A 115,343-nucleotide genomic window follows, 5' to 3' on the forward strand; every position below is an offset into this window, starting at 1 on the left:
GCGTGAGGACGGCCTGCTCCCGGACATCTACATCGGGATGGGCTACACCGCGGAGAACCTCGCCCAGATCAAGAACATCTCCCGCGCGGAGATGGACGAGTTCGGCGTACGCTCGCAGAACCTCGCCGAGAAGGCCATCGCCAACGGCTTCTGGGAGCGGGAGATCACCCCGATCACCCTGCCCGACGGCACCGTGGTGTCGAAGGACGACGGCCCCCGCGCCGGCGTCACCATCGACGCGGTGTCCCAGCTCAAGCCGGTTTTCCGGGAGGACGGCCGGGTCACCGCCGGCAACTGCTGCCCGCTCAACGACGGCGCCGCCGCCCTGGTCATCATGAGCGACACCAAGGCCCGTGAGCTCGGCATCACCCCGCTCGCCCGGATCGTCTCCACCGGCGTGACCGCCCTCTCCCCGGAGATCATGGGCCTGGGCCCCGTCGAGGCGTCGAAGCAGGCCCTCAAGCGCGCCGGCATGAGCATCGGCGACGTCGACCTGGTCGAGATCAACGAGGCGTTCGCCGCCCAGGTGATCCCGTCGTACCAGGACCTCGGCATCCCGATCGAAAAACTCAACGTCAACGGCGGCGCGATCGCCGTCGGCCACCCGTTCGGCATGACCGGCGCCCGCATCACCGGCACCCTGCTGAACTCCCTCGACTGGCACGACAAGTCGATCGGCCTGGAGACCATGTGCGTCGGCGGCGGCCAGGGCATGGCCCTGATCATCGAACGCCTCAGCTGATCTCCCACCATCTCGGGCCCGGCACGTCGCACCACGTGCCGGGCCCGCTGCTTTTCAAAACCCTTGCCCGGGTACGCCGTAACTCCCCTCCGGACCCCGCCGCCCCGGCGACACCGGCCCGGCGCCCCTTCCCGGACCGCACAGCTCCGAACGGGTACCAGCTTGAGCGGGTACCAGCCCTGAACGGTCCAGCCCTGGCACGCAATGCTTCTAAAGCACCGCTCTAGTAGGCGCCGCTCTAGTAGGCGCCGCTCTGGGCGGATGGTGCGCTGGAAGACACCGCTCCGGGCGGCCCGGTTCAGCCCCTCGGTCCGGCCCCAGGCTCCCTGCAGCCCCGAATTCTCAACCGGACACCGCACCCCAAGATCTCAAGCGACTGGTCGTCAGGGGCTACCTCAATCGCCCGGAGACAGCCTCACAACCCGCCGGTCTGGCGGTCATGGTCGTTTCCAAGCCGGTTGTACTACCCCGGGGTTCCCGGCGGCTGGCCCTCATGGCTGTCTCCGGACCAGCAAGACGGTCATGACAACCCGGCCGGCTGCAGGCTGACGTCACCAATGGCGCCAGGCCGGCAAGACGACCAGCTCCAGGATTGGGCCGGCCCTCACGACTGTCTTCAGGTCGCGAGACAGTTATGACAACCAGTCCGGCTCTCGGACGGACGTCACCATGCTCCCGGGCCGGCCGACTGTCTCCGGGGCGGCGAAACAGCCGGCCGGGGTGGCCGGTGGGTCAGAGGGTCAGGCGGACCTCGTCGACGGCGGTGGTGGCGCGGTCGAGCAGCGCCGCGGCGGGAGCGGCCGCGAGCAGGTCGTCGGCGAGGACCCGCAGCTGGTCGCTCAGGACCAGGTCGTGGAGGTGCGGGACCGGGCGCTGCGGGCGGCCCTCCGCCTCGGCGCCGAGGTCGGCCAGGGTCTGCACGAGGGTGCGCACCAGCTCGGAACGGGTGCCCCCGGCGGGATGTGAGGTGCGCCACCGCGGCTCGTCCCAGTGATGGATCTTGGTGAGGAGACGCTCGATGGAGGTGGCGAAGTCGGGCACGCGGCGACGATACCCGGAAACGGGCGAAGCCCGTCCGCGTGGGACGGGCTTCGGGGCAACGCCCGGTCCGCGGGGAGACGGGCCGGGCGCTGCTGGTGACGACGGACGAACCGTCAGTCGTCGCCGCCTTGGAAGTAGCTCAGCAGGCGGAGGATCTCGATGTAGAGCCAGATGAGACCGACCAGGATGCCGAACGCCGCCGTCCAGGAGTAGCGGCGCGGCAGACCCATCCGCACGCCCTCCTCGATCTCGTTGAAGTTCAGGATGAAGCTCAACGAGGCGACCACGATGCAGACCAGGCTGAAGCCGATGCCCAGCGCGCCGCTGTCACGCAGGCCGGTGTTGACGCCGAAGAGCGACAGCACCAGGTTGATCATCATGACCGCGAAGAGACCGGCCATGATGGCGATCATGCCGCGGACGAACTTCGGCGTCGCCCGGATGACACGGGCCTTGTAGAGGCCGGCCATCACGAAGAAGACACCGAAGGTGGCGATCACCGCCTGCATGACGATGCCCGAGTAGAAGCTCTCGAAAGCCTTGCTGATCAGGCCGACGAACGCGCCCTCGATGACCGCGTAAGCGATCACGAGCGCCGGGTTGGCCATCCGCATGAAGGAGATGACCAGGCCCAGGACCAGGCCGACCATCGCGGCGCCGAACGCGGCGGCGGTGAGGGCGGTGTCCGGGACGAGGGTCCAGGCGGCGGCCGCGGAGGCGCCGGTGATGCCGAGGAGCGCAACGGTCTTGACGACGACGTCGTCAATGGTCATCGGCGCGACGGCCGGCGGAGCGGCGGGGTAGCCGGTGGCCGTGGGGTAGGGGTCACCGTAACCGGGCTGGCCGTAACCGGGCTGACCATAACCCGGTTGCGGGGCCTGGCCATACGGCCCGTACCCGGCAGTACGCTCCCGCTCGGCCGCCTGGCCGAGGCGCGAGAGCACCGGGTTGGAAGTCTTCACTGTTTCCAGCCTCCCTTGAGGTCAAGGCGCTATGCCTGTCGTTCAAGGGTAAGCCGTCCGTCCACATCCCGCCGCACCCGGAACCTGTGAGCAGGCTGAAAATGCCTCGTGTCGGTGCTGGTCAGGGCCCATGTGAACAAGATCGCGGTCGCGGCGTGACGCCGCGACCGCGCTGGACGTGCCCGGGGCGGGTCTCGAACCCGCACGCCTTTTGGGCAGCCGCTTTTAAGGCGGCCGTGTCTGCCATTCCACCACCCGGGCGGCCTGGAAACACCGTAGCTGGTGCCGCCCAGGCAGTGGAAACGGCATTGGCCCGATCAGCGGGACCCGGCGCCCACCTTCTTCTCCGCGGCGGGCTTCTCGGCGGGCAGCGCCACCGGCGGGGTCACCTCGGTGAACTCCTCACGGGGGTGGTGCAGCTGGCCGAGGGCCACGGTCTCCCGCTTGAGCAGGAACGCGAGCACCCAGTCGGCGAGCACGCGCACCTTGCGGTTGAACGACGGGATCCGGCTGACATGGTAGAAGCGGTGCATCAGCCACGCCGGGTAACCCTTGACCTTGATGCCGTAGACGTGCGCGACACCCTTGTTGATGCCCAGGCCGGCGACGCCGCCGACGTGCTTGTGGCGGTACTCCTTGGGGGCGCCGCCGAGGATCACCTGGGCGATGTTGTCGGCGAGCACCTTGGCCTGCCGGACGGCGTGCTGGGCGCTCGGGGAGCACCAGCCGCCCGGGTTGGTCAGGTCGGGGACCTGGGCGCAGTCACCGGCGGACCAGGCGCCCTCGAGCGGCTCGCTGGTCTCGTTGTCCGCCACCTGGAGGGTGGGCAGGCAGTTGACGTGGCCCTTCGGGCCCAGCGGCAGGTCGGTGTTGGCCAGCATCGGCGACGGCTTGACACCGGCGGTCCAGACCAGCGTCTCGGCCCGGAACGTGTCACCGTCGGACAGCACGATCTGCCCGTCGACGCAGGACTGCAGGAAGGTGCTCAGGCGCAGGTCGACGCCCCGGCCGGCGAGCTGGCGCGCGGTGTAGGCGCCCATCTCCGGGCCCACCTCGGGCAGGATCCGGTTGCTGGCCTCGACCAGGATGAAGTGGACCTCCTTGGGGTCCAGCTCGGGGTAGTACTTCAGCGCGTCGGCGACCACGTCCTGCATCTCGGCGAGCGCCTCGATGCCGGCGAAGCCGCCACCCACGAACACGAAGTTCAGCGAGGCCTTGCGAACCTCCTCGTCGGGCGTCGCGGCGGCGACGTCCAGCCGGTCGAGGATGTGGTTGCGGAGGTAGATGGCCTCGCCGATGGTCTTGAGGCCGATGCCCATGTCGCTGAGGCCGGGGATCGGCAGCGTGCGGGAGACGGAGCCCGGCGCCACGATGATGTGGTCGTACTCCATCTCGTAGGCCGGGCCGTCGATCGGCTGGACGGTGACGGTCTTGCGAGCGTGCTCGACCTTCGTCACCTCACCGGAGACGATGCGGCACTTCTTCAACTCACGGCGCAGCGGCACCACGGCGTGTCGCGGCGAGATGTTCCCAGCCGCTGCCTCAGGCAGGAACGGCTGGTAAGTCATGTGAGGAACAGGGTCGATGACGACGACCTCAGCCCGATTGCGGTTCAGCTTCTTGGACAGGCGGAGGGCAGCGTAAAGCCCGACGTGACCTGCTCCTACGACGACTACGCGCGGCGGATTCACGCCCCTATTGTCGCGCGCGAGGGCCGTCTCATGCGCCGTTCTGTGACGATCACAACGGCGGAAGTCAAGTGACGTAACACTCAGAATTCACTCGCGCCGGGTCATACGTGCTAGGAGGATCGTCACCGCGGCGGCTGCCGCGAGGCCGACGAGCGTGGCAACCTGGAAAGCGTCTCCGCCCAGGTCAGCGGTGAGTCCGAGGGCCAGGACGATCACCACGGCGGAGATCAGCACCACGATCAGGGCGCGGCCCAGCCAGAGGGCGGGCACGTCCAGCTTGACCATGGCGTCGTACGGCAGGACCGCCGCCAGAGCGGTCAGGGTGTGCGCCAGATAGAGCAGCGTCGCCAGGGCCAGCACCCGCCACAGCGCGACCGGGGCGCCGAACCCCGCGGTGTCGATGAGCCAGCCGGCGATCACGGCGAGCGCCGCCGCGGTGCCACCCTTGCCCCGGGGGGCCACCGCCGGCCAGATCACCGCCGCCACGACGAGGCTCATGAACCGCGGGCTGGACAGCATCTCGGCCGGCCAGGCCACGCCGACGGCGAGCAGGCCGGTGAGGAGGATGCCGCAGCGGATGATGAACGGCACCGCGGTGGCCCGCTGCGCCGCGGTCTGCCACCGCTGCACCGGGCTGGTGAACCGCCTCGGCATGTCAGTGCCCCCTCGGGACCGAAGCCAGCCGGGCCACGTCGCGCAGCACCAGGTCGAGGCTGCCGGCGCCGGCCCAGGCCACCACCGGAACGCCGTGCTCGCGCAACCGGCCCAGAACGTTCTCCCGTTCGATCCGCCACAGCCGGGTCGACATGGCGGTCCACTGGTTCTTCACCGGCGGCGCGGCCTCCGGCGGCAGGGTGTCGACGGCCACCACGTAACGGCCGGACTGGGTGAGCTGGGCGAGCATGTCGGCGGCCCGCGGGTCGACCAGCGGGGTGAGCACCACGACCAGCGCGGACGAGGAGACGTGGTGGGCGCCGAAGACGTTCTCGTACTGCTCGGTCTCGGCCGGGTCGGGCCGGACGTCGAGCAGCCACTCCAGGACGGTCAGGTACTGCCGGCGGCCGGAGGCGGGGCGCAGCCGGCGGGCGGTCGCGCCGTACTCCAGCAGCGAGACCCGGTCGCCCCGGTGCAGGTAGTGCTCGGCGATCGCGGCCGCGGCCCGGACCGTGGTGTCCAGCACCGACGAGCCGCCGCGTACCCCGCCGGAGAGGCCGATCTCGCCCAGCACGTCGAGCAGCAGCAGCACCTCGGCGTCCCGGTCCGACAGGGTCGAGGCGACGTGCAGGTCGCGGGTCCGCAGCGAGACCCGCCAGTCGATGCGGCGCAGCCGGTCGCCGGGGGCGAACTGCCGGACCCCGGCGAGTTCTCCGCCCTCACCCGGGCGCCGGGACCGGTGCGCGCCGACCAGGCCGGCCGCGGCGGGCATCGACTCGACGGCGTTGAACGGCTCGGTGACCGGATAGACCCGGACGCCCCGGGCCGGGGTGACCACCGGGCGGCAGGCCAGCAGGCCACCGCAGGCGGCGGCGCGGGCGGCGGCCGGGCCGACGTCCTGCCGGCCCCAGCGGGTCGCCTCGCCGGGCAGGTCGATGGCGGCCCAGCCGTCGGCGGACACGGTGATGGCGAACGGCCGGTCCGCGTGCTCCAGCTTCAGCCAGGGCGAGGTCCGGGTCCGGACGACGACCAGGTCGTAGCCGATCGCGTCGGGGTTGGCGACGGTCAGCCCGGCGTCCACCTCGCCGCCCTCGACCAGGTGCGCCTCGTCGGCCCGGATGGTGATCTCCGGCGCCGCGGCCGGCACCCGGCGCAGGTTGATCGCGGCGCCGATCGCGAACGGCGCCGCGAGCAGCACCAGGTCGACCCGGCCCAGCGCCACGCCGAGCAGCAGGAGCAAGCCGGTGAGCAGCACCGATCGGCCCAGCGCCCGGGTGGGCTGCCAGAGCGGCCCGGACTGCGTCTCACCCGCGCCCTCGGCGGGCACGGCGGGGCGCAGCAGCGGCAGGTCAGTCATGCCGCGCGTACGTCGGGAGCGCCCCGCTGGCCGGGGCCGGCACCGCGGTGAGCACCTCCTGGACCACGAACGACGGGTTCACCTGGCGCAGCCACATCTCCGGGCGCAGGGTGATCCGGTGGGCCAGCGCCGGGATCGCCACGTCCTTCACGTCCTCCGGAACCACGTAGTCCCGGCCGGCCATCGCGGCCCGGGCACGGGCCAGCAGCAGCAGGGCCAGCGAGCCACGCGGCGACGAGCCGACCAGCACCGCGCCGTGCTCCCGGGTGGCCGAGGCGAGCGCGACGATGTAGCGGCCGATCGAGTCCTCGACGGCCACCGACTCCAGGGCGGCCTGCATCGCCTGGAGGGTCCGGGCGTCGACGACCGGGCTGAGGGTGGCCTCCTCCTGGCGGCGGGACATCCGGCGCTGGAGCACCGACCACTCCTCGTCCGCCGTCGGGTAGCCGAACGACACCCGCAGCAGGAACCGGTCCAGCTGGGCCTCGGGCAGGGGGTACGTGCCCTCGTACTCGATCGGGTTGGCCGTCGCGATCACGTGGAACGGCGGGTCCAGCCGGTAGGTGACGCCCTCGACCGAGACCTGCTTCTCCTGCATCGCCTCGAGCAGGGCGGACTGGGTCTTCGGCGGCGTCCGGTTGATCTCGTCGGCCAGCAGCATGTTGGTGAAGACCGGGCCGGCCCGGAAGGCGAAGTCGCCCTTGCGCTGGTCGTACAGGAACGAGCCGGTGACGTCGGCGGGCAGCAGGTCGGGGGTGAACTGCAGGCGGCGGAAGTCCAGCCCGAGCGCCTGCGCGAAGCACCGGGCGGTCAGTGTCTTGCCGAGGCCCGGCATGTCCTCCAGCAGCACGTGGCCACCGGCCAGGATCCCGGCGAGCACCAGCTCCAGCGAGTCCCGCTTGCCCACCACGACGGAGCCGACCGAGTCGAGGACCGCCCCGGCCAGCCGCCCGACCTCGTACGGGGGAAGAGCCTGCGTCACCGGCGCACCTTTCTCACAGTCGTTCCATGGTGTCTAGGTATGTCTCGATGTCCCGCGCCTTCAACGCCCGGCGGGCCGGCTGGGACAGCGCCGACCATAGATCGTCGCCGAGAAGCTCCCGCGCCCGGCGTGGGTCGGTGGCGCGGGTGATCCCGTGCCGCAGCCGCAGCCGTTCGTCGGTGAGTTCCGCGAGCACCGGCAGAACGTTACGCGTATACAGATCCGGATCCGAGTGGGCCCGGTCGAGGTTTTTCTCCCATCGGCGGACCGCGGCCCGGAGCGCGTCCACGGCCGGGCCGGCGTTCGAGCCGATCCGGGACCGCAGCCGCGGCGTGGGCGGCGGGGCGACCACCGACACCGCGTGGATCAGCAGGCGCAACCCGGTCAGCAGGGCCAGGAGCAGCAACAGCGAGATGGTCAGCCCGAGCATCCGCAGCCCGGCGACGATCACCACCGCGGCCAGGCCGATGATCACGGCGTTGCCGATCAGGGTGACGGCGAGCGACCGGCGCCGGCCGCCCGGCTCCGCCGGGTCCTCGGTCCGGTACCGGCCCTCGGCCGCCCCGAACAGATCGTCGAGTCCGCCGTCACTCATGAGAGCACCTCCGGCGAGCGGGCGGCCCCCAGGTCGGCGCGCAGGCGTTCCAGCGCGGACCGGGCCTGCTGCCGCATCTGGTCGTCGACGGTGTGCGTCGCGTACCGCGCCTCCCGGTAGACCGCCAGCAGGGCCGCCAGCACCCCGGCGTCGACCCGCTGCTCGGCCAGCAGCCGCCCGACGTAGTCGGTGGGGCTGTCACCGGGATGCCGTGGCGTGCCCGCCGCGGCGGCCGCGTCCTCCAGCCGGACCCAGCAGGCGATCACCGCCCGGCGCGGATCACGGTCGGTGTCGGACAACTCCTCCAGGCCGGCGTCGAGCGCGGCGACCAGGTCCTCGGCGGTGCGCTGCGGACGGCGCCCCTCGATCCGGCGGCCGGTCCGCGCGGGACGGCGCCGCAGGTAGTCGCGGATCAGCGCCCAGCACAGGCCGGCCACCATCAGCAGCGCGCCGGCGCCGAGCACGGCCAGGGTGGCGGTGCCCACCCAGTCGGGCAGGCCCTGGGCCGGCTCGGGCACCGGGCGGGCGCTGGGCTCGACACTCGGGCGGGGCGGGAGCAGCGGCGGCCGGGTGGTGACCGTCGACTGCGGCTGGATCTGGTCCAGCTGTGGCTCGGACCGGGTGGCGGCCAGGGCGATCACGAAGAGCAGCCCGAGGACGGCGGCCAGGGGCCACCATCGGCGGAGCGCGGCGAAGTCCATGCGGGGCTCAGATCCGTGACTCGAGGATTGTCGGCGCTCGCATCATGCCAAACCCGCCAGATCCTTCGCACGGCCGAACACCTCGTCCAGCATCACCGGGGTCAGCCGGCCGGTGAAGGTGTTCTGCTGGCTGACATGGAAGCACCCCAGCAGAACCGGTGCGCCGGGCACGCTGACCTGGGCGCCGTGGCCGAATTTCGGGCGCGGGACCGGTGGGCGTACCCCATAGGTCTTGATCATCGCCGGCCACCAGGCGGCCCAGGCGAAACCGCCGAGCGCCACCACCACCCGCAGTGTCGGCCGAACCAGTTGCAGCTCGCGCTGGGCCCAGGGAGCGCAGGTGTCGCGTTCCTCGGGCAGCGGTTTGTTGTCCGGCGGGGCGCAGCGCACCGCCGCGAAGATCCGGGTGTGCCGCAGCGCCAGGCCGTCGTCGGCGGACACACTGGTCGGCTGATTCGCCAGGCCGGCCCGGTGCAGCGCGGCGAACAGCACGTCGCCGGAACGGTCGCCGGTGAAGATCCGGCCGGTGCGGTTGCCGCCGTGCGCGGCAGGCGCCAGCCCGAGGATCGCGATCTCGGCGTCGGCCGGCCCGAAACCCGGCAGCGGACGGCCCCAGTAATCCTGGTCACGGAACGCGGCACGCTTGGTCACGGCCACGTCGGTGCGCCAGGCGACCAGGCGCGGGCAGGCGAAACAATCCGCGATGCGGGCGTCGAGCGAGGTCAGCGAGGCGGCTTCGGCTGCTTGCGTGGCGACTTCCTCGGGGGTACGCGCGGACGCGCCGGACGGGAGCACCCGATCAGCACAACATCCCGGCACAAGCCGCCCGCACCCGGGTCGGCGTCAGCGCGGCGCGACGGGGACGCTCGGTGTGGCGGGCGCCGAGGCGCTGGGCGCGGCAGCCGGTTCCGACGCGCCCGGCCCGGTCGTCGTGGTGGTGGGTTCCGGGGTGCCCGGCGCCGGCGGAGGCGTGGTGGCGCGAGGGTCCGGGCCGTTCTTGTCGAACGGCGGCGTGTCAGGGCACTGGGGGTAGCCCATGGCGCGGCTCTCGTACCCCACCCCGGCGGTCTCGTCGTAGCAGTAGCCGTCGCCGAGAAGGATCGGGCTGCCGTACTTGTCGTAGAGATGCACGCCGGTGAGAAGCTGCCCCCGCCCGTCGTAGACGTAGACGTCGTCGAGGTTCCCGAACGGCCCGCCGTTGTAGCCGACCTCCTGGTACGGGTCCTGCTGAGCGGCCGAGTCCACCTCGAGGAAACCGATCACCGCGAACAGCACCAGGAACGCGCTGCCGAACCGGAGCGCCCGCCGCCGCCACCGCCCCGCCGGAGCCGCCCGGCGGCCCAGCCAGACCGAGCCGAGGACACCGAGGGCCAGGATCATGACGGCCACGAGGTAGTCGATGAGATCGTCCCCGCCGACCCGCGGCAGCAGGCCGGGCGGGGTGCCCCGGTCGCCCACGACGACAGCGAACGCCATGGCTGCCAGATAGCCCCGGAGCACCCACCAGGCGGGCCGCAGGAGCACCAGGAAGTCACCGGCCCGGGGGTAGCCGAGCAGCGGGCCGATCCGTACGTCGGCCCGGTCCAGGAAGGCCCGGAGCCGGGCTCGGTGCCGCGCGGCCGTCTCGGCGGCCTGATCCGCGAGGCGCGACCGGCTCCCGGGCGGCAGCGTGCCGGCGGCCGGGATGCCCGCGCTGGCGATCAGCTCCGCCGCGTACGCCTCCGGTGGCCCCAGCCGCTCGGTGAGCGACCCGCCGCCCTCCGCCAGGACCTCGGCCAGATGCTCGGGCAGGTCCTCGAGGAGCTCGTCACGGATCCCGGCCGGCACGCCGGCGAGCGCCTGCCGGACGCCCTCGACGTAGCCGGCGATCTCGTCCTGTGCCGTGAGGTTCACGCCTTCCCCCGCTCGCGAAGCAGATCTTCCATGATCGATGCGAAGCCCTGCCAGACCTTGCCGGAGCGTTGCAGCTCGGCGCGGCCGGCGTCGTTGAGCGCGTAGTACTTCCGGTGCGGGCCCTCGTCGCTGGGCACCACGTAGCTGTTCAGCAGGCCGGCGTTGAAGAGCCGGCGCAACGTGCCGTAGACCGAGGCGTCACCGACCTCCTCCAGGCCGGCGGCCCGCAGGCGGCGCAGGATGTCGTAGCCGTAGCCGTCCTCGTCGCGCAGCACGGCCAGGACGGCCAGGTCGAGGACACCCTTCAGTAGCTGGGTCGCATCCACGCGGAGCACACTACTGCGCAATCCGAAGTAGCGTCAACAGCGCACTACCGCGGCGACGAAAAAGGGCGGAGCGACCGCTCCGCCCTTTTCGAGGTTCTACTTCTTCGTGATCACGCAGAGCAGGTAACCGTCCTTGCCCTCGCCGCCGCCCTGCAGCAGCGCCGCGTCGTCGGTCTCCTTGAAGAACTTGTCGCAGGCGGTGCTGTTCAGGTCGGTGGTGCCCGGGACCTTGCCGACGACGGTGAACTTGGCGTCCTTCGAGGCGCAGTCGACGGTCTCGGCGTCCACCTCGGTCGTCTTCTCGGTCACGGTCTGCTTGACCGCGATGCAGCTGCCGGCCTTGGCGTCGGCCGTCTTGTCCTCGGCCACCGCGGCGCTGACACCGGAGGCGAGCCCGAACTTGATCAGCCCGACGATCACCGCGATGCCGATGGCGCCGCCGAAGCCGAGGAACTTCTTGAAGCCCTTCTTCTTCGGCTGCTCGAAGGGAGACGCGGCGGCGGGCGCCGGGTAGCCCGAGCCACCGGCGTTCGGCGGCGGCAGCGGCGCGAAACCATCGCCGGGCGGCGGGAAGCCCTGGCCACCGTTGTTCGGCGGCGGGAAGCCCTGGCCGGCCGCGTTCGGCGCGGGGTAACCCTGGCCACCGGCGTTCGGTACGGGGTAACCCTGGCCACCGGCGTTCGGCGCGGGATAACCCTGGCCACCGGCGGGCGGGGGCGGGTTGGACGGCGCGCCGGACTGGGGCGGCATCACCGGGTCGGTCATCGGGGCGTTCCTTTCGAGGGGTCGCGCCGGCACCGATGGCCGGCACGCGAGGATAGCCACCGCCGTCGCCTCCGCGTTATCCCCCTCCCAGCTTCCTTTCAGCCAACTGGTCGGTTTCTGCCAGTTAGCCACCCGGCCGAGCCGATCCACGGGCGGACTCGAAGCCGGCCGAGCCGGAAAGGGCAGGTCGAAGGGGTAGACCGAGCCGAAGGAAGGCACGCCGAAGGAGCAGGCCGGACCAACCGGGAGCCGGCCCGCCACGGGCGAAGCGCGAGCTAGCCGACCAGACCGAAGGCGATGCCGTCGAGGATGTCGTGCTCCGAGGCGATCACGAAGTCGTGACCCGAGCGCTCGATGATCGACTTCATGATGAGAGCGCCCGCCCCGATCACATCCGCCCGCCCCGGGTGCATCACCGGCAGGGCGAGACGTTCGGCCACGGTCATCGCCAGAAGCTCGTCGGTGACACGGGTCACGGCCGCCGCGTCGACCCGGCTGTGGTGGATGCGCGCGGAGTCGTACACCTCAAGGTCGTGAGCCAGAGCCGTGACGGTCGTGACCGTCCCGGCGAGCCCGACCAGCGTCCGCGCCGCCCGGCCGGAAACGGCCGCCAGGGCCGTGTCCACCGCCTTCGCCACATCCGCCTCGGCCGCCGCGATCTCCGCCGCCGTGGGCGGATCGCTGTGCAGGTGCCGCTCGGTCATCCGGACACAGCCGATGTCCATCGAGATCGACTGCTCGACGCCGCGGGTGCCGGTGACGAACTCGGTGGAGCCGCCGCCCAGGTCGAACACCAGGTAGGGGCCCTCGGCGTCGAGGCCGCGCACCGCGCCGTCGAAGGAGAGCTGCGCCTCCTGGGCGCCGGTGATCACCTCCGGGTCGATGCCGAGCACGCCGCGGACCATGTCCCGGAAGTCCTGCGCGTTGGAGGCGTCCCGGCTGGCCGAGGTCGCGCACATCCGCACCCGGGAGACACCGAGCTCGGCGATCTCGGCGGCATAGCCCAGAAGAGCCTTGCGGGTACGCTCGATCGCCTCCGGGGCCAGCATCCCGGTCCGGTCCACGCCCTCACCGAGCCGGACGATCTCCATCCGCCGGGACACGTCGGTCAGCCCGTCCCCGGCCACGTCCGCGATCAGCAGCCGGATCGCGTTCGTGCCGCAGTCGACGGCGGCCACCCGGGCGCTCATCGAGATCCCTCCGTGGACGACCCCGACGTCAGCTCAGGGCGGACGAGCGTCCGGTCAGGCGTTGCGCTGATTCTCGACATTCCTCTTCACGGTCTCCAGGATTGCGTCGCCGACGTCGGCGACGAGGTTGCTGTTGCCCAAGGGTTCGGGCATGCGGAACTCGAGATACTCAATCAAGCCCTTCCGGAGGCGCAAAGAGCAAGGTGTCTCGCGTACAGTGGCTGCGTGACCGAGACGGTGCGCTGCGCGTAGGCTCCCAGGTCGCCCAGCAGCAGACACTGCGCACCTACGGCACCGCCCTCGACCACTCGTTCACGATCAAGGGCCGGGGCCGGCCGAAGAGGAAGCGCAAGAAGGACGCACGGCCGAGCCTGCAATACACCACCCGGGGTTTCTCGATCAAGAACAACCGACTCCATCTGCCTGGCAAGGTGATCGTCCCGGTCGTCTGGTCCCGCGAACTCCCCTCGAAGCCGACCAGCGTCCGCGTCTACCGTGACAACCTCGGCCACTGGTACGCATCCTTCGTGGTCCGCCGCGAGACGGCCACAACTGGCGAGGTTGACCTGCCAGGCATCGGCATCGACTGGGGCGTGACAACCACCGCCACCACCACCGACCCGGCCTACGATCTGCCGCACCTCGGGCACCGCCGTCGCTGCGCCGCCGAGCTGGCCAAGGCCCAACGCACAATGGCCCGACGCCGTGGACCGAAGGGCCGTCCGCAGTCGAAGGGCTACCACCAAGCCAAACGCCAAGCCGCCCGAATCGCGAAGAAGGCGGCCCGGCGGAACACTCACGACGCCCGCGTCTGGGCCAAGGGCGTCGTCGACCATCACAGCCTGATCGCTGTCGAAGACCTCAAACCACAGGTCCTCGTCGAGACGCGGATGGCCCGTAAGGCCGCCGACGCAGCGATCGGGGCATGCAAACGAGAGTTGAAAGAACGTGGTGTGCGGGCGGGCCGGAAGGTGGTGCTGATACCGCCCGCTTACACCACGATGACCTGCTCCAGATGCGGTGAGAGAGCCGATCACCGCCTCGGACTGGGTGTACGAGTCTTCGAGTGCGCGGCCTGCGGCTACACCGCGCACCGTGACCTCGACGCCGCGCGGACGATCCTCGCCACGGCTGAACGCGACCGTGCCGGTGCCGACGACGTCAGACATCGGATCGCCGCCTTCCGGGACGGTGGAGCAGGTGCAGTCCGAGCTGAGAAATCCCCCGAGTTCATCCGTGGGGATGTCGTCAAAGATGCAGCAGCATTCTCTTGTTCCCCAGCGTGTTCGGCTTGACCCGTTCCAGGTCGAGGAATTCGGCGACACCTTCGTCGTACGACCGGAGCAGTTGCTCGTAGACCGGGTGCGGCACCGGCGCCCCGTCGATCTCGGTGAACCCGAACGAGGCGAAGAACCGGGTCTCGAAGGTGAGGCAGAAGACCCGGCGTACGCCCAGCTCCCGTGCCTGGTCCAGGAGCGCGGCGACGATCTTGTGACCGATCTTCCGACCGCGCAGGGCGGGGTCGACAGCGACGGTCCGGATCTCGGCGAGGTCCTCCCACATCACGTGCAGCGCGCCGCACCCGGCGACCCGCCCGGTCTCGTCCTCGGCCACCCAGAACTCCTGCACCTGCTCGTACAGGGTGACGGTGGCCTTGCTGAGCAGCCGGCGATCGGTGGTGTACGTGTCCACCAGGGACCGGATCGCCCGGATGTCCCCGGTCCTGGCCCTGCGGATGATCACTCGTCGGCCGCGATCCGGACGCAGGGGCCACCGGCCCAGTACGGCTCGATCGCGTCGCGGACCTCGTCACCGAACGGGTTGACGCCACGCCCGGCGGCGAGCGCGTGACCGAGGTGGACGTGCAGGCACTTGACCCGGTCCGGCATGCCGCCGGCCGACACGTTCTTGATCTCCGGCACGTCGTCGATGGCGGTCCGCCGGTCCAGATAGTCCTGGTGCGCGGCCGCGTACCTCTGCGCCAGCTCCGGATCGGTGCTGAGCCGCTCCTGCATGTCCCGCATGACCCCGGCCGACTCCAGGCGGCTGCACGCGGCGGTGGCGTGCGGGCAGGTCAGGTAGAACAGGGTCGGGAACGGCGTGCCGTCGTCGAGGCGGGGCGAGGTCTCCACCACGTCGGGGTTGCCGCACGGGCAGCGGTGGGCGACGGCGCGGGTGCCGCGCGGGCGGCGGCCGAGCTGGGCCGCCACGATGTCGAGGTCGGCGGGTGTGGGTTCGTCCATGGGTTGAGGATCAGTCCTGAGGCTTAGCGTCGGGTTGCTCTGCGTTGGCGGCTTGCACACTGCCCCACAGCGTGTCGTACCAGCGGTCGGGGGCGCCGGCCGGGGTCAGCCGGGTGGCGTCGCTCGCGCCCTCCGGGCTGTCCACGACCCGCAGCGGGGTCTCCCCCCGGCGCACGTAGTTGAACCGCTCCCGCGCCTGGATGCGCAGGTACTCGTCGTCGTTCCACTTCTTCAGCTGCTTCCGCGCCTCGACGATCTCGCCCTGCCGGTCGACCAGCGCCTGCTCCATCTCGGCGATCTCGGACTCCTGCTCCAGATACACCCGGAGGGGGTAGGTGTAGGCGAGGGCGAGCGCCACGACGAGCGCGATGAGGATGGTGGCCCGGCTGGTCAGCGCGCGCGGGCGGGGTGCGTCGGTGCGTTCGGCGGCTGCGCCGCTCCTCGACCCCTCGGGGGTACGGCGGGACGACGGCGCCCGGACCGGTCCGGTGTTCCTGGTGCGCGACGACGTGCGCGCGGAGGTGCGGGTCGGGGTGGGACGGCCGCCCGCGCCGGTCCGGCGGCGGCTCGGGCCCTGACCGCTCGGTATGCGGCGCTCGGTCATCTCCGCCCTCCCCCGCTAGCCGTGTCCGGTGACACCCGCCGCAGAGAATCTATGTCTCCGGGGCGGGCGCCACCAAACTCGATGATCCTCGCCGGACGGTCAGCCGACGCGGTAACGCGGGAACGCGCCCGCACCGGCGTACCGGGCGGCGTTCTCCAGCTGCTCCTCGATGCGCAGGAGCTGGTTGTACTTCGCGACCCGGTCGGACCGGGCCGGGGCGCCGGTCTTGATCTGGCCGGAGCCGACCGCGACGGCCAGGTCGGCGATGGTGACGTCCTCGGTCTCGCCCGAGCGGTGCGACATCATCGTCTTGAAGCCGGCCCGGTGGGCCAGGTCCACGGCGTCGAGGGTCTCGGTGAGCGAGCCGATCTGGTTCACCTTGACCAGCAGGGCGTTGGCGGCGTTCTCGGCGATGCCGCGGGCCAGGCGCTGCGGGTTGGTGACGAACAGGTCGTCGCCGACGATCTGGACCTTGTCGCCGAGCTGAGCGGTCAGCGCGGTCCAGCCGGCCCAGTCCTCCTCGTCCAGCGGGTCCTCGATGGAGACGATCGGGAAGTCGGCGGCGAGCTTCGCGTAGTACGCGATCATCTCGTCGGTCGACTTCGGGGCGCCCTCGAAGACGTACGCCCCGTCCTTGTGGAACTCGGTCGCGGCGACGTCCATGGCCAGGACGATGTCGCTGCCCAGGGTGTAGCCGGCGGCCTGCACGGCCTCGGCGATCAGCTCCAGGGCCGCGACGTTCGCCGACAGGTTCGGCGCGAAGCCGCCCTCGTCGCCGAGGCCGGTGGACAGGCCCTTCTTCTTCAGCACCGACTTGAGCGCGTGGTAGACCTCGGCGCCGGCCCGGACGGCCTCGCGGAAGGTCGGCGCGCCGATCGGGGCGATCATGAACTCCTGGACATCGACGTTGGAGTCGGCGTGCGACCCACCGTTCAGGATGTTCATCATCGGCACCGGCAGCAGCGACGCGTTGGGGCCACCGAGGTAGCGGAACAGCGGCAGCTCGGCGGAGGCGGCGGCGGCCTTGGCGACGGCGAGCGAGACGCCCAGGATGGCGTTCGCGCCCAGCTCCGACTTGGTGTCCGTGCCGTCCAGGTCGAGCATCTTCTGGTCGATCAGGCGCTGGTCGGAGGCCTCGTAACCGACGAGCTCGTCGATCAGCTTCTCCTCGATGTTCTCGACCGCCTTGAGAACACCCTTGCCGAGGTAGCGGCTCTTGTCGCCGTCGCGGAGCTCGAGCGCCTCGAAGGCGCCGGTGGAGGCGCCGGACGGCACCGCCGCGCGGCCGACGGAACCGTCGTCCAGGCCGACCTCGACCTCGACGGTCGGGTTGCCCCGGGAATCGAGGATCTCGCGGGCGACGATTGCTTCAATGGTGGCCATTGGTCGTGTCGCTCCCTAACGTTTGTACGAATACAGTTTCGGTCCGCGACCCTGCGGGCCGACCACACCCGCAGAGCGTATCGAGTCCGGCGATGACTCGTTCGCGGGGCCGGTCAACTGCACCCGCGGATCGCCTCAAACCCGCGGCGTACCTGCCGAACCTCTGGGCACTATGACCAGTAGCCTGTTTCCCGCTGACGGGTCCCGTGTCGAGCTGGACACCGGAGGACAGATCCTTCCGGACGTCCGGCTGGTGGAGTCCTCCGGCGACATCGTGACGCTCTCCCTCGCCCTCGCCGACATCGCGCTCATCGCCGGCTCCCCGGTGACCCTGCGCTGGCCGGCCGGCCCGCGCGGCCGGCACATCCAGCGCGGCACCGTGCAGCTCATCGACGAGAACCGGATCGGCCTGCGGATGGCCGGTGAGCCGGAGATCGAGCAGCTGCGCAACTACGTCCGCGGTGGTGGCGGCGAATCGGTGCTGCTGGTACGGCCCGGCGAGCCGGAGGCGATCGGCTACGTGCACGACATCAGCGAGCACTCGGTCCGGGCCCACTTCACCGGCGTCGAGCTGCGCCCCGGCCAGGACATGCGGCTGCGGATCCAGCTCCACGACGAGATCGTCGAGTTCCCGGCGATCGCCCTGCGGGTCAGCTCGATCCGCCAGCAGGTGCCGGTCCGTGGGCCGCTCGTGGTGGAGATGGTGGCGATCTTCGACCAGGACGAACGCCAGGCCAAGGTGATCCGCCGGTACGTGATGCGGCTGCAGCTGGCGGCCCGCCGGGAGGCCACGGCCGCGCAGCGTCTCGCGGACGAGGTATTCGCCGAGGCCATGGAGGCCCACTGAATCCGCCGCGGCCATTTCCCATTTCCGCGTGAATCTAATGAATAGGAGTCATCGGTCCCGTTAATTGCGGGCCGATTGACCCTCCATTCATCGACGACCGTCGCCGGATACTCGTTTGCGTGGGGTGCGCGGGTACGCAAGGGTGGTCTCGTGCCCGCCACCCCGCCTGTCCGCGGCCTGCCCGTCCTGTTCACCCTCGCCCTGCTCGGTTCGGCCGGTTGCGCCGGCGACGGCCGGGCCAGCGCCGCCGGGCCGGCCCGGGAGGACCTGGTCTCCGAGGCGGCCGACCGGGTGGCCGCGGCCCGCGCCACCACCTGGACCGCCGCGTACCGGCTGGCCGGTGGCGGCGCCGCCCGGGTGGTGTGGTCCGGGGAGCCGGCCCGCAGCGCCTACGTCTTCCCGTCCGGCCGGACCATCCGCACGGCGGCCGCTCTGACCCGGTGCGCCGGCAGCGGCGGCGAGACCGTCTGCACCGCCACCGCGCCGGCCGGCGACGGCACGGACGAGGTGCCGGCCGGCTCCGGGCTGATCGCCCCCGGCACGGTCCTGGACCTGCTGGAGACCGCGGCGATCGACCCGGACGTGACGGTCGAACCGCGGGAGACGACGATCGCCGGCCGGCACGCCTCCTGCCTGGAGGTGGCCGGCGCCGCCGATTTCGACGTCTGCGTGACCGTCGACGGGACGGTGGCCGCCTTCACCGGCACGGTCGGCGGCGCCCCGGTGGAGATGGTGCTCACCGATTACCGCGCGGGCGCCGACGAGGCCGACTTCACCGTCCCGCACGGCGCCCGCCTCGTCGACCGCCGTTAGGGCGCGTCCGGCTGGTCGTCAGGGCTGTCTCCGCCGCGCTGCGACAGCCCTGACGACCAGCCGGGCCCTGCCTCAGACCCCCAGCAGGGCGCGCAGGTGGCGCGGGGGTGGGGAGCCGTGCGCCAGCATCGCGTCGTGCCAGGCTCTCGGGGTGGCGCCGAACGGGCGGGCCGCCGCGATCTCCGCCACCTCGGAATAGCCCACGAAGTAGGTGGAGAGCTGGGTCGAGGTGAGCAGCGCCCGCCGCCACTTGCCGGCCGCCTCGCCCTCCTCCTGGAAACCGGGCCCGGTCATCAGCGCCATCGCCTCGGCCTCGGGCAGGTCCTCGCAGTGGGTCAGCTGGTCGATGATCGCGTTGAGGGTCATCCGCAGCTGCATCTTGAGCTGCTGCAGGCGGACCGGCAGGCCGCCGAACCCGAGGTCGGTCATCAGCTCCTCGGCGTAGACCGCCCAGCCCTCGACGAACGGCCCGGACCAGCCCAGCGACCGGACCCGGGTGGCGGCCCGGAACCGCCGGGAGTGGGCGATCTGCAGGAAGTGACCGGGCATCGCCTCGTGGACGGTGAGGTTGCGCAGCATCTCGTCGTTGTACTCACGGTAGAAGCTGGTGATCCGCTCGGCGGGCCAGTCGGACGGGGCCGGCGCGATGCAGTAGAAGGTGGGCACGTCGGCGGTCTCGAGCGGGCCGGGTGCGTCGCAATAGGCCACCGCGACGCCGCGGGCGAACTCCGGCATCTCCTCGATCACGCACGGATCGCCGACCAGCGAGATCACGTCGTGCTCCCGGACGAAGGCGGTCGCCTCGTCCATCGTCGACTTGGCGAGACCGACGATGGTGTCGTTGCCGGGGCGGCGCTCGGCGATCGCGTCCAGGGCGCGGCGGACCGTCTCGTCGGTGGCCGGGCCGCCGGTCAGCTCGGCGGCGGCCGAGCGCAGGGCGGCGCCGACCCGGTCCAGGTTGTCCCGGGCGCGGGACAGCACCTCGGCGGCGGACAGCTCGGTGTCGAGGGTGTGCCAGAGCCGGGCCTCCCAGCGCCGGCGGCCGAGCCGCGGGTCACGGCCGGGCTCGCCGCTGTCCAGCCGGGCACGCAGCCAGCCGTCGAACTCGCCGAGCGCGGCCAGCGCGGCGGCGGCCGCCGGCTCGACGGCGCCGCGCAGCCCCGGCTCGCGGGCCAGCAGCGCGGGCACCTCGGCCCGGATCAGCCCGGCCGTGCCGGCGAACTGGCCGACCGCGGTCTCGGCATGCACGCGGGGCACGTCGCGCAGCACCGCACGGGCGGTGGCCAGCGCGTCCGGCAGGGCGGCGAGCCGGCCGGCCAGGCTGGCCAGCCGCTCGTCGAGCGGGGCGAACGGCCGGGCGATCAGGGCGTGCAGCAGCGGGCCGGGGTTGTGGTCGAGCGGGTTCCACTCGTGCTCGCGGATCTCGGTCAGCTCGAACAGGGACCGCTCCACCCGAGCCGTCAGGATCGCGTGGTCGACCTGGTCCTCCGCGCCGAGACCGTCGGCGTCGACCCCGCTGAGCGCGTCGCCGGCGTCGCGCAGCATGGCGACCCGGGCGGTGACCGCGGCGGCGGAGTGATCGGGCAGGCGGTCGTCGAAACGGTGATCGCCCGCGGAGGACGCCGCGGCGGGGTCGCTCTCCAGCAGGGCGTCGACGATGCGCTCGGCGAGCGCTACGAACTCCGGCATGTCCCCGAAACTACTCGGGACCTCCGACATTTTCCGCCGCACGCACCGCGTCCGCGAACTCCAGGACGGCAGACCGCAGCTCGGCCTCCGCGTCCAGGCCCGCGGCGCGGGCCTCGGCAACCACTTTCAACAGCAGGCTGCCGAGGTCGTCCCGATCCGGCAGGGGTACCTCCACCGCGCCCCGCTCGGCTCGGTGCAGGATCTTCGCGGCCAGGGCGAGGGCGGGCTGGCTCAGCGCGATCCCGTCCAGCACCGAGTCCCGGGCCTTCTCCTCGCGTTTGATCCGCTCCCAGTTGGCGGTGATCTCCTCGATGTCCGCGACCTGCTCGCCGGCGAACACGTGCGGGTTCCGGCGGATCATCTTCTCCACCAGGGTGCCGGCCACGTCGTCGATGCTGAAGCGGTCGGCCTCCTCGTGGTCCTCGGCGAGCCGGGCGTGCAGCACCACCTGGAGCAGCACGTCACCGAGTTCCTCGCGGAGCGCGCCGAGATCCTCGCCGAGGATCGCGTCGTACGCCTCGTAGCTCTCCTCCAGCAGGTACGGCGCGAGCGTCCGGTGGGTCTGCTCCCGTTTCCACGGGTCGCCGCCGGGCGACGCCAGCCGGTCCATCACCGCGACCGCATCCAGCAGCCGGGCGCCGGGCGGGTCCCACGAGCCGTACATCAGCTCCAGCTCGGCCAGGCCCGGCTCCCGGGCCAGGCGCAGCCCCAGCTGCCGGGCGAAGGACTGGTCACCGTCCGGCCCGGCGAGCCACACCGCGGCGGGCTGCCCGGCGATCGCGTCGAGGAACCCCTGGGCGTCGGTGTCCAGGACGGTGACCGGGACGCCGGTCACCCGCAGCGCCACCGCCTGCGGGCCGTCCGCGGCGGCGAAGACGGGGTACGCCCGGACGGTGTCCCAGGCCTCGGCGGTGAGCAGCCCGGCCGGCAGTCGCGGCGACGTGACGAGAAGGACGATCCGGGTGCTCAAGAGACGTCGGCCACCGGAACGGACTGGTCGTCGCCGAGCCGCGTCTTGATCAGATCGAGCTTCGTCGTCTCGTCCTGGAGCCAGAGCACGCTCACCTCGAAGGGGTGGTACCGCGGGTTGACCTTGACGCCGAGGTCGGTGGCGGCGGCCTGAATCCGGTCCCGGACCTGCGAGACGGCGGCGACCACCTTGAGGTTCTGCTCGGACTGCTCGGCCTTCCAGGCGCTGAAGTCCTGGCCGGGCTGGACGCCGCCGACCGAGACGAAGGCGTCGAACACCTCACGCATCTCCGCGTCCTGCGGTGCGGTGGCGGACGTCAGGTACGACTCGACCAGCAGCTCGCGCAGCATCAGGCCCTCGGTGAGGACCCGCACGTAGTCGGAGCCGGCGGGCAGTTTCCGGTCGGCGGCGACAGCGTCGTACGGCACCGTGGCGGGCAGTCGCACCTGCCGCTCGGCGGCGACGCGCTCGTACAGGTCCCGGGCGACCAAGGCGTGCACGATGTCCGCCCGGCTGAACGGCATCCGCACCGGCTGCGCCTGCTCGGCGGCGGCCTGGTCCCGCGCCTGTGTGGTCAGCGTGTCGTGCGCGTCGTCCCAGATCTCCTGGACCTCCTGCTCGGAGACCGTCTCGGCGCCGCCCAGATAGGCGGCGACGGTCGGCTCCGACCGGCAGGCGGAGAGCCCGCCCACGGCGAGAGACGCGGCGACAACGGCGGTGGCGAGTCGGCGAGCACGCAGCATGGTCAACACTCTCTCACGCTCACTGTGATCTTCGTCGCCCCGCCCCGAGCCGATTTCATGCCTTGGCCGGCGCGGGGACGTCGCCGAGCACGTTCTTCAGCAGGTCGGCGCACCATTGGAGCAGGGCCTGGTCGCGGACCGGCTCGCCACCGATCCGGCGGGTGCTCGGCCAGGGCACGCTGACCTGGTCGGCGCCGGTCTTGTAGACGGAGTCGGGGTGGTAACGCTTCAGCCGCATCTGCTTGGAGTCGGGCAGCGCCAGCGGCGAGAACCGGATGTGCTTGCCCTGCAGCGACACGTCGGTGAGGCCGTAGGCGCGGGCCAGCTGCCGGAACCGGGCGACCGCGATCAGGTTGACCACCGGGGCGGGCGGTTCGCCGTACCGGTCGTTCATCTCGGCGACGACCTCGTCGAGGCGGGCGCCGTCGCGGGCCTCGGCGAGTTTGCGGTACATCTCCAGGCGCAGGCGCTCGACCGAGATGTACTCGGTGGGCAGGTGCGCGTCGATCGGCAGGTCGATCTTGACCTCGGGCTCCTCCTCGGGACGCTCGCCCTTGAACTGGGCGACCGCCTCGCCGACCATGCGCACGTACAGATCGAAGCCGACGCCCTCGATGTGGCCGGACTGCTCGCCGCCGAGCAGGTTGCCGGCGCCGCGGATCTCCAGGTCCTTCATCGCCACGTACATGCCGGCGCCGAGTTCGGTGTGCTGGGCGATGGTGGCGAGCCGCTCGTGGGCGTGCTCGGTGAGCGGCTTCTCCCGGGGGTAGAGGAAGTACGCGTACGCCCGCTCGCGTCCCCGGCCGACGCGGCCGCGGATCTGGTGCAGCTGGGCGAGGCCGAGCAGGTCGGCACGTTCCAGGATGAGGGTGTTGGCGTTCGGGATGTCGATGCCGGACTCGACGATGGTGGTGCAGACCAGGACGTCGAACTCCTTCTCCCAGAAGCCGACCATCACCTTCTCGAGCTGTTCCTCGCTCATCTGGCCGTGCGCCACCGCGACCCGGGCCTCGGGCACCAGCTCGCGCAGCTTGCGGGCCGCCCGGTCGATCGACTCGACCCGGTTGTGCAGGTAGAACACCTGGCCGTCGCGGAGCAGCTCGCGGTGGATGGCGGCGGCGACCTGCTTCTCGTCGTACGCCCCGACGTAGGTGAGAACCGGGTGCCGCTCCTCCGGCGGGGTGGCGATGGTGGACATCTCGCGGATGCCGGTGATCGCCATCTCCAGGGTCCGCGGGATCGGGGTGGCCGACATGGTCAGCACGTCCACCGAGGCGCGCAGGGCCTTGAGCTGCTCCTTGTGCTCGACGCCGAACCGCTGCTCCTCGTCCACGATGATCAGGCCGAGGTTCTTGAAGCGGGTCGACTTGGCGATCAGCCGGTGCGTTCCGATGATGATGTCGACGGTGCCGTCGGCGGCGCCCTCCAGGGCGAGCGCCGCCTCCTTCGGCGTCTGGAAGCGGGACAGCTGCCGGATCTGCACCGGGAACTGGCTCATCCGCTCGGTGAACGTGTTGAAGTGCTGCTGGGCGAGCAGCGTGGTGGGCACCAGCACGGCGACCTGCTTGCCGTCCTGCACCGCCTTGAACGCCGCCCGGACCGCGATCTCGGTCTTGCCGTAACCGACGTCGCCGCAGATCAGCCGGTCCATCGGGACCTGCAGCTCCATGTCGTGCTTGACCTCGACGATCGCGGCCATCTGGTCGGGGGTCTCGGTGTACGGGAAGGCGTCCTCCAGCTCCCGCTGCCACGGGGTGTCCGGCCCGAACGCGTGGCCCTGCGAGGCCTGGCGGGCGGCGTACAGCTGGATCAGCTGGGCGGCGATCTCCTTGACCGCCTTCTTGGCGCGGGCCTTGCTCTTCTGCCAGTCGGCGCCGCCCATCTTGTGCAGCGCGGGCGACTCGCCGCCGACGTAGCGGGAGAGCTGGTCGAGCTGGTCGGTGGGCACGTAGAGCCGGTCGCCGGGCTGGCCGCGCTTGGACGCGGCGTACTCGATCACCAGGTACTCCCGGTCGGCGCCGTTGACCTTGCGCTGCACCAGCTCGATGTAGCGGCCGATGCCGTGCTGCTCGTGCACGACGAAGTCGCCGGTCTTGAGCTCGAGCGGGTCGATGGTGTTGCGCCGCCGGGCCGGCATCTTGCGCATGTCCTTGGTGGACGCGCCCCGGCCGCCGGAGATGTCGTTGCCGGTGATCACCGCGAGCCGGGACGCCTCGTCGACGAAGCCATGGTTGAGCCCGCCGCAGGTGATCAGCAGCTGCCCGTCCTGGATCGGCTGGGCGATCGAGTCGACCGGGGTGACCCCGAGACCGGCGTCGCGCAGCAGCTCGGCGGCCCGCTGGGCGGTGCCCTTGCCCTCGAAGACGAGCGCGATCGCCCAGCCCTGCCCGGCCCATCCGGCCAGGTCCGCGGCGAGACGGCCGGTGTCGCCGTGGTAGAGCGGGACCGGCTGGGCGGCGAGCGCGACGGCGTCACCGAGGTCCGGCGCGACCTCCACCGCGGTGCTGTCCTCCCAGGGCAGCGCCTCGGGCGACGAGTCGGCGGAGGCCAGCCCGAACGGCGAGAGGGTCCACCAGGGCTGCTGGAGAACGGCGGCGTGTGCCCGTACATCGGCAAGGGTCTTGAAAGCGACAGCGCCCACGTCGATCGGCGCCTGACCGCCGACCGCTGCCGCCGCCCAGGAGGCCTCCAGGAACTCGTCGGAGGTCCGGGTCAGGTCGTGGGCGCGGGTGCGGATCCGCTCCGGGTCGCAGAGCAGCACGTGGGTGCCGGCCGGCATGCAGTCGATCAGCAGCTCCATGCTGTCGGTGCCGCTGAGCAGGGCGGGCGCCAGGGACTCCATGCCCTCGACCGGGATGCCCTCGGCGAGCTTGTCGAGGATCTCGGCCAGCTCGGGGTGCTGGGCCGACAGCTGCAGGGCGCGGGCCCGCACGTCGGAGGTCAGCAGCAGCTCGCGGCACGGCGGCGCCCACAGCGCGTGCACCTTGTCGATGGTGCGCTGGTCGGCGACCGCGAAGGTGCGGATCTCCTCGACCGTGTCGCCCCAGAACTCGACCCGGGACGGGTGCTCGTCGGTGGGCGGGAAGACGTCCAGGATGCCGCCGCGGACGGCGAACTCGCCGCGCTTGGTGACGAGATCGACCCGCGCGTACGCCATGTCGGACAGCCGCCGCGCCACCTGCTCGAGCTCCGCGTCACGGCCGGTGACCAGCTCCACCGGCTCCAGGTCGCCGAGGCCCTTGAGCTGTGGCTGGAGCATCGACCGGACCGGCGCGACGACGACCTGGAGCGGGTGCTCGCCGGGGTGGGCGAGGCGGCGCAGCACGGCGAGCCGGCGGCCGACGGTGTCGGAGCGCGGGGACAGGCGCTCGTGCGGCAGCGTCTCCCACGACGGGTAGACCGCGACCCTCCCGGGGTCGATCAGGCAGCCCAGCGCGTCGGCCAGGTCGTCGGCCTCGCGGGAGGTGGCGGTGACGGCGAGGACCGGGCGGCCGGCGCCGCCGGCATCGGCGGAGCCGGCGACGGTGGCGACCACGAACGGCCGCAGCGAGACCGGCGCGGTCAGGTCGAGCGAGTCGGAGGAGGCGTTGCCTTTCGCCGCGAGGTCCCGCGCGCGTGCGAGCCCGCGGTCACGCAGGGCGGCAGGAATCAGGCCGGAGAGTTGCATGCGAGAAGACCCCCTGAGGGCACGACGAACAGCCCCGAACCAGATCGGGACGGGGGTGTGCCCCTCAGCTTAGTCCGACACTCCGACAGAACCGGCACCGCGCGCCTTATCGCACAGCATGTCCGACATGTGGGCCGACCAGCCATGGAAGAGTGCCCGAACGTTGCACGCGAAACATGGGGAGGCAACGTGCATATCATACTTTTCCGCTCAGCTGGTCCGAGCGTCTGAGCGATGAGCATCCTGCACACCCCGGATCCCGGGGCTACTCAGCATGCCCCCAAGGTGCCACCGCAGCGCCCGCCGGTCGGCAGCGTGCCGATGCCCGCCGGCGAAATGGGCAGCACGCATCTGCTGCCGCGGCAGTCCGCGTACAGCGCGTACAGCGTGCTGGCCGGCCCGGCCGAACCGGCCCCGGCGGACGGCGCGGAGTACCGGGTGCGGATGCGGCGCCTGGCCCGGCGCCGTCCGGTCCGGACACTGCTGATCACCCTGTTCGCCTTCGCGTTCGAGAGCACCTTCTTCGGCTGGCTGATCACCTCGATCGAGATGCCCGACCAGCGCCTGCAGACGGTCCTCTACCTGGCCACCGCGTTCATGATCGCGGCGACCGCGGCGATCGAACTGTTCCGGCTGGTCAACGTCGTGACGCTGTGCCTGGCAACGCTCTGGGCACGGGATCCGCAGCCGGTCGTGCCGGACACCGGGCTGCGGGTCGCGTTCCTGACCACGATCGTGCCCGGCAAGGAGCCGGTGGAGATGGTGGAGCGGACGCTGCGGGCGGCCCGCCGGATCCGGTACGACGGCCGGTACGACGTGTGGCTGCTCGACGAGGGCGACGACCCGGTGGTGAAGCTGATGTGCCGCCGGCTCGGGGTCAAGCACTTCAGCCGCCGGGGCATCGGCGACTTCAACACCGAGCAGGGCCGGTACAAGGCGAAGACCAAGCACGGCAACTACAACTCCTGGCTGACCGCGCACGGCGGCGAGTACGACGTGTTCGTCTCGGTCGACCCGGACCACGTGCCGCTGCCGAACCTCTGCGAGCGGCTGCTCGGCTACTTCCGTGATCCGGACGTGGCGTTCGTGATCGGTCCGCAGATCTACGGCAACTACGACAACCGGGTGACCCGCTGGGCCGAGTCGCAGCAGTACCTCTTCCACTCGCTGCTGCAGCGGGCCGGCAACCGGCGCGGCATCGCCATGCTGGTCGGCACCAACAACGCGGTACGCATCTCCGCGCTGGACCAGATCGGCGGCCTGCAGGACTCGATCACCGAGGACATGGCGACCAGCCTGAAGGTGCACGCCACCCGCAACCCGGCGACCGGCCGCCGGTGGACCTCGGTCTACACCCCGGACGTCCTGGCCGTCGGTGAGGGCCCGTCCTCCTGGACCGACTTCTTCACCCAGCAGCACCGCTGGTCGCGGGGCACCGACGAGGTGGTGGTCCGCACGTTCGCCGGGATGCTGTGGCGGCTCGGGCCGGCCCGGGCGCTGCACTACGGGCTGCTGATGTCGTACTACCCGCTGACCGCGCTGGCGTGGCTGCTCGGGGCGGTGAACGCGGCCTGTTTCCTGCTGCTCGGCGCGAAGGGCGTACAGGTGCCGGGTGAGGTCTGGCTGATGCTCTATGTGGACGCCGCGCTGTTCCAGGTCGGCCTGTACCTGTTCAACCGGCGGCACAACGTCAGCCCGCACGAGAAGTCCGGGTCGTCGGGCCTGGCCGGGATGCTCGCGTCGACGCTCTGCACCCCGGTCTACGTCTCGTCGTTCGTGTCCGCCGTGCTGCGCCGGACCACCGGTTTCGTGGTCACCCCGAAAGGCGACTCGACCAGCCCGGACCGGCTCGCCACGTTCGCGCCCGGCCTGCGCTGGGCCGCCCTCTACGCCCTGCTGCTGATCGTCTCGCCGTTCGTCGACCACGTCGACCCGGCGATGTACGCCTGGCCCGCCCTGAACCTCGCCATCTGTCTCACCCCCGTCCTGCTCTGGCGTGTTGATTTCGGCCGAACGGTTCGCCCGAAATCAACACGCGGAACGGACCGCAACCGGAAGGACACCCCGCGATGAAGCCCCGCTCGCGTCCCACCCTCGCTCGCCGGTTGACGAGCGGCCTGGTCACGCTGGTGGTGCTGGCCGTCGTGGCGATCGCGAACCGGCCGATGGTCGCGGTCGCCGCCGAGGCGCTGCACGAGTTCCAGATCAACCGCCAGTCCTACAAGGAGCGGTACGGGCACTGGTCGCGGCTGCCGGTCCCGCAGGGTTTCAAGGTCAACGCGATCCACGCGGCGCTGCTGCACACCGGCAAGGTGCTGATCATCGCGGGCAGCGGCAACAACAAGGACGCGTTCGAGGCGAAGTCGTTCCGGACCGTGCTCTACGACCCGGCGAAGGACGAGTTCACCGAGGTGCCGACGCCGACCGACGTGTTCTGCGCCGGGCACACCTTCCTGCCGGACGGCAAGCTGCTGGTGGCGGGCGGGACGAAGTCGTACGAGGTGCTCGCCGAGGACGTGGAGCACGCCGCCGGGGTCATGAAGATCAAGAACGAGTCGCCGGACGGCGGCCCGCGGGTCCTGCCGAAGGGCACCCGATTCCTCGCGGCGGGCGGGGAGGCGTACCGGACGCGGGCCGCGGTGACCGTCCCGGCCGCCCGCAAGATCGTCCACGGCGCGCACACCATGGTGCACGCGGGCGAGGTGGAGGTGTGGGTGGACGCGGTCGCCAAGGGCGACCGGGCCGTGGTGAACTCCCCCGCCCAGTACGCGATGGACGGCCTGTCCGGACTGGCCGCCCGCAACCTCTACGGCGTCGCCGAGAAGATCACCCGGGAGAAGCAGGAGTACGGCGGGGACCGCACCTCCTACGAGTTCGACCCGGTGACCGAACGCTACGTGCGCACCGGCAACATGCGCGACGCCCGCTGGTACCCGACGCTCATCGGCCTGACCAGCGGTGACGTGCTCGCGGTCTCCGGGCTGGACCAGTTCGGCCGGATCCTGCCCGGCCGCAACGAGCGGTACCTGCCGGCCCAGCGCCGCTGGGTGGCCGCGCCGGAGCTCAAGCGGTACTTCCCCACCTACCCCGGCCTGCACCTGATGGCCGACGGGAAGGTCTTCTACTCGGGGTCCAACGCCGGGTACGGCTCGGACACCGAGGGCCGCACCCCGGGGCTCTGGGACGTCCGGCGCAACTCCTTCCAGGTGGTGCCCGGGCTGCGCGACGCGCACATGAACGAGACCAGCTCGTCGGTGCTGCTGGCCCCGGCCCAGGACCAGAAGGTGATGATCCTCGGGGGTGGCGGCGTCGGCGAGTCCGAGGAGTCCACCGCCCGGACCGCCATCGCCGACCTGGACGAGAAGGCCCCGCGCTACCGCCCCGGCCCGGACCTGCCGAAACCGGCCCGCTACCTGTCCACGGTGCTGCTGCCGGACGACACCGTGCTCACCACCGGCGGCTCCTCGGGGTACCGGGGTGGACCGTACCGGGGCACGCCGCGCAGCGACCTGTTCAACTCCCAGATCTACCACCCGGGACGGAACGCCTTCGCGACGGCGGCGGACTCGACGGTCGGCCGCAACTACCACTCCGAGGCGATCCTGCTGCCGGACGGCCGAGTGATCACCCTGGGCGGCGACCCGCTCTACGACAGGTCCGGCAAGAACGCCGGCACCTTCGAGCAGCGGATCGAGGTCTACAGCCCGCCCTACCTGTTCCAGGGCGAGCGGCCCACCATCTCCGGCGGCCCGGTCACCGTCGAGCGCGGATCAAAGGCCTTCTTCGGTACGCCGGACGCGTCCCGGATCACCTCGGCGCGGCTGATCCGCCCCAGCGCGGTCACCCACGTCACCGATGTCGACCAGCGGTCGGTGGCGCTCGGCCTGACACGTACCGGGGACGGCGTGCAGGTGACCGTGCCGCCTAAATACGGACTTGTCCCCTCAGGTTGGTACATGCTGTTCCTTGTGGACGAAAAAGGAATCCCGTCGGTCGCCCGCTGGGTCCGGGTGCGCTAGCCGGATGGTGCGGCACTTCCGCCGGGGCCGCCTCGCGCTGACGGTGGCCGCCCTGCTCGGCGTCACCGCGGGCGGCCTGCTGCTGCGTGACCCGGCGACCCCGGCGCCGATCGTGGCGCCGGGCCCCGCCCCGGCCACCCCGGCCGCCGTCGCCGGCCTCTACGTGGACCCGGACGGGCTGGCCCAGCGGCACCTGCGCGCCCTGCGGGCGTCCGGGCGGCACCGGGAGGCGGCGGCCGTCCAGCCGATCGCCGGGCAGCCGGCGGCGACCTGGTTCACCGACGCGCGGGCCGGGTTCGCCGACCGGGCCCGGCAGCTGGTCGCCACCGCCAACGCGGCCGGCCGGCTGCCGGTGCTCACGCTGTACTTCATCCCGAACCGGGACTGCCGGGGGTACTCCTCGGGCGGGGCGCGGGGCGGTCCGGCGTACCGGAAATGGATCTCCTCGATGTCGGGCGCCCTGCGCGGGCGCCGCGCCGTGGTGATCCTGGAACCGGACGCCGTCGCCCACGCCGTCTCCGGATGCCTCGGGCCGCGGGCCACCGCGACCCGGTTCGAGCTGCTCGCGCACGCCGTCGCCACCCTGCGGGCACACCCCGGCGTCGCCGTCTACCTGGACGCCGGGCACCCCGGATGGGTCCCGGCGGCCCGGATCGCGCCGGCCCTGCGCCGGGCCGGGGTGCTGCACGCCCACGGTTTCTCCCTCAACGTCGCCAACTTCGAGACCACCGCCGACAACGTCCGGTACGGGACGACGCTGTCCCGCCTCCTCGCCGGCCGGCACTTCGTGATCGACACCAGCCGCAACGGGTGGGGCCCGAACCGGGTCGCCAAGGGTGTCCGGCGCTGGTGCAACCCGCCCGGACGGCGGCTCGGGGCGGCCCCGACCCTGCGGACCGGGCTGCCGCTCGTCGACGCGTACCTCTGGGTGAAACGTCCCGGTGAGTCCGATGGCGCGTGCGGTGCCGGAGCACCGCCCGCCGGCCAGTGGTACCCGGCCTATGCACGGGCTCTGACCGGGTCATGAGACTCTTGACTCAATTCACCCCGTGACCGGGCCACGCCGATAACATCGGCGAAGTCGGGACAGCGCCGTCCTGGAGCCATCCGAGCGAAGGAGCGCCCCGATGACAGAGCAGCCTGCCCAACTCGAGCCAGAGGGCTCCGACGCAGAGCTCCGTGCCGACATCCGCCGGATCGGCACGCTGCTCGGTCAGACCCTGGCCCGGCAGGAGGGCCGTCCCCTGCTCGACCTGGTCGAGGAGATCCGCGCCCTGGTCCGCCAGGACGCCCCGGCCGCCGCCGACCGGCTCGCCGCCATGGACATCACCACCGGCACCAAGCTGGCCCGCGCCTTCTCGACGTACTTCCACCTGGCGAACATCACCGAGCAGGTGCACCGGGCCCGCGACCTGCGCCGCCGCCGCGCCAAGAACGGCGGCTGGCTGGACCAGGCCGCCAAGCGGATCGCCGAGAAGGGCGTGCCGGCCGACGAGGTCGCCGCCGCCGCCCGCCGCCTCGCCATCCGCCCGGTCTTCACCGCGCACCCCACCGAGGCCGCTCGCCGCTCGATCCTGTCGAAGCTGCGCCAGGTCGCCGACTCCCTCGACGCCGAGTCGGCCGCCGCCGCGCTGTACGGCGCCACCGACACCACCGTCTCCACCAAGCGGTTCGCCGAGCTGATCGACCTGCTCTGGCAGACCGACGAGCTGCGCCTGGACCGGCCGGACCCGACCGACGAGGCCCGCAACGCGGTCTACTACCTCAAGGACCTGTACGCCGACGCCGCCCCGCAGGTGCTCGACGACCTGGCCGAGACGCTGCGCCGGCTCGGCGTGGAGACCGCGCCCACCTCGAAGCCGCTCAGCTTCGGCACCTGGATCGGCGGCGACCGCGACGGCAACCCGTTCGTCACCCCGAAGGTCACCAGCGAGGTCCTGCTCATCCAACATGAGCACGGCATCCAGGCCACCGAGAAGGCGATGGACAAGCTGATCGACGAGCTGTCGGTCTCCCGGCGGCTGCGCGGCGTGTCCCTCGACCTGTCCGCCAGCCTCGCCCAGGACCTCGACAACCTCCCCGAGATCCCGCAGCGGTTCCGCCGGGTCAACGCCGAGGAGCCGTACCGGCTCAAGATCCGGGCGATCAAGGCGAAGCTGGCCAACACCCGGGCCCGGCTGGTCAACGGCACCTCGCACGTGCCCGGCCGCGACTACCTCGGCAGCGACGAGCTGATCGCCGACCTGGAGCTGATGCGCGCCTCGCTGGCCCGCAACTCCGGCCAGCTGTCCGCCGTCGGCGTGGTGTCCACGGCGATCCGGCAGGCGTCCGCGTTCGGCCTGCAGCTGGCCACCCTCGACGTCCGCGAGCACGCCGAGAAGCACCACGAGGTGCTGCAGCAGATGTACGCCCAGGTCGGCGAGGTCGACGACTACGCCACCCTGGACCGGGCGTCCCGGACCAAGCTGCTCGCCTCCGAGCTGACCGGGCGGCGGCCGCTGTCCAACGCCGACACCCCGCTCACCGACTCGGCACGCAAGACGTTCGACGTGTTCCACACCATCCGCACGTCGCAGGCGCGGTTCGGTGAGGACGTCATCGAGTCGTACATCATCTCGATGACCCTCGGCGTCGACGACGTGCTCGCCGCCGCCGTGCTGGCCCGCGAGGCCGGCCTCATCGACATCCACACCGGCCGCGCCCAGGTCGACATCATCCCGCTGCTGGAGACCCCGGCCGAGCTGGACGCCGGCGGTGACCTGCTCGACGAGATGCTGTCGCTGCCCGCCTACCGGGAGATCGTCCGGGCCCGTGGCGACGTGCAGGAGATCATGCTCGGGTACTCGGACTCCAACAAGGAGGCCGGTATCACCACCAGCCAGTGGCGCATCCACAAGGCGCAGCGGTCGCTGCGTGACGTGGCGGCCCGGCACGGTGTGCGGCTGCGCCTGTTCCACGGCCGCGGCGGCACCGTCGGCCGGGGCGGCGGCCCCACCCACGAGGCGATCCTGGCCCAGCCGTACGGCACGCTCGACGGCGCGATCAAGGTGACCGAGCAGGGCGAGGTCATCTCCGACAAGTACACCGTGCCCGCCCTGGCCCGGGAGAACCTGGAACTCACCGTCGCCGCGGTCCTCCAGGCCACCCTGCTGCACACCAACATCTCGGTCGACCCGGTCCGCCTGAAGGTGTGGGACTCGGTCATGGACACCGCCTCCGACGCGGCGTTCGCCCGGTACCGCTCCCTGGTGGAGAACCCGGACCTGGCCGCCTACTTCTGGGCCGCCACCCCCACCGAGCTGCTCGGCGCGCTCAACATCGGCTCCCGCCCCGCCAAGCGGCCCAACGCGGACGCCGGGCTGGGCGGCCTGCGCGCCATCCCGTGGGTGTTCGGCTGGACCCAGACCCGGCAGATCGTGCCCGGCTGGTTCGGTGTCGGCACCGGCCTCGCCGCGGTCCGCGCCGCCGGCCTCGGCGCCGAGCTGGACGCCATGCAGGAGCACTGGCAGTTCTTCCGCACGTTCCTGTCGAACGTCGAGATGATGCTGGCCAAGACCGACCTGTCGATCGCCCGCCGCTACGTCGAGACCCTGGTCCCGGAGAACCTCCAGCCGATCTTCACCACGATCGAGCAGGAGTACGCCCTGACCGTCCAGGAGGTCACCGCCATCACCGGCGGCACCGAACTCCTGTCCTCACAGCCGGAGCTGTCCCGCACCCTGGGCGTCCGCGACACCTACCTGGAGCCGCTGCACCACCTGCAGGTGGCCCTGCTGCGCCAGTACCGCGACCTGGGCGAGGCCGCCCGCCAGCTGCCGACGGCCCCGGGTGCCCGCCGCGGCCCGTCGGACTCGACGGCCCTGGAGCGTGCCCTGCTGACGACTGTCAACGGCATCGCCGCCGGCATGCGCAACACTGGCTGACCCTCCCACGTAAGCCTCAACGGGCCCCGTTCCTTCCCAGGAGCGGGGCCTGTCTCTTTTCCGCTCCTGGGTTTACTGATCGCTATACTCATCGGCATGGCCACAACGGAGTGGGACATCCATCTCGTTGCCGAGGTGAGAAGCTGGATCGCCGGCTTGGACGAGGCCGCGTACCGGCGCGTCACCCAGGCTCTCGACCTTCTCGCCGAGCACGGACCAGGACTCGGCCGCCCTCTCGTGGACACGATCCACGGCTCCGCGATAGCCAATCTGAAAGCATTGCGCCCCGGCACCGTACGGATCCTGTTCGCCTTCGATCCATGGCGGTCCAGCATTCTCCTGGTCGCAGGAGACAAGTCAGGCCGCTGGACCGAGTGGTACCGCGAGGCCATCCCTCTAGCCGAGCAACGTTACGACGTCTACCTGAAAGAACGCGCCGACGAGGAAGGAGACCGACATGAGTAGCTATGCACGGTGGGCCGAAATCCGGGATGAACACGTCGAACGCGCCGGTGGCGAGGAAGCAGTCGCCGAAGGCAAGCAGGAGATGCTGGCGGCCGTCATCGGGCACCGCCTGGCCGATGTGCGGCGCAGCCGGGGCCTGACTCAGCAGCAGGTCGCCGAGCAGATGGGCGTGACCAAGGGCCGCGTCTCCCAGATCGAGCAGGGAAAGATCTCGGGCCAGGAGGTGCTCGCACGCTACGCCGCAGCCCTGGGTGGCCGCCTCCACCAGGCGATCTACTTCGACGACGGCAACATCGCCGCGATCGCCTGAGGGCCGGACTCGCCACGACGAAATCAGGGCCGGAGCACTGCGGCTTCCGTCTTGTCGAGCCAGCGGCGATACCAGTCGGCGAAGGTCATCCGGCTGCCGTCCTGGTTCTGCAGAGGGTGGATGCCCTCGCCGTCAGCGGTGTGGTCGGACCACATCTGGCCGCGGGACGGGCCGCTCACCACCAGCGCCTCGCGTAGGGCGCACCCCAGGTGGCAGAGATGCAACAGACCTTGCCAGTTGGCCGGGTCGTACAGCAGCGCATCACGCCGCTCCCACCACTCGGTCTCGTCGTGGCCAGGGCCCGGCTGGTCAGACAGGCCGTCGAGCGGGTTGAACCCGCGGATGCGCCCGAACGGCCTGGCCAGTGCCTCATGATCACCGTTGGCAATCTCGTCGTCCTCCCACCACTGCCAGCTGCCGTCCACCCGCCGCACCGGGAACAGGCCATAGGCCGGGCCGGCCCCGCCCCGGCCCACTTCATGCAGAAACGTCCGGTACTCCCCCGGCAGCTCAATCCCGATCTGCGCCTCCAACTCCGCGATTTCCCCCACGCTCAGCGGCGGCTCCAACCTCAACCCAGAATCCGGATCCGCTCGTCCGGCCAGCGCGGCGACCCGCGCTCGGACACCCGACCAGTCGGCCTGTCTCGCCACCCGGTTCCCTGCCCACACGACAGCGGAGCCAGCCGGTTCATCGAAAAGCGCTTCCAACGCGTCCACTTCAACGATTCTCGACTGTCCGGCCGAGGTCGGACAGCCCGCTCGTCTCCTTCTCGCCGAGGGGCGTGAGAGTGCCCGGTTCCGCGATGACGTCACTGCGCCGGTCCCAAGCGAAGCTCGCCGCCATCGGGCCGTGCATCCGGCGCCTCGGTCCCGGTTTCGGATCCGCCACTGATGGGCGCGAAGACAAACGAACAGGTCCGATGGGGACGTGGCAGCCAAAGTCGCGCGATCGATGCCGTACGCCTGGGTCATCGGACCGCCCCTTCCCAGCCGCCCTCATTTTCGCCTGACCAGTTGCTCAAAGCCTATAGCGGAAACCTGAAAAGGAAGGCCCGCCTCCCGGGGGAGCGGGAGACGGGCCGGGGTGAAGCCGTACCGGTCAGCTGGTCTCGCCGGCGAGGCTGAAGGAGCCCAGGCGGTTGATGGCGGCCACCGTTCCCAGGACGGTGAAGATGGCGCTCATCACGATGGCGGTGGTCAGGCCGACGGACGAGTCCAGGATGGTGGTCGGGGAGATCTTGTCGGCGATCGTGACGACGTACTGGCCGACGGAGAGGGACTTGGTGCCGCTCACGAAGTTTCCGAGCAGGCCCTCCCAGACCAGGATGTAGACCAGGCCGAGCAGCACCGGACGCCGGCTGAGCAGGCTGAACAGCAGGAACAGGGCGGAGTAGGCGAGGGCGCCGACGACGCTGGCGGCGGCCAGGGCGGCGCCGAGTTTCACCGAGCCGGCCAGGATGCCGGCGACGAACAGCGGGACGGCCGAGACGACGGCGGTCACCGAGGCGGCGACCCCGTACTTCGCCAGGATGATGTCGCGGCGGGGCAGCGGCTTGGTGAGGATGTGCACGATCGTGCCGTCGTCGACCTCGGAGCCGAGGACGCCGGTGCCGACGATCAGGGCGACGACCGGAAGCACCACGGCCAGGCCGAGCGAGTAGATCACGGCGTTGCCCCACATGTCGGGGGACACGTCGTACGCCCGGCACAGCGCGGCCAGGCCGATCAGCAGCAGCGGCAACGGCAGGAGCAGCAGGGCCCGCCGGCGGCCGAAGAGGCCACGCGCGGTGATGAAAGCGACCGTGGACATCAGCCCTCCAGCAGGTAGGAGAAGACGCTCTCCAGGGACTCGTCGGACGGCACCAGCTGGTGCAGCCGGATGCCCTGGTCCAGCGCTATACGGGGCAGCACGCGGGTGAAGCTGCCGTAGTCGGAGGCCCGCACGGTGAGGCCGTTCGCCTCGATCTCGATGCCGGCCACCGACTTCTCGGCGATCAGCGCGACGGCCAGCCGCCGGTCGTCGGAGCTGCGCACGGCGAACACGTGCGGCCGGTTGGTCATCAGGCGGCGGATCCTGCGGAAGTCGCCGGAGGCGGCGAGCCGGCCCGCCACGATCACCTGGACCAGGCCGGCGACCTGCTCGACCTCCTCCAGGATGTGCGAGCTGAACAGGATGGTGTGGCCGCGGTCGCCGAGCGAGTGCAGCAGCTCCATCATGTGCATCCGCTGGCGCGGGTCCATGCCGTTGAACGGCTCGTCGAGCAGCAGCACCCGCGGCTCGTGGACCAGCGCGGCGGCGACCCGGGTGCGCTGGCGCATGCCCTTGGAGAACGTCTCGATGCGGCGTTCGGCGGCGCCGGTCATCTCGACCAGCTCCAGCGCGCGCTGGGCGGCGCCGGCCGGGTCCTTGAGCTTCTGCATCTTGGCGCAGGCGGTGACGAACTGGCGGGCGGTGAGGTAGCCGTGGACGGCCTCCCGCTCGGTGACCAGGCCGAGGTCGCGGTAGACGGCGGGGTTGCGCCAGGTCGGCTTGCCGTCGATGGTGACGGTGCCGCGGGAGGGGCTGAGGAAGCCGGCCATCATGTGCAGCACGGTGGTCTTGCCGGCGCCGTTCGGCCCGAGCAGGCCGGTCACGCCGGGGTACAGCGACATGGAGATGTCGTTGACGGCGACCACGTTGCCGTACCAGCGGGAGACGTTGGTCAGCTCGACGACGCCGGTGGTGGCCCGGGTCTCGGCCGGGAGGGTCGGGGCGGTCACAGCGAGGCCACCTTCCGGTAGCGGGCCAGCAGGAGCAGGAGGCAGGCGGCGATCACGCAGACCGCCTCGATGCCGTAGATCGGGCCGAACCGGCCCAGGTCGAGTTCCAGTCCGCCGGTGCCGCCGCGCAGCCACTGGCCCACGCCGGCGATCACCCACACCGGGCTGGCCAGGCCGGCCAGGCTGTTGGCGGTGGCGTTCGGCAGGGAGGCGAGGACGCCCACGATCGGGGTGGTCATCAGCATGACGGCGACGATGCCGCCGGCCGCGAACGCCTGCTTGCCGGTGAAGGAGGCGATCAGCAGGCTGATCCCGGCGAACATCAGCGCCCAGAGCAGGCTGTAACCCCAGCCGGGCAGCAGGTCGCCGATCTCGTTCCACACGCCCTTGAAACCGTCCTTGGTGGTGAACGCGGCGCCCAGGAACATCACGAACTGCGGGGCACCGAGCAGCAGCCAGACTGCCGAGACCATGGCGGCGTACTTGGCGGTGACGTAGTCGGCGGCGCGCAGCGGCCGGGAGAAGTACAGCGGGAGGGTGCCGGCTCGCAGGTCACGGGAGACCAGCTGGGGCGCGACGATCGCGACGAAGAAGATGATCAGGAAGCTCATCTGGTCGGCGAACTGGGTGTAGCTGAGGATCGACTCGCCGCCCACCGCGCGGACCGCGGCCACGATCACCGCGACCAGCAGCATGATGCCGAAGACCAGCCAGGGGAAGATCTTCGCCTTGGCGGAGCGGCCCAGCCCGAAGGCGGCGCGCAGCCCGTGCACGTAGAGCGCCTGCTGCAACGCGAAGCGGCCCAGGCGGGGACCGGAATACCGCTGGTATCCGATGTCATGGATGACGCCGGCCTCAGACATCGGCGGTCTCCTTCGTGGTGAAGAGCTCGGCCACGCGGTGCCGACGCTGGTCCAGGCGGTGCAGGTTGAGGTCGAGGTCGGCGACGGCGCGCAGGATCCGGTCGTACGCCGTCTCGGACTCCAGCGGCACGAGCAGCAGCCGCCCGTCCCGGGTGACGGCCAGGCCCATCCCGGCGAGGGCCTCGGCCAGCTCGTCGACGCCGTCGGCCACCTCGACCGCCAGGATGTCGGAGGCCGCGGTCATCGAGGAGATCCGGTCGGCGCGCAGCAGCCGGCCGCCCTCGATCGCGATGAGCGAGTCACAGATCCGCTCGACCTCGCCGAGCAGGTGCGAGCAGACGACCACGGAGATGCCGAACTCGTTGCCGATCCGGTGGATCAGGTTGAGCATCGCGTCGCGGCCGGCCGGGTCGAGGCCGTTGGTCGGCTCGTCGAGCAGCAGCAGGTCGGGGTCGTGCACGAGCGCCTGGGCCAGCTTGACCCGCTGCTTCATGCCGGTGGAGTAGCCGCCGATCTGCCGGTAGCGCTCCTCGTAGAGCCCGACGTGCCGCAGCGCCTCGGAGGCGCGCTCCCGGGCGGCCGTCTTCGGCAGCCCGCTCATCCGGCCCAGGTGGGTGACGAACTCGGCGGCCGAGACGTCGGGCGGGAGGCAGTCGTTCTCCGGCATGTAGCCGACGCGGGCGCGGACCTGGTCGGTCTCGGCGACCGGGTCGAGGTCGAGGACCCGGACGCTGCCGCTGGAGGGCGGCAGCAGCCCGAGCATGATCTTGATGAAGGTGCTCTTGCCGGCGCCGTTGGCGCCGACCAGGCCGATGACTCCGGCATCGACGGCGACGGTCAGGTCCGCGAGGGCGGTCACCCCGCCGCCGTACGTCTTGGTCAGCCCGTCCGTAACGATGATGGTCACGGGCTCAGCCTATGGATCCCGCGCACGCCGGTGGATCGGGAAAACCCCTGAGCCGCTCTCAGGGTTTCTCAGCCGGCTCTCAGCTTTGTGTGTGTTGACTTCGGCCGCCATGCGCGCCCGAAATCAACACGCTGAAGTTGATCTCAGTTCACGGTCACCTGGAAGACCGGGAGCTTGCCGAGACGGCGGTACTCGCGCAGCGCGGCCGGCGTGCTGTCCACCGACGAGTCCTGCCCCTTGTGGTTGGCCGGCGTCTCGAAGTGGACCATCGCCTTGATCCCGGGGAACCGGGGGATCTGCTGCCCGACCTCGCGGTAGAACTCGGCCATGTGCCCCGGGTTGCGCTTGGAGAACCACACTCCCCACTCGGCCACCATCAGCGGCTTCCCGGGGTGCCGGGCGCGGACCCAGTTGTAGAAGCCGGGCCAGCCGGGTTTGCTCGCCGACCGCCGGTTGAGCAGTTCGGCGAAGTCGCCGTGGCCGTACCCGGGGTCGCTGTAGGAGTACGTGTCGAAGCCGATCCAGTCGACCACGTCGTCGCCGGGGTACATGTGCTGGAACCAGCTCTTCGTGGTGTGCGGCACGTACGCCATGTGCACCAGCACGGTGACCACGTTCGTCGCGCCCTTGGCCCGCAGCCGCTTCACCACGTGCCGGAACATGGCGGCGTAGTCGCGGGCGGTGTACCCGGAGCCGGCCCGCTCCCGGACCTGGTCCTCGGCCTCGTGGTGCACCGCGAAGAAGAACCGTTCCCGGAAGTTCTTCTTCAGGTGTACGGCGAGCCGGTCCAGGAACTCGTCGGTGCGCCGGTCGCCCCGGGCGATCCGGGCCCAGGTGGTGCTCTCCGGCTTCCAGTTCAGCAGCAGGATCCGTTCCCGGCCCGGCTCGCGGGCGATGGCGATCTCCTGCTCGGTGGGGAAGACCTGCCGGATCCCGCGGTGGTACGCGTGGAAGACGGCCTGGTGCCGGCCGGTCTTGCGCTCGAACTCGGCGAGCGCGCGGGTGCCCCGTTCCTCGGTCCGGGCGCCGGGCGCGACCCCCCACAGGATCCCGCAGGTGGGCACCAGTTTCGACCCGACCGTGCAGCCGCGGTTCTGCCGCTGCGGCGACGCGGCGCGCGGGAACCGGATCACCTTGGTGGTCCCCCGGCCGGCCGCGGGCGGCAGCGGCGCCAGGACGTCCCGCGTGGCCGCGGTGCCGGTGGGCTCGTCCGGGGCGAGCCGGTCCGGCAGGGCCGGCGGCGCGAAGGTCGCCGTGGCGGGCGGCTCGACGAACGCCGGCGGCGGGTAGGGGACGCCGAGCTGATCGATGCCGCCGGTCCAGGCCCAGGAGAGCGTGACGACGACGGACATGACGAAGGCGGTGGTCAGCACACCGAGATGCGCCAGCCGGGAACGGGTCTTTCTCACAAAGGCCGAGTATCAGAGGATCATGCCATCTTGTCCAGCATTCGGATGGTTTTAGACCAATTTAGGGTTAAGTGGCTTTTGTTAACACTGACGAAAGATCACGATGGGATCGAGATCCCGGCTCGACCGGCTCGACCGCGCCTGGGAAACTGTCCCCCAAATACCTGCAGGGGGATTCGAAGTGAATGGTTCGGTACTGCCCGAGGACGTGCTCCGGGACGCTCCCTCCTTCACCCCTCGGCCCTACGAGCTGGCCGACCTCGAGCTGCTGCTCTCCGGGGCGTACACCCCGCTGACCGGCTTCCTCGGCCGCGCCGACCTGGCCTCGGTCGCACGCACCGGCCGGCTGGCCGGCGGCGCGTCGTGGCCGGTGCCGGTGACCTGCGAGATCCCCGGCGAGGTGGCGTCCGCCTTGGACCCGGCCGACCCGGACCGCCGCACGCTGGTGCTGACCGACCCGGAGGGCGCGCCGGTCGCCGCGATCGAGGTCACCGACATCTGGCCGACCGGGGAGAACCGGTTCGGCATCGGCGGGCCGGTGCGCCGGATGGGCGACGGCGGGCACGGCCCGTTCCAGCGCCTGCGCCGCACCCCGGAGGAGGTCACGGCACTGCTGCCGCCGGGACGGGTGCTCGGAGTGATCGCCGACCGGCCCCTGCACCGGCCGCAGCTGGCGCAGATCGCGCACGCCGCCCGTACCCTCGCAGCCCATCTCTTGATCTTGATCCCGGTCAGCGGACCGGGACCCGACGGGCTGCCGCCGGAAGCGCTGGTCCGCTCGATCTTCGCGGCCCGCGACCGGATGCCCCCGGCGACGGTGGTCGCGGTGCCGCTGCTCACCCGCGGCGACGAGATGCGCGACGCGCTGCTGCGGGCCCGGGTCGCCGGGGCGTACGGGGTGACCCACGTGCTGTCCACCGGCGGCTCGCTCTCCGGGGCGGGCCTGCGCGTGCTGCTGCCCCGCGAGCTGGCCTACGACAACCGGGACGGCCAGTGGCGCTGGCAGGACGACATCCCGCCGCGCAACCGCCGCCTGGCGATGACCCCCGGCGAGATCGACGACCTGCTGGACCGGGGTTTCCCGCTGCCCGAGTGGCACACCCCACCGGCTGTCGCCCGCGAGCTGGCCCGGGTGCGGCCGCCCCGCCGGCACCGCGGCCTGGTGCTGTTCTTCACCGGCCTGTCCGGCTCCGGCAAGTCGACGATCGCCCGCAACCTGGCCGACGCGCTGCGTGAGGCCGGGGACCGCACGATCACCCTGCTCGACGGCGACGTGGTGCGCCGCGAGCTGACCGCCGGGCTCGGCTTCAGCAAGGCCGACCGGGACCGCAACGTGCGCCGGATCGGCTGGGTCGCCGCCGAGGTGGCCCGGCATCGCGGGGTGGCGGTGGCCTGCCCGATCGCGCCGTACGACGCGGCCCGCAAGGCCGCCCGGCAGATGGCCGTGGAGGCCGGCGGCGGGTTCATCCTGGTGCACGTGGCGACACCGCTGGAGGTGTGCGAGAGCCGGGACCGCAAGGGGCTGTACGCCCGGGCCCGGGCCGGCCAGCTGCGCGGCATGACCGGCATCGACGACCCGTACGAGGTACCCGCCGACGCCGAACTGGCCATCGACACCACCACCATGAGCGTCCCCGAGGCGGTCGAAGTGGTGCTCAACTTCCTCGTGGAGAGCGGCTGGATGGAGCCCAAGATGGCTTAGACCATCACTTTCGGCGGGAGTGTGGCGTTGCACCTCTGGGGCGAAACGCCCAAACCACACTCCTCTCTCCCGGAAGGGACGTCGAAGACTGATGGAACCGCCTCGCCCCTCGTCCGACCTGTCGCACTACCTCGGTGCGTTCCGCCGCCACTGGTGGATCGCCCTGGTGGCCACGGGAGCCGGCCTGGGCGGCGGAGCGGTGCTCACCCAGGCCATGCCGAAGGTGTACGAGTCGTCGGCGTCGGTGCTCGTCGAGTCGGCCGGGCAGGACACCAACGCCGAGGGCGGCCGCACCAAGGGCACCGTCAACCTGGACACCGAGGCACAGCTGGTCGGGTCCGGGGCGGTCGCGGTGAAGGCGGCCGGCCTGCTGCGCAGCGACCTGTCGCCGATCGAGCTGGCCAAGTCGGTGTCGGTGCAGGTGCCGCCGAACACCACGGTCCTGATGATCACCTTCCGGGCGGGCGATCCACGGGAGGCGCAGGCCGGGTCCCACGCGTTCGCCGAGGCGTACCTCCGTAACCGGGAGGAGACCGCCCGCGCCCAGCTCGACAAGCGGATCAAATCCCTCAACCTCAAGGTGCAGCAGCTCACCGGCATGCTCTCCGGGATCAACGCGAAACTCGCCGTCGCCCCGAAGGGCAGCCCCACCGAGGGCACCCTGCAGAGCCTGCGCAACAACTCGCAGAACCAGCTCAACTCGCTGACCGGGCGCCTCAACGAGCTGACCACGACCATGGTCGGCGGCGGCAGCATCATCAGCGACTCCCGGCTGCCGGAGGAGCCGACCAGCCCGAACACCTGGCTCAACGTCGGCACCGGCGGCATGCTCGGGCTGCTGCTCGGGCTCGGGCTGGCGTACCTACGCGAACGCTTCGACAGGCGGCTGGTCAAGCCCGGTGACGTGCGCGACCGGGGCCGGGTGCCGGTGCTCGCCGCCCTGGACGAGCGGACCACCCCGCACTTCGACGACGTGCTCCAGCCGTACGGTCCGGGCGGTCGCGTCTTCAACCGGCTGCGCAACGAGGTGCTGGCCAGTCTCTCCGACGGCGACCAGGTCATCGTGGTCACCGGGACCAGCCGGGGCTCGGCGAGCACGCTGGTCGCCGCGAATCTGGCGGCGGCGCTGGCCCGTACCGGAAGCGATGTGGTCCTGATCGGCGCGCACCTGCCGGACAGTGTGATCGACGCCGCGCCGCTGGCCCGGATGTTCGGCATCTCCGCGGTGCCCGGCCTGTCCGACCTGCTGGCCGGCCGGGTCGCGCTGAGCCGTGTCCTGCAGCGCACCCCGCGCATCCCGTCGCTGCGGGTGATCACCACCGGCGGGGCGGCCACCGCGGCCGGGCTGATGCAGTCGCAGCGGCTCCGCGACACCCTCGAGACGCTGCGCAAGCAGGGCGGATACATCATCATCGAGGCGCCGTCGACGAGCAGCAGCGCGGACGCGCAGAGCCTGGCCAGCCTCGCCGACGCGGCCATCCTCGCCGTCGAGCTGCGCCGCTCCGGCCGGCCCGCGCTGATCGACGCGACCGAGCAGTTGCGGCGGGTCGGCACCACGCTGCTCGGCGCCGTCGTCATGCCGCGGCTCACCGCGCCGCGCCCGGGTGAGATGGCGGCGCCCGCGGTCAGCCTGCCGCCGGTCCTCGACCCCGAGGCCCTGGACAGCGGCCTGGAGAGCCCGACCCAGCTGCTGTCCTACGCCGGCCGGCAGCGCGGCCTGGACGACGACCCCGCCGCCACCTCGGTCATCGACCTCTCCGGCGCCGCGGACGGCGACGACAAGTGACTGTGGTCGCGGCCGAAGCCCCCGCTCCCGCCGGACCCGCCCACCGCGCCACCAGGAACCGATCGCTGCCGTCCTGGCCGGTCGCCGGGATCCTGCTGCTCTATCCGCTCTGGTGGGCGCTCGGCCTGGGGGTGCTCATCTTCCCCATGACGGCCGTGCCGATGGTCTTCCTGCTGCTGCGCCGCCGGGCGGCGGGCCGCCCCCTGCGGCTTCCGCCGGGCTTCGTCTGGTGGGTGATCTTCCTGGTCGCGGTGGTCGCGAGCATCGCCGCGCTGGGCGCGGACCCGGCGGGAACGGTGGCGGAACGGGCGAGCGACCGGTTGGTCGCGGTGGTCTACAAGCTTGCGATGTACGGGTCCCTCACCGTCCTGCTGATCTACGCCGGCAACCTGACCGAGGTGGAGCTGTCCCGCCGCCGGCTGGTGCGGCTGCTCGCCGGGATGTTCGTGGTGACGGTGCTGGGCGGGCTGCTCGGCATGGTGGCCGGGAACTTCGAGTTCACCTCGCCGGTGGAGTGGCTGCTGCCGGGCGGGATGCGCGGCAAGGGGTTCGTGAAGTCGCTGGTCCACCCGTACGCCGCCCAGATCATGGACATCGTCGGCGACGCGAAACCGCGCCCGGCCGCCCCGTGGGGTTACACGAACACCTGGGGCAACAACTTCTGCCTGCTGCTGCCGTGGCTGGTGGTCGCCGCCTGGGCGAGCCACCGCGCCGGCCGCAAGCTCCTCGCGGTGGTCTGCCTGGCCGTCTCGGTGGCGCCCGCGATCGCGTCGCTGAACCGCGGCCTGTGGATCGGCGCCGGCCTGCTGATGGTGTACGTGGCGGTCCGGTACGTGCTGGCCGGCCGGCTGTGGATCCTGCTCCTGGTGCCGGTGGTCGGCGGGCTGCTGGCGCTCGCCATGATCGCCACCCCGCTCGGCACGACGGTGCAGGCCCGGCTGGACAACGGCAAGTCCAACGGGGTGCGCTCGTTCCTGATCGACAAGGCTCTGGACGGCTTCACCGGGTCGCCGGTGATCGGGTACGGCGGCACCCGCAACACCCTCGGCGGCCGTAACTCGATCACCGTCGGGGAGAGCGCGAACTGCGAGCGCTGCGGCAACTTCACCGTCGGCGGCAACGGCCAGCTCTGGCAGCTGCTCTACGCGCACGGCGCGGCCGGGACGCTGGGCTACCTCGGCTTCTTCACGTACGGGCTGTGGCGCTTCCGCCACGACCGCAGCCCGATCGGGGTGGCCGGCAGCGCCGCGCTGGTCACCTCGTACTCCGCGATGCTCTGGTACAACTCGCTGGTCACCCCTCTGGCCTTCATGTTCCTGGCCTACGCGCTGCTCTGGCGCAACTCGATCGAGGGGAGCGATCCACGTGAGTCCCGTTAAGACCGCGCCGGCGGCATTGACCGCCGGTGACGCCGCTTTACGGACGCAATATCTGACCGAGGTGATGGCGCAGCTCTATCCGGAGCCGTGCCGGACCGACGGGACGCCGGGGCCGCTGGTCGCCGAGTACCTGGTGGTCCCGAACGCGCACCGGCCCCGCCTGCTGGTCCCGACGCTCTCGCCGGCGGTCGCCGCGGCCGCCGTCCGGCGCTACGCCGAACCGCAGTCCCGGATCGCCCGGCTGAAACGCGACGCCGTGGTGGCCGCCGTGCACACCCGCGCGACCGGCCTGCTGTTCCGCGACCGGATCCGGGTCACCGGCCCGGTCTCGGCCGGCATCGACGGGTACCTGAGCGACGCCCTGCGCCGCGACCTGGCGGTGAGCATCCACATCGGCCCGGCCCGGGCCAACCGCAAACCGGTGCTGCAGCTGCTCAGCCCGGACGGCGAGACGTTCGCCTTCGGCAAGCTCGGCACCGGCAAGCTCACCCGCCGCCTGGTCCAGGCGGAGACGGCGGCGCTCACCGCGCTCGGCCACAGCCAGCTCACCAAGCTGACGGTGCCGCGGGTGCTGCACGCCGGGGAGTGGCGGGGCATGCGGGTGCTGGTGCAGTCGGCGCTGCCGGTCTGGCTGCCCCGGGCCCCGCTGACCCAGCGGCGGCTCACCTCGGCGATGCTCGACGTGGCCGGTTGCTGCGGATACAGCACCGGGCCGCTCACCGGCAGCGGGTACTGGCAGGAGCTGCAGGCCCGCCTCAAGGCGGTCGCGGACCGGCCGGAGGGGGCCGGGCTGGCCGCCGCGGTGGACGTGCTGGCCGCGCACAGCGGCGAGACGGCGCTGCGGTACGGCGCCTGGCACGGTGACTGGGCCCCGTGGAACATGGCGAACCTGGCCGACGCGCTGCTCGTCTGGGACTGGGAACGATTCGCCACCGGGGTGCCGCTCGGCTTCGACGCCATCCACCATGAGCTGCAGAAACGTATCCAGTCCACCGGCGACGCCCGGGCCGCTGTCGAGGCGACGGTGCACCGGGCCGACGAGTTGCTCGCCCCGTTCGGGGTGGCCCCGGTGGCCCGCGAGATCACCGCGCTGCTCTATCTGGTCGATCTCGCGGTCCGTTACCTGACCGATCGGCAGGCCGAGGCCGGCGCCCGGCTCGGCGTGCTCGGGACCTGGTTGCTGCCGGTGCTGATCCGGCGCGTGGAGGAGCTGTAAGTGGCCGTGAACGTGCGCAATCTGCCGGCGCCGGTGAAACGGGTCGTCCACCTGGGGACCCGGTCCTACGGCAGGCTCACCGCCGAGAGCCGGATGCTGCCGTCCTTCCTGATCTGCGGCGGACAGCGCTGCGGCACCACATCGCTGTACCGGGCGCTGGCCGCGCATCCGGTGGTGCTCAAGGCGGTGCTGCACAAGGGCGTGCACTACTTCGACACGTCCTACCAGCGGGGCCCGGAGTGGTACCGCGGGCATTTCCCGCTGCTGCGCAGCGCCGAGCGGATCTGGGAGCGGTACGGGGTGCGCGCGCAGACCTTCGAGTCGAGCCCGTACTACATGTACCACCCGCAGGCCGCCGCCCGGATCGCCCGCGATCTCCCGTACGCCAAGCTCGTGGTCCTGGTCCGGGACCCGGTGGAACGCGCCTACTCGCAGCACCACCACGAGGTGGCCCGCGGGTACGAGAGCGAGCAGGATTTCGGCGCCGCGGTGACCCTGGAGCCGGCCCGGCTGCACCGCCAGGAGGAGCGGCTCGCCCTCGACCCGTCGTTCTACAGCTTCGCCCACCAGCACCACGCCTATCGGGCGCGCGGCGAGTACGCCCGCTACCTGAGCGTGATGGCCCAGCACGTGGGCCGGGAACGGATCCACGTGGTGGAGAGCGAACGGTTCTTCACCGAGCCGGAGGCCGTCTACGACGAGGTGTGCGGGTTCCTCGGGCTGCCGCCGGGACTGGAGCGGCCGCCGTTCGAGCGGCACAACGCCCGCCCCCGGCAGGCCGATATGGACCCGGGGCTGCGCCGTGAGCTGAGCGAGTACTACCGGTCGCACGACGAGGCGCTGGCCACCTGGCTGGGGCACACCCCCGTCTGGCGCCGCGGGTGACGGCGGGCACCACCGATCGTCAGGCGAGCGCCCGCGGCGCGGCCCGGGGCGGGCTGGCCAACATGGCCGGTTCGGCGCTGGCCGGCGGCGCCGGGGTGATCGTCACCTGGGTGGTGGCCCGCGCGCTGCCGCCCGCGGAGGCCGGCGCGTTCTTCGCCGCCACCGCCGCGTTCGTGCTGGCCGGCGGCCTGGCCAAGCTGGGCACCCCGACCGGGCTGGTGTACTGGCCGGCCCGGCTGCGCGCCACCGGGCAGGACCACCTGCTCGGCGCCTGCCTGCGCGCCGGGATCCCGCCGGTCGCGGTGTTCTCGCTGGCCCTGGCGGCCGGCATGTGGCTGGCCGCGCCGGGGATCGCCCAGCTCACCGCGGGCGAGTCGCCGCAGGTGGTGGCCGCACACACGACCGGGCTGCGGGTGCTCGCCGTGTTCGTCCCGCTGCAGGCGCTCACCGACGTGCTGCTGACCGTGACCCGCGGCTACCGGATCATGCGGCCGACCGTGCTGCTGGACCGGGTGCTGCGCAGCGGGCTGCAGGTGCTCGCGGTGGGCGCGGCCGGGGTGGCGGCGCTGTGGGCGGCGGCCTCGCTGCCGGTCTTCGCGTTCGCGTGGGCGGCGCCGTACCTGCCGGTGGTGGTCCTGGCCGGATTCGCGGCGCGGAGGGCGTACACCGCAGGGGTCGATCGCGAAAGGAACGCGACCCGCAGCGAGCGACGGACCCTGCGCCGGGATTTCTGGGTCTTCACCGGGCCCCGTGCGGTGGCCGCGGTGGCCCAGCTCGCGCTGCAGCGGGTGGACGTGCTGCTGGTGGCGGCGCTGGGCGGGCTGGCGCCGGCCGCGATGTACGCGGTGGCCGGGCGGTTCGTGGTGCTGATCCAGTTCGCCAACCAGGGGCTGTCGCAGTCGGTGCAGCCGCGGCTCGCCGAGGCGCTGAGCACCGGTGACACGGCAGGCGCGAAACGGCTGTACCAGATCGCGACCGGCTGGCTGGTGCTGGTGACCTGGCCGGTCTGCCTGCTGGTGGCCGCGTTCGCGCCGCACTACTTGAAGATCTTCGGTGCCGGGTACGCGGCCGGCGCCCCCGTGGTGATCGTGCTCGCCGCCGCGATGCTGGTGGCGACCGGCTGCGGCATGGTCGACATGGTGCTGGCGATGGCCGGCCGCACCTCGGCGAACCTCGGCAACGTCCTGATCGCCCTGGCCGTCACGGTCGGGCTGGACGTGCTGCTGATCCCCCGGTTCGGCGCGCTCGGGGCCGCGTTCGGCCTGGCCGGGGCCATGGTCGTGAACAATCTGCTGCCGCTGGCCCAGGTCCATCGCGGCACCGGCCTGCACCCGTTCGGGCCGGGCACCCGGGCGGCGGCGCTGCTGGCCGCCGGGTGCTTCGGGCCCGTCCTGTTCTTTCCGGCGGCTCTGGTGGCCGCCGTCCCGGCCTACGCCACGGGAGCCTGGCTGCTACGCGGGCGGCTGATGCTCGGCGCATTTAGGAGGAAGAGTTGACCAGCGATTACACCGGCGTGTTCCAGGACACCGAGGCGGTCGAGAAGTACGAGACCGTGACGTACGCCCCGGACAGCTACGCGTCGCGGATCAACGACCGGCAACGGGAGCACCTGCGGTCGCTGATCCGCCGGGAGTTCCCGGACCGGCCGCCGGTGCAGCACGACTTCGCCTGCGGCACCGGGCGGGCCGTCCGGGCACTGCACGGCCTGGTGCGGGAGGCGCACGGGTACGACACGTCGGCCGAGATGATGGCGAAGGCGGCCGAGGTCGGCTCCCGGGCGACCTGGCACCGCGTCGACCCGGACGGCCCGGTGCCGCAGCCGGTCGCGGCCGGTTTCCCGGCGATCGTGACGATCTTCCGGCTGCTGCTCAACGTCGACGACACGATCCGGGACCGGGCCCTGGCCTTCGCCGCCAAGGTGCTGCCGCACCGCGGATCCGGGCTGCTGGTGGTGGAGAACCACGGCAACGCCGGCTCGGTGCGGCACCTGCGGGCCCGGCGGCACAGCGGGCAGCGCTGGTTCGCCGAGCTCTCCCACGAGCAGGTGGCGAAGCTGCTGGGCCGGCACGGTTTCGAGATCGTCGGCCGGAAGGGCTTCTCGATGCTGACGCCGTCGCTGCACGACCACCGGGTGGCCCGGCTCGCCGACGCGGCCGCCCGCCGGCTGCCGGGCAGCGACGCGTACGCGGTGAACGTCCTCTACACGGCCCGGCGGATCAATGCGTAAGGGTCTGACGATCCTGCTCGTGCTGCTGCTGGGCGGCTGCGGCTGGGGTGGCGACGACCCGCCCCCGCCGCCGGCGCCGTCCCCGGACCTGTCCGCGCCGCCCCGGGCCGTCGCGGTGCATCCGGGGCCGTTCCAGGCCGGGCCGTTCCGGCCGCCGCGGCGGGGCGCGCTGTTCGGGGCGTGGATCAAGCCGGACGAGCTGACCCACATCGGGCGGCTCACCGCGGTCGCGGGGCTGGAACAGTCGATGGGGCGCAAGCTGGACTTCATCAACACGTACCGGCGCTTCGAGCAGATCATGGGCACCCCGTCGGACCAGGCGTTCCTGGACGACGGCGCATCCCTGATGATCAGCTGGGCGACCGGCGACAACCGGTCCATCCTGACCGGCGAGCACGACGACCTGATCCGTGAGCAGGCGGCCGCGATCCGGGCGATCAGGAAGCCGGTGATGCTGCGGATGCGCTGGGAGATGGACAGACCCAACCTGCGGGCCACCATGTGGTCCGGCGAGGACTACATCGCCGCCTGGCGGTACGTCCGGAAGCTGTTCCGTGAGCAGCGGGCGGACAACGTGTCGTGGGTGTGGTGCCCGACCGCCGAGGGCTTCGTCCGGGGTGACGCGCCGCAGTTCTACCCGGGTGACGACCAGGTCGACTGGACCTGCGTGGACGTCTACGCCGGGTTCGACTTCCAGCCGATCGGCACGCTGATGGGACCGTTCCTGGAGTGGGCGTCCCGGCGGCCGAAACCGATCGTGATCGGCGAGTTCGGGGTGGCCAAGGCGTGGGGGTCGGCGGCCCGGGCGGCGTGGCTCAAGGACGCCGAGCGGACCTTCAAGGCGAACCGGCAGATCAAGGCGATCGCCTACTTCGAGTCGAACCCCGAGGGCAACGGCCCCAACCAGCAGTTCCGCCTGACCGACGACAACCGGGCCTTCAAACAGTTCCTCCGCCTCGCCAAGGACCCCTACTTCAACCGCTGAACCCCGACAGCGTGTGGATTTCGGGCGCGCTACGCGGCCGAAATCCACACGCCAGGCGGCGGATACCCCGAAAATGTCGTACGTGTGTTCCATAGTTGGCCTGTCAGGCACCGGCTGAGCCAACGGGGGTCATGCGATGAGCCAACTCGACGACTTCTTCGACGAGCAGAGCGAGATCATCAGCAGGTTCGGCTGGGCGGTGGTGCACGTGCTGCCGGAGGAGGACGACCCGGAGGGCACGGTCCCGTTCGCCTACACGGTCGGCCTCACCGGTTACGGCTTCCCCGAGCTCACCGTCGCCGGGCTGCCGCCGGAGACCGGCCATCTGCTGCTCAACGAGCTGGCCGGCCGGGTCGTCGACGAGGCCCTGCTGCTGCGGCACGGGCAGGTCATCCGCGGGCTGATCCTGGAGCAGGAGATCCGGATCGTGGCCGGCGAGATCGGCGAGACGCTGTTCCCCGGCGCCGCCCTGATGCGTTACGGCGAGGACCGGGTCCGCCTGCTGCAGGTCGCCTGGCCCGACCCGGACGACCGGTTCCCCTGGCAGAGCGGCTATGACACGGCAGGCTGCCCGCAGCCCACGATCGGCGCGATCCAGCCGCGGGCCGGGCAGCGGTGCGCCCGGTTCCGCGGCATCCCGGGCGGTCAGGCCCGCCGCGCCCAGCGACGCGGGGCGGCCGCCAGGAGACGCAGGGCATAAGGGGCGTCGTGCCGCAGATAACGGCCGGCCAGGCGGCGCGGCTCGACGCCGAGCCGGTGCGCCCATTCCAGGCCGGTGCGCTGCATCCAGCGGGGCGCCCGTTCCACGTCGCCGGCGACGAAGTTGACGGCGGCGCCGCATCCGACGAACCAGGTGTCCGGCAGGTGCGGCCGGAGCCGGTCGATCACGATCTCCTGCTTGGGGAAACCCAGGCCGACGAAGACCATGTCCGGCCGGGCGGCGACGACCCGATCGCACACCGCGGCGTAACTCTTCTCGTCCTGCTCGAAACCGAAATCAGGGCTGATCGTCCCGGCGATCCGCAGGCCGGGGCACCGCTCGGCGAGCCGGGCGGCGGCACGGGCGGCGCCGGCCCGCCGCCGGCCGGGGATCCCCGGGGCCCCGCCGATCACGAAGACGGAGCGGGCGTCACGGCCGAGGCCCTCCGACAGCGACCAGATCAGGCTGCTGCCGGCGACCCGTTCCGGTAACGGGGCCCCGCCGAGGCGGCTGGCCCAGACCAGTGGCATGCCGTCGGCCACGATCAGGTCGGCGTCGTCGAGGTGCCGGCGGACGCGTTCGTCGGCGGACGCGCGGCGCAGGATGTCGACGTTCGGGGTGATGATCCGGCCGCCGCGGCCACGGGCCAGGGACTCGCGGACCACGGCCACGACCTCGTCCTCGGTGATCCGGTCGATCCCGGTTCCGTCCAGGTGTACACGGTCGAAAGCCTCGATAGTCACCTAACGCCTCCTTTACCCTGCTTCACTCGTTACCAGAGCGAAACGAACGAAGGCGGGCCAAAGTGGCAGAAGTGCTATTTCTGGGTGGATTCGGGCGAAGCGGAACCACGCTCGTCGAACGCCTGCTCGGTGAGCTGCCCGGCGTGTGCGCCCTCGGTGAGGTCGTCCACCTGTGGCAACGCGACGTCCGCGACGACGAGCGCTGCGGCTGCGGCTCCCGGTTCTCCGGCTGCACGTTCTGGCGGCGGGTCGGCGATCTCGCCTTCGACGGCTGGTCGAACGTGGATGTCGACCGGGTGCACGCGCTGCGCGACGCGGTCGAGCGGACCCGGCACATCCCCCGCCTCGCCGCGGCCACCGCCGCCTCCGCCGAGGTCCGGGAGTACGCGTCGTACTACGCCCGGGTCTACGCCGCCGCCGCCGAGGTCTCCGGCGCCCGCGTGGTGATCGACTCCTCCAAGCACTCCGCGCTGGCCCACGTGCTGCGCTGGGCCGACGACGTCGACCTGCGGGTGGTGCACGTGGTCCGGGACGCGCGCGGCGTGGCGTACTCGTGGACCAAGACGGTGTCCCGGCCGGAGACCGACGGCGTGGACCAGATGACCCGCTACTCCCCCGGCCGCTCGGCGCTGCTGTGGAACGCGCACAACGCCGCCTTCGGCCTGCTCGCCCGCCGGGGCGTGCCGGTCCGCCGGATCCGCTATGAGGAGTTTGTCACCGACCCCCGGGCCGGACTGATCCGCCTGGCCGACTTCGCCGGCATCCCGCTGCGCCCGGACGACCTGGACTTCCTCCGCAACGGGCACGCCGACCTGAGGGTCGGGCACAGCGCGGCGGGCAACCCGATGCGGTTCACCGTCGGCCGGCTGCCGCTGCGACACGACGATGCCTGGGTCAGGGCGCTGCCCCGGGCGCAGCGCCGGCTGGTGGGCGCGGTCTGCGGACCCCTTCTCCGGGCGTACGGCTACCCGATCAACATCGCATCGGAGGCATGATGAACTGGCCGTCGGTCGGGGTCGTGATCCCCACCCGCAACCGTCCCGAGCTGGTCCGCCGCGCGATCGACGCGGTCCGCGGGCAGCGCTATCCGGGCGAGCTGAAGGTCGTCGTGGTCTACGACCAGACCGAGCCGGACTATCTGCTCGCCTCGACCGACGGCGTACCGGTGCTGGTGCTGACCAACTGGCGCGCCGCCGGGCTGGCCGGCGCCCGCAACACCGGCCTGCTGGCGCTGGACACCGAGCTGACCGCGTTCTGTGACGACGACGACCAGTGGGCGCCGGACAAGCTGCGCCGTCAGGTGGCCGCGCTGCTGGCCGAGCCGGAGGCGGAGTTCGCCACCTGCGCGATCGAGGTGGAATACGAGGGCCGGACGATCCCCCGGCTGGCCGGCCGGAGCCGGGTGACCGTGACCGACCTGGCCCGGTCCCGGATGGCGATGCTGCACTCGTCGTCGTTCCTGATCCGCCGGGAGGCCCTGGACCCGGAGCGGATCGGCCTGGTCGCCGAGGACGCGCCGGGCAGCCAGAACGAGGATTGGGATCTTCTCCTCAGGGCGGCTCGCCGCGCGCCGATCGTGCATCTGGACGAACCGCTGGTCCGGGTGCTCTGGGGCCGGACCTCGCACTACGCCTACGAGTACGCCACCAAGATCTCCTCGCTGCGCTGGATGATGCGGCGGCACCCGGAAATCAGCGGCTGCCGTCCCGGCGCGGCCCGGGTCTACGGTCAGCTGGCCTGCTGGTCGGCGGCGAGCGGTAACCGGAGCGCGGCCTGGCGGTACACCCGGGAGGCGGTCCGGGCGAACTGGAAGGAACCGCGGGCCGCCATCGCCCTGGCGGCGATGACCGGCGCGGTGAAGGTGGAGAACGTGCTGTCCGCCCTGCACAAGCGGGGCCGTGGTATCTGAGCTCACCCTTTCGAACTCACCCGATCGCAAGGTATTGTTCGAGTGTGTTCGAATTAGTGCGGCATTCCTGATGCTGGCGCCCCAACGACAGGCCGCGATCCTCGATCGTGTGCGCGCGAGCGGCGGGGTCCGGGTCACCGAGCTCGCCACCGAGTTCAGCGTCTCCGACATGACCATCCGCCGCGACCTGGAGGCGCTGGCCGAGCGCGGCCTGCTGGCGAAAGTACATGGCGGCGCGACCACGGTCAGTCCCGGTTCGGCGCACGAGCCGGGCTTCACCGCCAAGTCGGTGCGCGAGCGCGGGGAGAAGACGGCGATCGCGATGCGGGCCGCCGCCCTGGTGTCGCCCGGTGACGCGATCGCCCTCTCGGCCGGCACCACCACCGCGGAGCTCGCCGAGCGGCTCGTCGACGTTCCCGCGCTGACCGTGGTGACCAACTCGATCCCGGTCGCCGACGTGTTCTACCGGGGCGGCCGGGCGGACCAGACCGTGGTCCTGACCGGCGGGACACGGACCCCCTCGGATGCCCTGGTCGGCCCGGTGGCCGTCGCCGCCATCGGCGCCCTGCACCTGGACGTGCTGTTCCTGGGCGTGCACGGGATGAGCGAGCGCGCCGGTTACACCACCCCCAACCTGATGGAGGCGGACGTCAACCGGGCCCTGATCGAGGCGGCCGAGCGCTTGGTCGTGCTCGCCGACCACACCAAGTGGGGCACCGTCGGCATCTCCTCGATCGTCCCGCTGTCCCGCGCCGACGTCCTGATCACCGATGACGGGCTGGACGAGGGCGCTCGCCAGATCCTCATCGACTCCGTCCCTGAACTCGTGGTGGTGAACCCCCAGTGACCCCGACCCGCTCGAGCGTCCGTCTCTCCGACGGCCGTGAGCTGATCTACTTCGACGAATCCCCGGCCAGCGGCCGCGCCGGCTACCCGGACACCCGGCAGTTGCCGCCGCCTCCGCCGGCGTCGCAGTTGCGCTACGACCCGCTGACCGACGAGTGGATCGCGGTCGCCGCGCACCGCAACACCCGCACGTTCCTGCCGCCGTCGGACGCCTGCCCGCTCTGCCCGACGAGCGAGCGGTTCGCCAGCGAGATCCCCGCGCCGGACTACGACGTCGTGGTCTTCGAGAACCAGTTCCCGTCCTTCAGCGACCGGATCGTGCCCGACGAGATCACCCAGGTCACCGGCATGGTGCCGGTGCGCCCGGGGCTCGGCCGGTGCGAGGTCGTCTGCTTCACCAGCGATCACGACGCCGCCTTCGGGTCGCTGCCGGCCACCCGCGTCCGGACCGTCGTCGACGCCCTCGCCGACCGCACCGCGGAGATCTCCCGGATGCCCGGGGTGGCGCAGGTCTTCCCGTTCGAGAACCGGGGCGTCGAGATCGGCGTGACCCTGCACCACCCGCACGGCCAGATCTACGCCTACCCCACCGTCACCCCGAAGACCGCCGCCTACCTGCGGGCCGCCGAGCGGCACCGGGAGAAGACCGGGCGCAACCTGTACGCCGACGTCCTCGCCGCCGAGCAGGAGGCGAAGGTGCGGGTGGTCGCCGCCAACGAGCACTGGACGGCGTACGTGCCGGCCGCGGCGCGCTGGCCGTTCGAGGTGCACCTGGCCCCGCACCGGCAGGTTCCCGACCTGCCCGCGCTCACCGGCGCCGAGCGGGACGCGTTCGGCCCGCTCTACCTGGACGTCCTGCGCCGCTTCGACGGACTGTTCGGCAAGCCGATGCCGTACATCTCGGCCTGGCACCAGGCGGTCGTCGGCGAGGGCCGTGACCTGGGCTATCTGCACCTGCAGCTGTTCAGCATCCGGCGCGCGGCGGACAAGCTGAAGTTCCTGGCGGGGTCGGAGTCGGCGATGGGCGCCTTCGTCAACGACATCGTCCCGGAGGCCGCGGCCCAGCGCCTGCGCGACATCTGACCTTCCGGTGTGTTGAGTTCGGCCGTCATGCACGCCCGAACCCAACACGCGGAAAGCGCAGACCTGGCGTGTTGAGTTCGGCCGTCATGCACGCCCGAACCCAACACGCATAGGAACAGTGGGGAGGCCCGGGACAAGGCCTCCCCACTGTTCCAACGAACCGCGTGGATCCGGAGTTACGACCCGTAGTACGCGGTCTTCATGATCCGCTCGAGGTCCGCCAGCATCGGCATCCGCGGGTTCGCCGGCGCGCACTGGTCCAGGTACGCGTTCATCGCCTGCTGCGGGAGCGCGGTGAGGAACGCGTCCTCGTCCACGCCGGCGCCCTTGAACGACGCCGGGATCCCGACGGCCTCGCGGAGCCTTTCCACGGCCCGGGCGTACGACTCCACGCCCTGCTGCGGGGTGTCCGCCGGCAGGCCCAGGTGCCGGGCGATCTCCTGGAACCGCTCCGGGGCGATGTACCGCTCGTACTTGGGCCAGCTGTTCAGCTTCGACGGCACCGTGCCGTTGTGCCGGATCACGTGCGGCAGCAGGATCGCGTTGGTCCGGCCGTGCGCCACGTGGAAGCTGGCGCCCAGTGTGTGGGCCATGGCGTGGACGATGCCGAGGAACGCGTTGCCGAACGACATGCCGGCGATCGTCCCGGCGTTGTGCATCTTCTCCCGGGCGATCGGGTCGTCCGGGCCGGACGTGACCGCCCGCTCCAGGTTCTCGAAGATCAGCTTGATCGCGTGCAGGGCCAGCCCGTCGGTGAAGTCGCTGGCGTAGACCGACACGTACGCCTCGGTGGCGTGGGTCAGCGCGTCGAAGCCGCTGTCCGCGGTCACCACCGGCGGCAGGTCCCGGGTCAGGTGCGGGTCGATGATCGCCACGCTCGGGGTGAGCGCGTAGTCGGCCAGCGGGTACTTCTGCCCGGTGGCGGTGTCGGTGATCACCGCGAACGGGGTGACCTCGGCGCCGGTGCCGGACGTGGTCGGCACGCAGACCAGCTTCGCCAGGGCGCCCAGCGTCGGGAACTTGAAGGCCCGCTTGCGGACGTCGAAGAACTTCTCCTTCATGTCGGCGAAGTCCACGTCCGGGTGCTCGTAGAGCAGCCACATCACCTTGGCCGCGTCCATCGGCGAGCCGCCGCCGAGGGCGATGATGGTGTCCGGCCGGAACGAGCGCATCAGCGCCGCGCCGCCGCGGACCGTGTCGATGCTGGGCTCCGGCTCGACGGTGTCGATGATCTGGATGGTCACCGGCTCGGGGCGCTCGCGCAGCACGTTGCTGATCCGGTCGACGTAACCGAGCTTGGTCATGGTGTGGTCGGTGACGACGGTGACCCGGCGGACGTCGGGCATGTCCCGGAAGTACCGGATGGCGTGCGGCTCGAAGTACATCTTCGCCGGCACCTTGAACCACTGCATGTTGTTCGTCCTACGGCCGATGCGCTTGATGTTGAGCAGGTTGAGGGCGGAGACGTTGTCGGAGACCGAGGTGTGGCCGTAACTGCCGCAGCCGAGGGTGAGCGACGGACGGAAGCCGTTGTAGATGTCGCCGATGCCGCCCTGTGAGGCCGGCGCGTTCCAGATGATCCGGACCGCCTTCATCCGCTTGCCGAACCGCTCGGAGAACGCGGCGTCCTTGGCGTGCACCACGGCGCTGTGGCCGAGACCGTGGAACTCGACCATCTGCTCGGCGTACCGGATGCCCTGCTCCTCGTCCTCGGCGGTGAGCACGGCCAGGACCGGGCAGAGCTTCTCCCGGCTCAACGGCTCGGCCGGGCCGACCTCGGTGATCTCGGCGAGCAGGATCGAGGTGTCATCGGGCACCGCGAACCCGGCCTGACCGGCGATCCACACCGCCGACCGGCCGACCACCGCGGGGTTCAGCTTCCTGCCGTCCGGGAAGATCAACTTCTCCAGCAGTTCCTTCTCCTCCGGCCGCGCCACGTAGGCGTGCAGCCGGACGAACTCCCGGAGGGCGCGCGCGGCGATCGACCGGTCCAGGACGACGGCCTGCTCGGAGGCGCAGATCATGCCGTTGTCGAAGGTCTTCGACAGCACGATGTCGTGTGCGGCGCGGACCACGTCGGCGGACGGGTGCACGTACGCCGGGACGTTCCCGGCGCCGACCCCGAGGGCCGGCTTGCCGGTCGAGTACGCGGCCCGGACCATCGCGTTCCCGCCGGTGGCCAGGACGGTCGCGACGCCGGGGTGGTTCATCAGGGCGGCGGTCGCCTCGAGCGACGGCTCCTCGACCCACTGGATGCAGTTCTCCGGGGCGCCGGCCGCAATCGCCGCGTCCCGGACCACCTGCGCCGCCTCCGCGCTGCACCGCTGGGCGCTCGGGTGGAAGGCGAAGACGATCGGGTTCCGGGTCTTCAGGCCGAGCAGCGCCTTGAAGATGGTGGTCGAGGTCGGGTTGGTGACCGGGGTGACCGCGCAGACCACACCGACCGGGTCGGCGATCTCGGTGATGCCGTTGACGTCGTCGCGGTGGATGACACCGACCGTCTTCATCCCGGCCATGCTGTTGGTGACGTGCTCGCAGGCGAAGATGTTCTTGACGGCCTTGTCCTCGAAGACACCCCGGCCGGTCTCCTCGACCGCCAGGCGGGCCAGTTCGCCGTGCTTGTCCAGCGCGGCCACCGAAGCCTTGCCGACGATGTGGTCGACCTGCTCCTGGGTGAAGTCCGCGTACTCGGTCAGTGCCTTACCCGCGTTGCCCACCAGGACATCGATCTCAGTCACAGCCGCTCCTCTCCTGTCGGCTTCATCGTCGCCGACAGGAGAGGAGCGGTTGCAGGGTCGAAAGTCCCGCCGGATCAGGCCAGCTTGCGGGCCAGGTTCTCGTCGAGAGCGTTCATGAACTCGTCGGTGGAAAGCCACGGGGCGTCCCGGCCGATCAGCAGCGCGAGGTCCTTGGTCATCTGACCACCCTCGACGGTCTCGATGCAGACGCGCTCGAGCTTCTCGGCGAACTCGGTCACCTCGGGGGTGCCGTCCAGCTTCCCGCGGTGCTTGAGGCCGCCGGTCCAGGCGAAGATCGAGGCGATCGGGTTGGTCGAGGTCTTCTCGCCCTTCTGCCACTGCCGGTAGTGCCGGGTGACAGTGCCGTGCGCGGCCTCGGCCTCGACGGTCTTGCCGTCCGGGGTCATCAGCACGCTGGTCATCAGGCCGAGCGAGCCGAAGCCCTGGGCCACGGTGTCGGACTGCACGTCACCGTCGTAGTTCTTGCAGGCCCAGACGTAGCCACCCTCCCACTTCAGGGCGGCGGCGACCATGTCGTCGATCAGCCGGTGCTCGTAGGTGAGGCCGGCCTCCTTGAACTGGTCGGCGAACTCGGTCTCGAAGATCTCCGCGAACAGGTCCTTGAAGCGGCCGTCGTACGCCTTCAGGATGGTGTTCTTGGTGGAGAGGTAGACCGGGTAGTTGCGGGCCAGGCCGTACCGGAACGAGGCCCGGGCGAAGTCCCGGATCGACTCGTCGTAGTTGTACATCGCCATGCCGACGCCACCGGCCGGGAAGTCCGAGACCACGAACTCCATCGGCTCGGAACCGTCAGCCGGGGTGAAGGTGACGGTCATCTTGCCGGCGCTGGGCGCGACGAAGTCGGTCGCCTTGTACTGGTCGCCGTGGGCGTGACGGCCGATGATGATCGGCTTGGTCCAGCTCGGTACCAGGCGGGGCACGTTGCTCATGATGATCGGCTCACGGAAGACGACGCCGCCGAGGATGTTGCGGATCGTGCCGTTCGGCGACCGCCACATCTTCTTCAGGCCGAACTCCTCCACCCGCGCCTCGTCCGGCGTGATGGTGGCGCACTTGACGCCCACACCGTGCCGCTTGATGGCGTTGGCCGAGTCGATGGTGACCTGGTCGTCGGTCTCGTCCCGGTACTGGATCGACAGGTCGTAGTACTCGAGGTTCACGTCGAGGTACGGCAGGATCAGCTGCTCACGGATCTGCTTCCAGATGATCCGGGTCATCTCGTCGCCGTCGATCTCCACGACCGGGTTCTTGACCTTGATTTTCGCCATCGGCCGGCGCTCCTCTCCCGAAACACACGCTTAGCAGTACGAGCGTACTGCCCGCCCGCCGAAGATCGCCGGGCGGCCCCGTCAGACGGACCACCCACTACCATCCCAGGCCGGGACGAAGCGGCGCACCGAAAAGCAGGCAGTGGCGGTCGCCACTTAGCATTCAGCGGTGATCGACAATGTCTGGTGGGAACGCCACCGCAAGTGGGCCACGTTCCTGCTGATCGCGCTGCTGATCGGCCTCTTCGCGGCCGGCAAGTTCACCGTCACCGCCTACGCCGGCCTGGCCCGCCTGATCAGCGGCGGGCACTCCGGGGTCATGGCGGTCAGCGGCTGGGTGCTGTTCTTCGCACCGTTCCTGCTGGTCTGGCTGATCGTGCTGTTCACCACGCAGACCGCCGCCCGGACCCGGACCGCCGTCTGCATCGGCATCCTGTTCCTCGTGGTACCCAGCATCCTGCCGGTCTACCCCGGCGAGGCGAACTACTGGCTCGCCGACGCGGTCAGCGGGCCCGGCGGCAGCGCCGTCGTCACCGGCATGCGCAACGGCTTCCTCGGCGGGCTGGTGCCGTCGCTCGTCGCGCCGTTCGTGCTGTTCAACGACGCCCTCAAGGAGTCTTTGGGCGAGCGGGTCAGGCTGATCACCCTCGCCGTGCCGGTCGCGGCCTTCGTCATCGCGACAGTGGTCGCCGCCGTCCTGCTGGCACAACGCTGAAAAGGCCGGGGCGCGCACGCCCCGGCCCGTCGGATCAGCTCACGATCAGTGGTAGAAGTGCCGCGTCCCGGTCAGGTAGACGGTGACACCGGCCTTCTCCGCGGCTTCGATCACCAGGTTGTCCCGGATCGAGCCGCCCGGCTGGACCACGGCCGTCACACCCGCCGCGATCAGCACCTCGAGGCCGTCCGGGAACGGGAAGAACGCGTCCGAGGCGGCCACGCTGCCCGCGACCCGCTCGGTGCCGGCCCGGTCCACCGCCAGCTTCGCCGCATCGACCCGGTTGACCTGGCCCATCCCGACGCCCACCGTGGCGCCGTCACTGGCCAGCAGGATCGCGTTGCTCTTCACGCCGCGGATCGCCCGCCACGCGAAGGCCAGGTCGGCCAGCTGCTCCGTCGAGGCCGGCGTGCCGGTCGCCAGGGTCCAGTTCGCCGGGTCGTCGCCGTCGGCGTCGATCCGGTCCGCGGTCTGCACCAGCAGCCCGCCACCGACCTGCTTGATCTCCGCGGCCGGCGGGTTCCAGGCCGGGGCGACCAGCACCCGCAGGTTCTTCTTCTCCCGGAACAGCTCCAGGGCCCCGGCCTCGAAGGACGGCGCCACGATCACCTCGGTGAAGATCTCGCCCAGCTGGCGGGCCAGCTCGACGGTGACCTCACGGTTGACCGCGACGACGCCACCGAACGCCGAGACCGGGTCACAGGCGTGCGCCTTGCGGTGCGCCTCGGCCACGTCCGCGCCGATCGCGATGCCGCACGGGTTGGCGTGCTTGATGATCGCCACGCACGGCTCGGTGAAGTCGTTGGCGCTGCGCCAGGCCGCGTCCGCGTCGACGTAGTTGTTGTAGGACATCTCCTTGCCGTGCAGCTGCTCGGCCTGGGCCAGGCCGGCCGGCGCGGCCGGGTCGAGGTAGAGCGCGGCCTTCTGGTGCGGGTTCTCGCCGTACCGCAGGGTGTTCTCCCGGCGCAGCGCCAGCCCGTCGAACGCCGGCCACTCCGCCTCGTCGACCAGGGTGGCGGCGGTCCAGCGGGCGACGGCCACGTCGTACTCCGCGATGTCCGCGAAAGCCTGGGCGGCCAGCGCCTTGCGCTGCTTCAGCGTGAAACCGCCGGCGGCGGCGGCCTCAGCGACCAGCGGGTACGCCGCGGCGGACGTGACGACGGCGACCGAGGCGTGGTTCTTCGCCGCGGACCGGACCATCGCCGGGCCACCGATGTCGATCTTCGCGATGCAGTCCTCGACGCCCGCGCCGGAGGCCACCGTCTCGGTGAACGGGTACAGGTTGCTGACCAGCAGATCGAACGGCTCGATGCCGAGACCGGCGAGCTCCGCGACGTGGCCCTCCAGCCGCAGGTCGGCCAGCAGGCCGGCGTGCACCTTCGGGTGCAGCGTCTTGACCCGGTCACTGAGGATCTCCGGGAAACCGGTCAGCTCCTCCACCCGGGTCACCGGCACACCGGCCTTCTCCACGGTCGACGCGGTCGAACCGGTGGACACGATCTCCGCGCCGGCGGCGTGCAGCGCCTGCGCCAGCTCGACGATGCCGTCCTTGTACCAGACGCTCAGCAGCGCCCGCTTGATCGGACGACGACCCTCGTCAGTGGTCACGGAATCCGTACCTTTCTGTCCTGGATGGTCCAGCCCTCACGGACCAGGCGGCCGACACAGTCGACCAGCTGGGCCCGCTCGGCCACCTTGATGCGCTCGGTGAGCGTCTCCTCCGTGTCGTCGTCGAGCACGGGGACCACGGTCTGCGCGATGATCGGGCCGGTGTCCACACCGGCGTCCACGAAGAAGAGCGTCGCCCCGGCCACCTTCACCCCGTAGGCCAGCGCGTCCCGCGGCCCGTGGATCCCGGGGAAGGCGGGCAGCAGCGCGTTGTGGGTGTTGATGTACCGGTCGCCGAACGCGTCCAGGAACTGCTTGCCGGCGAGCTTCAGGAAACCGGCCGAGATCACCAGGTCGGGGCGGTGCTCGGCGACGTGCGCGGTGAGCGCGGCGTCCCAGTCGTCACGGGTCGGGTAGGCCTTCACCGAATCCACGAACGTGGGAACACCGGCGGCCGCGGCGTGCTCCAGGCCGGCGATCCCGTCCCGGTCGGCGCCGACGGCCACCACCACGGCGCCGTACGCCGGGTCGGCTGTCGCTTCGAGAAGAGCCTGCAGGTTGCTGCCCGAACCGGAGATGAGGACGACCAGGCGGGCGGGCGCGGGGGCAGTCACCTGTGCACCCTATCGCCGCGCGGTTGCCCGTCCCTTGCCGGGGCGTTTGGTGAACGCCCTCGTCGCGGCCGCCCCGGCGCCGACCGCCACGGCCACCACGATCGCGGCCATCACCCCGGTCTGCACCGGGTCCGGGCCGATCCGGGACAGCCGGCCGGAGCCGAGCGAGCCGCCGGACAGCCAGGCCAGCAGCCCCATCGCCAGACCGGCGACCGGACCGGCGAACAGGCCCGAGGCCAGCACCAGCGACCAGGACGGCTCGGTCACCGCCGTTCCGGGGCCACCCGCGCGCCAGGCGCTGTCCCGGCCGAACCGCAGCCGCTGGGTGAGCGCCCAGCCCGCGACCGCGCCGGCGATCACCGGCAGGGCCAGCAGCAGGGTGCCGGTCGCACCCATCGGGCCCTCCGGCAGGCCGGCGACCAGCGGCACCATCGGCGTCGCGCCGACCGTCACCTCGGTCATCCGGACCGTCGTGCCGGCGCCCAGCGCGAAACCCGGGCCGAGCAGGAAGGCGGTGGCCCAGATCGCGACGTTCACCGCGTACCCGATGCTGACCAGGGTGATCCCGGCCTGGCCGGCGACACCGGTCTGGTAGCCGGCGATGATGTCGGCGGCCTGCGCGCCGCCGAGCGCGACGGCCAGGCCACCGGCCACCGCGCCGGCGCCGAGGATCAGGAAGGCCGCGACCAGGCCGGCCCGGATGCCGTGGCGCATCGCCTGCGGCATCCGCCGGGCCAGGGTGGCGACGGCGCCGGTGCCGCGCAGGGCGCCGATCAGCGCCCCGGCGAAGCCGAGGATCAGGAAGTGCGCGGCGGTCCGCCCGATCGTCACGTCGGTGCCACGGCCGTCGACGAGGTACGCGGCCAGGGCGCCGACCAGCGCGTACGCCCCCGCGACCAGCACCGCGACGAGCAGCGCGCGCCCGGCCGACCCGCTGTGCCGGGCCCCGATCGCGCGGGTGACGTGCAGGCCCGCCCGGTTCAGCCGCCAGAGCATGAACGCCGTGAGCAGCAGCGGAGTCAGCGCGAGCGGGCCGATCGAGGTGCCGATCGGCACCCCGTGCCCGAGCAGCCAGCCGGCCAGCCCGGCGTGCGCGGCCCCGGCCAGGCCTCCGGATCCCTCCAGGGTGCGGGCCAGCCCGATCACCACGGCCACCGGCAGATAGCCGAGCAGGGCCGCCCAGAGGGTGGCGAAGAGTACCGCCACCAGCAGCGGGGCACGCCGGCCGCGGGGCGGGCGGCGCTGGATCGGTACCCGGACGGTCTCCCGGCGGCCCAGCATCGCGTCGTCGACGACCACCGTGTCGTGCTGCCGGTCGCCGCCGGTGTCGATCGCCTCGGTGGGCCGCTCGACCGGCTCGGCGGGCTCGGGCGCCGGCCGGTCCCGGTCGATGGCGGCGGTGTCCCGCACCACGGACTGAAGCGCCTCGGCGACCGCGAACGGGTCCTCCGAGCCGCCGGGCCGGTCGGTTGTGCTGGACATCGCGCCTACTTTTCCATGCCGTGGCCACTGCGGCGAGGCAGAAACGGCGGCGCGCCGCCGATCGGGTCCTCACCCGACCGACGGCGCGCCGTTCGCACTGCTGGGATCAGCTCAGGATGTCGCGCATGAGCTGGGCGGTCTCGGACGGCGTCTTGCCGACCTTGACGCCGGCTGCCTCGAGGGCGACCTTCTTGGCGTCGGCGGTGCCGGCCGAACCGGAGATGATGGCGCCGGCGTGGCCCATCGTCTTCCCGGGCGGCGCGGTGAAGCCGGCGATGTAGCCGACGACCGGCTTGGTGACGTTGGCCTTGATGAACTCGGCCGCCCGCTCCTCGGCGTCGCCACCGATCTCACCGATCATGACGATCGCGTCGGTGTCCGGGTCCTCCTGGAACGCCTTCAGCGCGTCGATGTGGGTGGTGCCGATGATCGGGTCACCGCCGATGCCGACCGCCGTGGAGAAGCCGAACTCGCGCAGCTCGTACATCAGCTGGTAGGTCAGCGTGCCGCTCTTGCTGACCAGGCCGATCCGGCCCTGCGGGGTGATGTCGGCCGGGATGATGCCGGCGTTGGAGGCGCCGGGCGACGCGATGCCGGGGCAGTTCGGCCCGATGATCCGGGTCTTCTCGCCCTTGGCGACGTTGTACGCCCAGAACGCCGCCGAGTCCTGCACCGGCACGCCCTCGGTGATCACCACGGCGAGCGGGATCTCGGCGTCGATCGCCTCGACGACCGCGGCCTTGGTGAACGCCGGCGGCACGAAGATGACCGACACGTCGGCGCCGGTCGCGGCGATCGCCTCGGCGACGGTGGCGAAGACGGGCAGCTCGGTGCCGTCGAAGTCCACCTTGGTGCCGGCCTTGCGCGGGTTGACACCGCCTACCACCTGGGTGCCCGCGGCGAGCATCCGCTTGGTGTGCTTGGAGCCCTCACCACCGGTGATGCCCTGGACGATGACCTTGGAGTCCTTGGTGAGCCAGATCGCCATTTAGTTCACTTCCCCGCAGCCGCGAGCTCGGCGGCCTTCTCTGCCGCTCCGTCCATCGTGTCGACCCGCGTGACCAGCGGGTTGTTGGCGCCATCGAGGATGGCACGGCCGGCCTCGGCGTTGTTGCCGTCGAGGCGGACCACGAGCGGCTTGGTGACGGTCTCGCCGCGCTCGGTCAGCAGGGCCAGAGCCTGGATGATGCCGTTGGCCACCGCGTCGCAGGCGGTGATGCCGCCGAAGACGTTCACGAAGACCGACTTCACGGCCGGGTCGCCGAGGACGATCTCCAGGCCGTTCGCCATCACCTGGGCGCTCGCGCCACCGCCGATGTCGAGGAAGTTGGCCGGCTTGACGCCGCCGTGCTTCTCGCCCGCGTACGCCACCACGTCCAGGGTCGACATGACCAGGCCGGCGCCGTTACCGATGATGCCGACCTCACCGTCGAGCTTGACGTAGTTGAGGTTCTTCGCCTTGGCGGCCTGCTCCAGCGGGTCGACCGCGGACTTGTCCTCGAGCGCCTCGTGGTCGGGGTGCCGGAAGCCGGCGTTCTCGTCCAGCGTGACCTTGGCGTCCAGCGCCAGCACCCGGCCGTCGCCGACCTTGGCGAGCGGGTTGACCTCGACCAGCGTGGCGTCCTCGGCGACGAACGCCTGCCACAGCTTCACCGCGATGTCGACGACCTGGTCGGCGACCTCGGCCGGGAACTTGGCGGCGGTCACGATCTCGCGCGCCTTCGCCTCGTCCACGCCCTTGCTCGCGTCGATCGCGATCTTGGCGACCCGCTCCGGGTCCTCCTCGGCGACCGTCTCGATCTCCATGCCGCCGGCGACGCTGGCGATGCAGAGGAACGTGCGGTTGGCCCGGTCCAGCAGGTAGGAGAAGTAGTACTCCTCCACGATGTCGGCCGTCTCGGCCAGCATCACCTTGTGGACCGTGTGGCCCTTGATGTCCATGCCCAGGATGTCGGTCGCGCGGGCCTCGGCCTCGTCCGCGCCGTCGGCCAGCTTCACGCCGCCGGCCTTGCCGCGGCCACCGACCTTCACCTGCGCCTTGACGACGACCTTGCCACCGAGGCGCTCAGCGATCGCCCGGGCCTCCTGCGGGGTCTCGGCGACACCGCCGCCCAGCACGGGCAGCCCGTGCCGTTCGAACAGGTCGCGCCCCTGATACTCGAACAGGTCCACGTGTCTCCTTTCGCTCGCGACGCCAAGCGCCGGCAAGCCGCACCATTGCGTCCCGACCTGTGTGCGCGGGGCAGCGCGGCGCGCCGCCAGCGTGAGGATCGTCGGGCCATCCGCAACCTGACGAATGACCCTCATCCGCAGACTAGCGACCGAATAGGGCCCCGTGCCCGCGCGGGTACAGGGTGTGCAAGACCACACACCAGAGGGACGAAATCGCAGCTCCGGGACGGTCGGGACCAATGTGCCCGGAGTTCCTGGCGAGATCGACCGGCGGCGTCCTGCCGGCGCGCGCGAAAAAGTCACGCGGGCGCGCGTAACCGCCCCGGGGAGGGGTCGTTGAGTGTGGTGTCGGAGCGCTGAGGCGCACCGCGAGGAAGCGGCCGATGCCCTGTCGGTCGAGGGGTGGCGGCGGGGCATCGCGCATAGAGAGGCCGGACGTGTGAGGGGTGCGTCCGGCCTCTCCCCTCGCTTCCGGCTGGTTCTCACGGCTGTCTCAGCGCCGGCGAGACAGCCGTGAGAACCAGCCGGGATCTCGCCTCAGGCGACCGGCGCCGCCACATTGGCGCGGACCCATTCGACGATGGATTCGAGTGAGGTACCGGGAGTGAATAGTGCGGCTACCCCGAGTGATTGCAATTCCGTGATGTCGTCGTCCGGAATGATGCCGCCGCCGAATACCACGATGTCGGACGCGTCACGCTCCGCCAACAGTTCCAGCACTCTCCGGAACAGCGTCATGTGCGCGCCGGACAGCACCGACAGGCCGATGCCGTCGGCGTCCTCCTGAATGGCGGTCTCCACGATCTGCTCCGGCGTCTGGTGCAGCCCGGTGTAGATCACCTCCATGCCGGCGTCGCGCAGGGCGCGCGCGATCACCTTGGCCCCGCGGTCGTGCCCGTCCAGCCCGGGCTTGGCGACGACGACCCTGATGCGTGCTTGCATGCTGACCCCTTCGGGCTCTCCGACCCCGGCGCCCAGCCGTCACGCGGGACGACCGCCGTGGTCACCTGAACGAACGGTAACCTGCCGCGCCGGGCCGGGGTAGCCGCTGACCACGGCCGATGAGCGAAGCGAATAGTTCTCTGGGTCACATTACTTTCCGTTTCGGCTCCCATTACGCACTGTTGCCGCAACGGGGTTCGGGAAACGTAATCAATTCGGACAATAGCTGATCAATGCAGACCAGGAACTGTCACGAAATTGGCGCTGCGACTTGTGACCCGGTCGCCGTTTCGTTACCGTGGCCACGGCTGTCACACAGGTTCCCCCACAGCGACAGCCCGGCCGGACCGACGTTCAACCCCTTTTCCCGGGATCTGAGCGCGCCGCGCCGCCGTAATGCCATCGACGGAGGGTCCTTCGTGCGTCAGCGCTTGTCGTCTGAGCCCGATCGCTATCGCGGCCGGCGTCGCGTTCCCACCCCTCCGCGCAGCCGCTACGCGGTCGTCGTCACCTCCGCGTTCATCGGCGCCGGCGTCGTCGCTCTCGGCGCCGCCTCGAACCTCCCGGATCAGAAGGCCGTCGACCCCGAGATCCTCCAGGGGATGTCGCAGAAATCGCAGGTCGCCACCCAGGCCCTGGAGGATCGCGAGGGCTCGAAAGCCGCCTCCCGTGGCGAGAACCGGCAGGCCAGCACCGAGCTGACCGCCGAGCAGGCCGCCCACGACGTCTACATGCTCCCCCTCGACGAGTACGAGTTCACCTCCGGCTACGGGGTCCGCTTCGGTCAGCTGCACGCCGGCATCGACCTGGCAGCCCCGGACGGCACGCCCTACAAGGCGATCCACAGCGGCACCGTGACCCAGGTCGGCTACAACGGCGGGTACGGCAACTCGATCACGATCAAGCAGGACGACGGCACCGAGATCATCTACGCCCACTCCCGGCGCACGCTGGTGGACAAGGGCGCGAAGGTGCAGGCCGGCCAGGTGATCGGCGAGGTGGGCAACACCGGTTACTCGTACGGCACGCACCTGCACCTCGAGGTCCACGTCAACGGCACCCCGACGGACCCGATCACGTTCCTGCTGCAGCGCGGTGTCGACGTCAAGCTTCAGATGGAGACCTTCTACGGTCTCCCTGCCGGCCAGGCCTCCTGACGTCTCCTGTTTCCTGACCGGGACACTCGAAACCTCCCCGGTTGCAGGTCGGTAGAACTCGGCTTCACCCTCTCAGCGCTCCCGGCTCCCGGACCGACAGGCATGTGACAAGCGAACGTCACGGCCGTCGGGGAGGAACAACCGCGTGGGGCAGCATTCGTCATCCGGTCGAGGCGGCCGGCACCGCCAGGAGAATCTGCACCGGCACCGCGCCCCGGCGTTCCCCGCGCTCTTCGCCACCCGCAGCCGTTCCGCGCTGTCGGTCACCGCGCTGAGCGCCACCCTGGCCGCCGGTGTCGGCGTCGCCGGTGTGGCGGCCTCGGCCGCCCCGGCCGGTCACGGCGGCTCCGGCCTGCCGACCGCCGCGCACGCCACCGCCGCGCTGCCGATCGTCCCGCCGCCCGGCGACGACGCGCCCGCGAAGTTCCCGGAGCCGTTGCCGGAGCTGGAGTCCGGCGGGAGCCCGGCCGCCGCCCCGGTACGCCTGAAGAAGCGCCCGACCCCCGAGGTCACCTGGGTCAACCCGAACCCGGCCGCCCGCACCACGTCGTGCTTCGGCCCGCGCTGGGGCCGCCTGCACGCCGGCGTCGACCTGGCCGCCCCGCACGGCACGCCGATCGTCGCTGCCGGCGCCGGTGTGGTGGTGGCGGCCGGCCCGCACGGCGGTTACGGCAACGCGGTCCTGATCGACCACGGCGACGGCTGGCTCACCCACTACGGTCACCTGTCGGCGATCGACGTCGCGGTCGGGCGACGCGTTCGGGCCGGCGAGCGGATCGGCGCGGAGGGCTCGACCGGGCATTCGACCGGCCCGCACCTGCACTTCGAGGTGCACCAGGGGCACTTCAAGAACCCGGTCGAGCCGACGGCGTGGCTGCGCGCCCACGGTGTGGAGATCCCCGGCTGCTCCTGACGTGTGGGACATCCATCACTGTTATCGCGTGACATCGACGTCGTTTGGCTCTCTCCGCGGGACGTCGGTTAATGTGCCCCCAACATTTCGCTCAACATCGGGGTCACACTTGTTCCGCAAGATTGCTATCAACCTGGCCGCTGTCATCGCGGTCACCGCCGGTGTGCTGGCCGGCTTCGCTGGTCCCGCGTCCGCCGCCGAGGGCCCGTACAAGATGCAGCCCTACAACAACGATTACTGCATTCACCCCGCCGGCTACTCCTCGGCCGCCGTCGCCGTCGAGCAGAACCTGTGCGAGGGTGGCAGCAACCGTAACTGGATCTGGACCAAGGCCAACAACTACTGGAAGATCAAGTACCGCAACGGCAGCAAGTGCATCGCGGTCACCAGCGACACCTCGCCGATCAAGACCCAGACGTGCAACACCACCGCCGGCGAGCGGTGGCTGCCGATCTTCGGTTTCAAGTCCGGTGGCGTCGACTACTACCAGCTGAAGAACGCCACCAGCGGCAAGTGCATGGCCATCCCGAACAACACGCGGGGCGCCGACCTGTACCAGGCCACCTGCAGCTCCTCGCGGGCTCAGTCCTTCACCTGGAACCTGGTCTGATCCGCGGCTTCCGGTAAAACCGATAACTGCGGCGGGACATCGTCCCGCCGCAGAAACCCCAGCGTGTGGATATGCGGCGCGTGTAACGGCCGAAATCCACACGCTGTCGGTGGTTTTACAGTTTGTCGATCGGGGCGTGCCGGAGGACCAGCCACATCACCTGGTCGCCGAAGTCGATCTGCGCCCGCGCGCCCGGGCCCTGCCCCTCCACGGCCAGCACCCGGCCCAGACCGTACCGCTGGTGGTTGACCCGGTCGCCGGGATCCACCTTCGGCGCCTGTTTCAGCTCGCTCGCCGTGGACAGCCTGCTGGCGTCGATGCCGAGCCGTTCGGCGATCCGCTGCGCCTTCGGTGTGCCGCCGGAGAAGCCACCACCACGCTGACGGTCGCCACCACCACGGCCGCCGACCCCGCCACCGGTGCCGGACCATGAGGTGTACGACCCACCGGTCCGCTCCCAGCGCACCAGCTCGGCCGGCAGCTCGTCGGTGAACCGGGACGGCGGGTTGTACTGCGGCTGGCCCCAGGCGGACCGGGTCACCGCGCGGGACAGGTAGAGCCGCTGCCGGGCCCGGGTGATGCCGACGTAGGCCAGGCGGCGTTCCTCCTCCAGCTCGGTGTTGTCGCCGAGCGCCCGCATGTGCGGGAACACGCCGTCCTCCAGGCCGGTCAGGAACACCACCGGGAACTCCAGGCCCTTGGCGGTGTGCAGGGTCATCAGGGTGACGACGCCCTGGTTCTCCGGGTCGTCGTCGGGCAGCTGGTCGGCGTCGGCGACCAGGGCCACCTGCTCCAGGAACCCGGCCAGCGTCGCGACCTGCTCCTCGTCCTCCGAGGCGAGGGATTCGACGCGCTCGGTGTACTCCCGGGCGACGCTCACCAGCTCCTGCAGGTTCTCCACGCGGCCCTGGTCCTGCGGGTCGAGGCTCTCCTCCAGCTCGCCGAGCAGGCCGGACCGCTGCAGGACCGCCTCCAGGACCTCCTCCGGCGGGGCGGACAGCGCCAGCACCCGCAGGTCGTCGAGAAGCCGCACGAAGTCGGTGATGCTGTTGAGCGCGCGGGTGGAGATGCCGGGCGCGTCCTTGGCCCGGCGCAGCGCCTGGCCGAACGAGATCCGGTCGCGGGACGACAGCGCCTCGACACACGCCTCGGCCCGGTCGCCGATGCCGCGTTTCGGCGTGTTCAGCACCCGGCGGAGGCTGACGGTGTCGTCGTCGTTCACGATCGCGCGCAGGTAGCCCAGCGCGTCACGGACCTCCTTGCGCTCGTAGAAGCGCACCCCGCCGACCACCTTGTAGGGCAGGCCGACCCGGATGAACACCTCCTCGAACACCCGGGACTGCGCGTTCGTCCGGTAGAACACCGCGACGTCACCGGGCCGCACGTCGTGGTTGTCGGTGAGCCGGTCGATCTCCCGGGCCACCCAGTCGGCCTCGGCGTGCTCGGTGTCGGCGACGTAGCCGACGATCTGCTCGCCCTGCCCCTGGTCGCTCCACAGCCGCTTGGGCTTGCGGGAGGTGTTCCGGTCGATCACCGCGTTGGCGGCGGTCAGGATGGTCTGGGTGGAGCGGTAGTTCTGCTCCAGCAGGATCGTGCGGGCCTGCGGGTAGTCCCGCTCGAACTCCAGGATGTTGCGGATCGTCGCGCCCCGGAACGCGTAGATCGACTGGTCGGCGTCACCGACGACGCACAGCTCGGACGGGTCCTCGACGTCGACGCCGACCAGCTCGCGGATCAGCGTGTACTGCGCGTGGTTGGTGTCCTGGTACTCGTCGACCATGACGTGCCGGAACCGGCGGCGGTACGCCTCGGCGAGGTGCGGATGCGACTGGAACAGGTGCACCACGGTCATGATGATGTCGTCGAAGTCCAGCGCGTGCGCCTCACGAAGCCGGCGCTGGTACAGCGTGTAGGCCTCGGCGACGGCCCGCTCGTTCGGCCCCTTCGCGCCCTTCGCGAACTCGTCCGGCTCGACCAGCTCGTTCTTCAGGTTCGACACCTGGGCGGCCAGGCTCCGGGCGGTGTACCGCTTCGGGTCCAGGTCGAGCTCGCGGGCGACCAGCGTCATCAGGCGGCGCGAGTCGTCGGCGTCGTAGATGGAGAAGGTGCTCTTCAGCCCGGCGTGCTCGTGCTCGGCCCGCAGGATCCGCACGCACGCCGAGTGGAACGTCGACACCCACATCAGCCGGGCGCGCGGGCCGACCAGGGCGGCGACCCGCTCCTTCATCTCACCGGCGGCCTTGTTGGTGAAGGTGATCGCCATGATCTCGCCGGGGTGCACGCCGCGCTCGGCCAGCAGGTAGGCGATCCGGTGGGTGAGCACCCGGGTCTTGCCGGAACCCGCGCCGGCCACGATGAGCAGCGGCGACCCGGCATGGGTCACCGCGTCCCGCTGGGGGCCGTTGAGGCCGGTGAGCAGGGCCGCCGGATCGAGCCGGCTCGGGGCCGGCCGTGGCGCCGCCGGAGTCCGCACCGGGGGCAGGGCGAACAGGGCGTCGGAAGGTTCTGAGGAAGGTCGCATCGCGGGAGCCAGTGTATGCCGCCCCACCGACACGAATCCGCCGCCCGACACCCGTACACATCAAGGTTGAGCAATGAATCTGTCACCCCGAAGTGGTGGCGATGCATCGACCGGTCCACCAGGCTGTCCGGGTCGACGAAAAAATCTCTCCGATCGGGGGACCCATGAAGATGCGGCGTCACCTTGCCGCCCCGGCGGCCCTTCTGGCCGCGGCCGGCGTGCTCACGGCGATCCCTGGCACCCGGTCCGAGGCGGCCGGGTTCGCCCCGGTCACCGTCTCCTACGGGAAACCAACCGGGGCGGTGGTGAAGGGCCAGATCCTCAGCTACAACGACTTCCACGGGGCGATCGACCCACCGACCGGCAGCGGCGCGGTGGTCAACGCCAGTGGCGTCAGCACTCCGGCCGGCGGCGTGGAGTACCTGGCCACGGTGCTGAAGAGGCTGCGCGCGGAGAGCCCGGCGACGATCACGGCCGGGGCCGGCGACCTGATCGGCGGAACTCCGCTGGTCAGCGCGGCGTTCCACGACGAGCCGACGATTGAGCTGATGAACCAGATCGGGTTGCAGGTCAGCTCGGTCGGCAACCACGAGTTCGACGAGGGCGTGGCCGAGCTGCTGCGGATCCAGCGCGGCGGCTGCCACCCGGTCGACGGATGCCAGGACGGCGACCCGTACCGGGGCGCCCGCTTCACCTATCTGGCGGCGAACACCATCGACAAGAAGACCGGCAAACCGATCCTGCCGCCGGTCAGTGTCCGGTACGTCGGCGGCGTCCCGATCGGGTTCATCGGCATGACCCTGGAGGGCACGCCGCGGATCGTCAACCCGGCCGGCATCAAGGACGTGACCTTCACCGACGAGGTGGAGACCGCCAACAAGTGGAGCCGGGTGCTGACGTCGTACGGGGTGAAGGCGCAGGTCCTGCTGCTGCACGAGGGCGGCTCGCAGGGTTCGGCCACGCCCACGCCCGGCGTCTCGGACTGTGTGAACTTCACCGGCCCGGTCGTCGGAATCGTCGCCGGCCTGGACCCGGCGATCGGCGCCGTGATCTCCGGGCACACCCACCGCTTCTACTCGTGCGCGCTGCCCAACCGCGCGGGCACGAAGACCGTCGTCACCAGCGCCGGCACCAACGGGCAGCTGGTCACCGACATCGACTACACGCTGGACCGCCGAACCGGCCGGTTCACCGGGATCAGCGCGCGGAACGTGATCGTCGAGAACGGGGTGCCGGACGGCAACGGCGGCTGGCTCAAGGACGCCTCCGGCGCCTACCTGCGCAACCCGGACACCGTCGACGCGGCAGCGAAGAAGGTCGCCGACAAGTACCGCACCGCTGTCGCCCCGATCGCGAACCGGCTGGTCGGCAGCATCAGCGCGGACATCGTCCGGGCGAACAACGCGGCCGGCGAGAGCCCGCTCGGTGACGTGATCGCCGACGCGCAACTCGCCTACACGCGGTCCGCCGGCGCCCAGATCGCGCTGATGAACCCGGGTGGCATCCGCGCCGACCTGGACGCCGACCAGTCCAGCGGCGGCGAGCCCTACGGCCAGGTGACGTACGGGGAGGCCTTCACCGTCCAGCCGTTCAACAACCTGGTCGTCACCCAGAGCTTCAGCGGCGCCGAGCTCAAGGACGTCCTGGAGCAGCAGTTCGTCGGGTTCGCCGGGCAGACCGCCCAGCGGATCCTGCAGGTGTCGGCCGGCCTGACCTACACCTGGAGCGCGTCGGCGGCCCCCGGTTCCAAGGTCACCGGCCTGGCGCTCAACGGCACGCCGATCGACCCGGCCGCCACCTATCTCGTCACCACCAACGACTTCCTGGCCAACGGCGGCGACGGGTTCAGCAATCTGACACTGGGCGACGGGCGGGTCACCGCGCCCGGCTTCGACGTGGACGCGCTCGTCGCGTACCTGGCGACCGGCCCGATCGCGCCCGGCCCGGCCGATCGGCTGACGACCATCCCCTGATCAAGCCCCTGTTCCTGTCCCAACACTCGGGCGGTTTCCTTGCGGGACCGTCCGGGCCGGGGGCATACTCGGCTCGTGATCCAGCAGGCGCGATTTTTTTCCTATGGCACCGGACGCCCGGCAGCCGTAGGTCGCTCCTGATCTCCAGACCTACATCAAGCCCCGGGCCGGCCAGCTCGGGGCTTGATGCTTTCCGGGCCGGGCCGGCCGGAACTCCAGCACCCGAGGAGCAGGAAATGACCGTCGACGTGATGGACCAGACCACCGGCGCGGGCGAGGAAGAGGCCGCCGCCAAGATCCGTGCGATCCGTGAGCGGATCAACGAGATCGACAAGACGATCATCGATCTCTGGCTGGAGCGGGCCGCGCTCTCCCAGGAAGTCGGCAAGACCCGGATGGCCAGCGGCGGGACCCGCCTGGTGCTGGCCCGGGAGCGGGAGATCATCGAGCACTTCCGTGAGGCGCTCGGCCCGGACGGCACCCAGGTCGCGCTGCTGCTGCTGCGCTCCGGCCGCGGACCGCTCTGACCTTCTCCTCCTTGCGGGTGCGCCTGCCGTTGTCCGCGCCGTCACGGCCGCGGGTGGCCCGTACCGGAAAGAAGAGAGACGCACCGCGACGGGCAGGGAAACCATGCCCGTCGCGCGTCTTTCAATGAACGCGGCTGATCTCGGCGAAGTGGCAGGCGCTGGGGTGCGGCGAACGCTCCCGGATCTGCAGCACCGGCTCCTGCTCGGCGCAGACGTGCTGTGCCTTCCAGCAGCGGGTGCGGAAACGGCAGCCGGACGGCGGATCCGACGGTGACGGGACCTCGCCCTCCAGGACGATCTGGTTGCGGTGGCCCCGCAGGCGCGGGTCCGGCACGGGCACCGCGGAGAGAAGCGCCTGGGTGTACGGGTGGGTCGGCTGATCGTAGATCGCCACGTCGTGACCCTGCTCGACGATCTTGCCGAGGTACATCACGGCGACCCGGTCGGAGATGTGCCGCACCACCGACAGATCATGCGCGATGAAGATGTACGACAGCCCGAAGTCGTCCTGCAGCCGCTCCAGCAGGTTGATCACCTGGGCCTGGATCGACACGTCCAGCGCCGACACCGGCTCGTCGCACACGATGATCTCCGGCCGCAGCGCGAGCGCCCGGGCGATGCCGATGCGCTGCCGCTGGCCACCCGAGAACTGATGCGGGTACCGGTTCACGTGGTCCGGGTTGAGGCCCACCGTGTCGAGCAGGTCCTGCACTGCCTGGTGCCGCTTGCCCTTCGCCACCACGTCCGGGTGGATCTCGAACGGCTCGCCGATGATGTCGCCGACCGTCATCCGCGGGTTGAGCGAGGTGTACGGGTCCTGCATCACCATCTGGATGTTGCGGCGGGCCCGGCGCAGATCACCGCCCTTGAGCCGGGCCATGTCCTGCCCGCGCACCATGACCGAACCGGCCGTCGGCTTCTCCAGCCCGACCAGCAGCTTCGCCAGTGTCGACTTGCCGCAGCCGGACTCGCCCACCACGCCGAGGGTCTCGCCGCGCCGCAGGCGCACGTCCACCCCGTCGACCGCCCGCACCTGCTTGAAGTGCTTGACCAGGCCGCGGGTCTCGAGGACGACGTCAGTCACCGAGGACCTCCCGGAAGAAGTGACAGCGAGCGGTACGGCGCGGCGCGATCGCATAGGCCGGCGGCGGCGGATCCTGGCGGCACGGGTCCTTGGCGTACCGGCAGCGCGGGTTGAACGCGCACCCCTGCGGGATGTCGGTCAACGCCGGCGGCAGGCCGCGGATCACGCTGAGCTGCTGGCCCTTCAGGTCGAGCCGCGGGATCGATTCGAGCAGGGCGCGGGTGTACGGGTGACCGGGGCGGGCGTAGATGTCATGGACCGGCGCCTCCTCGATGACCCGGCCGGCGTACATGACCGAGATCCGGTCGGCGACGTCGGCGACCACGCCCATGTCGTGCGTGATCAGGATGAGGCCCATGTTGCGCTGCCGCTGCAGCTCCGCGAGCAGGCCCATGATCTGCGCCTGCACCGTCACGTCGAGCGCGGTGGTCGGCTCGTCGGCGATCAGCACCTCGGGGTCGAGCGCCAGCGCCATGGCGATCATGACGCGCTGCCGCATACCGCCGGAGAACTGGTGCGGGTAGTCGTCGACCCGGCTCCGCGCCCCCGGGATCCGGACCTGATCGAGCAGGTCCACGGCCCGGTTCTTGGCGTCCGCGCGGGACATGCCGCGGTGCACCCGGAACAGTTCGGCGAGCTGGAAACCGACGGTGTAGACCGGGTTCAGCGCGGACAGCGCGTCCTGGAAGACCATCGCGATCCGGTTGGCCCGGACCCGGCGCCGTTCCGCCTCGCGCAACTGCTGCAGGTCGACGCCGCGGTAGCGGATCTCGCCCTTGGTGACGCGGCCGGGCTTCTCCACGATGCCCATGATCGCGCTGGCGGTCACCGACTTGCCGCAACCCGACTCGCCGAGGATCGCCAGGGTCTCGCCGGGGCTCAGCCAGAAGTTCGCCCCGTTGACCGCCTTGGCCACCCCGTCGCGGGTGTGAAATTCCACGTGCAGGTCGCTGACCTGCAGCAGCGGCGCCCGCGGGTCCATCCCGGGCAGTACGTCCATCTGCGCCTTGATGTCGGTCATTCGTTCCCCGCAGCCTGGGCTTCGTCGTCGGTCATGAGATCACCGCGGCCTGGGCCTCGTCGTCGGTCATGAGATCACCACGGCCTGGGCCTCGTCGTCGGTCATGAGATCACCGCAGCTTCGGGTCGAAGGCGTCGCGGATGGCGTCGCCGAGCATGATGAAGGCCAGCACCGTGGCGGCGAGGAAGGCGGACGGCCAGATCAGCGGCGCGGCCGCCAGCCGGGCGTAACGCTGCGCGTCGGCGATCTGCAGGCCCCAGCTCAGCGCGCCGCCCTTGAGGCCCACGCCCAGGTAGGACAGGGTGGCCTCGGCGGCGATGTTCGCGCCCAGCAGCAGGGTCAGCACCACGATGACGGAGGCGATCGAGTTCGGCAGGATGTGCCGGAGCATCAGCCGCCCCGGGCCCGCCCCGAGCATCCGGGCCGCCGCCACGTAGTCCTGACTCTTCGCCGCGATCACCGAGGACCGCATGACCCGGGCCGACGACGTCCAGGTCAGCACGCCGAGGGTGATCGTCACCGCCATGACGCCGTTGTTCTTCTCCCCCGCGGACAGCCGGCCGGACAGGACGATCGCGCCGAGCAGGAACGGGACACCCAGCCAGATGTCGGTGAGCCGGGACAGGACCGAGTCGACGGGGCCGCCGAAGTAGCCGGCCGCCAGCCCGAACGCGATCCCGAGGACACCGGCCAGCAGGGTGGACAGGATCCCCACCTGGATCGAGTTGCGGGTGCCGTGAACGGTCTGGGCGAAGACGTCACAGCCCTGGAAGTCGTACCCGAAGATGGCCCCGCCGGCCGGGCCCTTGTGCTGGTTGGCCAGGGTGCAGGAGGCAGGGTCGGCCGAGGTGAACAGCGACGGGACCGCCGCCATCATCAGCACCAGCGCGACCAGGACCGCCGCGGCCCAGAAGATCTTGTTGCGGCGCAGGTCGGTCCAGGCGTCGCCGGCGAGGCTCCGCGTCTCATTCATAACGGATCCTGGGGTCGAGGGCGGCGTACAGCAGGTCGACAACGAGGTTCACGACCAGGAAGATGATCACCAGGATGCTGACGAAGCCGACCACCATCGGGCCGTCCTCGGTGCGGATCCCGCGGGCCAGGTTGAGGCCGACCCCCGGGATGTTGAACACCTGCTCGGTGATCAGCGCGCCGGACATCAGGGTGCCCAGGTCGACACCGATCAGCGTGATCACCGGGATCAGCGAGTTGCGCAGCACGTGCACCCAGGTCACCCGGCGCGGGGACAGGCCCTTGGCCCGGGCGGTCCGCACATAGTCCGACCGCAGGTTCTCCACCACCGACGTACGGGTGACGCGAAGCTCGGTGGCGACCACCGTGGTGGCCAGCACGATGGCCGGCAGCAGCATCGCGTAGAAGGAGGCGTTCCGGGAGGCGGTCGCCGGGAACCAGCCCAGCTCCATGCCGAAGATCAGCTGCGCGGTCGGCGCGAGCACCACGATCGGCATGGCCAGCAGCAGCAGGGTCGCCGCCAGCACACCGTTGTCGAAGTAGCCGCCGCGGCGGATGCCGGAGTAGACGCCGGCCACGATCGCGATCACCGCCGCGATGACGATCGCCATCAGCGACAACCGGAGGGTCGCCGGCCAGGCGTCCGACAGCATGGCCGAGATCTCCCGGCCGGTCATGGACTGGCCCAGATCGCCGGTGAGCAGGCCCTTCATGTAGTACCAGTACTGGCCGAGGAAACCCTCGTCCAAGTGGTAACGCTCAGTGAGTGCCGCACGCAGGCTGGCACTGACCGGTTTCTCGCCGGCCAGCGCCTGAACGGGGTCGTCCTGGTAGGCGAACATCAGCGCGAACACCACGAAGGTGGCCCCGAAGAACGTCAGGATCATCTGCAGCAGGCGCCGCACGACATAGCGGAACATCCGGTTCTTGCCTCTTCTTCCACACGCCGGTGGCGCCACGGTCGCATACGCTCCGTGACGCCACCACCGATCAAGCGGTCAGATCAGGCGACCGTCTCGATGTCGTACAGGTTCACGTTGGAGAAGAGGTCCATCTCCACGTTCTGCACGTGTTCCGAGTACCCGAAGACGTTCATCCGGGAGAACAGCGGGATGACCGGCATGTCCTCGGCCAGCATGTCCTCGGCCTCCTGCCACTTCTTCTCCGCCGCGGCCTGGGTCGTGGCCTCCGAGCCCTCGGCCACCAGCGCGTCGAACTCCGGGTTCTCGTAGCCGTAGAAGTTGGAGGAGCCGTCGATGCCGTAGATCGGGCCGAGGTAGTTCTCCATCAGCGGGTAGTCCATGACCCAGCCCATACGCATCAGGCCGAGCGGCTCGCGGGCCCGCGCCTTCGCCTGCAGCACCGCGAACTTCGCCTCCTGCACGCCGGTGCAGGTCACACCGAGGATGGCCCGGATCTGGTTGCAGGCCGCGTCGACCCAGGCCTGGTGGCCACCGTCGACGTTGTAAGTGATCTTGATCTCGGCGGGACCCTTGGCCGCGGCGTAGAGCTCCTTGGCCTTGGTCGGGTTGTAGTCGCACGACGTGCCGCAGCTGTTCTCCCGGTAACCGGCCACCACCGGCGACACGAACGACTTCGACACCAGCCGCGCGCCGAGGAAGATCTGGTTGGCGATCTCCTCCCGGTTGATCGCCATCGAGATGGCCCGGCGGACGTCGGGGTTCTTGTACTCCGGCTGGTACAGCGGGAAGCCGAGGAAGTCGATCGTCGAGTTGCTGCTGGTCTGATAACGCTCGCCCAGGTCGGACGAGGCCTTGGACAGCGACTCGATCGGGATCTCGGTCTGCACGTCGATGTTGTTCGAGACCAGGTCGGCGTACTGAGCGACCGGGTCCTGGTAGACCTTCCAGGTGATGCCGTCGATCTTCGGCACCTGGCCCTTGAAGTCGGCCACCTTCTCCACGACGATCTTGTCGTCGTGCTCCCACTGGCCCTTGATCTTGAACGGGCCGTTACCGATGATCTTCTCTTCGAAGCCCTTGGCGATCGAGCCGTCCTTGGCGAACGCGGCCTTCGGCAGCGGGTAGAAGACCGAGTAGGCCATCACCGTCTTCCAGCCGGAGAACGGCGCGGAGAGCGTGACCTGGAAGGTCAGCTCGTTGAGCACCTTGAGGCCGGACAGCTTGCTGACCTTCGGCTTGGGCGCCTTCTGCGGGCCCTTGCCGTCCGGGTCCTCGGGGTTCATCTCGGCATAGCCGGCGATCCGCGCGAAGAAGTAGCCGCTGTTCTGCGCGTTCGGCCCGTAGGCGCCGAAGTTCCACGCGTCGACGTAGCTCTGCGCGGTGACCTTCTCGCCGTTGTGGAACGTGAAGCCCGGCTTGAGCTTGATCGTCCACACCTTGTTGGTCTTGTCCGGGCGGATCGCCTCGGCCGCGACCTCGACCGGCTGGTTCTGCGAGTTGATGTCCACCAGCGGGTAGAACAGCGACTTCAGCACCTGAGAGCCCGTGGCGTCGCCGACGTTGGTCGGCAGGAGGGCGGCCGGCTCGGCGATCCCGATCGTGATGGTGTTCGCGTTCGCGCTCGCGTCGTCCGCGTCACCGTCGCCACAGCCGGCAACCAACAAGGAGATGGCGGCCGCACAGGCCGCCATCTTCCATGGGCGTTTCCCAAACATGGGAGTGCCTCCTTCAGGGGCGCTCACGAGGGGTGTGTGAGTCGCTGCCACTGTGACACAGAGGCACGAGAACCCGGAGCCCCGTTATCAAGCCGATATTCACCGTAAACATCCCGAGAAGATCCCTTGAGCATCCCTTTAGGCGGATTAAATCCTCCTGAACTGCGGATACTCCGAGGGGCTCCGGGTCCGGCACGGAGCGCAGCCTAGCCGAAGCATGGCTGCGGGGGCTCCTTCGGGCGGGTCAGACGAGACGCCGATCGGCCGCCCATCGTGACAGTTCGTAACGGTTACTCATCTGCAATTTGCGCAGAACGTTCGAAACGTGGGTCTCCACGGTCTTGATGGAGATGTACAGCTCTTTCGCGATCTCCTTGTACGCGTAGCCCCGGGCGAGCAGCCGCAGCACCTCCCGCTCCCGGTTGGTGAGCTGGTCCAGCTCCGGATCGGCCACCGGCACATCGGCCCGGGAGGCGAACGCGTCCAGCACGAAACCGGCCAGCCGCGGGCTGAAGACCGCGTCCCCGTCGGCCACCCGGCGCACCGCCGCGGCCAGCTCGTCCGGCGAGATCGTCTTCGTCACATAACCCCGGGCGCCGGCCCGGATCAGGCCGATCACGTCCTCCGCGGCATCCGACACCGACAGCGCCAGGAAACGGACCTGCGGATGGGTGCGGCGGACCTGCTCCAGCACGGCCCGGCCGCCGCCGTCCGGCATGTGCACGTCCAGCAGGACCACGTCGGGCTGCACCGCGGCGATCCGGCTGACCGCCTCCGCCACCGAACTCGCCTCCCCCACCACGTCGACGTGGGCGCCCAGCTCGGCACGCACCCCGGCGCGGAACATCGCGTGGTCGTCGACCAGGAAGACGGTCAGCCTGCGGGCCTCCGGCTCGATCGCGGGCTCGGTCATCGCACAGACTCCTTACCGGCGGTCACGCTCTCCCGCGCCATGGGAAGCATGAGCCGCACCTCCGTACCGTCTCCGAGGGCGCTGCGGATCTCCGCCCGCCCACCATGCCGTTGCATCCGCCCGATGATCGACCCGCGGACCCCGTGCCGGCTGTCCGCCACGCCGCCGAGCTCGAAGCCCGCGCCCCGATCCCGGACGAAGACGCTCAGCTCATCCTCCTCCACCTCGGCGTAGAGCGAAACCGTCTGCACCCCCGCATGCCGGGCCGCGTTGACCAGCGCCTCCCGCGCTGCCGCGACCAGCGCCGCCACCCGCTCGTCGCAGGAGGTGTCCCCCACCACGACGGTCTCCACGGTGATCGCGAAGGTGTCCTCCACCTCGGCCGCGGCCTGCTCCAGCGCCGCGGCGAACCGCTCCGTCGGCGAGCCGGCCGGCCGGTAGAGCCAGTTGCGGAGGCTGCGCTCCTGCCCCCGGGCCAGACGCTGCACCTCCTTGATGTCGGCGGAGTTGCGCTGGATCAGGGCCAGCGTGTGCAGCACCTGATCGTGGATCATGGCGGCCAGCTCGGCCCGCTCCTGCTCCCGGATCCGGCCCTCGCGCTCGGCCCGCAACTGCCCGAACGTGCGCCAGACCAGCGGCGCGACCACCACACCCACGCCGAGCAGGCCGACGAACGCGAAAATCACGCCGTTGACCACGGCGGTGAGCGAACCGTTGGCATAGACCGCGACCACGCCGATGATGCCGACCGCGACCAGCACCCCGCCCCCGATGAACCGGAACAGGAAGGACCGCCGGTCGGTCTCCGAGACGATGGCCGCGAACCACGGGGTGGACGCCAGGTTCTCCGAGCGCAGCTCGCGGCGGCTCGGGTCGGACTGGTGCCAGATCACACCGGCGCCGACCGCGATCACCGCGATCATCCAGCCGGCCGTGGTGGCCACCTGGTCCTCGAAGACCAGGGCCTGCAGCAGCACCACGCCCATGCCGATCGCGGCGAACGGCAGCAGGGCGCCGAAATCCCGGCGGGCCGGCTCCTCGTCGCCGCGCGCCTCCTGCGGGAGGACCGCCCAGTAGGCGGCGTAGAGCAGCAGGCCGAGAGCGTTGAAGCCGAGCAGCACGACGAGCGTGATGCGGATGGCCAGCACCGGCATGCCGAGGTGACGGGCCAGGCCGGCGGCGACCCCGGCGACGATGCGATGGTCGCGCGGCCGGTAGAGACGGCGCGGTTGCGGCGCGGCAGCGGTGGTCACCCACCGATCGTCACACGTCGGGCGGGCCAGGGCCACGGGGGTGTTCCCGGGTACCCGGGGTCGATATCTCAGGGTGGCCTCAGGGTCGGTTCCGGAAGCGCGTGGGGTGCGGGCGCGAGCAGGATCGAAGCATGAACGACGAAGCTGCCGAACCCCGCGGGCCTTCCACGCCGGGTGCCGGTCCGCAGGACGAGCCGGCACCTTCCACGTCCACCACCGCCGGCCCCGGCCCTGGTTTCGGCCCGGGCCCCGCTGCCGGCCCGGGTCCCGGTTTCCCGCAGGGGTCCAACGTGCCGCCGTGGGTCTCCGCCGCCTCCGCGGCCTGGGCCCGCCAGCAGCTGGTCCGGCCCCGCCACGGCCGTTACGTGGCCGGTGTCTGCGGCGCCCTGGGCAGGGCCACCAATACCGACCCGGTGCTCTGGCGGGTGCTGCTCGCCGTGCTCGGCGTCCTCGGCGGCACCGGCGTCCTGCTCTATCTGATCGGCTGGCTGATCATCCCGTCCGAGGGCGACACCGCCTCCCCGGTCGAGTCGCTGCTCGGCAAGGGCCAGTCCGGGATGGCGCCGCTGTCGGTGGTGCTGCTCGGCGCCGCCGCGCTGATCACCTTCGCGTTCATCGTCAACTCCGGCGCCCGTGCCAGCATGCTCGCGGCAGCCGTGATCCTCGGCGCGTTCCTGCTGATCAAACGGGGTGGCGCCCCCTCGTTTCCGGGTGCCCCGGCAGCGCCCCCACCACCGGCCCCGCCGCCGGCTCCGGCGACCGACGAGCCGACCGTGGCGTTCACCGCGCCGGCCCCGGCCGCACCGGCCGCTGAACCGGTGAACACGCCCGCGCCGCCGGCCGCGTACCCACCGCCGCCGTACACGCCGCCCGCGTACGCCCCGCCCGCATACACCCAGCCCGCGTACACCCCGCCGCCACCGCCCGCGCCGCCGGCCGGTGGGTTCCGCCCGCCGTTCGCGCCGCACGGCCCGTTCGCCGGTCCCACCCCGCCGCCGCCCGCCCCGCCGAAACCGCCCAAGGCGCCGAAGCCGCCGAAGGAGCGCTCGATCCTGGGCCGGCTGACGTTCTTCGCCGTCATCATGGTGACCGGCCTGGTCGGGCTGGTCGACATGAGCGGTGTGGACGTGGACATCTCCGCCTACTTCGCGGCGGCCCTGGTCACCACCGCGCTCGGCCTGATCGTCGGCACCTGGTTCGGCCGGGCCCGCGGTCTCATCGCGCTGGCCCTGGTGCTCAGCCTCGCGCTGGCCGTCTCCTCCGGGGCGGAGCGCGTCGGCGACAACTGGACGCCCAGCGTCTACCGCCCGACCACGCTCGCCGCCGTCGCCGACCAGTACGACTTCGACATCGGCAACGTCACCCTCGACCTGCGTGCCGTCGACTTCGACAAGCAGACCCAGAGCATCGGCGTCACCATGGAGCTCGGCCAGCTGCGTGTCCTGCTCCCGGACGACGTCGACGCGACAGTCACCGCCGGGGTCGACGGCGGCCGGATGGTCCTCTTCGGCGAGGAGTTCAACGACAGCTCCCACCACGAGGTCACCGACAACGGCACGCAGGGCGTCAACGACGGCAAACTCGCCCTCGACATCCGCGTCGACGCCGGCAACCTGGAGGTGATCCGATGAAACCGCACCGGATGGACGGGGTGTCCCTCAGCTTCGGGCTGATCTTCCTGACCGTCGCGCTCTGGTGGGCGATCTCCCAGGTGATCACCCTCGAACTGCCGGCGGTCGGCTGGATCGTGGCCGGCGGACTGATCTTCTTCGGGGTGATCGGCCTGTTCGGCGCCATCCGGTCCGGCCGGCGGGAGACGCCCGCCCCGGCGCCGGTCCCGGCCACCGCGACCACCGAGACCCCCGGCGACCTGCCCGCGGAGATGCACGCCGCGATCGTCCGTGAGCTGCTGGACGACCCGGCCGACAAGTTCGACCGCGAACACCCGGCAGGCAACCACCCCACCCGAACCGCGCACGACCGCCCTACCCAGACCGTGCCCGACCGCCCCACCCAGAGCACGACCGACCGTTCTCCCCAGCCCGCGGCCGACCGTCTCGCCAACAGCGCGACCGAACGTTCGCCCCACGGCGAGACCGACCGTTCTTTCCCGCACGCGGCCGGCCGGTCCGCCGACGGCGAGACCGACCGTTCTGTCTCGGGTACGACCGAGCGGCCCGCCCGGGACTGAGCCGCTGTGCCCCGCCCACGCAGGACTCTCTGGTGGGCGGGGCAATATGCTCGCTGGATGACCGCGTTTCCGACCGTTTCCGTCGCGCCCGTCCCCGGCGTGGGCGCCCGGGCCGCCCGCGCCCTGACCGCCGAGTTCGCCCGGCAGAACGCGGCAACGTCCGCTCTGCTGGTCGGCGCCGACCACGCCTCGCCCGTGGTGGCCGCCGCCGTCGAGGCGCTGCTGCCCGGCGACACCATCACGCTCGTTCCCAGCGACAACAGCAGCACCGACCTGCTCCGCGGCCACATCACCGGCCTGGGCAGCTGGGTCGCCGACCGGGTGAAGGTGCTGGAGTCCCTCGACGAGGCCCAGCCCGCCGACGTGGTGATCGTCGGCGAGCCGCTGACCGGCACCGCCGAGGAGACCCGTACGCTGATCGACCGCCTCGGCAAGTACCTCGCCGACGGCGCCGTCCTCTCGGTGGCCGTGCCCGCCGGCCCGGGCCGCACCGCCGGCGCCGCCGCTGAACTCTTCCGCCAGGGCGCCCTCTTCGGTGTCGGCTCCGACCTGGTGGTCCGCAACCAGCCGCCGCTGCGGGTGCACAAGCTGCGCTTCAGCCCGGCCGAGGTGTCGACGGCGTCCGCTGTCGCCCCCGCGTACCGGACGTCCAGCGTCCCGCTGACCCGGACCATGCACATCGACTCGAACGGTGTCGCCGCCGCCGGCATCGCGCTCGGTCTGGCCGCGCTGGCCCGCCGCGCCCGCCCGAAGTCGAAGCTGTGGCTGCTCCCCGCGGTCGCCGCCGCCCCGGTCGCCGCTTTCTTCCGTGACCCGGAGCGGGACGTCCCGACCGACCCGTCGGCCATCGCCTCCGCCGCCGACGGCAAGGTTCTCTCGGTGGAGCGGCTGCGGGACGAGCGGTTCGGCCCCGGCGAGTTCCTGCGGATCGCGGTGTTCCTGTCGGTCTTCGACGTGCACGTGAACCGGGCGCCGGTGGCCGGCCGGGTCGCCGACTACTTCGTCGAGGAAGGCGGCTACGCCAACGCCGCGACCGCTGCCGCTGAGCACAACGTGGCCGCCTACACGGTTCTGGACACCGCCCACGGCACCGTGGTCGTCGCCCAGCGCACCGGCCTGATCGCCCGCCGGATCGTGCAGCGCGCCCCCGTCGGCACCCTGCTGGCCAAGGGTGAGCGCTACGGCCTGATCCGTTTCGGCTCCCGCACCGACGTCTACCTTCCCGCCGACGGGGCCGAGGCCCTGGTCTCCGTCGGGGAACGCGTCGTCGGCGGTTCCACGGTCATCGCCCGCTGGAAGAGCTGAACGTGCTCGGCTGGTGATGAGGGCCCGCGTGAGACAGCCCTCACCACCAGCCGGATCTGACCGCAAGCGCGGCGAAGGCCGCCTCCCGGGTGGGAAGCGGCCTTCGCCGTCGAAGTCGGTGGGTCAGGCGCGCTTGGCGCGCATCCAGAGGACCGGGCCGCTGACCAGGTACGTCGCGACGATCATGACGAAGGTCATGCGGGGCTCGATCAGGGCGCCGACGATCGGCAGGAGCCACAGCCAGGGCGGGAGCTTCATCAGGCGGGCCAGCTTCGCGTAGGGGAAGCTGGAGACCATCGCGAAAGCGAGGAGCGTCACGCCGGCCAGCAGGACCATGCCGGGCAGCGGCAGGCCGATCAGCACGGTGAGGGCCAGGACGGCGGCGGCCATCGTGGTGGGGACGCCGCAGAAGAAGCGGCCGTCCTTCGGTGAGACGTTGAAGCGGGCCAGCCGGATCGCGGCGCAACCGGCCACCAGGGCGGTGGCGACGGCGGCGGCGGCCGGGGGCACCTCGTCGGCGAGGGAGGCGTAGACCACCACGGGCGCGGCGAGGCCGAACGAGCACATGTCGGCGAGCGAGTCCATCTGCGCGCCGAACGGGCTGGCGACGCCCAGCTTGCGGGCGAGCGCGCCGTCCAGGCCGTCGAAGACGACGCAGGCGACCAGGAACGCGGCGGCGATCCGGACCTGACCGTCCATGGCCAGGAAGATCGCCATCAGGCCGAGGGCGAGGCTGGCGAGGGTGCAGGCGTTGACGAGTGCGAAGCTCGCACGGCGGGACATGGTGCGCTCACCGGGAAGCAGGGGGATGGAAGCCGGCGCCGGGTCGGACTCGGCGACGGACACGTCCACAGGAACCCCCGGCGCGGGAATGGTGATCGTCCGCACCGGCTCGGATCCGACGTGAAGAACCTCGGCCCGGGTCGCGGTCGCGGCCCGTCCGGTCTCGGCGGAGCGGCGGCCCACCCGAACCAACAGGGCTTGCCGCGCGAGAGTCCCGCCGCGGCGCAGCCGGCCTGCCCAACGACGTCCGGCGGGACGGGGACTATCCGTCGTGCGACGCCGGCGCCAAGGGGTACTCGGCACGTGCTTCCTCCAGGGAGTTCGGTTGTTCCGTCGGTCACATATGTGCCCGGCGAAATTGCGGGTTACACCATCGCACAGCCGGACGGCCTTGGCGAGAGGGCGAACAGTCCTGGGGTGCAACGACGGGAGACACCTGTCGCATTCCCCGCGCCTCCCGGAGGACACGCCCTCAACCTTCCTTACGACGATTTTAGCCCGTGCGGACGAGTACATCCCGGGCCAGTTCGGTGAGCGGGAGGTTGCGGGCCTGCTCAGGGGTGAACCAGGCGGCTTCGGCGGTCGATCCGCCAGCGGCTTCGGTGACCGCCGCTGCGACCGGTTCGTCCACGCTGACCTGGTAGACCACGCGGATCACGTGCCAGTCGAGGGGCACCCCCTCGGGGCCCAGGGCGGCGGGGTCGTAGCGGTGCGAGACCCCGGCGAGCCCGGTGATCCGGCCGCGCTGGGAGGTCTCCTCGTACAGCTCGCGGGCCAGCGCCCGCTCCGGGGTCTCCCCGAAGTCGGTGCCGCCGCCGGCCAGGTGCCAGAGTCCCCCGCCCGGGTATCCGGCGGCGATCCGGGTCAGCAGGATCCGCCCGGCGGGGTCGGTGGCCAGCGCGTACGCCCCGAACCGCTGCACCCGCCCGGAGCGCTCCGGCTCGCCGGGCTCGACGGTGAAGCCGGCAGGCACCGCGCCCGGGTCGGCGGGCTCGACGGTGACGCCGAGGACACCGGCGGTGAACGGCAGCATCGGCCGTGCCGCCGCCTCGGCGGGGCTGACCCAGGCGGCGAGGTCGGTCGTGCCGGCGGTCTCGGGCCGCAGCGTGCCGCCGGTCACCTCGACGTCGTACACGATCCGGTCGGTGTGCTCGATCGAGCCGTCCGGCAGGCGGGCCAGGTCGGCCAGAACGGTCCGGACGCCGGCGATCCGCACGTCCAGCCCGGTCTCCTCGGTGAACTCCCGGACGACGGTGTCGTCCGGGTGCTCGCCGTGGTCGATGCCGCCACCGGGCAGGGACCAGACGCCGGGGAAGGCACTGGCGTCTGATCCGCGGGTGAGCAGCACGTCGCCGGTGGCGGAGCGGCAGACCCCGTACGCCGCCGCCCGTCTGAGGATCTTCACCGGATCAGATTAGCCGCGCCGCGCGCAACGCCTCCGCTGTCACCTCGGTGAGCTGGTCCCCGGCCAGTTCGGCGACCTGCTTGAGCGGCATCCACCGGGCTTCCGAGGTGGAGCCGCCGACGTCGTGGATGGTGACCTCGGTCGGCTGGTCGACGACGACGCGGTAGAACGCCCGGACGCCGTGCCAGTCGATCGGGTAGCCCTCCGGGCCGAGCGAGGCGGCGTCCCGGTGGCTGGCCACGCCGAGCAGCTCGATCAGGCGGCCGGCCTGCCCGGTCTCCTCGACAAGCTCGCGGAGCAGGGCGGCGCCGGGCTGCTCGCCGTAGTCGGTGCCGCCGCCGGGCAGGTGCCAGCAGCCGGCGCCCGGGTAGCCCTCGGCGATCCGGGTGAGCAGGAGGTTGTCGTACGGGTCGGTGGCGATCGCGTACGCCGCGAACCGTTGCGCCCGGTGCAGCCCGTCCGGCCCCTCGTAGGCGTAGAACGAGGGGAAGACCGGCGCCTCCTCGGGCCGCAGGTCGGCGGAGGCGGCGGAGAGCCCGAGCGCGGCCGCGGTGAACGGCCGGAGCTTGAGCCGCTCCGCTTCCGCCAGGGTGTGCCATCGGGCCAGGTCGGTGTTGTGGCCGACCCGGTCGATGAGGGTGCCGCCGCGCACCGACACGGTGTAGATCAGCCGGTCGGTGTGGATGGTGACGCCGCGGTGCGGCATCGAGCGCATGTCGGCCAGCACGTCCTGGAGCCCGGAGACGGCGACGGAGAGCCCGGTCTCCGCCGCGGTCTCGCGGACGACGGTGTGGTTGGGGTCTTCGCCGTGATCGACGGCGCCGCCGGGCAGCGACCAGACGCCGGGCGTGCCGGACTTGGACGAGGCCCGGACCAGGAGGACGCGGCCTTCGCCGTCGCGGGCGACGGCGTAGGCGGCGATCCTGCGGAGCGGTTCGAGTGCGGGGGTCACGGGCGGCATTCTGCCCGCTTTATGTTAACTCCCAAGAACATCTGTCAAATTCCTGACAGTGGGATAACGGCGAGTAATCGCAGCTCAGGGCGGGTTACACCGCCCTGGGCGATTGATCCACTACTGACCGTCACTCCCACTCGATGGTGCCCGGCGGCTTGCTCGTGACGTCCAGCACCACCCGGTTGATCTCGCGAACCTCGTTGGTGATCCGGTTCGAGATCTTGGCGATCAGGTCGTACGGCAGACGCGACCAGTCGGCGGTCATGGCGTCCTCGGAGGAGACCGGCCGCAGCACCACCGGATGCCCGTAGGTCCGCCCGTCGCCCTGCACGCCGACGCTGCGCACGTCGGCCAGCAGCACCACCGGGAACTGCCAGACCTCCCGGTCCAGCCCGGAGGCGGCCAGCTCCTCGCGGGCGATCAGGTCGGCCGCGCGCAGGATGTCGAGACGCTCCCGGTCGATCGCGCCGATGATCCGGATCGCCAGGCCGGGGCCGGGGAACGGGTGCCGCTGCACCATCTCCTCCGGCAGGCCCAGCTCGACCCCGAGCGCCCGCACCTCGTCCTTGAACAGCGTGCGCAGCGGCTCGATCAGGGCGAACTGCAGGTCGTCGGGGAGGCCGCCGACGTTGTGGTGCGACTTGATGTTGGCGGTGCCGGTGCCGCCACCCGACTCCACCACGTCCGGGTAGAGCGTGCCCTGGACCAGGAACTCGATGTGGCGCTCGGCGTCGAGCTCGCGGGCGGCCTCCTCGAAGGTCCGGATGAACTCCCGGCCGATGATCTTGCGCTTCTGCTCCGGGTCGGTCACACCGGACAGATGCCCGAGGAACTGCTCCTCGACGTTCTTCACGACGAGCCGGATACCGGTCGCCGCAACGTAGTCCTTCTCGACCTGCTCGGCCTCGCCCGACCGCAGCAGGCCGTGGTCGACGAAGATGCAGGTCAGCTGGTCGCCGATCGCCTTGTGGACGAGAGCCGCGGCGACCGCGGAGTCGACGCCGCCGGAGAGCCCGCAGATGACCTGCTTGTCGCCGACCTGCTGCCGGATCAGGGCGACCTGCTCCTCGATGATGTTGCTGGGAGTCCAGGTCGGTTCGATGCCGGCGATGTCGTACAGGAAGCGCTTGAGCATCTCCTGGCCCTGCTCGGTGTGCGCCACCTCGGGGTGGAACTGCACACCGGCCCGCTTGGAGGTCAGGTCCTCGAAGGCGGCGACCGGGGCGCCCGGCGTGGAGGCGGTGACCGCGAAGCCGGAAGGGGCGACCGCGACGCTGTCGCCGTGGCTCATCCACACCGGCAGGTCGGCCGGCAGCTCCCGGAGCAGCGTGCCGCCTTCAACCGAGAGGAGGGTCCGCCCGTACTCCCGGGAGCCGGTGTGGGCGACGGTGCCGCCGAGGGCCTGGGCCATCGCCTGGAAGCCGTAGCAGATGCCGAAGACCGGCACATCGCTGTCGAAGAGGCCGGCGTCGAGCGTGGGCGCACCCGGCTCGTACACACTGGAGGGGCCACCGGACAGGATGACCGCGGCGGGGTTCTTCGCCAGCATCTCGGCCACCGGCATCGAGTGCGGGACGATCTCGGAGTAGACACGGGCCTCGCGGACCCGGCGGGCGATCAACTGAGCGTACTGGGCGCCGAAGTCGACGACGAGAACGGGACGCGGGGTACTCACCCGGCGAGTTTACCGGCGGGCGAGTACCCCGGACCGCTCAGGATCGGGTGTAGGTGCGGATCGGTGTGTACGTCACGTTGCCGGCGCGGTCGTACACCCGGACCTGGACCTTGAGGGTCTTGGCCCGGTTGGCGGTGTTGAAGCTGAGCAGATAGCCCGCGGTGGTGTCGGTCGCCACCACGCCGCCGTTCACCAGCAGCTGGACCTGGCTGATCCCGGACGCGTCGGCGGCCTTCACCGAGGTCGTCACGACGCCGCTCACCTTGGCGCCGTTGGCGGGCGCGCTGATGATCGACGCGGTCGGCGCGATGTTGTCGGCCCACAGCTTGCGCACGCCGGTCAGCCGCTGGTTGCCGGCCTTGTCGGTGATCCGCAGCTGCACGTTGATCGTGCCGTTGCGGCCTGCCGTGTTGAGGACCGGCGCGAACGGGGCGGTGAAGTCCCAGCTGTGCCACTTGCCGTCCGCGATGATCTCGACGGAACGGACGCCGGACCAGTTGTCGGCGAGACCGGCCGGGGTGACCGCCACGTTGCCGCGGACCCGGGCCCACTCGGCCGGGTTGACCCCGGTCACGGTCGGCGCGGTGGTGTCGGTTCCGGCGGTCAGCGCGATCGCGGCGTTGATCGACCCGTACTGGGTCCAGGAGGCGTCCTTGCGGGCCGACGCGACGAGCGCGCGCTGCAGGCTCCAGCCGGTGTACCCCGGGCTCTTCGACGCGACCAGCGCGGCCACGCCGGCGACCAGGGGCGCCGCGAAGGACGTGCCCTGCACCTCGTAGTCGTCGTAGACGATGTTGCCGTACTTGTCCCGGACGGTGACCCAGCAGGAGCGGTCGCCGTCGACGCAGTACTTGCCGTAGCGGGTCATCGCCGCCGTGATGCCCGGCGCGGCCACGTCGACCCAGGTGCCGTAGCTGGCGAAGTCGGCACGGGTGGTCCCGCCGGTCCGGGTGTCGGTGGCGCCGACCGCGAGCACGTCGGGGTACGCCGCCGGGTAGACCATCCGGTTGTTGCCGTTGTTGCCCGCCGCCGCCACGACCAGCACGCCCTTGGCGTTCGCCCAGGCGACCGCGTTCTGCAGCACCGGGGAGGCGCCGTACCCGCCGAGCGACATGTTGATGATCTTCGCGCCGCGCTGGGTGGCGTAGAGGATGCCCTGCGCGATCTCGGAGTGGCTGCCGCTGCCCTGGTCGTCGAGGACCTTGACCGGCAGGATGTGGCAGCCGCCGCAGACACCGGCCATGCCGACGCCGTTGTCCGGGGTGGCCGCGATCAGCGAGGACACCATGGTGCCGTGGCCCTCGTCGTCGGACGCGCTGTCGTCGTCGTTGACGAAGTCGTACCCGGGCAGCACCTTGCCGGCCAGCGACAGGTCGCCGTATGCGTTCACGCCGGTGTCCAGGACCGCGACCGTGACACCCGCGCCGGTCGTGACGTCCCAGGCGGACGGCACCTTGATCTGGGCCAGCTCGGGCTGCTTGCCGGCGGTGAAGACCGGGTCGTTCGGCGTCACGTCGAGCTTCTTGACCACCGGGTCGGCCTGCACGTACGCCACGTTCGGGTCGAGCTTGAGGGCCGTGGTCACGGCCGCGGCGCGGCTCGACGGCACCTGGACCGACTTGGCCCGGATCTGGCCGAGCAGGCGGCGGCCGACCGGGTCGTTCTTGCCGTCGGCGCCGGGCAGCCCCAGCCGGCTGAGGCTCGGCAGGGCGACGTCGGCCTGCACGCCGGGCCGCAGGCCGACCAGCAGGCGCACCTCGGACTCGGCGCCGGCGGACGTGGGCCCGGTCACCGAGGCGCTGGCGATCGAAGCGATGCTCGCGCCGGCCAGCAGCGCGGCGGCAGCGGCCCCCACGACGATGCGCCGGTGAGTGGATTTCATTCTCGGACAGCCTCCCCGTGCCGCGATCCACCGCGGACCGGGGAATCGCCGCGACAGCGTACCGGTGATCTTATATTTCGCAATAGGCCCTTTCATCGATCGAGTCCGCATCGACGTTGAGCACCTTCGGCACGTCATTTACTGTTCGGCTATGCGAAGCAGCAAGATCACCTGGGCGATCGTGGCCGGCGCCGTCCTGGCCCTGATCGCCGGAGTGGGCGTCGCCATCGCGGTCAACCGGAGATCGTCGCCCGCGCCGACGGCGGCGGCGCCGGCCACCACCGTCTCCGCGACCGCCTCGGCGAGCGCTGCCGCACCCGCCCCGAGCAGCACACCAGCGCCCGGCGCGGACATCAGGGGGCCGCTCGACCTGGTGCTGATCGGCGTGGACACCCGGGTGAGCGTCCCGGGCTGGGAGCCGCACGCCGACACGATCATGCTGTTGCACGTGGAAGCCGATCTGAAGTCGGCATACCTCTATTCGCTTCCCCGCGATCTCCGGGTGCAGATCCCGGCGTACAAGAAATCGGGTTTCCCCGGCGGCAAGCACAAGATCACCGAAGCGATGAGCCGTGGCTCGCGGATCCCCGGATCCAACCGGAAAAGCGTCGAGCAGGGCTACGAACTGCTCACGCGCACGCTCAGCGGGTACACCGGGATCAAGACCTTCCAGGCCGGCGCGATCCTCAATTTCGGCGGCCTCGACGGACTGGTCAACAAACTCGGCGGCATCGAGATGGTGATCGACCAGAAGGTGACGTCCAAGCACCGCCGGCCGGACGGTTCGATGCGAACGTTGTCCGGCGGCGACTACGTCGGGCCGCAGGCCATCTACCAGCCCGGAAAACGCAAGCTGGTCGGCTGGCAGGCGATCGACTACGCGAGGCAGCGGTACGGCCTGCCGAACGGTGACTACGACCGCCAGCGCCACCAGCGGCAGATGGTCCGGGCGATCCTGGACCGGGCGCTCGACGTCGGCCTCACCGACCGGAACCGGCTCGGCCCGATGATCACGTCGCTGGGCGGCTCGCTGGTCTACATCGGCGGCCGTACGCCGTTCGAGTACGCCTACGCCCTCCGCAACCTCGCCCCGAACCGGATCACCACCGTCACCCTGCCCGGCGCCGGGGTCGGCAGCGGCGGCGGCTACCTCGGCGAACAGCTCAAACCGGAGGGTGTGGGCTTCGTCCGGGCGCTGGCGAAGGGCGCACATGTCGCCTATCTGAGGTCGCACCCCAAACTGGTCGACAGGGTTTAGACGTAACCTCGGTGGCATGAAGCGACGGGGCTACGGGCTGATCCTGCTGCTGGTGCTGTCCGGCTGCACCACGGGCACCGACGAGAAACCCGCTCCGACTGCCAGCTTCGGCCCCGGCGCCGACGGCGCGGGGGATCCCTATTTCCCGAAGTACGGCAACGGCGGCTACGACGTCGCCGGCTACGACCTGGCGCTGCGCTACGACCCGCCGTCCGGCGAGCTGGACGGCACCGCCACCATCACCGCGACCGCCACCCAGGCGCTGTCCCGGTTCAACCTGGACCTGGCCGCGCTCACCGTCTCCGCGGTCACCGTCGACGGCGCCGCCGCGACCGCCGCCAGGGAAGGCGCCGAACTGGTGATCACCCCGGCCACCGGCATCCCGTCCGGCCGGGCCTTCACCGTCGTGGTGACCTACCGCGGGGTTCCCATGCCGCTGAACAACGACACTCTGGGCGTCAGCGGCTGGCTCAAGTCCGGCGCGGGCGCCATCGCGCTGGGCCAGCCGGAGTCGGCGAGCACCTGGTTCCCGGTCAACGACCACCCGTCCGACAAGGCGACGTTCCGGCTCGCGATGACCGTCCCGGACGGTCTCGAGGTGCTCAGCAACGGCGTCCCCGGCAAGCGCGAGACCGCGGCCGGCAAGACCACGTGGCGCTGGGCCGAGGAGTCGCCGATGGCGAGTTACCTGGCCACCGTCGTGATCGGGCAGTACCGGATCACCACCGGCACGCACGCCGGCCGGCCGATGATCACCGCGGTCCCCGAGTCGATGGGCGCCAACGGCCCGGCCGCGCGCTCCCTGGCCCGCACCGGCGAGATCACCGACTTCCTGGAGACGCAGTTCGGGCCGTACCCCTTCACGGCCAACGGCGGCGTGGTCGTCGACGAGGAGCAGATCCGCTACGCGCTGGAGACACAGTCCCGCCCGGTCTACGGCAACTCGTTCTTCCTCGGCGGCGAGAACACCGGCGTCGTCGCCCACGAACTCGCCCACCAGTGGTTCGGCGACAGCCTCGCCCTCGACCGCTGGCAGGACATCTGGCTCAACGAGGGCTTCGCGACCTACGCCGAGTGGCTCTGGTCCGAGAAATCCGGCGACGAGACCGCGCAGGAGCTCTTCGAGGACGCCTACGCCAGCTTCAACTGGTCCGAGACACCCGGCGACCCCACCCCGGAACGCCTCTTCGGCGCCGCCGTCTACCAGCGCGGCGGCATGACCGTGCACGCGCTCCGCGAGACCATCGGCGACGACGCCTTCTTCAAGCTGGTCAAGTCCTGGACCGCCGACCATCGCGACGGCAACGTGACGACCGCCCAGTTCATCCAGGCCGCCGAGACCGCCGCCGGCAAGGACCTCGGCAGCTTCTTCGAGGCCTGGCTCAACGGCACCACCAAACCCCCGAAACCCTGACCTCGGTACGCCGTACAAAAAGCCCCGCCCACCCCGGCACTGGCCGGGGCGGGCGGGGAAGTCACTCAGGCCCGGTCGAGGACCAAGGCGACCTTCTGGAACTCCTTGACGTCGCGGTAACCGCACTTGGCCATCGCGCGCTTCAGGCCACCGAAGAGGTTCAGCTGGCCGTTCGGGCTGTTGGCCGGCCCGTACAGAACCTCTTCGAGCGTCCCGTCCGGCTCGCCGGCGATGCAGAAGCCGCCCCGCGGCAGCGCCGGGTGCGACGCCGCCGAGTGCCACCACGCGCCACCGGCCGGAGCGCCCGCGGCCAGCGACAGCGGCTCACCGAGCATCACCGCGTCCGCGCCGCAGGCGATCGCCTTGGCGATGTCACCGGAGGTGGCCAGGCCGCCGTCGGCGATCAGGTGCACGTACCGCCCGCCGGTCTCGTCCAGGTAGTCCCGGCGGGCCGCCGCGGCGTCGGCGATCGCGGTGGCCATCGGCACCCGGATCCCGAGGACCGTGTCGGTGGTCGACCACTCGTCGGCGCCGACCCCGACGATCACACCGGCCGCGCCGGTCCGCATCAGGTGCAGGGCCGTCTTGTAGTCGGTGCAGCCGCCCACGATGACCGGCAGGTCCAGGTCGGCGATGAACTCCTTGAGGTTCAGCGGCTCGTCGGTCGTCGACACGTGCTCGGCCGAGACCAGCGTGCCCTGGATCACCAGCAGGTCGACGCCCGCGTCCAGCACCACCGGGGCGAGCGCCAGGGTGTGCTGCGGCGACACCCGGACCGCGGTGGTGACACCGGACGCGCGGATCTGCCGCACCCGCTCGGCGATCAGGTCCGGCTTGATCGGCTCGGCGTAGACCTCCTGCAGGCGCCGGGTCGCGTCGGCGTCCTCGTCGAGCGAGGCCAGCTCCTCCAGGATCTTGCTGGGGTCCTCGTACCGCGTCCAGAGACCCTCGGCGTTGAGCACGCCCAGGCCACCGAGGCGGCCCAGGGCGATCACCGACTCGGGGCTCTGGGTGGCGTCCGACGGGTGCGCGACGCAGGGGATCTTGAACGGGTACGCGTCGAGCTTCCACTCGGTCGACACGTCGTCCACGTCCCGGGTGCGACGGCTCGGAACGATGGCGATGTCATCCAGGTGGTAACCGCGCTGGGCGGTCTTGCCGAGGCCGATCTCCACTACGTCACGCATGACTGTCCGGTTTCCTTTAGCGGGAGTGGTAGTTAGGAGCCTCGACGGTCATCTGGATGTCGTGCGGGTGGCTCTCCTTGAGCCCGGCCGCCGTGATCCGGATGAGCTGTCCCCGCTCCTGCAGGTCGGGGATGGTCTCCGCGCCCACGTAGCCCATGGCCGCGCGCAGCCCGCCGATGAGCTGGTGCGCCACCCTGGACAGAGGACCACGATAGGGCACCTGACCCTCGACGCCCTCGGGGACCAGCTTGTCCTCGTTCACATCCTGCTGGAAGTAACGGTCCTTCGAGTACGACTTCGCCTGACCACGGGACTGCATGGCGCCCAGCGAACCCATCCCCCGGTACGACTTGAACTGCTTGCCGTTCACGAAGATCAGCTCGCCGGGGCTCTCCTCCGAACCCGCCAGCAGGCTGCCCAGCATCACGGTGCTCGCGCCGGCCACGATCGCCTTCGCGATGTCGCCGCTGTACTGGATGCCGCCGTCACCGATCACCGGGACACCGGCCGGAGCACAGGCCCGGGACGCCTCCATGATCGCGGTTATCTGCGGCACGCCCACGCCCGCGACGATCCGGGTGGTGCAGATCGCGCCCGGGCCGACACCCACCTTCACCGCGTCGGCGCCGGCCTCGACCAGCGCCTTCGCGCCCGCGTAGGTCGCCACGTTGCCGCCCACGATGTCGATCGTGACGTCCTTCTTCAGACGCGCCACCATCTCCAGCACCGCCCGCTGATGGCCGTGCGCGGTATCCACGATCACCACGTCCACCCCGGCGTCGACCAGAGCACGGGCGCGCTTGTACGAGTCGTCGCCGACACCGACCGCGGCGGCCACCCGGAGCCGGCCCTGCGGGTCCTTCGCCGCGTTCGGGTACTGCTCCGACTTCGTGAAGTCCTTCACCGTGATCAGGCCGCGCAGGTGACCGCCCTCGTCGACCAGCGGCAGCTTCTCCACCTTGTGCCGGCTCAGCAGCGCCAGCGCCTCGTCCTTCGACACCCCGACCGGGGCGGTGATCAGCGGCGCCTTGGTCATCACGTCGCGGACCTTGGCGTCGAAGTCACTGACGAACCGCATGTCCCGGTTGGTCACGATGCCGACCAGCACACCCTGCGCGTCCACCACCGGGGCGCCGGAGATCCGGTAACGCCCGCAGAGCGCGTCCACCTGCCGCAGCGTGTCGTCCGGCCCACAGGTGATCGGGTTGGTGATCATGCCCGACTCGGAACGCTTCACCAGGTCCACCTGGCTCGCCTGGTCCTCGACCGAGAGATTGCGGTGCAGAACGCCGATGCCACCCTGCCGCGCCATGGCGATCGCCATCCGCGCCTCGGTGACCGTGTCCATCCCCGCCGACAGCAGCGGAATGGAGAGCTCGACGTTGCGTGTCAGGCGCGTGACCGTATTGACCCGGCTCGGCACCACATCCGACTCACCGGGCTGCAGCAGCACGTCGTCGAAGGTGAGACCGAGAGGAACGGTGCGGGCGCTGTCAGTTTCCACAAATCATCCCTAGAGAAGAGGCGGAGTTCATCATCCTACCCATCCCACAGCGGCCACCCGGCTGGCGGACAGAACGTGCGGGCCAGCACACCCACGCTCGAGGTGAGTACGGTATGAGGGTGCAAGATGAGCCGATCGACCCGTTCAACGGCGACCCGACCGACCCGGCCGCCGGACTCGACGACCTCAACGAGGACGCCGAGTCCGAACCGCTGACCGAGGACGAGCGGCAGGATGTCCTGGAAGACCTCTCCGACCTGGAGATCTACCAGGCGCTGCTCAGTCCGACGGGAATCCGCGGGCTGGTGATCGAGTGCGAGGACTGCCACGAGCCGCACTACTTCGACTGGGACCTGCTCCGGGGCAACCTGCGCCATCTGCTGAGCAGCGGACGGCCGCGGGTGCACGAGCCGGCCTACGACCCGGACCCCGACCACTACGTCACGTGGGAGTACGCCCGCGGCTACGCCGACGGCGTCCACGACACCCTCACCGAGGGCAACGACGACGACAGCTGAGCGGCGGGCGGCCTCACGCGGGGGAAGAGGTGGCGCGGTTGGCTCACCCCCGGGACAGGCGTGCTGGCTTGCTCACCCGTGGGCTCGGGCATCCGTATTTCTCGCGCTTCTGAGCTGGCTTCGCTTCGCTCCGCGGCAAAATGCCTTGTAACCGGTGTCGAGCCAGGCGGCATTTTGCTGACCGCTCCGTGGCCACGCGCACTCTTGAAGACTACGGGGTAAAACCGCTGCCTATCCTGGGTGAGCCGAGCCGGCGACCTCGCCCATGCGTGAGTCGAGTACGGCCCCGACTGGCCGGGTGATCTTGTGCACTTGGTGCCGGAACGAAGCGCACAAGATTGGCGGCTGCCGGGTGACCTCGGTGGTCAGTCATTGATGACCGTCGTGCACGGGCTCGCCCCGATCGAGAGATTGCGGGCGTGAACAACCGGGGGGAAGGCTCCGGGGTGGGCTGACCAGTCAGGAAGCAGCCGGCCAGCCCACCTCGTATCAGGCGACCAGCCCGGCCCGGAATCCCGCCGCCACCGCATGAGCGCGGTCGCGGGCCCCGAGTTTCCGGAACAACCGTCGAGCGTGCGTCTTCACGGTGTCCTCGGACACGAACAACTCCCTGCCGATCTCGGCGTTGCTCTTGCCGTCGGCCATGCCGCGCAGGACCTGGAGTTCGCGTTCGGTGAGGGTGAGGCGGCGGCCGGCCGGTGCCGCCTCGCCCATGCCGACGCCGGCTTCGTTGCCGGGCCAGGCGACCATCGGGCGGCCGGTGGCCGGATCGATGGGCGCGTCGCCGCGCTGTGCGGGGACCATCGGCGCGTTGGGCCCGATCATGGCGGGGACGGCGGCGGCGTTGGATACGCCGAGGCCGCCGGGCCCGTTGTGGTACTGGCCACGGGTCGCCGGGGAGTTGTTGTTGCGGACGCCGCCGGCGACGGTGGCCGGTTGCGCGTTGGCGCCGTTTATCGGCATGCCCTGGGGGCGCACCGGGAGCAGCAGCAGGAGCAGCGCCTTCGCCACGACGCTGACGAGGTCGTGTTCGACGCCGCGGATGACACCACGGGCGCCGGCGGCGACTGCCGCCGCCGCGACTCGCGGGTCTTCCGCGCCGAAGAGCACCACTTGTGCCTGGGGGGCGCGGGCCAGGACGCGCCGGGTGAACCCGACGCTGTCAGGCCGGGTCACAGCGGTGTCGGCCAGGACCACTTCGGCCGGCCGTTCCGCCAGTCGGATCATGGCCTCGGTCTCGCTGACCGCGGTCCGGACGACGCCGGTCATGCCGAGCCGGGCCGCGGTGGACGCGACGGTCTGGGCCGCCAGCGGGGTTCGGACGCACACGAGGACGGTACGCACAGTGATCCTCCTTCTCTCTCAGAGGAGATCACGCGAGGGCCGCAGCATTACGCGCTTTAGATGGAAAAAACGGGAAAGAAAGGTATGACTTGCCACCGCTTTGCCATACCGGTCGCGAAGACATCGACATGTTGCGTGTGAGCCTGGGGTTGCCTGGGTACACCCGCGAAAGGCCTGACCCAGGCCCCTCACGACGAACGCTCCGCGGTGCCGCGCGGGAGGAGGGTGTTGATGTCGAACGTTCGCAGACTGCCCGGTCCCATTGCCGATCTCTGGGATTGGCAGCGACTGGGTCTCTGCCGGGGCCGGGACAGTGCGCAGTTCTTCCACCCCGACGGCGAGCGCGGGTCGTCCCGCAGTCGCCGCGAGGCGAAGGCCAAGACCATGTGCGGCGCGTGCCCGGTCCGGGCGGAGTGCGCCGCGCACGCCCTCGCGGTTCGCGAGCCGTACGGTGTCTGGGGAGGTTTCAGCGAATCGGAGCGGCTGCGGCTGCTCGCGGTCGGCTGGGAAGACCTTGCCGATCGTCACGGACGGGTCGACCTGCTCCGGCTCGAGGCGCGCCTCGGCCGGCCCCACAAGACGGCGGTGCCCGCGCAACGGCAGGCACCGGCGGCCTGACGCCGCCCGGCACGCGGCATCACCAGACGGCTTCCGGCACGGTCCTCCATGGAGGGCCGTGTCGCGTGGTTCAGCGGTTCTTCAACCGCATTGGTGGACATGCAAGCCACCGTATGAGCGACTTGCTTTTTCGAGTCGGACCGAAAGTGCGGCTTTCCGCTACGCGATCTCGATGTTCACCTGATGCCATCCCGTCGCGCCGTCGGGGGCGGGCGGCGCCTCGTCGGGGGTCTGGGTCACCCCATCGAGATCGGTCGCCCGTACCCGCAAGGTGTGCTGACCGGTGGAAGCCGTCCAGGTCAGGCTCCACTGGCGCCAGGTGTCGGCGGACGCCGCCGGGGCCAGCCGGGCTTCCTGCCACGGACCCTCGTCGACCTGCACCTCGACCTTGGCGATGCCCCGATGTGTCGCCCATGCGACGCCGGCGACCACCACCGGCCCGGCGGGTTTGACGGCGCCGGCGCGCGGGCTGTCGATTCGTGACTGCGTCTTGACCCGGGCTTGCGCCGACCAGCCGCGCGGCACCCAGTAGGCGTCGAAGTCCACGAATCGAGTCAATTCGATCTCGGTGATCCATTTGCAGGCGGACACGTACCCGTAGAGTCCGGGAACGATCATCCGTACGGGGAACCCGTGCGGGACCGGCAGCGGTTCACCGTTCATCCCGATCGCGAGCAGCGCGTCCCGCCCGTCCCGGAGCACCGCCGTCGGCGTACCGCAGGTCCAGCCGTCCACCGAACGCTGCACCACCTGGTCGGCGCCGGGCAGCGGATCCGCCTCGTCGAGCAGCGCCTTGATCGGTGTGCCCAGCCAGCGCGCGGTGCCGATCAGGTCGCCACCGACCTCGTTCGACACGCAGGCGATCGTCACGTGCCGCTCGATCATCGGCCGTCTCAGCAGCTCTTCCCAGGTGATCGTGATCGGGTTCCGGACCATCCCGTGAATCCGCAGCTCCCACGTCGCCGGGTCCACCTGCGGGGTGACCAGGGCGGTGTCGATCCGGTAGAAATCACGGTTCGGCGTGACGAACGGCACCGCCTCCGGCACCTGCACCCCCGCCGGCAGCACCGGCGCGGTCTCCACGGCCACCGGCAACGCGACGCTCTCCCGAGCCGCCGTCACCGCGCGGCGTGAGGTCAGCAGCCTGCCGCCAACCCCCGCGAGGGCGGCCACACCAGCAACGATGCCAAGATCACGGAGGAAGCGGCGACGGCTTTCCTGAATTTGGTACGGGCCACTCCCGCCCCGCTCGCCGAAAGAGGCCGTTCGACCCACCCCGGCATTCGCATCCCGTTCCCCCGGCCCGGCCGCCCCGGACACCGCTCCCGCCGATCCAGCAGCGCCAGCCGCTCCCACAGCTCCCGCCGATCCAGCAGCGCCAGCCGCTCCCACAGCTCCCGCCGATCCAGCAGCGCCAGCCGCTCGCGCCGCTCCGGCCGCTCCCGCTGCGCCAGGCGGCGTCGCGGACACCGATCCCGCCGGCCCGGAAGCCGATCCCGCCGCTCCCGCTGCGCCCGCCGCCGTCCCGGAAACCGGTTCGGTCGTGACCGCTACTGGTACCGGGTCCGGCGCGGCCGTCTGCGCCAGGCGTGAGAGATGCCGCAGCACCAGCACCGCCACAGCCGCCCCCATCAGCGACGGAACCACCGCCGCCGGTCCCGCTCCCGGCCGGGTCAGCGCCGCGCCGGCCCCCACCAGCCCGAACAGCGCGATCCCCCCGGCCGCCCACGCCCACCGCCGCCGGGCGAGCAGCCCGACCCCGTAGGCGTACGCCGCCAGCAACACGACCGTCCCCACCAGCAACGCCGTCTTGTCGTACACGCCGAACACCGCGATGCCGAAGTCCTTCACCGGCGCCGGCACGTGATCGACGACCACCCCACCGACCGCGACCAGGGGCGACGACCGCTCCCCGGTCCCCGCCGCGACCAGCTCGGCGACACCCAGTGCGGCCGCGGCCGCCCCCACACCGGCGAGCCCGGCCCGTATCGATGGCTTCACCGCACCATCCTGCCTCGCCGTCCACCCACCCACGTACGCCCGCACACCCCAGCGCCCGTTTGTTCCTCGTTCCGTAAGAAGCCGTCGCCCAGACCCGCTACCCCCGGTTCAAAACCGCCCTCAACGACGGCCCACCCACCCCAGCCGTCGCCCAGACCCGCTACCGGCGGCGGATAACGAGCCCCAACGACGGCCGACAGGTCCGCAACCGGTAGCCCACCACCAGCCGTCGCCCAGACCGGCTACTGGCAGCGGATAACGAGCCCCAACGACGGCCGACAGGTCCGCAACCGGTAGCCCACCACCAGCCGTCGCCCAGACCGGCTACCGGCAGCGGATAACCAGCCCCAACGACGGCCGACAGGTCCGCAACCGGTAGCCCACCAGCCCCAACGACAGCCCACCAACCCCAGCCGTCGCCCAAGCCCGCTACCGCCAGCTCACAACCAGCCCCAACGACGGCCGGCGAAACCGCGGCAGGAGCGGGCGGGCTGGGTAGGCGACGGCGACGGCGACGGCGACGGCGACGGCGACGGCGACGAGAAACACCACATCGATCAGTGGGGGCACGGCGTGCGGCATGGATCGCCGACCTCGATGCGGTGCGCCGATGTCAGTCGTGACCTGGCGCACGCCGGGAGCGGCGGCGGGCGCGCAGCTCCGCGGCCGCGTCGACGGCCAGCCGGCCGGCGAAGGTGCCGAAGAGGATGCTGGCCGCCGCGACCAGGGCGTATTCGCCGAGGTCGGTGAGGGCGCCGGAACCGTGCCGGGCGCTCTCGGCGATCATCTCGGCCAGCACCCACAGGCCGCCGGCCACCACGAACACCGCGAACGTGCCGGCCAGCAGCAGGGTCAGCAGCGGCCGCCAGCCCTCGCGCGGGGTGCCGGTGGCGGCGGGCCGGGGCTGGGGGATCCGGTCCCGCGCGCGGGGTGGCATCTCGATCCGGAGCCGGGCCGGGATCCACGCGTCGACGTCGCGTACCGCCCGTTCCGCGTCCCGGTAGAGGGTGGGTTCGACCCGGGCCATCACCGCGTCCTGGCCGATCAGTTGCCGGGCGCCGTCCGGCCAGGCGAGCAGGGCGGCGCAGGAGTCGTAGCGGACGGTGCCGACCACGTCCCCCTCGATCACGCTGATGCCCTGGTCGCCGCTGATCAGGCGCAGCCGGCGGTCACCACGGCCGCGATGGACCCGGCCGGGCAGCACCGCGTCGGACATCTCCGGGGCGGGCAGGTACCCGGCCCAGTCGGCGCGGACCCGGCCCGGGGTCATCAGCAGGCCGGCGTTGTAGGCGGCGGCCGCGACCTCGGCCACCTCGGCGGCGGTGACCGCGCCGACCTCGGTGAGCGCGTCGTCGAGGGTCTGCACCTCGCGGCCGGAGAGCAGGTTGAACGCCTGGCCGGGGAGCCGGGCGCCGCGGGCCTCCGCGGTACGCAGCCCGTCGCAGGTCAGTTTGACCACGGCGTCGACCTCGTCGGTGTCGATCCGGCCGGCCCGCATCGCGGCCAGCACGTCGATCAGCCCGCCGAGCGCGGCTTCCCGCTGGTCCGGGGTGGTTTCGAGGACGGCCAGGATGCGGGCGGTGCCGTCGGCGCGGGGCTCGTACTCGGTGCGGGCCGACGTCACGACGCCGTCGCCGTCGCGCAGGTCGTTGAGGATCCGGCGTTCCAGGACGTTGGCGAAGACCGCGGCGGCGGCCTCCCGGCGGACCACGGTGTCCCAGCCGGGCGCGCCGTCACCGGGGAAGCAGGCCGGGGTGGCCGGAAGCACGGTGACGGCCTCGGGCGCGGGCCGGCGGCTGCCGGACGGAAGGTCCAGCCGCAGGCCATCGGACGGAGGGTCGGGGCGGAGACCACCGGACGGAAGGTCCAGGCGCAGGCTGTCGGGGAGTTCCCCGGCCACCCAGAGAGCGGCGTTCTCCCTGGTGAAGTACGTGGTGATCCACTCCTGGACCTGCTCGGCGGTGAGGCCGGGCAGCGCCCACTCGGGGTAGCTGGCGACGCCGTAGCCGCGGGCGCCGTACCGCCACATCGGCAGCGGGTCGCGGTCCCGGGCGGCGGCCATCCGCTCCCGGGCGGCGGCGATCCGGTCGGCCGGCGGGTTACGCAGGGCGGCGCACACCCCGGTGAGGAAGCCGGCGATCTCGGTGGCCGTACCGCTGAAGTGGAAGGACGTGTGCTCGGGCCCGAGCGTGCCGCTGCCCTCGGTGACCAGATGCCGGACCAGCCGGGTGATGCCGCGCAGCGGCAGGGTCTCGTCCGCCGTGCCGACCCGGAAGACCAGGCCGGCGTGCATCGGGCCGTCCGCCGGCGCCAGCAGTGCCGGCACCCCGTCGACCTCGTGCCGCGTGATCACTGCTCGCCTCCCGACGCCCGCTTGCGATACCTGCTGATCACCGTGGCCGGGTTGCCGAGGCGCTCCCAGGGCCACGCCGAATCGAAATCCCCGAGCGAGGCGAACAACGAGGCCGCGGCCGTCCGGTCGCCGAGCAGGGCGAACGCCATGGCGAACGTGCTGGTCGCCTGAACCCAGCCGTGGGTGCGGCGGAACTCCGGGTGCCGGACCGAGCGGTCGGCGGCCTCGGTGATCTCGGCGCGGACGCGAGCGGCGGTGAGGTGGCGGCGGTCGCCGGAGAGGTGCCGGTCGAGGTGGTGCTCGGCGATCAGGACCGGGTTGAGGGCGCCTGGCGTGGCCTCGGCGGCTGCCGTACGGGCGAACGCGTGGGCCGCGCCGGGGTCACGGGCGCCGAGGTGGCGCAGGTAGGCGGACTGGCCGGGCAGGTGGTGCGGGTCGATCGCGGCGAGCCGGTGATAGCGGCGGCGGGTTTCGGACGGGCCGAGGCCGAGGTGGTGGGCGGTGCCGAGGCGGGCCGTCCAGATCGCCGGGTCGTACGGGCTGCGGGCGGCGGCGTCGACGAGGATCCGCTCGGCTTCCGGCGTACCCCCGAGGTTTCGGCCCAGAAGCGCGCCCGCGGCGCCGTCGGCCGGATCGCCGCGCAGCACGCCGCGGAGGAAGTCCGCGACGCCGTCGGCGTCGGCGGCGACCGTGGTGAGGCAGGTGCGTTCCACCGGTTCGGCGGCGTCCAGGATCTCCCGGCAGGCGGGCCAGTCCCCGGAGTCCAGGGCGGTGCGCAGGGCGGCGATCCGGGGGTACGCGGCTGCCGGGTCCAGAACCGGTTGACGCGGGAGCATGGCGGGCAGCATAGATCTTCCGCGATACTCGCCCGTTTCCGGGTGAAGTACCTGTCAGATGACCAGCGGATCGTCGAGGAGATGTTCGAAGGCGAGCTCGGCGGCGCCGATCAGGGCGGCGTCGGCGCCGAGTTCGGGGGTACGCAACCGGACGTGCTCCCGGAACGCCGGCAGGCCGATCGCGTTGAGCCGGCTGCGGATCTGTGCCGCCGCACCGAGGTAGACGTCCCGCAGCGTGCCGCCGAAAATGATCACTTCCGGGTTGAAGATGTTGACCAGGTTGCCGACGCCGAAGCCGATCCAGTCGCCGACCTGCCGCAACGCGTGCTGGGCCTGGCTGTCCCCGCGCATCGCGGCGTCCACCACGGCAAGCACCGCGTCCCGGCCGCTGCGGTCGGCGCGGCCGGACAGGCGCAGCAGCGCGTGCTCGCCGACCTCGGTCTCCCAGCAGCCCCGGGACCCGCAACTGCAGGGCTGGCCGTACGGGTTGACGACCATGTGCCCGACCTCGCCACCGTACCCGCCGTGACCGATCACCCGCCGCCCGCCGGCCACGATCCCGGCCCCGATCCCGACGTCCCCGTAGAGGTAGATGACGTTGTCGGAGCCGCCCGCCGCCCCGCGCGAGTGTTCGGCGAGCGCGCACACGTCGGCGTGGTTGCCGACGCTGATCTGCCCGTGTTCGCCGAGGCCGGAGCGGAGCGCCTCACCGAGCGGCTCCTCCAGCCAGCCGGCGACCGGGGCGAGCCGGACCATGCCGTCCTCGCCGCGGGCCATCCCGGACACCGCGACGCCACTGCCCACGCAGCGGCCGTCGTCGGGCACCCCGGACCGCATCGTGGAGACGAAATGGGCCAGCGGGCGGATCGCCTCGGCGGCGCTCATGCCGGGTGGGCGGGCGGTCTCGTACTGCTCGAGGATGCGGCCGCCCAGACCGACCCGGGCGGCGCGGATCCGGTCGACCTCGATGCTGAGGGCGTAGGCGTACACCCGGCCGGACTCGGGGCGGACCACCAGCGACGGGCGGCCGGCCCGGCCGGTCTCGCGCGGCGCCGCCTCGGTGACCAGGCCGGCGCCGATCAGGTCGGAGGTCAGCGCGCCGATGGTGCTGCGGTTCAAGCCCAGGCGGGTGGTGAGCTCGGCCCGGGAGGTGGCGCCGTGGACGTGCACATACCGCAGGAGGGTTCCCAGGTTGTGCCGGCGCACCTCTTCCTGGCTCGGGCTCGCTCGCATCAGCGTTTCGTTCCCCGTCCCCGTGACTCGACCATGGTTACCTGTTGCCGGTCGCGGCGGCGCGGCGCCGGGCCAGCGCGTCGACACCGGCGGCGACAAGCAGGATCACACCCGTGAAGATGTAGCGGGTGCCGGACGAGAAGTCCATCAGGTACATGCCATTGTCGATGACCGCGATCACCGCGCCACCGATCACGGCGTGGATCACCTTTCCCTTGCCGCCGAAGAGGCTGATGCCGCCGATCACCGCGGCCCCGACGGCGTTGAGCAGGGTGCTGCTGCCGCCGGTGCCGGGGTCGACCGAGCCGGCCCGGCTGACCAGCATGACGCCGCCGGCCGCGGTCATGAACGAGCAGACCACGAAGACCGAGATGCGGATCCGGTCGACGGGGATGCCGGCCCGGCGGGCGGCCTCCGGATTGCCCCCGACGGCATAGACGTGCCGGCCGTACGAGGTACGGCCGAGCACGAACGTCCACAGCACCAGGAAACCGCCGATCACCGGCACCGCGATCGGGACGCCCTTGAGCGAGGTGACGTCCGGGTTGATGGCCCGTTCCTGGGTGAGCACGGCGGTCGCGGTCAGGATCAGCGCGGCGAGCCCGGCGATCCGGAACAGCACGATCCCGATCGGTTCGGTGACCAGGCCGTACCGGGTCCGCCCGCGGTAGCGCAGCAGCTGGGCCACGGCGTACCCGGCGGTGGCGGCTCCGGCCAGGATCCAGCTCCAGCTGACCGGGAGGCTGTCCTTGTTCAGCGACTTGATCCAGCCGTCCGGGATGGAGACGATCTGGCTCTCGCCGAGCAGGTTCAGCAGGACGCCCTGGAAGGCGAGGAAGGCCGCCAGGGTGACCACGAACGACGGGATGCCGATCTTGGCGACCAGGAAGCCGAGCGCCAGTCCGATCACGACACCGGCGGCCAGCGCGGCGATCAGGGCGACCGGCTGCGGGTAGCCGTACTCGGTGAGCAGGATCGCCAGCACCGCGCCGCAGACGCCGGCGGCGTACCCGGCGGACAGGTCGATCTCGCCGAGCAGCAGGACGAAGACCAGGCCCATCGCGATCATGGTGACGCCGGCGGCCTGGTTGAACAGGTTGGCGAAGTTGCCGGCGCTGAAGAAGGTCTCCGGCTCGGCGCTGCCGAAGATCAGGGTGAGGAGTACGAGACCCAGCACCGCCGGCAGCGCGCCGAGGTCCCCGCCACGGATCCGGGCCAGATAGTCCCGGAGGTGACCGGCGACGGTCGGCCTGGCCGTCACACCGCCTGGCGTGTCGAACGTGGTCATGCTGGTCATCGGGGAGCTCCGGGCAGAAGGTCGGCGTAGTCGGTGGGCGCCTCGGGCGGAAGGCCCAGATTCCCACTGCGCCCACTGGTGATCAACTCGACGACCTGGGCGTGGGTGACGTCGCTCGCCCGGACCTGGGCGGCGGTCCGGCCCAGATAGAGCGCGGCGATCCGGTCGGCGACGGCGAAGACGTCGTTCATGTTGTGTGAGATGAGCACCACACTGAGCCCGTTGTCGGCCAGCCGGCGGACCAGCTCCAGCACGTGTGAGGTCTGTGCCATCCCCAGCGCGGCGGTCGGCTCGTCCAGGATGACGATCCGGCTGTTCCACAGGACCGCCTTGGCGATCGCCACGGTCTGCCGCTCGCCGCCGGACAGGCTGGACACCAGCTGGCGCAGCGAGTTGACGCTGCGGACCGAGAGGCTGGCCAGGGTCTCCCCGGCCAGCCGTTCCATGGCCGGCTCGTCCAGGGCGATGCCGCGCCGGATCTCCCGGCCCAGGAACATGTTCTGGACGATGTCCAGGTTGTCGCAGAGCGCCAGGTCCTGGTAGACGACCTCGATGCCGAGCTCGGCGGCGTCCCGCGGGCTGTGCACGGACACCTCCCGGCCCTCGAAGGTCACCGTCCCGGAGTCGATCGGGTAGATGCCGCTGATGCACTTGACCAGCGTCGACTTGCCGGCGCCGTTGTCGCCGACCAGAGCGGTCACCTCACCGGGGTAGACGCTCAGCGCGACGTCGTGCAGAACCCGTACGGGCCCGAAGCTCTTGTCGATCCCGCGCAGCTCGAGGAGCGGTTCCACAGCCACTGTCTCTCCTTCGTTCGGTGCGCGGGTCAGCTGATCCCCACGTCGGCGCAGGCCTTCTCGAAGACGCCCGTGCAGAGTTCCGCCGCGGTGACGTATCCGTCGTCGACGACCGTCCTCATGTTCTCCCGGGTGATCGGCACCGGCTGCAGCAGCACCGACTTGACCGGCTGGTTCGTCTGCGGGTCGGTGACCAGGCCGGTGGCCGTCGGTGTCTGCCCGGCGACCAGAGCGGCGGCCAGCTCGGCGGCCGCGGCGGCCTCCTTCTCGATCGCCTTGTAGACGGTCATGCACTGGTCCCCGGCCAGGATGTTCTGCAGCCCCTGGACGGTGGCGTCCTGGCCGGTCACCGGCACCGCGCCGTTCAGCTTGTTCTTCTTCAGCACCTCGATGACGGCGTTGGCGACACCGTCGTTGGCCGCGATCACGCCGGCGATCCGATTGTCGCGGGTGAGCTGCTGTTCGAAGATCGTGCCACCCTGTGCGTTGTCCCACTCCGGAACGTCCTGGTCCGGACCCTGCAGGTACTCGCCGGAGTCGAACTTCGGCTGCAGCACCGAGTGGTAGCCGGCCTTGAACTGGGTGGCGTTGTTGTCGGTGGGCGAGCCGTTGAGGTACGACACCACCGGCTTGCTGACGCGCGCGGCGGTGAGGCAGTCGACCAGGCCCTGGCCCTGCAGCCGGCCGACCTCGACGTTGTCGAAGGTGACGTAGTAGTCGGCGCCGCCGTCGAGGGTGAGCCGGTCGTAGTCGATCGTCCGGATCCCGGCCTTCCTGGCGTTGTCCAGCACGTTCTTGCCGGTACCGGAGTCCAGGTTGACGATCATCAGGACCTTGACGCCGCTCTGGATCATCCCGTCGGCGATGGTCTGGAAGAGCGCCTTGTCGCCCTGCGCGTTCTTGATCTCGGCAGTGACGCCGACCGCGGCGAACGCCTCGGTGAGGTACTTCAGGTCGGCGGACTCCCAGCGGGCCGAACTCCGGGTGTCCGGCAGGATCACGCCGACCTGGGCCTTCGGACCGCCGCCGGAGCCGCCATGCTGCCGGGTGCAGGCGGCCACACCTCCGGTGGCCAGCAGGCCGGCCGCGGCAAGGGCGCAGATTCCCTTACGCATCCCTACGGTTCCTTTCGGGGGGAGGTACATCCGGGGCGCGAACGTATTCGCGCCGTGGCGCAGAACACAAGCGGTAACGCCGATCTATCCCGGGTCCCCTGAAGTCACATTAGGTGCGGATCGGGGCGGTGGTGGCGCCGGTCAGCCGAATCAGATCGGCCGGGACGAGCGACACCTGGAGGCCGCGGCGGCCCGCGGAGACGTACATCAGGTCCAGGCTCCCGGCGGTGTCGTCGATCACCGTGGGCAGGCGCTTGCGCTGACCCAGCGGGCTGATCCCGCCGCGCACGTAACCGCTGCTGCGCTCAGCGGACGCCCGGTCGGCCAGGGCGGCCCGCTTGCCGCCGGCCGCCGCGGCGAGCGCCTTCAGGTCCAGGTCGCCGGTCACCGGCACCACCGCGACCACCAGGCTGCCGTCGACCTCGGCCACCAGCGTCTTGAACATCCGCTCCGGCGCCACCCCGAGGGCCTGCGCGACCAGGGCGCCGTAGTTCGGGGCGTCCGGCGAGACGTCGTACGGGTGGAGCGTGTGCGGCACCCGCTCGGCGGTCAGCAGGACGGTCGCCGGCGTGCCCGCCGCTTTCTTGGCCATGCGCGCACGCTACTACCGCGCCATCTCCGTCAGCAGCACCACCGGCGCGCCGTCCACCCGGGTCAGCACCAGGCCCGCCGCGTTCGGCCCGGACAATTTCAGATCCTTGCGCAGCTGATCGGGCACCAGCGCGGAGCCCCGCTTGCGGATCTCCAGCACGCCGATGCCCCGCTCGCGCAGCAGCGCCCGCAGCCTCTTGAGGGAGAACGGGAGCATGTCGGTGACCGCCAGCCGGCGGGCGAACGGGGTGTCCACCGGGTCGTCGGTGTAGACGTAGGCGATCTCCGGGTCGCCCAGCCGCCCGCCGACCGTCTCGGCGAACTCCGCCACCAGGTGCGAGCGGACCACAGCCGGGTCCGGGTCGTAGATCCACGCGCCGACCGGGCCGACCGGAGCGGTGCGGTCACCGGTCCCGACCAGGCCGGCGTCGGGGCCGATCAGGGTGGCCCGACGCTCGGCGTCCGCCAGCGGACCGCACCAGAAGGCGGCCTCCACCAGGTCGCCGCCGACACTGACCCACTCGCCTTCGGCGCCGGGCGGCAGCAGCGCGTGGTCGATGCCGGGCGCGAGCTTCAGCACCGTGCGCGGCACCCGGCCGGGCAGGGCGGCGATGAAGTCCCACGGCGGGGAGTAGGACTTCGGGTCGAACACCCGGCCGCGGCCCGCCTGGCGCCGCGCCGGGTCGGCGAAGACCGCGTCGTACCGCTCCACCGGCACCGATGTGGCGTCGGCGCACTCCACGGTGATCAGGCCGGCCAGCCCGGCGGCCTCGGCGTTCGCCGCGGCCAGCGCGGCGGTCAGCGGGTCGGCGTCCACGGCGTGCACCGCGATCCCGTGCCGGGCCGCGGCCAGAGCGTCCGATCCCAGCCCACAGCCGAGGTCGGCGAGGGTGCGGACGCCGGCGGCGGCCAGCCGGGCGGCCCGCCGGTCCGCGACCGGGCCGCGTGTCGCCTGCTCCAGGCCCGCCCTGGTGAAGAACATCCGGGCGGCGTCCGGGCCGAACTTCATCGCGGCACGCTCGCGCAAACTAGCCTGGGTCAAGGCGGCCGCGGCGAGTTCCGCGCCGAAGCCCCGGGCCCGCACGGCCGAGGCCGCGGCGAGTGGCTCACCGCCGGTCACCTCGACCGCTGCGGCCAGGGCTTTCGACCCCTCAGGGGTAAGCAGCAAACGCAACAACTCGGGGGTCATGGCAGGCATTCTCCCTGGCGTGACGAGTTGGCACTCTGGTTGACGGAGTGCTAGTTCCGGCATAGTCTCGCGGTTAGCACTCTCACCATGAGGGTGCCAGCCGTTCGGCCCGTCCGTGCGGTTAGGCACCAGGCGGACCGGCACCCGCGACGACGGCCCCGCCCGGTGGCATGAGGCATTGACCGGCCTGTTTCACGGCCGGCGAAACCTGATACCCAGGAGGGTATGCCCGTGACTACCGCGACCAAGGTTGCGATCAAGCCGCTCGAGGACCGCATCGTGGTCCAGGCGAACGAGGCTGAGACCACGACCGCTTCCGGCATCGTGATCCCCGACACCGCCAAGGAGAAGCCCCAGGAGGGCACCGTCCTCGCCGTCGGTCCCGGCCGGATCGACGACAAGGGCAACCGCGTCCCGCTCGATGTCAAGGTCGGCGACGTCGTTCTCTACTCGAAGTACGGCGGCACCGAGGTCAAGTACGCCGGCGAGGAGTACCTGGTGCTCTCCGCCCGCGACGTCCTCGCGGTCATCGAGAAGTAAGACCTAACCGTCTGTGCAGGCGCCCTGTTCCGATTCTCGGGGCAGGGCGCCGGTGCGTGAAGGGACCAATACATGGCGAAGATCCTCAGCTTCTCCGACAACGCCCGGCACCTCCTGGAGCACGGCGTCAACACCCTCGCCGACACGGTCAAGGTCACCCTCGGGCCGCGCGGTCGCAACGTCGTCCTGGACAAGAAGTTCGGTGCGCCGACGATCACCAACGACGGCGTGACCATCGCCAAGGAGATCGAGCTCACCGACCCGTACGAGAACCTCGGCGCCCAGCTGGTCAAGGAGGTGGCGACCAAGACCAACGACGTCGCCGGCGACGGGACCACCACGGCGACCGTGCTCGCGCAGGCGCTGGTCCGTGAGGGCCTGCGCAACGTGACCGCCGGCGCCAACCCGATCGGCCTCAAGCGGGGCATGGACTTCGCCGCCGAGGCCGTGTCCAAGGCGCTGCTGGCGAAGGCCGTCGAGGTCGCCGACCACAAGGCGATCGCCAACGTGGCCACCATCTCGGCGCAGGACGCGACCATCGGCGAGCTGATCGCCGACGCGTTCGACCGGGTCGGCCGCGACGGTGTCATCACCGTCGAGGAGGGCTCGGCGCTGCACACCGAGCTCGACGTCACCGAGGGCCTGCAGTTCGACAAGGGCTTCATCTCCCCGAACTTCGTGACCGACGCGGAGTCGCAGGAGGCGGTGCTCGAGGACGCGCACATCCTCATCACCACCCAGAAGATCTCCAGCATCGAGGAGCTGCTCCCGCTGCTGGAGAAGGTGCTGCAGACCGGCAAGCCGCTGCTGATCGTCGCCGAGGACGTCGAGGGCCAGGCGCTCTCCACCCTCGTGGTCAACTCGCTGCGCAAGACCATCAAGGTCGCCGCGGTGAAGGCGCCCGGTTTCGGTGACCGCCGCAAGGCGATCCTGCAGGACCTCGCGATCGCGACCGGTGGCGAGCTGATCGCCCCCGAGCTCGGTTACAAGCTGGACCAGGTCGGCATCGAGTCGCTGGGCAGCGCCCGGCGCATCGTGGTCGACAAGGAGAACACCACCATCGTCGACGGTGGCGGCAACTCCTCCGAGGTCTCCGACCGGGTCTCGCAGATCCGCAAGGAGATCGAGGCGTCCGACTCCGACTGGGACCGCGAGAAGCTCCAGGAGCGGCTGGCGAAGCTCTCCGGCGGCATCGCGGTGATCAAGGTCGGCGCGGCCACCGAGGTCGAGATGAAGGAGCGCAAGCACCGCATCGAGGACGCCATCGCGGCGACCAAGGCGGCCGTCGAGGAAGGCACCGTCCCCGGTGGCGGCGCCGCGCTCGCGCAGGTCGCCAAGGACCTCGAGGGCGGCCTCGGCCTCACCGGCGAGGAGGCGCTCGGCGTCGCCATCGTCCGTAAGGCGCTGGTCGAGCCGCTGCGCTGGATCGCGCAGAACGCCGGCCACGACGGCTACGTCGTGGTGGGCAAGGTCAACGAGCTGGGCTGGGGCCACGGCCTCAACGCCGCCACCGACGAGTACGTCGACCTGGCCGCGGCCGGCATCATCGACCCGGTCAAGGTGACCCGCAACGCGGTCTCCAACGCCGTCTCGATCGCCGCGCTCCTGCTGACCACCGAGAGCCTGGTCGTGGAGAAGCCGGCCGAGCCGGCTCCGGCCACCGCCGGCGGGCACGGCCACAGCCACGGTCACGGGCACGGCCACCAGCACGGCCCGGGCTTCTGATCACCCGGTAGCTCTACGGAAAAGGCGCGCCCTCCGGGCGCGCCTTTTTCATCGCGCCGCCCTGCCACGAGTCCCACAGGGCGGCGTAGACCCCATCGGCCGCCACCAGCTCGTCGTGCGGGCCGAGTTCGACGATCCGGCCGGCCTCGACCACCGCCACCCGGTCCGCGTCGTGGGCCGAGAACAGCCGGTGCGCGATCGCCACCACGGTCCGGCCGCTGACCACCGCCGCCAGGGACCGTTCCAGGTCCCGGGCCGCCCGCGGGTCCAGCATCGCGGTCGCCTCGTCGAGCACCAGCGTGTGCGGGTCGGCGATCACCACCCGGGCCAGCGCCACCTGCTGCGCCTGCGCCGGGGACAGCGGATGACCCCCCGCGCCGACCACCGTGTCCAGGCCGTTCGGCAGCTCGTCGGCCCAGGTCAGGGCCTGTACGGCGGTGAGCGCGGCACGGATCTCCCCCTCCTGCGCGTTCGCCCGGACCATGGCGAGGTTGTCGCGGAGCGTACC

The 115,343-nt window shown here is 71.1% G+C and carries 100 protein-coding genes and 1 tRNA gene (2 of these 101 only partly in view); 38 read left to right on the forward strand and 63 right to left on the reverse strand.

Translation table 11 applies throughout. The features are described 5' to 3' along the window. Positions 1-742 carry the 3' portion of an acetyl-CoA C-acetyltransferase gene (locus tag ACZ3II_RS08545; protein WP_465516976.1) on the forward strand. It extends 503 nt beyond the left edge of the window, so the window shows 742 of its 1,245 coding nt (coding positions 504-1,245); its start codon lies beyond the left edge, outside the window; the stop codon is at positions 740-742. Positions 743-1,474: 732 nt separating this feature from the next. Here ACZ3II_RS08545 and ACZ3II_RS08550 read toward each other — a convergent pair. From ACZ3II_RS08550 to ACZ3II_RS08615, 14 genes are all read right to left on the reverse strand, one after another. Beyond that, positions 1,475-1,783 (reverse strand): hypothetical protein, encoded by a 309-nt coding sequence (locus ACZ3II_RS08550; protein WP_465516977.1) that lies wholly within the window; start codon positions 1,781-1,783, stop codon positions 1,475-1,477. 113 nt (positions 1,784-1,896) lie between these two features. Then, positions 1,897-2,745, reverse strand: a complete 849-nt coding sequence (locus ACZ3II_RS08555; RefSeq protein ID WP_465516978.1) for a Bax inhibitor-1/YccA family protein — start codon at positions 2,743-2,745, stop codon at positions 1,897-1,899. Positions 2,746-2,924: 179 nt separating this feature from the next. Next, positions 2,925-3,006: transfer RNA gene (locus ACZ3II_RS08560), tRNA-Leu, on the reverse strand. A gap of 56 nt (positions 3,007-3,062) precedes the next feature. Next, positions 3,063-4,436 (reverse strand): NAD(P)/FAD-dependent oxidoreductase, encoded by a 1,374-nt coding sequence (locus ACZ3II_RS08565; protein ID WP_465516979.1) that lies wholly within the window; start codon positions 4,434-4,436, stop codon positions 3,063-3,065. Between the two features lie 87 nt (positions 4,437-4,523). Next, a complete protein-coding gene (locus tag ACZ3II_RS08570; RefSeq protein ID WP_465516980.1) occupies positions 4,524-5,090 on the reverse strand; it encodes a hypothetical protein in 567 nt (188 codons plus the stop codon). Position 5,091: 1 nt separating this feature from the next. Next, positions 5,092-6,447, reverse strand: a complete 1,356-nt coding sequence (locus ACZ3II_RS08575; RefSeq protein ID WP_465516981.1) for a DUF58 domain-containing protein — start codon at positions 6,445-6,447, stop codon at positions 5,092-5,094. Next, a complete protein-coding gene (locus ACZ3II_RS08580; RefSeq protein ID WP_465516982.1) occupies positions 6,440-7,429 on the reverse strand; it encodes an AAA family ATPase in 990 nt (329 codons plus the stop codon). Before ACZ3II_RS08580 ends, ACZ3II_RS08575 begins: the two co-directional genes overlap by 8 nt. Positions 7,430-7,442: 13 nt before the next feature. Beyond that, positions 7,443-8,024 (reverse strand): hypothetical protein, encoded by a 582-nt coding sequence (locus ACZ3II_RS08585; protein WP_465516983.1) that lies wholly within the window; start codon positions 8,022-8,024, stop codon positions 7,443-7,445. After that, complete coding sequence (locus ACZ3II_RS08590; protein ID WP_465516984.1) at positions 8,021-8,725, reverse strand: DUF4129 domain-containing protein; 705 nt, start codon at positions 8,723-8,725, stop codon at positions 8,021-8,023. Before ACZ3II_RS08590 ends, ACZ3II_RS08585 begins: the two co-directional genes overlap by 4 nt. Before the next feature lie 42 nt (positions 8,726-8,767). Next, entirely contained in the window at positions 8,768-9,520 is a 753-nt protein-coding gene (locus tag ACZ3II_RS08595) for a uracil-DNA glycosylase (protein ID WP_465516985.1), read from the reverse strand. A 48-nt stretch (positions 9,521-9,568) separates the two neighbouring features. Further along, positions 9,569-10,618 (reverse strand): HAAS signaling domain-containing protein, encoded by a 1,050-nt coding sequence (locus ACZ3II_RS08600; RefSeq protein ID WP_465516986.1) that lies wholly within the window; start codon positions 10,616-10,618, stop codon positions 9,569-9,571. Beyond that, a complete protein-coding gene (locus tag ACZ3II_RS08605; protein ID WP_465516987.1) occupies positions 10,615-10,944 on the reverse strand; it encodes a PadR family transcriptional regulator in 330 nt (109 codons plus the stop codon). The genes ACZ3II_RS08600 and ACZ3II_RS08605 overlap by 4 nt, the downstream gene beginning before the upstream one ends. Before the next feature lie 96 nt (positions 10,945-11,040). After that, positions 11,041-11,709 (reverse strand): LppU/SCO3897 family protein, encoded by a 669-nt coding sequence (locus ACZ3II_RS08610; protein WP_465516988.1) that lies wholly within the window; start codon positions 11,707-11,709, stop codon positions 11,041-11,043. 275 nt (positions 11,710-11,984) lie between these two features. Further along, positions 11,985-12,899 carry a Ppx/GppA phosphatase family protein gene (locus tag ACZ3II_RS08615; RefSeq protein ID WP_465516989.1) on the reverse strand — a complete coding sequence of 305 codons (915 nt, stop codon included), beginning with the start codon at positions 12,897-12,899 and terminating at the stop codon, positions 11,985-11,987. 203 nt (positions 12,900-13,102) lie between these two features. Here ACZ3II_RS08615 and ACZ3II_RS08620 point away from each other — a divergent pair, with 203 nt between their 5' ends. Then, complete coding sequence (locus tag ACZ3II_RS08620; RefSeq protein ID WP_465516990.1) at positions 13,103-14,194, forward strand: RNA-guided endonuclease InsQ/TnpB family protein; 1,092 nt, start codon at positions 13,103-13,105, stop codon at positions 14,192-14,194. Here the strand turns inward: ACZ3II_RS08620 and ACZ3II_RS08625 are convergent. The 4 genes from ACZ3II_RS08625 to eno form a co-directional block, all read right to left on the reverse strand. Next, complete coding sequence (locus ACZ3II_RS08625; RefSeq protein WP_465516991.1) at positions 14,148-14,642, reverse strand: amino-acid N-acetyltransferase; 495 nt, start codon at positions 14,640-14,642, stop codon at positions 14,148-14,150. The two genes, ACZ3II_RS08620 and ACZ3II_RS08625, sit on opposite strands and share 47 nt — an antisense overlap. Further along, on the reverse strand, positions 14,639-15,142 hold the full coding sequence (locus ACZ3II_RS08630; protein WP_465516992.1) for a DUF501 domain-containing protein: 504 nt from the start codon (positions 15,140-15,142) through the stop codon (positions 14,639-14,641). Before ACZ3II_RS08630 ends, ACZ3II_RS08625 begins: the two co-directional genes overlap by 4 nt. 10 nt (positions 15,143-15,152) lie before the next feature. Continuing rightward, complete coding sequence (locus tag ACZ3II_RS08635) at positions 15,153-15,746, reverse strand: FtsB family cell division protein (protein WP_465516993.1); 594 nt, start codon at positions 15,744-15,746, stop codon at positions 15,153-15,155. 99 nt (positions 15,747-15,845) lie between these two features. Further along, on the reverse strand, positions 15,846-17,129 hold the full coding sequence (gene eno / locus ACZ3II_RS08640) for a phosphopyruvate hydratase (protein ID WP_465516994.1): 1,284 nt from the start codon (positions 17,127-17,129) through the stop codon (positions 15,846-15,848). Positions 17,130-17,301: 172 nt separating this feature from the next. Between eno and ACZ3II_RS08645 the strand changes: the two genes are divergently transcribed. After that, complete coding sequence (locus ACZ3II_RS08645) at positions 17,302-17,976, forward strand: hypothetical protein (RefSeq protein WP_465516995.1); 675 nt, start codon at positions 17,302-17,304, stop codon at positions 17,974-17,976. Positions 17,977-18,126: 150 nt separating this feature from the next. Further along, a complete protein-coding gene (locus tag ACZ3II_RS08650) occupies positions 18,127-18,789 on the forward strand; it encodes a hypothetical protein (RefSeq protein ID WP_465516996.1) in 663 nt (220 codons plus the stop codon). Positions 18,790-18,861: 72 nt separating this feature from the next. On the opposite strand, the gene ACZ3II_RS08655 is transcribed toward ACZ3II_RS08650, so the two are convergent. The 4 genes from ACZ3II_RS08655 to mfd are packed head-to-tail and all read right to left on the reverse strand — an operon-like array spanning position 18,862 to position 25,858. Then, complete coding sequence (locus tag ACZ3II_RS08655; protein WP_465516997.1) at positions 18,862-20,478, reverse strand: DUF885 domain-containing protein; 1,617 nt, start codon at positions 20,476-20,478, stop codon at positions 18,862-18,864. A 10-nt stretch (positions 20,479-20,488) separates the two neighbouring features. Beyond that, entirely contained in the window at positions 20,489-21,448 is a 960-nt protein-coding gene (locus tag ACZ3II_RS08660; protein WP_465516998.1) for a nucleoside triphosphate pyrophosphohydrolase, read from the reverse strand. Beyond that, positions 21,445-22,191 (reverse strand): DEAD/DEAH box helicase family protein, encoded by a 747-nt coding sequence (locus ACZ3II_RS08665; protein ID WP_465516999.1) that lies wholly within the window; start codon positions 22,189-22,191, stop codon positions 21,445-21,447. Before ACZ3II_RS08665 ends, ACZ3II_RS08660 begins: the two co-directional genes overlap by 4 nt. 55 nt (positions 22,192-22,246) lie before the next feature. Further along, the gene (gene mfd, locus ACZ3II_RS08670; protein WP_465517000.1) at positions 22,247-25,858 is read right to left on the reverse strand and encodes a transcription-repair coupling factor; all 3,612 of its coding nucleotides are present in this window, start codon (positions 25,856-25,858) and stop codon (positions 22,247-22,249) included. A gap of 234 nt (positions 25,859-26,092) precedes the next feature. Here mfd and ACZ3II_RS08675 point away from each other — a divergent pair, with 234 nt between their 5' ends. From ACZ3II_RS08675 to ACZ3II_RS08700, 6 genes are all read left to right on the forward strand, one after another. Next, on the forward strand, positions 26,093-27,931 hold the full coding sequence (locus ACZ3II_RS08675) for a glycosyltransferase family 2 protein (RefSeq protein WP_465517001.1): 1,839 nt from the start codon (positions 26,093-26,095) through the stop codon (positions 27,929-27,931). Beyond that, positions 27,928-29,877: a radical copper oxidase GlxA gene (gene glxA, locus ACZ3II_RS08680; RefSeq protein ID WP_465517002.1), complete on the forward strand. Its 1,950-nt coding sequence runs from the start codon at positions 27,928-27,930 to the stop codon at positions 29,875-29,877. The genes ACZ3II_RS08675 and glxA overlap by 4 nt, the downstream gene beginning before the upstream one ends. A gap of 4 nt (positions 29,878-29,881) precedes the next feature. After that, positions 29,882-30,904 carry a glycoside hydrolase family 6 protein gene (locus ACZ3II_RS08685; RefSeq protein WP_465517003.1) on the forward strand — a complete coding sequence of 341 codons (1,023 nt, stop codon included), beginning with the start codon at positions 29,882-29,884 and terminating at the stop codon, positions 30,902-30,904. A gap of 100 nt (positions 30,905-31,004) precedes the next feature. Further along, positions 31,005-33,800 (forward strand): phosphoenolpyruvate carboxylase, encoded by a 2,796-nt coding sequence (gene ppc, locus ACZ3II_RS08690; protein WP_465517004.1) that lies wholly within the window; start codon positions 31,005-31,007, stop codon positions 33,798-33,800. Between the two features lie 96 nt (positions 33,801-33,896). Continuing rightward, positions 33,897-34,265 carry a type II toxin-antitoxin system RelE/ParE family toxin gene (locus ACZ3II_RS08695; protein WP_465517005.1) on the forward strand — a complete coding sequence of 123 codons (369 nt, stop codon included), beginning with the start codon at positions 33,897-33,899 and terminating at the stop codon, positions 34,263-34,265. Continuing rightward, entirely contained in the window at positions 34,258-34,575 is a 318-nt protein-coding gene (locus tag ACZ3II_RS08700; protein ID WP_465517006.1) for a helix-turn-helix domain-containing protein, read from the forward strand. Before ACZ3II_RS08695 ends, ACZ3II_RS08700 begins: the two co-directional genes overlap by 8 nt. A gap of 23 nt (positions 34,576-34,598) precedes the next feature. Here ACZ3II_RS08700 and ACZ3II_RS08705 read toward each other — a convergent pair whose 3' ends face one another. The 6 genes from ACZ3II_RS08705 to ACZ3II_RS08730 all read right to left on the reverse strand — a co-directional run bounded on the left by ACZ3II_RS08705 (position 34,599) and on the right by ACZ3II_RS08730 (position 40,516). After that, positions 34,599-35,294, reverse strand: a complete 696-nt coding sequence (locus tag ACZ3II_RS08705; RefSeq protein WP_465517007.1) for an SMI1/KNR4 family protein — start codon at positions 35,292-35,294, stop codon at positions 34,599-34,601. 382 nt (positions 35,295-35,676) lie between these two features. Beyond that, complete coding sequence (locus tag ACZ3II_RS08710) at positions 35,677-36,387, reverse strand: ABC transporter permease (protein ID WP_465517008.1); 711 nt, start codon at positions 36,385-36,387, stop codon at positions 35,677-35,679. Beyond that, on the reverse strand, positions 36,387-37,337 hold the full coding sequence (locus ACZ3II_RS08715; RefSeq protein ID WP_465517009.1) for an ABC transporter ATP-binding protein: 951 nt from the start codon (positions 37,335-37,337) through the stop codon (positions 36,387-36,389). The genes ACZ3II_RS08710 and ACZ3II_RS08715 overlap by 1 nt, the downstream gene beginning before the upstream one ends. Next, positions 37,334-38,200 carry an ABC transporter permease gene (locus ACZ3II_RS08720; protein WP_465517010.1) on the reverse strand — a complete coding sequence of 289 codons (867 nt, stop codon included), beginning with the start codon at positions 38,198-38,200 and terminating at the stop codon, positions 37,334-37,336. The genes ACZ3II_RS08715 and ACZ3II_RS08720 overlap by 4 nt, the downstream gene beginning before the upstream one ends. Next, positions 38,193-39,107, reverse strand: a complete 915-nt coding sequence (locus ACZ3II_RS08725; protein ID WP_465517011.1) for an ABC transporter ATP-binding protein — start codon at positions 39,105-39,107, stop codon at positions 38,193-38,195. Before ACZ3II_RS08725 ends, ACZ3II_RS08720 begins: the two co-directional genes overlap by 8 nt. Positions 39,108-39,250: 143 nt before the next feature. Then, complete coding sequence (locus tag ACZ3II_RS08730; RefSeq protein WP_465517012.1) at positions 39,251-40,516, reverse strand: glycosyl hydrolase; 1,266 nt, start codon at positions 40,514-40,516, stop codon at positions 39,251-39,253. Positions 40,517-40,697: 181 nt separating this feature from the next. On the opposite strand from ACZ3II_RS08730, the gene cysC reads away from it, so the two are divergent. The 9 genes from cysC (at position 40,698) to ACZ3II_RS08775 (ending at position 51,396) form a co-directional block, all read left to right on the forward strand. Next, positions 40,698-42,218: an adenylyl-sulfate kinase gene (gene cysC / locus ACZ3II_RS08735; RefSeq protein WP_465517013.1), complete on the forward strand. Its 1,521-nt coding sequence runs from the start codon at positions 40,698-40,700 to the stop codon at positions 42,216-42,218. A gap of 91 nt (positions 42,219-42,309) precedes the next feature. Continuing rightward, the gene (locus ACZ3II_RS08740; protein WP_465517014.1) at positions 42,310-44,004 is read left to right on the forward strand and encodes a Wzz/FepE/Etk N-terminal domain-containing protein; all 1,695 of its coding nucleotides are present in this window, start codon (positions 42,310-42,312) and stop codon (positions 44,002-44,004) included. Continuing rightward, on the forward strand, positions 44,001-45,383 hold the full coding sequence (locus ACZ3II_RS08745) for a hypothetical protein (protein WP_465517015.1): 1,383 nt from the start codon (positions 44,001-44,003) through the stop codon (positions 45,381-45,383). Before ACZ3II_RS08740 ends, ACZ3II_RS08745 begins: the two co-directional genes overlap by 4 nt. Further along, complete coding sequence (locus ACZ3II_RS08750; protein WP_465517016.1) at positions 45,370-46,599, forward strand: hypothetical protein; 1,230 nt, start codon at positions 45,370-45,372, stop codon at positions 46,597-46,599. Before ACZ3II_RS08745 ends, ACZ3II_RS08750 begins: the two co-directional genes overlap by 14 nt. A 6-nt stretch (positions 46,600-46,605) precedes the next feature. Continuing rightward, on the forward strand, positions 46,606-47,484 hold the full coding sequence (locus ACZ3II_RS08755; RefSeq protein ID WP_465517253.1) for a sulfotransferase domain-containing protein: 879 nt from the start codon (positions 46,606-46,608) through the stop codon (positions 47,482-47,484). Then, a complete protein-coding gene (locus ACZ3II_RS08760; protein ID WP_465517017.1) occupies positions 47,481-48,980 on the forward strand; it encodes a lipopolysaccharide biosynthesis protein in 1,500 nt (499 codons plus the stop codon). Before ACZ3II_RS08755 ends, ACZ3II_RS08760 begins: the two co-directional genes overlap by 4 nt. Then, positions 48,977-49,711: a methyltransferase domain-containing protein gene (locus ACZ3II_RS08765; RefSeq protein WP_465517018.1), complete on the forward strand. Its 735-nt coding sequence runs from the start codon at positions 48,977-48,979 to the stop codon at positions 49,709-49,711. The genes ACZ3II_RS08760 and ACZ3II_RS08765 overlap by 4 nt, the downstream gene beginning before the upstream one ends. Then, positions 49,704-50,696 carry a glycosyl hydrolase gene (locus tag ACZ3II_RS08770; protein WP_465517019.1) on the forward strand — a complete coding sequence of 331 codons (993 nt, stop codon included), beginning with the start codon at positions 49,704-49,706 and terminating at the stop codon, positions 50,694-50,696. Before ACZ3II_RS08765 ends, ACZ3II_RS08770 begins: the two co-directional genes overlap by 8 nt. 136 nt (positions 50,697-50,832) lie before the next feature. Further along, positions 50,833-51,396 carry a DUF4262 domain-containing protein gene (locus ACZ3II_RS08775; protein ID WP_465517020.1) on the forward strand — a complete coding sequence of 188 codons (564 nt, stop codon included), beginning with the start codon at positions 50,833-50,835 and terminating at the stop codon, positions 51,394-51,396. Here the strand turns inward: ACZ3II_RS08775 and ACZ3II_RS08780 are convergent. Continuing rightward, positions 51,342-52,139: a WecB/TagA/CpsF family glycosyltransferase gene (locus ACZ3II_RS08780; RefSeq protein ID WP_465517021.1), complete on the reverse strand. Its 798-nt coding sequence runs from the start codon at positions 52,137-52,139 to the stop codon at positions 51,342-51,344. The genes ACZ3II_RS08775 and ACZ3II_RS08780 overlap by 55 nt on opposite strands. A gap of 62 nt (positions 52,140-52,201) precedes the next feature. On the opposite strand from ACZ3II_RS08780, the gene ACZ3II_RS08785 reads away from it, so the two are divergent. From ACZ3II_RS08785 to galT, 4 genes are all read left to right on the forward strand, one after another. Further along, positions 52,202-53,134 carry a sulfotransferase family protein gene (locus ACZ3II_RS08785; RefSeq protein WP_465517022.1) on the forward strand — a complete coding sequence of 311 codons (933 nt, stop codon included), beginning with the start codon at positions 52,202-52,204 and terminating at the stop codon, positions 53,132-53,134. Next, a complete protein-coding gene (locus ACZ3II_RS08790) occupies positions 53,134-54,048 on the forward strand; it encodes a glycosyltransferase family 2 protein (RefSeq protein ID WP_465517254.1) in 915 nt (304 codons plus the stop codon). The genes ACZ3II_RS08785 and ACZ3II_RS08790 overlap by 1 nt, the downstream gene beginning before the upstream one ends. 70 nt (positions 54,049-54,118) lie before the next feature. After that, positions 54,119-54,895, forward strand: coding sequence for a DeoR/GlpR family DNA-binding transcription regulator (locus tag ACZ3II_RS08795; protein ID WP_465517023.1), 777 nt, complete (start codon positions 54,119-54,121; stop codon positions 54,893-54,895). Next, positions 54,892-55,977: a galactose-1-phosphate uridylyltransferase gene (gene galT, locus ACZ3II_RS08800; protein WP_465517024.1), complete on the forward strand. Its 1,086-nt coding sequence runs from the start codon at positions 54,892-54,894 to the stop codon at positions 55,975-55,977. Before ACZ3II_RS08795 ends, galT begins: the two co-directional genes overlap by 4 nt. A 176-nt stretch (positions 55,978-56,153) precedes the next feature. Here the strand turns inward: galT and adhE are convergent, their stop codons facing one another. Together adhE and ACZ3II_RS08810 are read right to left on the reverse strand one after the other, a co-directional pair. Further along, complete coding sequence (gene adhE, locus ACZ3II_RS08805) at positions 56,154-58,715, reverse strand: bifunctional acetaldehyde-CoA/alcohol dehydrogenase (protein ID WP_465517025.1); 2,562 nt, start codon at positions 58,713-58,715, stop codon at positions 56,154-56,156. Between the two features lie 74 nt (positions 58,716-58,789). Continuing rightward, the gene (locus ACZ3II_RS08810) at positions 58,790-60,004 is read right to left on the reverse strand and encodes an NADP-dependent isocitrate dehydrogenase (protein ID WP_465517026.1); all 1,215 of its coding nucleotides are present in this window, start codon (positions 60,002-60,004) and stop codon (positions 58,790-58,792) included. 169 nt (positions 60,005-60,173) lie between these two features. Between ACZ3II_RS08810 and ACZ3II_RS08815 the strand changes: the two genes are divergently transcribed. Then, positions 60,174-60,719 carry a hypothetical protein gene (locus tag ACZ3II_RS08815; RefSeq protein ID WP_465517027.1) on the forward strand — a complete coding sequence of 182 codons (546 nt, stop codon included), beginning with the start codon at positions 60,174-60,176 and terminating at the stop codon, positions 60,717-60,719. A 45-nt stretch (positions 60,720-60,764) separates the two neighbouring features. Here the strand turns inward: ACZ3II_RS08815 and purH are convergent, their stop codons facing one another. The 6 genes from purH to ACZ3II_RS08845 all read right to left on the reverse strand — a co-directional run bounded on the left by purH (position 60,765) and on the right by ACZ3II_RS08845 (position 67,537). Then, on the reverse strand, positions 60,765-62,327 hold the full coding sequence (gene purH, locus ACZ3II_RS08820) for a bifunctional phosphoribosylaminoimidazolecarboxamide formyltransferase/IMP cyclohydrolase (protein ID WP_465517028.1): 1,563 nt from the start codon (positions 62,325-62,327) through the stop codon (positions 60,765-60,767). Further along, positions 62,324-62,941 (reverse strand): phosphoribosylglycinamide formyltransferase, encoded by a 618-nt coding sequence (gene purN / locus ACZ3II_RS08825; protein WP_465517029.1) that lies wholly within the window; start codon positions 62,939-62,941, stop codon positions 62,324-62,326. Before purN ends, purH begins: the two co-directional genes overlap by 4 nt. 9 nt (positions 62,942-62,950) lie before the next feature. Continuing rightward, entirely contained in the window at positions 62,951-64,423 is a 1,473-nt protein-coding gene (locus ACZ3II_RS08830) for a cell division protein PerM (protein ID WP_465517030.1), read from the reverse strand. Between the two features lie 106 nt (positions 64,424-64,529). Next, positions 64,530-65,411 carry a succinate--CoA ligase subunit alpha gene (gene sucD / locus ACZ3II_RS08835; protein WP_208467398.1) on the reverse strand — a complete coding sequence of 294 codons (882 nt, stop codon included), beginning with the start codon at positions 65,409-65,411 and terminating at the stop codon, positions 64,530-64,532. 5 nt (positions 65,412-65,416) lie between these two features. After that, positions 65,417-66,595 carry an ADP-forming succinate--CoA ligase subunit beta gene (sucC, locus tag ACZ3II_RS08840; RefSeq protein WP_465517031.1) on the reverse strand — a complete coding sequence of 393 codons (1,179 nt, stop codon included), beginning with the start codon at positions 66,593-66,595 and terminating at the stop codon, positions 65,417-65,419. A 537-nt stretch (positions 66,596-67,132) separates the two neighbouring features. Next, entirely contained in the window at positions 67,133-67,537 is a 405-nt protein-coding gene (locus ACZ3II_RS08845; protein ID WP_465517032.1) for a cobalamin B12-binding domain-containing protein, read from the reverse strand. A gap of 419 nt (positions 67,538-67,956) precedes the next feature. On the opposite strand from ACZ3II_RS08845, the gene ACZ3II_RS08850 reads away from it, so the two are divergent. The 3 genes from ACZ3II_RS08850 to ACZ3II_RS08860 all read left to right on the forward strand — a co-directional run bounded on the left by ACZ3II_RS08850 (position 67,957) and on the right by ACZ3II_RS08860 (position 70,217). Next, a complete protein-coding gene (locus tag ACZ3II_RS08850; protein WP_465517033.1) occupies positions 67,957-68,694 on the forward strand; it encodes a M23 family metallopeptidase in 738 nt (245 codons plus the stop codon). A 145-nt stretch (positions 68,695-68,839) separates the two neighbouring features. After that, the gene (locus ACZ3II_RS08855) at positions 68,840-69,607 is read left to right on the forward strand and encodes a M23 family metallopeptidase (protein ID WP_465517034.1); all 768 of its coding nucleotides are present in this window, start codon (positions 68,840-68,842) and stop codon (positions 69,605-69,607) included. Between the two features lie 109 nt (positions 69,608-69,716). Further along, positions 69,717-70,217, forward strand: coding sequence for an RICIN domain-containing protein (locus tag ACZ3II_RS08860; protein ID WP_465517035.1), 501 nt, complete (start codon positions 69,717-69,719; stop codon positions 70,215-70,217). 115 nt (positions 70,218-70,332) lie between these two features. Here ACZ3II_RS08860 and pcrA read toward each other — a convergent pair whose 3' ends face one another. After that, positions 70,333-72,738 carry a DNA helicase PcrA gene (gene pcrA, locus ACZ3II_RS08865; RefSeq protein WP_465517036.1) on the reverse strand — a complete coding sequence of 802 codons (2,406 nt, stop codon included), beginning with the start codon at positions 72,736-72,738 and terminating at the stop codon, positions 70,333-70,335. A gap of 170 nt (positions 72,739-72,908) precedes the next feature. Here pcrA and ACZ3II_RS08870 point away from each other — a divergent pair, with 170 nt between their 5' ends. Both ACZ3II_RS08870 and ACZ3II_RS08875 read left to right on the forward strand, forming a co-directional pair. Then, positions 72,909-74,711 (forward strand): bifunctional metallophosphatase/5'-nucleotidase, encoded by a 1,803-nt coding sequence (locus ACZ3II_RS08870; protein ID WP_465517037.1) that lies wholly within the window; start codon positions 72,909-72,911, stop codon positions 74,709-74,711. Positions 74,712-74,947: 236 nt separating this feature from the next. Beyond that, positions 74,948-75,238: a chorismate mutase gene (locus ACZ3II_RS08875; protein WP_465517038.1), complete on the forward strand. Its 291-nt coding sequence runs from the start codon at positions 74,948-74,950 to the stop codon at positions 75,236-75,238. 121 nt (positions 75,239-75,359) lie between these two features. Here ACZ3II_RS08875 and ACZ3II_RS08880 read toward each other — a convergent pair whose 3' ends face one another. The 7 genes from ACZ3II_RS08880 to ACZ3II_RS08910 form a co-directional block, all read right to left on the reverse strand. Further along, positions 75,360-76,322 (reverse strand): ABC transporter ATP-binding protein, encoded by a 963-nt coding sequence (locus ACZ3II_RS08880; protein WP_465517039.1) that lies wholly within the window; start codon positions 76,320-76,322, stop codon positions 75,360-75,362. Next, a complete protein-coding gene (locus tag ACZ3II_RS08885) occupies positions 76,315-77,343 on the reverse strand; it encodes an ABC transporter ATP-binding protein (protein ID WP_465517040.1) in 1,029 nt (342 codons plus the stop codon). The genes ACZ3II_RS08880 and ACZ3II_RS08885 overlap by 8 nt, the downstream gene beginning before the upstream one ends. Positions 77,344-77,452: 109 nt before the next feature. Continuing rightward, the gene (locus tag ACZ3II_RS08890; protein WP_465517041.1) at positions 77,453-78,316 is read right to left on the reverse strand and encodes an ABC transporter permease; all 864 of its coding nucleotides are present in this window, start codon (positions 78,314-78,316) and stop codon (positions 77,453-77,455) included. After that, positions 78,309-79,235, reverse strand: a complete 927-nt coding sequence (locus tag ACZ3II_RS08895) for an ABC transporter permease (protein WP_465517042.1) — start codon at positions 79,233-79,235, stop codon at positions 78,309-78,311. The genes ACZ3II_RS08890 and ACZ3II_RS08895 overlap by 8 nt, the downstream gene beginning before the upstream one ends. 83 nt (positions 79,236-79,318) lie before the next feature. After that, on the reverse strand, positions 79,319-80,953 hold the full coding sequence (locus tag ACZ3II_RS08900) for a peptide ABC transporter substrate-binding protein (RefSeq protein WP_465517043.1): 1,635 nt from the start codon (positions 80,951-80,953) through the stop codon (positions 79,319-79,321). A 244-nt stretch (positions 80,954-81,197) separates the two neighbouring features. Beyond that, the gene (locus tag ACZ3II_RS08905) at positions 81,198-81,866 is read right to left on the reverse strand and encodes a response regulator (protein WP_465517044.1); all 669 of its coding nucleotides are present in this window, start codon (positions 81,864-81,866) and stop codon (positions 81,198-81,200) included. Continuing rightward, entirely contained in the window at positions 81,863-83,119 is a 1,257-nt protein-coding gene (locus ACZ3II_RS08910; protein WP_465517045.1) for a PspC domain-containing protein, read from the reverse strand. The genes ACZ3II_RS08905 and ACZ3II_RS08910 overlap by 4 nt, the downstream gene beginning before the upstream one ends. A 131-nt stretch (positions 83,120-83,250) precedes the next feature. On the opposite strand from ACZ3II_RS08910, the gene ACZ3II_RS08915 reads away from it, so the two are divergent. From ACZ3II_RS08915 to ACZ3II_RS08925, 3 genes are read left to right on the forward strand one after another with little or no spacing between them, the layout of a single operon-like run. Then, positions 83,251-84,750 (forward strand): PspC domain-containing protein, encoded by a 1,500-nt coding sequence (locus tag ACZ3II_RS08915; protein WP_465517046.1) that lies wholly within the window; start codon positions 83,251-83,253, stop codon positions 84,748-84,750. Continuing rightward, entirely contained in the window at positions 84,747-85,310 is a 564-nt protein-coding gene (locus tag ACZ3II_RS08920) for a phage holin family protein (RefSeq protein ID WP_465517047.1), read from the forward strand. Before ACZ3II_RS08915 ends, ACZ3II_RS08920 begins: the two co-directional genes overlap by 4 nt. Positions 85,311-85,367: 57 nt before the next feature. Further along, a complete protein-coding gene (locus ACZ3II_RS08925) occupies positions 85,368-86,615 on the forward strand; it encodes a phosphatidylserine decarboxylase (protein WP_465517048.1) in 1,248 nt (415 codons plus the stop codon). A 123-nt stretch (positions 86,616-86,738) separates the two neighbouring features. On the opposite strand, the gene ACZ3II_RS08930 is transcribed toward ACZ3II_RS08925, so the two are convergent. From ACZ3II_RS08930 to ACZ3II_RS08950, 5 genes are all read right to left on the reverse strand, one after another. Then, positions 86,739-87,626, reverse strand: coding sequence for a CDP-alcohol phosphatidyltransferase family protein (locus tag ACZ3II_RS08930; protein WP_465517255.1), 888 nt, complete (start codon positions 87,624-87,626; stop codon positions 86,739-86,741). 265 nt (positions 87,627-87,891) lie between these two features. Next, entirely contained in the window at positions 87,892-88,803 is a 912-nt protein-coding gene (locus ACZ3II_RS08935) for an NUDIX hydrolase (RefSeq protein ID WP_465517049.1), read from the reverse strand. 4 nt (positions 88,804-88,807) lie between these two features. Continuing rightward, positions 88,808-89,755 (reverse strand): NUDIX hydrolase, encoded by a 948-nt coding sequence (locus ACZ3II_RS08940; protein ID WP_465517050.1) that lies wholly within the window; start codon positions 89,753-89,755, stop codon positions 88,808-88,810. Positions 89,756-89,885: 130 nt separating this feature from the next. Then, a complete protein-coding gene (gene guaA / locus ACZ3II_RS08945; RefSeq protein ID WP_465517051.1) occupies positions 89,886-91,433 on the reverse strand; it encodes a glutamine-hydrolyzing GMP synthase in 1,548 nt (515 codons plus the stop codon). Positions 91,434-91,470: 37 nt separating this feature from the next. Then, positions 91,471-93,315, reverse strand: coding sequence for a S8 family serine peptidase (locus tag ACZ3II_RS08950; protein WP_465517052.1), 1,845 nt, complete (start codon positions 93,313-93,315; stop codon positions 91,471-91,473). 151 nt (positions 93,316-93,466) lie between these two features. On the opposite strand from ACZ3II_RS08950, the gene ACZ3II_RS08955 reads away from it, so the two are divergent. Beyond that, positions 93,467-94,573, forward strand: a complete 1,107-nt coding sequence (locus ACZ3II_RS08955; protein WP_465517053.1) for an LCP family protein — start codon at positions 93,467-93,469, stop codon at positions 94,571-94,573. A 16-nt stretch (positions 94,574-94,589) separates the two neighbouring features. Next, positions 94,590-95,987 carry a M1 family metallopeptidase gene (locus ACZ3II_RS08960; RefSeq protein ID WP_465517054.1) on the forward strand — a complete coding sequence of 466 codons (1,398 nt, stop codon included), beginning with the start codon at positions 94,590-94,592 and terminating at the stop codon, positions 95,985-95,987. Positions 95,988-96,052: 65 nt separating this feature from the next. Here the strand turns inward: ACZ3II_RS08960 and ACZ3II_RS08965 are convergent, their stop codons facing one another. After that, entirely contained in the window at positions 96,053-97,174 is a 1,122-nt protein-coding gene (locus tag ACZ3II_RS08965) for a GuaB3 family IMP dehydrogenase-related protein (RefSeq protein WP_465517055.1), read from the reverse strand. A 16-nt stretch (positions 97,175-97,190) separates the two neighbouring features. Then, positions 97,191-98,678: an IMP dehydrogenase gene (gene guaB / locus ACZ3II_RS08970; protein ID WP_465517056.1), complete on the reverse strand. Its 1,488-nt coding sequence runs from the start codon at positions 98,676-98,678 to the stop codon at positions 97,191-97,193. Between the two features lie 119 nt (positions 98,679-98,797). Between guaB and ACZ3II_RS08975 the strand changes: the two genes are divergently transcribed. Then, on the forward strand, positions 98,798-99,196 hold the full coding sequence (locus ACZ3II_RS08975; protein WP_465517057.1) for a DUF5319 domain-containing protein: 399 nt from the start codon (positions 98,798-98,800) through the stop codon (positions 99,194-99,196). A gap of 489 nt (positions 99,197-99,685) precedes the next feature. Here ACZ3II_RS08975 and ACZ3II_RS08980 read toward each other — a convergent pair whose 3' ends face one another. Continuing rightward, positions 99,686-100,540: a response regulator transcription factor gene (locus ACZ3II_RS08980; protein WP_465517058.1), complete on the reverse strand. Its 855-nt coding sequence runs from the start codon at positions 100,538-100,540 to the stop codon at positions 99,686-99,688. Between the two features lie 231 nt (positions 100,541-100,771). Here ACZ3II_RS08980 and ACZ3II_RS08985 point away from each other — a divergent pair, with 231 nt between their 5' ends. Beyond that, on the forward strand, positions 100,772-101,158 hold the full coding sequence (locus ACZ3II_RS08985; RefSeq protein ID WP_043531275.1) for a WhiB family transcriptional regulator: 387 nt from the start codon (positions 100,772-100,774) through the stop codon (positions 101,156-101,158). 159 nt (positions 101,159-101,317) lie between these two features. Here ACZ3II_RS08985 and ACZ3II_RS08990 read toward each other — a convergent pair whose 3' ends face one another. The 9 genes from ACZ3II_RS08990 to ACZ3II_RS09030 all read right to left on the reverse strand — a co-directional run bounded on the left by ACZ3II_RS08990 (position 101,318) and on the right by ACZ3II_RS09030 (position 112,570). After that, entirely contained in the window at positions 101,318-102,790 is a 1,473-nt protein-coding gene (locus ACZ3II_RS08990; RefSeq protein WP_465517256.1) for a molybdopterin-dependent oxidoreductase, read from the reverse strand. 982 nt (positions 102,791-103,772) lie between these two features. Further along, complete coding sequence (locus ACZ3II_RS08995) at positions 103,773-105,512, reverse strand: peptidase M16 family protein (protein WP_465517059.1); 1,740 nt, start codon at positions 105,510-105,512, stop codon at positions 103,773-103,775. Next, on the reverse strand, positions 105,509-106,348 hold the full coding sequence (locus ACZ3II_RS09000) for a hypothetical protein (protein ID WP_465517060.1): 840 nt from the start codon (positions 106,346-106,348) through the stop codon (positions 105,509-105,511). Before ACZ3II_RS09000 ends, ACZ3II_RS08995 begins: the two co-directional genes overlap by 4 nt. 54 nt (positions 106,349-106,402) lie before the next feature. Next, entirely contained in the window at positions 106,403-107,581 is a 1,179-nt protein-coding gene (locus ACZ3II_RS09005; RefSeq protein WP_465517061.1) for an ROK family transcriptional regulator, read from the reverse strand. A 37-nt stretch (positions 107,582-107,618) separates the two neighbouring features. After that, on the reverse strand, positions 107,619-108,878 hold the full coding sequence (locus ACZ3II_RS09010) for a sugar ABC transporter permease (protein WP_465517062.1): 1,260 nt from the start codon (positions 108,876-108,878) through the stop codon (positions 107,619-107,621). Further along, a complete protein-coding gene (locus ACZ3II_RS09015) occupies positions 108,875-109,678 on the reverse strand; it encodes an ATP-binding cassette domain-containing protein (RefSeq protein ID WP_465517063.1) in 804 nt (267 codons plus the stop codon). Before ACZ3II_RS09015 ends, ACZ3II_RS09010 begins: the two co-directional genes overlap by 4 nt. A 26-nt stretch (positions 109,679-109,704) precedes the next feature. Further along, a complete protein-coding gene (locus ACZ3II_RS09020) occupies positions 109,705-110,790 on the reverse strand; it encodes a sugar ABC transporter substrate-binding protein (RefSeq protein WP_465517064.1) in 1,086 nt (361 codons plus the stop codon). 109 nt (positions 110,791-110,899) lie between these two features. Beyond that, on the reverse strand, positions 110,900-111,382 hold the full coding sequence (ybaK, locus tag ACZ3II_RS09025) for a Cys-tRNA(Pro) deacylase (protein ID WP_465517065.1): 483 nt from the start codon (positions 111,380-111,382) through the stop codon (positions 110,900-110,902). A 12-nt stretch (positions 111,383-111,394) separates the two neighbouring features. Next, positions 111,395-112,570, reverse strand: coding sequence for a class I SAM-dependent methyltransferase (locus ACZ3II_RS09030; protein WP_465517066.1), 1,176 nt, complete (start codon positions 112,568-112,570; stop codon positions 111,395-111,397). 225 nt (positions 112,571-112,795) lie between these two features. Here ACZ3II_RS09030 and groES point away from each other — a divergent pair, with 225 nt between their 5' ends. Both groES and groL read left to right on the forward strand, forming a co-directional pair. Continuing rightward, complete coding sequence (gene groES / locus ACZ3II_RS09035; RefSeq protein WP_014440794.1) at positions 112,796-113,110, forward strand: co-chaperone GroES; 315 nt, start codon at positions 112,796-112,798, stop codon at positions 113,108-113,110. A 72-nt stretch (positions 113,111-113,182) separates the two neighbouring features. Then, positions 113,183-114,835: a chaperonin GroEL gene (gene groL, locus ACZ3II_RS09040; RefSeq protein WP_465517067.1), complete on the forward strand. Its 1,653-nt coding sequence runs from the start codon at positions 113,183-113,185 to the stop codon at positions 114,833-114,835. Between the two features lie 13 nt (positions 114,836-114,848). Here the strand turns inward: groL and ACZ3II_RS09045 are convergent, their stop codons facing one another. Further along, on the reverse strand, positions 114,849-115,343 hold the end of the coding sequence (locus ACZ3II_RS09045; protein WP_465517068.1) for an ABC transporter ATP-binding protein. 1,281 nt of this gene lie beyond the right edge of the window; only the last 495 of its 1,776 coding nucleotides appear in the window; its start codon lies beyond the right edge, outside the window; its stop codon occupies positions 114,849-114,851.

The organism is Actinoplanes sp. NPDC019969, from assembly GCF_055562375.1.

Excerpts from the sequence above, each read along its gene's own strand:
- ACZ3II_RS08590 (WP_465516984.1), bottom strand. The coding sequence starts at position 8,725 with ATGGACTTCGCCGCGCTCCGCCGATGGTGGCCCCTGGCCGCCGTCCTC.
- ACZ3II_RS08925 (WP_465517048.1), top strand. The coding sequence starts at position 85,368 with ATGACCGCGTTTCCGACCGTTTCCGTCGCGCCCGTCCCCGGCGTGGGC.
- ACZ3II_RS08615 (WP_465516989.1), bottom strand. The coding sequence starts at position 12,899 with ATGAGCGCCCGGGTGGCCGCCGTCGACTGCGGCACGAACGCGATCCGG.
- ACZ3II_RS08675 (WP_465517001.1), top strand. The coding sequence starts at position 26,093 with ATGAGCATCCTGCACACCCCGGATCCCGGGGCTACTCAGCATGCCCCC.
- ACZ3II_RS08965 (WP_465517055.1), bottom strand. The coding sequence starts at position 97,174 with ATGCGTGACGTAGTGGAGATCGGCCTCGGCAAGACCGCCCAGCGCGGT.
- ACZ3II_RS08915 (WP_465517046.1), top strand. The coding sequence starts at position 83,251 with ATGAACGACGAAGCTGCCGAACCCCGCGGGCCTTCCACGCCGGGTGCC.
- ACZ3II_RS08700 (WP_465517006.1), top strand. The coding sequence starts at position 34,258 with ATGAGTAGCTATGCACGGTGGGCCGAAATCCGGGATGAACACGTCGAA.
- ACZ3II_RS08890 (WP_465517041.1), bottom strand. The coding sequence starts at position 78,316 with ATGAATGAGACGCGGAGCCTCGCCGGCGACGCCTGGACCGACCTGCGC.
- ACZ3II_RS08920 (WP_465517047.1), top strand. The coding sequence starts at position 84,747 with ATGAAACCGCACCGGATGGACGGGGTGTCCCTCAGCTTCGGGCTGATC.
- ACZ3II_RS09010 (WP_465517062.1), bottom strand. The coding sequence starts at position 108,878 with ATGACCAGCATGACCACGTTCGACACGCCAGGCGGTGTGACGGCCAGG.
- ACZ3II_RS08905 (WP_465517044.1), bottom strand. The coding sequence starts at position 81,866 with ATGACCGAGCCCGCGATCGAGCCGGAGGCCCGCAGGCTGACCGTCTTC.
- ACZ3II_RS08570 (WP_465516980.1), bottom strand. The coding sequence starts at position 5,090 with ATGCCGAGGCGGTTCACCAGCCCGGTGCAGCGGTGGCAGACCGCGGCG.
- ACZ3II_RS08685 (WP_465517003.1), top strand. The coding sequence starts at position 29,882 with ATGGTGCGGCACTTCCGCCGGGGCCGCCTCGCGCTGACGGTGGCCGCC.
- glxA (WP_465517002.1), top strand. The coding sequence starts at position 27,928 with ATGAAGCCCCGCTCGCGTCCCACCCTCGCTCGCCGGTTGACGAGCGGC.
- ACZ3II_RS08795 (WP_465517023.1), top strand. The coding sequence starts at position 54,119 with ATGCTGGCGCCCCAACGACAGGCCGCGATCCTCGATCGTGTGCGCGCG.
- ACZ3II_RS09030 (WP_465517066.1), bottom strand. The coding sequence starts at position 112,570 with ATGACCCCCGAGTTGTTGCGTTTGCTGCTTACCCCTGAGGGGTCGAAA.
- pcrA (WP_465517036.1), bottom strand. The coding sequence starts at position 72,738 with ATGCGACCTTCCTCAGAACCTTCCGACGCCCTGTTCGCCCTGCCCCCG.
- ACZ3II_RS08610 (WP_465516988.1), bottom strand. The coding sequence starts at position 11,709 with ATGACCGACCCGGTGATGCCGCCCCAGTCCGGCGCGCCGTCCAACCCG.
- ACZ3II_RS08645 (WP_465516995.1), top strand. The coding sequence starts at position 17,302 with ATGACCAGTAGCCTGTTTCCCGCTGACGGGTCCCGTGTCGAGCTGGAC.
- ACZ3II_RS08665 (WP_465516999.1), bottom strand. The coding sequence starts at position 22,191 with ATGCTGCGTGCTCGCCGACTCGCCACCGCCGTTGTCGCCGCGTCTCTC.
- ACZ3II_RS08630 (WP_465516992.1), bottom strand. The coding sequence starts at position 15,142 with ATGGACGAACCCACACCCGCCGACCTCGACATCGTGGCGGCCCAGCTC.
- ACZ3II_RS09005 (WP_465517061.1), bottom strand. The coding sequence starts at position 107,581 with ATGCGAGCGAGCCCGAGCCAGGAAGAGGTGCGCCGGCACAACCTGGGA.
- ACZ3II_RS08770 (WP_465517019.1), top strand. The coding sequence starts at position 49,704 with ATGCGTAAGGGTCTGACGATCCTGCTCGTGCTGCTGCTGGGCGGCTGC.
- ACZ3II_RS08875 (WP_465517038.1), top strand. The coding sequence starts at position 74,948 with ATGACCGTCGACGTGATGGACCAGACCACCGGCGCGGGCGAGGAAGAG.
- ACZ3II_RS08775 (WP_465517020.1), top strand. The coding sequence starts at position 50,833 with ATGAGCCAACTCGACGACTTCTTCGACGAGCAGAGCGAGATCATCAGC.
- ACZ3II_RS09000 (WP_465517060.1), bottom strand. The coding sequence starts at position 106,348 with ATGCTCCCGCGTCAACCGGTTCTGGACCCGGCAGCCGCGTACCCCCGG.
- groL (WP_465517067.1), top strand. The coding sequence starts at position 113,183 with ATGGCGAAGATCCTCAGCTTCTCCGACAACGCCCGGCACCTCCTGGAG.
- ACZ3II_RS08960 (WP_465517054.1), top strand. The coding sequence starts at position 94,590 with ATGAAGCGACGGGGCTACGGGCTGATCCTGCTGCTGGTGCTGTCCGGC.
- ACZ3II_RS08955 (WP_465517053.1), top strand. The coding sequence starts at position 93,467 with ATGCGAAGCAGCAAGATCACCTGGGCGATCGTGGCCGGCGCCGTCCTG.
- ACZ3II_RS08720 (WP_465517010.1), bottom strand. The coding sequence starts at position 38,200 with ATGTCTGAGGCCGGCGTCATCCATGACATCGGATACCAGCGGTATTCC.
- ACZ3II_RS08990 (WP_465517256.1), bottom strand. The coding sequence starts at position 102,790 with ATGGGGGCGGCTGTGGCGGTGCTGGTGCTGCGGCATCTCTCACGCCTG.
- ACZ3II_RS08845 (WP_465517032.1), bottom strand. The coding sequence starts at position 67,537 with ATGCAAGCACGCATCAGGGTCGTCGTCGCCAAGCCCGGGCTGGACGGG.
- ACZ3II_RS08885 (WP_465517040.1), bottom strand. The coding sequence starts at position 77,343 with ATGACCGACATCAAGGCGCAGATGGACGTACTGCCCGGGATGGACCCG.
- ACZ3II_RS08655 (WP_465516997.1), bottom strand. The coding sequence starts at position 20,478 with ATGCCGGAGTTCGTAGCGCTCGCCGAGCGCATCGTCGACGCCCTGCTG.
- ACZ3II_RS08870 (WP_465517037.1), top strand. The coding sequence starts at position 72,909 with ATGCGGCGTCACCTTGCCGCCCCGGCGGCCCTTCTGGCCGCGGCCGGC.
- ppc (WP_465517004.1), top strand. The coding sequence starts at position 31,005 with ATGACAGAGCAGCCTGCCCAACTCGAGCCAGAGGGCTCCGACGCAGAG.
- ACZ3II_RS08985 (WP_043531275.1), top strand. The coding sequence starts at position 100,772 with ATGTCGAACGTTCGCAGACTGCCCGGTCCCATTGCCGATCTCTGGGAT.
- sucD (WP_208467398.1), bottom strand. The coding sequence starts at position 65,411 with ATGGCGATCTGGCTCACCAAGGACTCCAAGGTCATCGTCCAGGGCATC.
- ACZ3II_RS08790 (WP_465517254.1), top strand. The coding sequence starts at position 53,134 with ATGAACTGGCCGTCGGTCGGGGTCGTGATCCCCACCCGCAACCGTCCC.
- ACZ3II_RS08635 (WP_465516993.1), bottom strand. The coding sequence starts at position 15,746 with ATGACCGAGCGCCGCATACCGAGCGGTCAGGGCCCGAGCCGCCGCCGG.
- ACZ3II_RS08810 (WP_465517026.1), bottom strand. The coding sequence starts at position 60,004 with ATGGCGAAAATCAAGGTCAAGAACCCGGTCGTGGAGATCGACGGCGAC.
- ACZ3II_RS08710 (WP_465517008.1), bottom strand. The coding sequence starts at position 36,387 with ATGTCCACGGTCGCTTTCATCACCGCGCGTGGCCTCTTCGGCCGCCGG.
- ybaK (WP_465517065.1), bottom strand. The coding sequence starts at position 111,382 with ATGGCCAAGAAAGCGGCGGGCACGCCGGCGACCGTCCTGCTGACCGCC.
- ACZ3II_RS08900 (WP_465517043.1), bottom strand. The coding sequence starts at position 80,953 with ATGTTTGGGAAACGCCCATGGAAGATGGCGGCCTGTGCGGCCGCCATC.
- ACZ3II_RS08830 (WP_465517030.1), bottom strand. The coding sequence starts at position 64,423 with ATGTCCAGCACAACCGACCGGCCCGGCGGCTCGGAGGACCCGTTCGCG.
- ACZ3II_RS09020 (WP_465517064.1), bottom strand. The coding sequence starts at position 110,790 with ATGCGTAAGGGAATCTGCGCCCTTGCCGCGGCCGGCCTGCTGGCCACC.
- ACZ3II_RS08950 (WP_465517052.1), bottom strand. The coding sequence starts at position 93,315 with ATGAAATCCACTCACCGGCGCATCGTCGTGGGGGCCGCTGCCGCCGCG.
- mfd (WP_465517000.1), bottom strand. The coding sequence starts at position 25,858 with ATGCAACTCTCCGGCCTGATTCCTGCCGCCCTGCGTGACCGCGGGCTC.
- ACZ3II_RS08695 (WP_465517005.1), top strand. The coding sequence starts at position 33,897 with ATGGCCACAACGGAGTGGGACATCCATCTCGTTGCCGAGGTGAGAAGC.
- ACZ3II_RS08895 (WP_465517042.1), bottom strand. The coding sequence starts at position 79,235 with ATGTTCCGCTATGTCGTGCGGCGCCTGCTGCAGATGATCCTGACGTTC.
- ACZ3II_RS08585 (WP_465516983.1), bottom strand. The coding sequence starts at position 8,024 with ATGAGTGACGGCGGACTCGACGATCTGTTCGGGGCGGCCGAGGGCCGG.
- groES (WP_014440794.1), top strand. The coding sequence starts at position 112,796 with ATGCCCGTGACTACCGCGACCAAGGTTGCGATCAAGCCGCTCGAGGAC.
- eno (WP_465516994.1), bottom strand. The coding sequence starts at position 17,129 with ATGGCCACCATTGAAGCAATCGTCGCCCGCGAGATCCTCGATTCCCGG.
- ACZ3II_RS08575 (WP_465516981.1), bottom strand. The coding sequence starts at position 6,447 with ATGACTGACCTGCCGCTGCTGCGCCCCGCCGTGCCCGCCGAGGGCGCG.
- ACZ3II_RS08740 (WP_465517014.1), top strand. The coding sequence starts at position 42,310 with ATGGAACCGCCTCGCCCCTCGTCCGACCTGTCGCACTACCTCGGTGCG.